This window comes from Sulfurimonas sp. ST-25, from assembly GCF_048079205.1.
In the GTDB taxonomy this organism is placed as follows: domain Bacteria; phylum Campylobacterota; class Campylobacteria; order Campylobacterales; family Sulfurimonadaceae; genus Thiomicrolovo; species Thiomicrolovo sulfuroxydans.
Window position 1 is genome coordinate 731,839 of the sequence record NZ_CP182225.1, and the last position, 111,380, is coordinate 843,218.

General features: G+C 57.8%; 119 protein-coding genes, 1 tRNA gene and 1 riboswitch (1 of these 121 running past the window's edge). Of the genes, 68 read left to right on the forward strand and 52 right to left on the reverse strand.

Going from position 1 to position 111,380, the window contains the following annotated elements:
* The 11 genes from ACM66T_RS03675 to ACM66T_RS03725 form a co-directional block, all read left to right on the forward strand.
* Window positions 1-151, forward strand: partial view of a CmpA/NrtA family ABC transporter substrate-binding protein gene (locus ACM66T_RS03675; protein ID WP_416768781.1) — the 3' end only. Its footprint begins 1,250 nt before the window's first position; only the last 151 of its 1,401 coding nucleotides appear in the window; the start codon falls outside the window, past its left edge; its stop codon occupies window positions 149-151.
* 37 nt (window positions 152-188) lie between these two features.
* The gene (gene ntrB, locus ACM66T_RS03680; protein ID WP_349636718.1) at window positions 189-995 is read left to right on the forward strand and encodes a nitrate ABC transporter permease; all 807 of its coding nucleotides are present in this window, start codon (window positions 189-191) and stop codon (window positions 993-995) included.
* A gap of 10 nt (window positions 996-1,005) precedes the next feature.
* Complete coding sequence (locus ACM66T_RS03685; protein WP_231020451.1) at window positions 1,006-1,797, forward strand: ABC transporter ATP-binding protein; 792 nt, start codon at window positions 1,006-1,008, stop codon at window positions 1,795-1,797.
* 158 nt (window positions 1,798-1,955) lie between these two features.
* Window positions 1,956-3,179 carry a hypothetical protein gene (locus ACM66T_RS03690; RefSeq protein WP_416768782.1) on the forward strand — a complete coding sequence of 408 codons (1,224 nt, stop codon included), beginning with the start codon at window positions 1,956-1,958 and terminating at the stop codon, window positions 3,177-3,179.
* 95 nt (window positions 3,180-3,274) lie between these two features.
* A complete protein-coding gene (cobA, locus tag ACM66T_RS03695; protein ID WP_231020453.1) occupies window positions 3,275-4,573 on the forward strand; it encodes a uroporphyrinogen-III C-methyltransferase in 1,299 nt (432 codons plus the stop codon).
* Window positions 4,545-6,464, forward strand: coding sequence for a ferredoxin--nitrite reductase (locus ACM66T_RS03700; protein ID WP_231020454.1), 1,920 nt, complete (start codon window positions 4,545-4,547; stop codon window positions 6,462-6,464). Before cobA ends, ACM66T_RS03700 begins: the two co-directional genes overlap by 29 nt.
* 379 nt (window positions 6,465-6,843) lie before the next feature.
* Window positions 6,844-7,656, forward strand: coding sequence for a formate/nitrite transporter family protein (locus ACM66T_RS03705; protein ID WP_231020455.1), 813 nt, complete (start codon window positions 6,844-6,846; stop codon window positions 7,654-7,656).
* Window positions 7,657-7,711: 55 nt separating this feature from the next.
* A complete protein-coding gene (gene cynS / locus ACM66T_RS03710; RefSeq protein WP_231020456.1) occupies window positions 7,712-8,152 on the forward strand; it encodes a cyanase in 441 nt (146 codons plus the stop codon).
* Window positions 8,153-8,222: 70 nt separating this feature from the next.
* Window positions 8,223-9,956 carry a bifunctional protein-serine/threonine kinase/phosphatase gene (locus tag ACM66T_RS03715; RefSeq protein ID WP_231020457.1) on the forward strand — a complete coding sequence of 578 codons (1,734 nt, stop codon included), beginning with the start codon at window positions 8,223-8,225 and terminating at the stop codon, window positions 9,954-9,956.
* A gap of 91 nt (window positions 9,957-10,047) precedes the next feature.
* Window positions 10,048-11,271 (forward strand): hypothetical protein, encoded by a 1,224-nt coding sequence (locus ACM66T_RS03720; protein ID WP_231020458.1) that lies wholly within the window; start codon window positions 10,048-10,050, stop codon window positions 11,269-11,271.
* Window positions 11,272-11,333: 62 nt separating this feature from the next.
* Complete coding sequence (locus ACM66T_RS03725; RefSeq protein ID WP_231020459.1) at window positions 11,334-11,762, forward strand: globin domain-containing protein; 429 nt, start codon at window positions 11,334-11,336, stop codon at window positions 11,760-11,762.
* A 4-nt stretch (window positions 11,763-11,766) separates the two neighbouring features.
* Here the strand turns inward: ACM66T_RS03725 and ACM66T_RS03730 are convergent, their stop codons facing one another.
* The 3 genes from ACM66T_RS03730 to ppa form a co-directional block, all read right to left on the reverse strand.
* Complete coding sequence (locus tag ACM66T_RS03730) at window positions 11,767-14,316, reverse strand: cation-translocating P-type ATPase (protein WP_416768783.1); 2,550 nt, start codon at window positions 14,314-14,316, stop codon at window positions 11,767-11,769.
* Between the two features lie 164 nt (window positions 14,317-14,480).
* On the reverse strand, window positions 14,481-14,786 hold the full coding sequence (locus ACM66T_RS03735; RefSeq protein ID WP_231020461.1) for a hypothetical protein: 306 nt from the start codon (window positions 14,784-14,786) through the stop codon (window positions 14,481-14,483).
* A gap of 3 nt (window positions 14,787-14,789) precedes the next feature.
* Window positions 14,790-15,305: an inorganic diphosphatase gene (gene ppa, locus ACM66T_RS03740; RefSeq protein ID WP_231020462.1), complete on the reverse strand. Its 516-nt coding sequence runs from the start codon at window positions 15,303-15,305 to the stop codon at window positions 14,790-14,792.
* A gap of 217 nt (window positions 15,306-15,522) precedes the next feature.
* Between ppa and ACM66T_RS03745 the strand changes: the two genes are divergently transcribed.
* From ACM66T_RS03745 to ACM66T_RS03755, 3 genes are read left to right on the forward strand one after another with little or no spacing between them, the layout of a single operon-like run.
* Window positions 15,523-15,753 (forward strand): OadG family protein, encoded by a 231-nt coding sequence (locus tag ACM66T_RS03745; RefSeq protein WP_231020463.1) that lies wholly within the window; start codon window positions 15,523-15,525, stop codon window positions 15,751-15,753.
* Between the two features lie 8 nt (window positions 15,754-15,761).
* Window positions 15,762-17,552 carry a biotin/lipoyl-containing protein gene (locus ACM66T_RS03750; RefSeq protein WP_231020464.1) on the forward strand — a complete coding sequence of 597 codons (1,791 nt, stop codon included), beginning with the start codon at window positions 15,762-15,764 and terminating at the stop codon, window positions 17,550-17,552.
* A gap of 4 nt (window positions 17,553-17,556) precedes the next feature.
* On the forward strand, window positions 17,557-18,882 hold the full coding sequence (locus ACM66T_RS03755) for a sodium ion-translocating decarboxylase subunit beta (RefSeq protein WP_231020465.1): 1,326 nt from the start codon (window positions 17,557-17,559) through the stop codon (window positions 18,880-18,882).
* Window positions 18,883-18,954: 72 nt separating this feature from the next.
* Here ACM66T_RS03755 and ACM66T_RS03760 read toward each other — a convergent pair whose 3' ends face one another.
* Both ACM66T_RS03760 and ACM66T_RS03765 read right to left on the reverse strand, forming a co-directional pair.
* Complete coding sequence (locus ACM66T_RS03760) at window positions 18,955-19,386, reverse strand: GNAT family N-acetyltransferase (RefSeq protein ID WP_416768784.1); 432 nt, start codon at window positions 19,384-19,386, stop codon at window positions 18,955-18,957.
* Window positions 19,383-20,363 carry a DUF2156 domain-containing protein gene (locus ACM66T_RS03765; protein WP_231020467.1) on the reverse strand — a complete coding sequence of 327 codons (981 nt, stop codon included), beginning with the start codon at window positions 20,361-20,363 and terminating at the stop codon, window positions 19,383-19,385. Before ACM66T_RS03765 ends, ACM66T_RS03760 begins: the two co-directional genes overlap by 4 nt.
* A 158-nt stretch (window positions 20,364-20,521) precedes the next feature.
* On the opposite strand from ACM66T_RS03765, the gene ACM66T_RS03770 reads away from it, so the two are divergent.
* Window positions 20,522-21,181, forward strand: a complete 660-nt coding sequence (locus ACM66T_RS03770; protein WP_231020468.1) for a ferredoxin-thioredoxin reductase catalytic domain-containing protein — start codon at window positions 20,522-20,524, stop codon at window positions 21,179-21,181.
* A gap of 101 nt (window positions 21,182-21,282) precedes the next feature.
* Window positions 21,283-21,591, forward strand: coding sequence for a hypothetical protein (locus ACM66T_RS03775; RefSeq protein ID WP_231020469.1), 309 nt, complete (start codon window positions 21,283-21,285; stop codon window positions 21,589-21,591).
* Between the two features lie 97 nt (window positions 21,592-21,688).
* Here ACM66T_RS03775 and ACM66T_RS03780 read toward each other — a convergent pair whose 3' ends face one another.
* The 5 genes from ACM66T_RS03780 to ACM66T_RS03800 all read right to left on the reverse strand — a co-directional run bounded on the left by ACM66T_RS03780 (window position 21,689) and on the right by ACM66T_RS03800 (window position 27,187).
* A complete protein-coding gene (locus tag ACM66T_RS03780; RefSeq protein WP_231020470.1) occupies window positions 21,689-22,369 on the reverse strand; it encodes a hypothetical protein in 681 nt (226 codons plus the stop codon).
* Between the two features lie 66 nt (window positions 22,370-22,435).
* The gene (locus ACM66T_RS03785) at window positions 22,436-22,870 is read right to left on the reverse strand and encodes a thermonuclease family protein (RefSeq protein WP_416768785.1); all 435 of its coding nucleotides are present in this window, start codon (window positions 22,868-22,870) and stop codon (window positions 22,436-22,438) included.
* A gap of 42 nt (window positions 22,871-22,912) precedes the next feature.
* A tRNA-Thr gene (locus tag ACM66T_RS03790) sits at window positions 22,913-22,989 on the reverse strand.
* A gap of 32 nt (window positions 22,990-23,021) precedes the next feature.
* Window positions 23,022-24,032 carry a glucokinase gene (gene glk, locus ACM66T_RS03795; protein ID WP_416768786.1) on the reverse strand — a complete coding sequence of 337 codons (1,011 nt, stop codon included), beginning with the start codon at window positions 24,030-24,032 and terminating at the stop codon, window positions 23,022-23,024.
* Window positions 24,029-27,187, reverse strand: a complete 3,159-nt coding sequence (locus tag ACM66T_RS03800; protein WP_416768787.1) for a glycoside hydrolase family 15 protein — start codon at window positions 27,185-27,187, stop codon at window positions 24,029-24,031. Before ACM66T_RS03800 ends, glk begins: the two co-directional genes overlap by 4 nt.
* Before the next feature lie 197 nt (window positions 27,188-27,384).
* Between ACM66T_RS03800 and ACM66T_RS03805 the strand changes: the two genes are divergently transcribed.
* Genes ACM66T_RS03805 through ACM66T_RS03830 form a run of 6 tightly spaced genes read left to right on the forward strand, consistent with a single transcriptional unit; the run spans window position 27,385 to window position 33,486 of the window.
* A complete protein-coding gene (locus tag ACM66T_RS03805; RefSeq protein WP_416768788.1) occupies window positions 27,385-29,124 on the forward strand; it encodes a molybdopterin-dependent oxidoreductase in 1,740 nt (579 codons plus the stop codon).
* Window positions 29,118-30,305 carry an aspartate aminotransferase family protein gene (locus tag ACM66T_RS03810; RefSeq protein ID WP_231020475.1) on the forward strand — a complete coding sequence of 396 codons (1,188 nt, stop codon included), beginning with the start codon at window positions 29,118-29,120 and terminating at the stop codon, window positions 30,303-30,305. The genes ACM66T_RS03805 and ACM66T_RS03810 overlap by 7 nt, the downstream gene beginning before the upstream one ends.
* The gene (locus ACM66T_RS03815; RefSeq protein ID WP_231020476.1) at window positions 30,262-31,557 is read left to right on the forward strand and encodes a TolC family protein; all 1,296 of its coding nucleotides are present in this window, start codon (window positions 30,262-30,264) and stop codon (window positions 31,555-31,557) included. Before ACM66T_RS03810 ends, ACM66T_RS03815 begins: the two co-directional genes overlap by 44 nt.
* On the forward strand, window positions 31,554-32,546 hold the full coding sequence (locus ACM66T_RS03820; protein WP_231020477.1) for an SAM-dependent methyltransferase: 993 nt from the start codon (window positions 31,554-31,556) through the stop codon (window positions 32,544-32,546). Before ACM66T_RS03815 ends, ACM66T_RS03820 begins: the two co-directional genes overlap by 4 nt.
* Before the next feature lie 30 nt (window positions 32,547-32,576).
* Complete coding sequence (gene thiS, locus ACM66T_RS03825; protein ID WP_231020478.1) at window positions 32,577-32,777, forward strand: sulfur carrier protein ThiS; 201 nt, start codon at window positions 32,577-32,579, stop codon at window positions 32,775-32,777.
* A gap of 34 nt (window positions 32,778-32,811) precedes the next feature.
* Window positions 32,812-33,486 (forward strand): DUF4386 domain-containing protein, encoded by a 675-nt coding sequence (locus tag ACM66T_RS03830; protein ID WP_231020479.1) that lies wholly within the window; start codon window positions 32,812-32,814, stop codon window positions 33,484-33,486.
* A gap of 46 nt (window positions 33,487-33,532) precedes the next feature.
* On the opposite strand, the gene ACM66T_RS03835 is transcribed toward ACM66T_RS03830, so the two are convergent.
* The 25 genes from ACM66T_RS03835 to ACM66T_RS03955 form a co-directional block, all read right to left on the reverse strand.
* On the reverse strand, window positions 33,533-35,128 hold the full coding sequence (locus ACM66T_RS03835) for a hypothetical protein (protein ID WP_231020480.1): 1,596 nt from the start codon (window positions 35,126-35,128) through the stop codon (window positions 33,533-33,535).
* Between the two features lie 198 nt (window positions 35,129-35,326).
* Entirely contained in the window at window positions 35,327-37,696 is a 2,370-nt protein-coding gene (locus ACM66T_RS03840; protein ID WP_231020481.1) for an AAA family ATPase, read from the reverse strand.
* 7 nt (window positions 37,697-37,703) lie between these two features.
* Window positions 37,704-38,063, reverse strand: a complete 360-nt coding sequence (acpS, locus tag ACM66T_RS03845; protein ID WP_231020482.1) for a holo-ACP synthase — start codon at window positions 38,061-38,063, stop codon at window positions 37,704-37,706.
* Window positions 38,060-38,728 (reverse strand): carbonic anhydrase, encoded by a 669-nt coding sequence (locus ACM66T_RS03850; protein WP_416768789.1) that lies wholly within the window; start codon window positions 38,726-38,728, stop codon window positions 38,060-38,062. The genes acpS and ACM66T_RS03850 overlap by 4 nt, the downstream gene beginning before the upstream one ends.
* A 9-nt stretch (window positions 38,729-38,737) precedes the next feature.
* A complete protein-coding gene (locus ACM66T_RS03855; RefSeq protein ID WP_231020484.1) occupies window positions 38,738-39,013 on the reverse strand; it encodes a hypothetical protein in 276 nt (91 codons plus the stop codon).
* A gap of 89 nt (window positions 39,014-39,102) precedes the next feature.
* Entirely contained in the window at window positions 39,103-40,413 is a 1,311-nt protein-coding gene (locus tag ACM66T_RS03860; RefSeq protein ID WP_231020485.1) for a hypothetical protein, read from the reverse strand.
* A gap of 49 nt (window positions 40,414-40,462) precedes the next feature.
* Window positions 40,463-40,924 (reverse strand): DsrE family protein, encoded by a 462-nt coding sequence (locus ACM66T_RS03865; RefSeq protein ID WP_231020486.1) that lies wholly within the window; start codon window positions 40,922-40,924, stop codon window positions 40,463-40,465.
* Between the two features lie 192 nt (window positions 40,925-41,116).
* Complete coding sequence (locus ACM66T_RS03870) at window positions 41,117-42,043, reverse strand: DUF302 domain-containing protein (protein WP_416768790.1); 927 nt, start codon at window positions 42,041-42,043, stop codon at window positions 41,117-41,119.
* Between the two features lie 10 nt (window positions 42,044-42,053).
* A complete protein-coding gene (locus ACM66T_RS03875; RefSeq protein WP_231020488.1) occupies window positions 42,054-42,485 on the reverse strand; it encodes a DsrE family protein in 432 nt (143 codons plus the stop codon).
* A 1-nt stretch (window position 42,486) separates the two neighbouring features.
* Entirely contained in the window at window positions 42,487-42,864 is a 378-nt protein-coding gene (locus tag ACM66T_RS03880) for a thioredoxin family protein (RefSeq protein ID WP_416768791.1), read from the reverse strand.
* Window positions 42,857-43,765 carry an MBL fold metallo-hydrolase gene (locus ACM66T_RS03885; RefSeq protein WP_416768792.1) on the reverse strand — a complete coding sequence of 303 codons (909 nt, stop codon included), beginning with the start codon at window positions 43,763-43,765 and terminating at the stop codon, window positions 42,857-42,859. Before ACM66T_RS03885 ends, ACM66T_RS03880 begins: the two co-directional genes overlap by 8 nt.
* A 13-nt stretch (window positions 43,766-43,778) precedes the next feature.
* Window positions 43,779-45,335 (reverse strand): OprD family outer membrane porin, encoded by a 1,557-nt coding sequence (locus ACM66T_RS03890; RefSeq protein WP_416768793.1) that lies wholly within the window; start codon window positions 45,333-45,335, stop codon window positions 43,779-43,781.
* A gap of 161 nt (window positions 45,336-45,496) precedes the next feature.
* On the reverse strand, window positions 45,497-47,263 hold the full coding sequence (soxB, locus tag ACM66T_RS03895) for a thiosulfohydrolase SoxB (RefSeq protein ID WP_231020492.1): 1,767 nt from the start codon (window positions 47,261-47,263) through the stop codon (window positions 45,497-45,499).
* Between the two features lie 11 nt (window positions 47,264-47,274).
* Entirely contained in the window at window positions 47,275-48,045 is a 771-nt protein-coding gene (gene soxA, locus ACM66T_RS03900; protein ID WP_231020493.1) for a sulfur oxidation c-type cytochrome SoxA, read from the reverse strand.
* Window positions 48,046-48,048: 3 nt separating this feature from the next.
* Complete coding sequence (gene soxZ / locus ACM66T_RS03905) at window positions 48,049-48,384, reverse strand: thiosulfate oxidation carrier complex protein SoxZ (protein WP_231020494.1); 336 nt, start codon at window positions 48,382-48,384, stop codon at window positions 48,049-48,051.
* A gap of 41 nt (window positions 48,385-48,425) precedes the next feature.
* Window positions 48,426-48,902 (reverse strand): thiosulfate oxidation carrier protein SoxY, encoded by a 477-nt coding sequence (gene soxY / locus ACM66T_RS03910; RefSeq protein WP_231020495.1) that lies wholly within the window; start codon window positions 48,900-48,902, stop codon window positions 48,426-48,428.
* 10 nt (window positions 48,903-48,912) lie between these two features.
* Window positions 48,913-49,443 carry a sulfur oxidation c-type cytochrome SoxX gene (gene soxX, locus ACM66T_RS03915; RefSeq protein ID WP_231020496.1) on the reverse strand — a complete coding sequence of 177 codons (531 nt, stop codon included), beginning with the start codon at window positions 49,441-49,443 and terminating at the stop codon, window positions 48,913-48,915.
* 381 nt (window positions 49,444-49,824) lie between these two features.
* Entirely contained in the window at window positions 49,825-51,000 is a 1,176-nt protein-coding gene (locus ACM66T_RS03920) for a sensor histidine kinase (RefSeq protein WP_231020497.1), read from the reverse strand.
* Entirely contained in the window at window positions 50,990-51,643 is a 654-nt protein-coding gene (locus ACM66T_RS03925; protein WP_231020498.1) for a response regulator transcription factor, read from the reverse strand. The genes ACM66T_RS03920 and ACM66T_RS03925 overlap by 11 nt, the downstream gene beginning before the upstream one ends.
* The gene (locus ACM66T_RS03930; protein WP_231020499.1) at window positions 51,640-52,689 is read right to left on the reverse strand and encodes a cache domain-containing protein; all 1,050 of its coding nucleotides are present in this window, start codon (window positions 52,687-52,689) and stop codon (window positions 51,640-51,642) included. The genes ACM66T_RS03925 and ACM66T_RS03930 overlap by 4 nt, the downstream gene beginning before the upstream one ends.
* A gap of 192 nt (window positions 52,690-52,881) precedes the next feature.
* A complete protein-coding gene (locus ACM66T_RS03935) occupies window positions 52,882-53,385 on the reverse strand; it encodes a DsrE family protein (protein ID WP_231020500.1) in 504 nt (167 codons plus the stop codon).
* A gap of 11 nt (window positions 53,386-53,396) precedes the next feature.
* Window positions 53,397-54,740 carry an OprO/OprP family phosphate-selective porin gene (locus ACM66T_RS03940; RefSeq protein ID WP_231020501.1) on the reverse strand — a complete coding sequence of 448 codons (1,344 nt, stop codon included), beginning with the start codon at window positions 54,738-54,740 and terminating at the stop codon, window positions 53,397-53,399.
* 498 nt (window positions 54,741-55,238) lie between these two features.
* Window positions 55,239-56,585 carry a DNA repair protein RadA gene (radA, locus tag ACM66T_RS03945; RefSeq protein WP_231020502.1) on the reverse strand — a complete coding sequence of 449 codons (1,347 nt, stop codon included), beginning with the start codon at window positions 56,583-56,585 and terminating at the stop codon, window positions 55,239-55,241.
* 82 nt (window positions 56,586-56,667) lie between these two features.
* Window positions 56,668-57,552 (reverse strand): signal recognition particle-docking protein FtsY, encoded by an 885-nt coding sequence (ftsY, locus tag ACM66T_RS03950; RefSeq protein WP_231020503.1) that lies wholly within the window; start codon window positions 57,550-57,552, stop codon window positions 56,668-56,670.
* Window positions 57,553-57,555: 3 nt separating this feature from the next.
* Complete coding sequence (locus tag ACM66T_RS03955) at window positions 57,556-58,128, reverse strand: TlpA family protein disulfide reductase (RefSeq protein ID WP_231020504.1); 573 nt, start codon at window positions 58,126-58,128, stop codon at window positions 57,556-57,558.
* 91 nt (window positions 58,129-58,219) lie between these two features.
* On the opposite strand from ACM66T_RS03955, the gene ACM66T_RS03960 reads away from it, so the two are divergent.
* The 3 genes from ACM66T_RS03960 to ACM66T_RS03970 all read left to right on the forward strand — a co-directional run bounded on the left by ACM66T_RS03960 (window position 58,220) and on the right by ACM66T_RS03970 (window position 60,915).
* Window positions 58,220-58,819: a 5-formyltetrahydrofolate cyclo-ligase gene (locus ACM66T_RS03960; RefSeq protein ID WP_231020505.1), complete on the forward strand. Its 600-nt coding sequence runs from the start codon at window positions 58,220-58,222 to the stop codon at window positions 58,817-58,819.
* Window positions 58,779-60,344, forward strand: a complete 1,566-nt coding sequence (gene rny, locus ACM66T_RS03965) for a ribonuclease Y (protein WP_416768920.1) — start codon at window positions 58,779-58,781, stop codon at window positions 60,342-60,344. The genes ACM66T_RS03960 and rny overlap by 41 nt, the downstream gene beginning before the upstream one ends.
* Window positions 60,345-60,459: 115 nt before the next feature.
* Window positions 60,460-60,915, forward strand: a complete 456-nt coding sequence (locus tag ACM66T_RS03970) for a CZB domain-containing protein (RefSeq protein ID WP_231020507.1) — start codon at window positions 60,460-60,462, stop codon at window positions 60,913-60,915.
* Window positions 60,916-60,922: 7 nt separating this feature from the next.
* Here the strand turns inward: ACM66T_RS03970 and ACM66T_RS03975 are convergent, their stop codons facing one another.
* Window positions 60,923-61,498 (reverse strand): Tll0287-like domain-containing protein, encoded by a 576-nt coding sequence (locus ACM66T_RS03975; protein ID WP_231020508.1) that lies wholly within the window; start codon window positions 61,496-61,498, stop codon window positions 60,923-60,925.
* A gap of 74 nt (window positions 61,499-61,572) precedes the next feature.
* The gene (locus ACM66T_RS03980) at window positions 61,573-62,478 is read right to left on the reverse strand and encodes a cation diffusion facilitator family transporter (RefSeq protein WP_231020509.1); all 906 of its coding nucleotides are present in this window, start codon (window positions 62,476-62,478) and stop codon (window positions 61,573-61,575) included.
* 66 nt (window positions 62,479-62,544) lie between these two features.
* Between ACM66T_RS03980 and ACM66T_RS03985 the strand changes: the two genes are divergently transcribed.
* The 6 genes from ACM66T_RS03985 to ACM66T_RS04010 all read left to right on the forward strand — a co-directional run bounded on the left by ACM66T_RS03985 (window position 62,545) and on the right by ACM66T_RS04010 (window position 68,717).
* A complete protein-coding gene (locus ACM66T_RS03985) occupies window positions 62,545-63,291 on the forward strand; it encodes a DUF2231 domain-containing protein (protein WP_231020510.1) in 747 nt (248 codons plus the stop codon).
* Window positions 63,292-63,293: 2 nt separating this feature from the next.
* Window positions 63,294-64,205: a tRNA 5-methoxyuridine(34)/uridine 5-oxyacetic acid(34) synthase CmoB gene (gene cmoB / locus ACM66T_RS03990; protein WP_255707482.1), complete on the forward strand. Its 912-nt coding sequence runs from the start codon at window positions 63,294-63,296 to the stop codon at window positions 64,203-64,205.
* Window positions 64,202-64,585: a hotdog domain-containing protein gene (locus ACM66T_RS03995; RefSeq protein WP_231020511.1), complete on the forward strand. Its 384-nt coding sequence runs from the start codon at window positions 64,202-64,204 to the stop codon at window positions 64,583-64,585. The genes cmoB and ACM66T_RS03995 overlap by 4 nt, the downstream gene beginning before the upstream one ends.
* 112 nt (window positions 64,586-64,697) lie before the next feature.
* A complete protein-coding gene (locus ACM66T_RS04000) occupies window positions 64,698-65,282 on the forward strand; it encodes a DUF302 domain-containing protein (RefSeq protein ID WP_231020512.1) in 585 nt (194 codons plus the stop codon).
* Window positions 65,283-65,403: 121 nt separating this feature from the next.
* Window positions 65,404-68,478 (forward strand): MutS-related protein, encoded by a 3,075-nt coding sequence (locus tag ACM66T_RS04005; RefSeq protein WP_231020513.1) that lies wholly within the window; start codon window positions 65,404-65,406, stop codon window positions 68,476-68,478.
* A gap of 11 nt (window positions 68,479-68,489) precedes the next feature.
* A complete protein-coding gene (locus tag ACM66T_RS04010) occupies window positions 68,490-68,717 on the forward strand; it encodes a hypothetical protein (RefSeq protein ID WP_231020514.1) in 228 nt (75 codons plus the stop codon).
* Window positions 68,718-68,795: 78 nt separating this feature from the next.
* Here the strand turns inward: ACM66T_RS04010 and ACM66T_RS04015 are convergent, their stop codons facing one another.
* A complete protein-coding gene (locus ACM66T_RS04015) occupies window positions 68,796-69,662 on the reverse strand; it encodes an HpaA family protein (protein WP_231020515.1) in 867 nt (288 codons plus the stop codon).
* A gap of 223 nt (window positions 69,663-69,885) precedes the next feature.
* Between ACM66T_RS04015 and ACM66T_RS04020 the strand changes: the two genes are divergently transcribed.
* Entirely contained in the window at window positions 69,886-70,212 is a 327-nt protein-coding gene (locus tag ACM66T_RS04020) for a hypothetical protein (protein WP_231020516.1), read from the forward strand.
* 2 nt (window positions 70,213-70,214) lie between these two features.
* Window positions 70,215-71,309 (forward strand): succinyl-diaminopimelate desuccinylase, encoded by a 1,095-nt coding sequence (gene dapE / locus ACM66T_RS04025; protein WP_231020517.1) that lies wholly within the window; start codon window positions 70,215-70,217, stop codon window positions 71,307-71,309.
* Here the strand turns inward: dapE and ACM66T_RS04030 are convergent.
* Window positions 71,303-72,751 carry an ATP-binding protein gene (locus tag ACM66T_RS04030; RefSeq protein WP_231020518.1) on the reverse strand — a complete coding sequence of 483 codons (1,449 nt, stop codon included), beginning with the start codon at window positions 72,749-72,751 and terminating at the stop codon, window positions 71,303-71,305. The genes dapE and ACM66T_RS04030 overlap by 7 nt on opposite strands.
* Window positions 72,744-73,934: an amidohydrolase gene (locus ACM66T_RS04035; RefSeq protein ID WP_231020519.1), complete on the reverse strand. Its 1,191-nt coding sequence runs from the start codon at window positions 73,932-73,934 to the stop codon at window positions 72,744-72,746. Before ACM66T_RS04035 ends, ACM66T_RS04030 begins: the two co-directional genes overlap by 8 nt.
* A 107-nt stretch (window positions 73,935-74,041) precedes the next feature.
* On the opposite strand from ACM66T_RS04035, the gene ACM66T_RS04040 reads away from it, so the two are divergent.
* The 27 genes from ACM66T_RS04040 to ACM66T_RS04170 all read left to right on the forward strand — a co-directional run bounded on the left by ACM66T_RS04040 (window position 74,042) and on the right by ACM66T_RS04170 (window position 94,268).
* Complete coding sequence (locus tag ACM66T_RS04040; RefSeq protein ID WP_231020520.1) at window positions 74,042-74,434, forward strand: thioredoxin family protein; 393 nt, start codon at window positions 74,042-74,044, stop codon at window positions 74,432-74,434.
* Window positions 74,434-74,808, forward strand: coding sequence for a RidA family protein (locus ACM66T_RS04045; protein ID WP_231020521.1), 375 nt, complete (start codon window positions 74,434-74,436; stop codon window positions 74,806-74,808). Before ACM66T_RS04040 ends, ACM66T_RS04045 begins: the two co-directional genes overlap by 1 nt.
* Before the next feature lie 225 nt (window positions 74,809-75,033).
* Window positions 75,034-75,342: a 50S ribosomal protein L21 gene (rplU, locus tag ACM66T_RS04050; protein ID WP_231020522.1), complete on the forward strand. Its 309-nt coding sequence runs from the start codon at window positions 75,034-75,036 to the stop codon at window positions 75,340-75,342.
* 17 nt (window positions 75,343-75,359) lie between these two features.
* On the forward strand, window positions 75,360-75,617 hold the full coding sequence (rpmA, locus tag ACM66T_RS04055) for a 50S ribosomal protein L27 (RefSeq protein WP_231020523.1): 258 nt from the start codon (window positions 75,360-75,362) through the stop codon (window positions 75,615-75,617).
* 137 nt (window positions 75,618-75,754) lie between these two features.
* Window positions 75,755-76,855: a GTPase ObgE gene (obgE, locus tag ACM66T_RS04060; protein WP_231020524.1), complete on the forward strand. Its 1,101-nt coding sequence runs from the start codon at window positions 75,755-75,757 to the stop codon at window positions 76,853-76,855.
* The gene (gene proB, locus ACM66T_RS04065) at window positions 76,852-77,622 is read left to right on the forward strand and encodes a glutamate 5-kinase (RefSeq protein ID WP_231020525.1); all 771 of its coding nucleotides are present in this window, start codon (window positions 76,852-76,854) and stop codon (window positions 77,620-77,622) included. Before obgE ends, proB begins: the two co-directional genes overlap by 4 nt.
* A complete protein-coding gene (gene fmt / locus ACM66T_RS04070; protein ID WP_416768794.1) occupies window positions 77,619-78,527 on the forward strand; it encodes a methionyl-tRNA formyltransferase in 909 nt (302 codons plus the stop codon). The genes proB and fmt overlap by 4 nt, the downstream gene beginning before the upstream one ends.
* The gene (locus ACM66T_RS04075; protein ID WP_231020527.1) at window positions 78,508-79,140 is read left to right on the forward strand and encodes a biotin--[acetyl-CoA-carboxylase] ligase; all 633 of its coding nucleotides are present in this window, start codon (window positions 78,508-78,510) and stop codon (window positions 79,138-79,140) included. The genes fmt and ACM66T_RS04075 overlap by 20 nt, the downstream gene beginning before the upstream one ends.
* Window positions 79,137-79,919: a ParA family protein gene (locus tag ACM66T_RS04080; protein ID WP_231020528.1), complete on the forward strand. Its 783-nt coding sequence runs from the start codon at window positions 79,137-79,139 to the stop codon at window positions 79,917-79,919. Before ACM66T_RS04075 ends, ACM66T_RS04080 begins: the two co-directional genes overlap by 4 nt.
* Before the next feature lie 9 nt (window positions 79,920-79,928).
* The gene (locus ACM66T_RS04085) at window positions 79,929-80,774 is read left to right on the forward strand and encodes a ParB/RepB/Spo0J family partition protein (RefSeq protein ID WP_231020529.1); all 846 of its coding nucleotides are present in this window, start codon (window positions 79,929-79,931) and stop codon (window positions 80,772-80,774) included.
* A gap of 131 nt (window positions 80,775-80,905) precedes the next feature.
* The gene (locus ACM66T_RS04090) at window positions 80,906-81,328 is read left to right on the forward strand and encodes a F0F1 ATP synthase subunit B' (protein ID WP_231020530.1); all 423 of its coding nucleotides are present in this window, start codon (window positions 80,906-80,908) and stop codon (window positions 81,326-81,328) included.
* A 9-nt stretch (window positions 81,329-81,337) separates the two neighbouring features.
* Complete coding sequence (locus ACM66T_RS04095; protein ID WP_231020531.1) at window positions 81,338-81,853, forward strand: F0F1 ATP synthase subunit B; 516 nt, start codon at window positions 81,338-81,340, stop codon at window positions 81,851-81,853.
* Entirely contained in the window at window positions 81,853-82,386 is a 534-nt protein-coding gene (locus tag ACM66T_RS04100) for a F0F1 ATP synthase subunit delta (protein WP_231020532.1), read from the forward strand. Before ACM66T_RS04095 ends, ACM66T_RS04100 begins: the two co-directional genes overlap by 1 nt.
* A gap of 21 nt (window positions 82,387-82,407) precedes the next feature.
* Complete coding sequence (gene atpA, locus ACM66T_RS04105) at window positions 82,408-83,925, forward strand: F0F1 ATP synthase subunit alpha (protein WP_231020533.1); 1,518 nt, start codon at window positions 82,408-82,410, stop codon at window positions 83,923-83,925.
* A gap of 8 nt (window positions 83,926-83,933) precedes the next feature.
* Window positions 83,934-84,824: an ATP synthase F1 subunit gamma gene (atpG, locus tag ACM66T_RS04110; protein ID WP_231020534.1), complete on the forward strand. Its 891-nt coding sequence runs from the start codon at window positions 83,934-83,936 to the stop codon at window positions 84,822-84,824.
* A gap of 10 nt (window positions 84,825-84,834) precedes the next feature.
* The gene (gene atpD, locus ACM66T_RS04115) at window positions 84,835-86,232 is read left to right on the forward strand and encodes a F0F1 ATP synthase subunit beta (protein WP_231020535.1); all 1,398 of its coding nucleotides are present in this window, start codon (window positions 84,835-84,837) and stop codon (window positions 86,230-86,232) included.
* 27 nt (window positions 86,233-86,259) lie between these two features.
* Window positions 86,260-86,652 (forward strand): ATP synthase F1 subunit epsilon, encoded by a 393-nt coding sequence (gene atpC, locus ACM66T_RS04120; RefSeq protein WP_231020536.1) that lies wholly within the window; start codon window positions 86,260-86,262, stop codon window positions 86,650-86,652.
* 9 nt (window positions 86,653-86,661) lie between these two features.
* Window positions 86,662-87,237 (forward strand): MotA/TolQ/ExbB proton channel family protein, encoded by a 576-nt coding sequence (locus tag ACM66T_RS04125; RefSeq protein WP_231020537.1) that lies wholly within the window; start codon window positions 86,662-86,664, stop codon window positions 87,235-87,237.
* 56 nt (window positions 87,238-87,293) lie between these two features.
* Complete coding sequence (locus tag ACM66T_RS04130; RefSeq protein WP_416768921.1) at window positions 87,294-87,632, forward strand: ExbD/TolR family protein; 339 nt, start codon at window positions 87,294-87,296, stop codon at window positions 87,630-87,632.
* A complete protein-coding gene (locus ACM66T_RS04135; protein ID WP_231020539.1) occupies window positions 87,604-88,383 on the forward strand; it encodes a TonB C-terminal domain-containing protein in 780 nt (259 codons plus the stop codon). The genes ACM66T_RS04130 and ACM66T_RS04135 overlap by 29 nt, the downstream gene beginning before the upstream one ends.
* Window positions 88,384-88,385: 2 nt before the next feature.
* Window positions 88,386-89,627, forward strand: a complete 1,242-nt coding sequence (gene tolB, locus ACM66T_RS04140; RefSeq protein ID WP_231020540.1) for a Tol-Pal system protein TolB — start codon at window positions 88,386-88,388, stop codon at window positions 89,625-89,627.
* Between the two features lie 116 nt (window positions 89,628-89,743).
* Window positions 89,744-90,289: an OmpA family protein gene (locus tag ACM66T_RS04145; protein ID WP_231020541.1), complete on the forward strand. Its 546-nt coding sequence runs from the start codon at window positions 89,744-89,746 to the stop codon at window positions 90,287-90,289.
* 9 nt (window positions 90,290-90,298) lie between these two features.
* Window positions 90,299-91,210 (forward strand): tetratricopeptide repeat protein, encoded by a 912-nt coding sequence (locus ACM66T_RS04150; protein WP_231020542.1) that lies wholly within the window; start codon window positions 90,299-90,301, stop codon window positions 91,208-91,210.
* A gap of 78 nt (window positions 91,211-91,288) precedes the next feature.
* Entirely contained in the window at window positions 91,289-91,807 is a 519-nt protein-coding gene (locus tag ACM66T_RS04155) for an FKBP-type peptidyl-prolyl cis-trans isomerase (RefSeq protein WP_231020543.1), read from the forward strand.
* On the forward strand, window positions 91,794-92,558 hold the full coding sequence (locus ACM66T_RS04160; RefSeq protein WP_416768795.1) for a helix-turn-helix domain-containing protein: 765 nt from the start codon (window positions 91,794-91,796) through the stop codon (window positions 92,556-92,558). Before ACM66T_RS04155 ends, ACM66T_RS04160 begins: the two co-directional genes overlap by 14 nt.
* Before the next feature lie 13 nt (window positions 92,559-92,571).
* A complete protein-coding gene (gene fabD, locus ACM66T_RS04165) occupies window positions 92,572-93,510 on the forward strand; it encodes an ACP S-malonyltransferase (RefSeq protein ID WP_231020545.1) in 939 nt (312 codons plus the stop codon).
* Window positions 93,507-94,268, forward strand: coding sequence for a nitrilase-related carbon-nitrogen hydrolase (locus ACM66T_RS04170; protein WP_416768796.1), 762 nt, complete (start codon window positions 93,507-93,509; stop codon window positions 94,266-94,268). The genes fabD and ACM66T_RS04170 overlap by 4 nt, the downstream gene beginning before the upstream one ends.
* 75 nt (window positions 94,269-94,343) lie before the next feature.
* Here the strand turns inward: ACM66T_RS04170 and ACM66T_RS04175 are convergent, their stop codons facing one another.
* Window positions 94,344-94,796 carry a YaiI/YqxD family protein gene (locus ACM66T_RS04175; protein WP_231020547.1) on the reverse strand — a complete coding sequence of 151 codons (453 nt, stop codon included), beginning with the start codon at window positions 94,794-94,796 and terminating at the stop codon, window positions 94,344-94,346.
* Window positions 94,793-96,172, reverse strand: a complete 1,380-nt coding sequence (gene dbpA / locus ACM66T_RS04180) for an ATP-dependent RNA helicase DbpA (RefSeq protein WP_231020548.1) — start codon at window positions 96,170-96,172, stop codon at window positions 94,793-94,795. Before dbpA ends, ACM66T_RS04175 begins: the two co-directional genes overlap by 4 nt.
* Window positions 96,173-96,312: 140 nt before the next feature.
* On the opposite strand from dbpA, the gene ACM66T_RS04185 reads away from it, so the two are divergent.
* Both ACM66T_RS04185 and ACM66T_RS04190 read left to right on the forward strand, forming a co-directional pair.
* Complete coding sequence (locus ACM66T_RS04185; protein WP_231020549.1) at window positions 96,313-97,047, forward strand: 5'-methylthioadenosine/adenosylhomocysteine nucleosidase; 735 nt, start codon at window positions 96,313-96,315, stop codon at window positions 97,045-97,047.
* On the forward strand, window positions 97,037-97,786 hold the full coding sequence (locus ACM66T_RS04190) for an ATP-binding protein (RefSeq protein ID WP_231020550.1): 750 nt from the start codon (window positions 97,037-97,039) through the stop codon (window positions 97,784-97,786). Before ACM66T_RS04185 ends, ACM66T_RS04190 begins: the two co-directional genes overlap by 11 nt.
* Here the strand turns inward: ACM66T_RS04190 and ACM66T_RS04195 are convergent.
* A complete protein-coding gene (locus tag ACM66T_RS04195) occupies window positions 97,783-98,268 on the reverse strand; it encodes a DUF2062 domain-containing protein (protein ID WP_231020551.1) in 486 nt (161 codons plus the stop codon). The genes ACM66T_RS04190 and ACM66T_RS04195 overlap by 4 nt on opposite strands.
* 140 nt (window positions 98,269-98,408) lie before the next feature.
* Between ACM66T_RS04195 and ACM66T_RS04200 the strand changes: the two genes are divergently transcribed.
* The gene (locus ACM66T_RS04200) at window positions 98,409-98,756 is read left to right on the forward strand and encodes a rhodanese-like domain-containing protein (protein WP_231020552.1); all 348 of its coding nucleotides are present in this window, start codon (window positions 98,409-98,411) and stop codon (window positions 98,754-98,756) included.
* On the opposite strand, the gene ACM66T_RS04205 is transcribed toward ACM66T_RS04200, so the two are convergent.
* Window positions 98,744-99,247, reverse strand: coding sequence for a hypothetical protein (locus tag ACM66T_RS04205; RefSeq protein WP_416768797.1), 504 nt, complete (start codon window positions 99,245-99,247; stop codon window positions 98,744-98,746). The genes ACM66T_RS04200 and ACM66T_RS04205 overlap by 13 nt on opposite strands.
* Here ACM66T_RS04205 and ACM66T_RS04210 point away from each other — a divergent pair.
* Together ACM66T_RS04210 and ACM66T_RS04215 are read left to right on the forward strand one after the other, a co-directional pair.
* On the forward strand, window positions 99,246-100,160 hold the full coding sequence (locus ACM66T_RS04210) for a ChaN family lipoprotein (RefSeq protein WP_416768798.1): 915 nt from the start codon (window positions 99,246-99,248) through the stop codon (window positions 100,158-100,160). The genes ACM66T_RS04205 and ACM66T_RS04210 overlap by 2 nt on opposite strands.
* Window positions 100,157-101,431, forward strand: coding sequence for an MFS transporter (locus tag ACM66T_RS04215; RefSeq protein ID WP_416768799.1), 1,275 nt, complete (start codon window positions 100,157-100,159; stop codon window positions 101,429-101,431). The genes ACM66T_RS04210 and ACM66T_RS04215 overlap by 4 nt, the downstream gene beginning before the upstream one ends.
* Here ACM66T_RS04215 and mutY read toward each other — a convergent pair.
* Window positions 101,412-102,368 carry an A/G-specific adenine glycosylase gene (gene mutY / locus ACM66T_RS04220; protein ID WP_231020574.1) on the reverse strand — a complete coding sequence of 319 codons (957 nt, stop codon included), beginning with the start codon at window positions 102,366-102,368 and terminating at the stop codon, window positions 101,412-101,414. The genes ACM66T_RS04215 and mutY overlap by 20 nt on opposite strands.
* Before the next feature lie 197 nt (window positions 102,369-102,565).
* A riboswitch (cyclic di-GMP riboswitch) is annotated at window positions 102,566-102,641 on the forward strand.
* A 143-nt stretch (window positions 102,642-102,784) separates the two neighbouring features.
* On the opposite strand from mutY, the gene ACM66T_RS04225 reads away from it, so the two are divergent.
* The 3 genes from ACM66T_RS04225 (at window position 102,785) to ACM66T_RS04235 (ending at window position 107,125) form a co-directional block, all read left to right on the forward strand.
* Window positions 102,785-106,024, forward strand: coding sequence for a hypothetical protein (locus ACM66T_RS04225; RefSeq protein ID WP_231020575.1), 3,240 nt, complete (start codon window positions 102,785-102,787; stop codon window positions 106,022-106,024).
* 152 nt (window positions 106,025-106,176) lie between these two features.
* Window positions 106,177-106,506 carry a hypothetical protein gene (locus tag ACM66T_RS04230; RefSeq protein ID WP_231020577.1) on the forward strand — a complete coding sequence of 110 codons (330 nt, stop codon included), beginning with the start codon at window positions 106,177-106,179 and terminating at the stop codon, window positions 106,504-106,506.
* A 31-nt stretch (window positions 106,507-106,537) separates the two neighbouring features.
* Window positions 106,538-107,125, forward strand: a complete 588-nt coding sequence (locus tag ACM66T_RS04235; protein WP_231020579.1) for a YigZ family protein — start codon at window positions 106,538-106,540, stop codon at window positions 107,123-107,125.
* A 29-nt stretch (window positions 107,126-107,154) separates the two neighbouring features.
* Here ACM66T_RS04235 and ACM66T_RS04240 read toward each other — a convergent pair whose 3' ends face one another.
* The 7 genes from ACM66T_RS04240 to ACM66T_RS04270 all read right to left on the reverse strand — a co-directional run bounded on the left by ACM66T_RS04240 (window position 107,155) and on the right by ACM66T_RS04270 (window position 111,238).
* The gene (locus ACM66T_RS04240; RefSeq protein WP_231020581.1) at window positions 107,155-107,856 is read right to left on the reverse strand and encodes a hypothetical protein; all 702 of its coding nucleotides are present in this window, start codon (window positions 107,854-107,856) and stop codon (window positions 107,155-107,157) included.
* A 186-nt stretch (window positions 107,857-108,042) separates the two neighbouring features.
* Window positions 108,043-108,531, reverse strand: coding sequence for a hypothetical protein (locus ACM66T_RS04245; RefSeq protein ID WP_231020583.1), 489 nt, complete (start codon window positions 108,529-108,531; stop codon window positions 108,043-108,045).
* A 99-nt stretch (window positions 108,532-108,630) separates the two neighbouring features.
* The gene (locus ACM66T_RS04250) at window positions 108,631-108,915 is read right to left on the reverse strand and encodes a hypothetical protein (protein ID WP_416768800.1); all 285 of its coding nucleotides are present in this window, start codon (window positions 108,913-108,915) and stop codon (window positions 108,631-108,633) included.
* Between the two features lie 226 nt (window positions 108,916-109,141).
* A complete protein-coding gene (locus ACM66T_RS04255) occupies window positions 109,142-109,861 on the reverse strand; it encodes a methyltransferase family protein (protein WP_231020585.1) in 720 nt (239 codons plus the stop codon).
* Window positions 109,862-109,900: 39 nt separating this feature from the next.
* Window positions 109,901-110,467 (reverse strand): hypothetical protein, encoded by a 567-nt coding sequence (locus tag ACM66T_RS04260; protein ID WP_231020598.1) that lies wholly within the window; start codon window positions 110,465-110,467, stop codon window positions 109,901-109,903.
* A 41-nt stretch (window positions 110,468-110,508) separates the two neighbouring features.
* Window positions 110,509-110,778, reverse strand: coding sequence for a hypothetical protein (locus ACM66T_RS04265; RefSeq protein ID WP_231020600.1), 270 nt, complete (start codon window positions 110,776-110,778; stop codon window positions 110,509-110,511).
* Window positions 110,771-111,238, reverse strand: coding sequence for an SRPBCC domain-containing protein (locus ACM66T_RS04270; protein ID WP_231020602.1), 468 nt, complete (start codon window positions 111,236-111,238; stop codon window positions 110,771-110,773). Before ACM66T_RS04270 ends, ACM66T_RS04265 begins: the two co-directional genes overlap by 8 nt.
* Window positions 111,239-111,380 lie beyond the last annotated feature (142 nt).

Below are 111,380 nucleotides of genomic sequence, written 5' to 3' on the forward strand. Positions count from 1 at the left end.
CTACAGCTTCAAGGTGACGAACCCGCTGGTGAGCGAGGCGGACCTCAAAGCGGCCAACGCCTGGGAAGGGAGCCTCAAGACGGCCCAGCCCGACTATGTCTGCCCCTACGGCCCCGCCGGCTGTGCCGACCCCAAATACGTAACGAAATAAATCTTCGGCCCTTCGCGGCCGAAACCAGGAAAACATGATGCAGGAAATTATTAAAAAAACCGCGCTGCCGCTGATGGTGCTGTTCGTCATTCTGGCGGGCTGGCAACTGGTGGCCAACAATGTCGAAGAGTTCCCGACGCCCCACAGCACATGGGTGGCGGCGTTCGGGGGAATCAATGCCGACGGCGACGAGATCACGGGGGTGCTCTCCGATCCGTTCTATGTCGAGAACGAGGATGACAAGGGGATCGCCTGGCAGATCACGAACTCCCTCGGCCGGGTCTTCGGGGGCTTCGCGCTGGCGATCCTCGTGGGGATCCCCGTGGGGCTGCTGATCGGGATGAGCAAAAGCTTTCTGATGGCGCTCAACCCCTACATCCAGATCCTCAAGCCGGTCTCGCCGCTGGCGTGGCTGCCGCTGCTGCTGATGGTCTTCCAGGACATCAACCTGACGGCCGTCTCGACGATCTTTATCACCTCCATCTGGCCGATTATCATCAATACGGCCCTGGGAGTCCGCAGCGTCAACCAGGATTATCTCAATGTCTCGAAGGTGCTGCAGTTCACCCCCTTCGAGACGATCCGCAAGATCATCCTGCCCGTCGCGGTGCCCTACATCTTTACGGGGATGCGGCTGAGCCTGGGGATCGCCTGGCTCGTCATCGTCGCGGCGGAGATGCTTACCGGCGGGATCGGCATCGGGTTCTGGATCTGGGACGAGTATAACAACCTGAACTACCCGAACATCATTATCGGGATCATCATCGTCGGTGTCGTGGGGTATATCCTCGACGTCATCATGGGCAAGATCGCCGATTTCTTCGACTACCGAAAACGCGCCTGAGGAGGACAGCATGGGTAAATTTCTCTCACTGGAACATGTCGACAAGGTGTTCCCGCTCCCGGGCGGGAAGGAGTACGTGGCGGTCCGGGACGTGGACCTGGAGATTAAAAAGAACGAGATCATCTCCATCATCGGGCACTCGGGCTGCGGCAAGTCGACGCTGCTCAACATGATCGCGGGGCTGGACCTCAACACGGGCGGCGGGATCTTCCTGAATAACAAGGAGATCGGCGGCCCCGGCCCCGAGCGCGCCGTCGTTTTCCAGAACCACTCGCTGCTGCCGTGGCTGACGGTCTATCAAAATATCGAGATGGCCGTCAAAAAGGTGATGCCGGAACTGAACAAGCAGGAACTGGGCGAACGGGTCATGAAGTTCGTCAGCATGGTCAACCTCGACCACGCCAAGGATAAATACCCCGGCGAGATCAGCGGGGGGATGAAGCAGCGCGTCGGGATCGCCCGGGCGCTCTCCATCAAGCCCGAGGTACTGCTGATGGACGAACCTTTCGGGGCCCTTGATTCGCTGACGCGCGCCAACCTCCAGGAGCACCTGATGCGCATCCAGGAGAAGGTGCAGAACACCGTCATCATCATTACGCACGACGTGGACGAAGCGGTGCTGCTGAGCGACCGGGTCATCATGATGACCAACGGCCCCGAAGCGACGGTGGGCGAGATCCTCGAGGTGAACCTGGAGCGTCCGCGCGACCGCGTGGCACTGCAGCAGGACCCCGAATACGTCCGCTGCCGCGAAGCGATCCTCAGTTTCCTCTACGAGAAGTTCGCCAAGGACGACGAATAACGAAATGAACAACCGACCATAATGTGTTTCTGCCGGACCAGGGGAGGCATTTCCCCGGCGTTCCGGTGCAAAAGATAGCCGGTATCTGTGGGGAGTCCCGTCGCATCATGCGGGGCTCTCCAGAGGTGCCGCCTCGAGATTGTAAAAGGATAAATTGAATGAAGAAGTGGATGATGTCGCTGGCCGCCGTGCCGGTTATTGTTGGAAGTATGAATGTGGCCGTATCAGCGGCCGAAGAGATCGTTCTCCTGGACGGTCTGAAAGTGAGCGGAGAGATCCGCCCGCGCTACGAGATGGCGGACGTGAAGGACAACGGCCTCGATACGGCTAACGCCTTTACGGCGCGGACGCGCCTTGCGGTCGAAGGGACGCTCCTCGGCCTCGAAGGGCTTACTGCCAAGGTGGGGATGACCTCGGTCAACAACTTCGGCTACAACGACTATGCGCCGCAGAATGGGACCTATGACCTGATCCTGGACCCCCAGCAGGCGATCCTGACCGAAGGGTACCTGGCCTACACGGCGGCGGACACGACCCTGCTTGCAGGGCGCTCCTTCGTCAACCTCGACGACCAGCGCTTCGTGGGCACCGTCGGCTGGCGCCAGATGGAGCGCGCCTACGACACGGTGACGCTGAGCAACGGTTCCATCGAGGGCCTCTCCCTGATGGCCTCCTGGATCTACGGCTACCAGGGGGTCAATGCCAACCCGACGACGGACACGGGATCGTTGCTCCTGCACGCCACGTACTCGGCGGGCAAGGCGCTCTCTGTCACGGGGTTCGGCTATATGCTTGCAGACATTCACGACACTTACGGCCTGCGCGTCTCCGGGGATATCGCCCTGGACGGTGTGACGTTGAACTATGCGGCCTCCTATGCCAAGCAGAGCGACGCTTCGCTGACCTACGCCCTCGATGATGCGCCGGAGATCGATGCTGCCTACTACGACATCGCCCTGGGCGCGAACATCTCCGGCCTCATTGTCGGGGCGGAGTACGAGGTGCTCGGCGACGCCGAGAGCAACAGCACCAAGGGCTTCACGACTCCGCTGGCGACCCTGCACAAGTTCCAGGGGTGGGCGGACGTCTTTCTGGGGCGTACGGCAGGCAGCAACAACGACGGTCTGGCGGACCTGAGCGGCAAACTGGGATTTGCGGCGCCGGGCGTCGGGAAGGTGCTGGGGGTCTACCACAAGTTTGACGCGCTCTCCGGCGCAAACAAAGACCTCGGCAGCGAGTTTGACGTGCTCTATGCCAACAAGGTTCCGGGCGTCAAGGACCTTGCGTTCCTGGCCAAGGCGGCCTTCTATTCCAAGGGCGACACCGGCAACGACGTGACCAAAGTCTGGGCCCAGCTCGATTACAAGTTTATGGTCAAATAAAGTTCGTGCGGCCGGTCCGGCCGCCGGGGACGGTCATGTTTTTTGACGCTTCTTCACCACCGAAGGCGCATTAAAAAACATACGAAGGATTCATGATGCAAAGAATTACCCTTCCCGTTGTACTGCACAACCCGAAGATACTGCTGATAGGCGGCGGGCCGGTCGCCCTGCAAAAGGCGCAGGTGATGCGCCGCAACAAGATCGATTTCGACGTCATCGCCGCGCAGTGCAGCGAGGCGATGCGCTCGCTTGTCCCGGAGGCGTGTGAACGTTCCGTGACGGAGGAGGATTGCCGGGAGTACGGCATTGTCATCGACGCTACCGGTAACCCCGAGGTGACGGCGATGCTGACGGCGCTCAAACAGCGGCAGCGTTTCCTGCTCAACGTCGTCGACGTCCCGGAGCAGTGCGACTTCTTCTTTGCCGCGCTGATCGAGCAGGGGCCGGTCAAGATTGCGGTAAGTTCCAGCGGGGGCTCGCCGGCGCTCGCCCAGGCCATTCGCGACAAGATCGCCCGGATGCTGCCCGCATCATTGGCCGCACTGGGCCAAAAGGCGATGCGCGAGCGCCTTGCCGGGCATATCCGCCCGGGGGCGCTCAAAGCCGAGGCGAACCGGCAGCTCGGACGGGTGCACCTGGTCGGCTGCGGCACGGGGGACGTCGACCTGCTGACGCTCAAGGCCTACCGCCTTATCACGGAAGCGGACGTCGTCTTCGTCGATCACCTCGTCAGCGAGGAGATCAAGGCGATCATCCCCAAAGCGACGATGGTCATCCACGTCGGCAAGCGTAAAGGACACCACAGCATCAAGCAGGAGAAGATCAATGCACTCCTGATCGAGTACGCGCAGAAGGGGCTGGAGGTCGCCCGGCTTAAGGCGGGAGACCCCTACATCTTCGGCCGCGGGGCGGAAGAGGCGGAGGCGCTTGTCGCGGAAGGAATCCGTGTCGAAGTCGTCCCGGGGATCTCTTCGGCCGTCGCCGGACCGCTTGCCGCAGGGATCGCCCCGACGGCACGCGGGTACGCGGCGAACCTCTCCATCGTCTCCGCGCACCTGGCGGGTAACCGTATCAACACGGAGTGGATCGACCTGCTCAAACTGAAAAACCATACGACCATCGTGCTGATGGGGGTCTCGCGCGCCAAAGAGATCGTGGAGAAGGCACTGGAAGCGGGCGCGGAAGCGGCGATGCCCTGCGCCGTCATCTCCAACGCCTCCCGGCCGGACCAGCAGCGTTTCATCACCACGCTGGAGGGGTTGCCGGCGGTGGCCGAAAACGCCCCGCGCCCCGCGATCATCGTCTTTGGCGACGTCGTCAACCTGCACGCGGTGCTGCCGCAGTATATCAACGAAGGGGAGTACCATGATCAGCGTATTGCAAGCGGCCTCTGAAGCCCGGAATACCAAAACGAACAAGGTCGAGCAGACCAAGGCGCTCAAAACCCCCAAAGAGGCGTTCGAACAGATCGCCGAGTACGCCAAAGGGGGGTACGGCAGCATCCCCAAGGAGGATCTCGGCTACTTCCTGAAGTGCTTCGGCATTTTCGACCGCCCGATGACCCCGGAGCGCTTCATGATGCGGGTGCGCATTCCCGGCGGCCAGCTGGATGCCGCCCAGGCACGCACCGTCGGCGAGATCGCGCGGGAGTTCGGCCAGGATTACATCGATATTTCGACCCGGGCGCAGATCGTCCTGCGCTATTTAAGCATCGAAGCGATGCCGGAGATCCTTGAACGCCTTGAAACGGTGGGGCTGACGACCTTTCATACGGGGGTGGACAACTTCCGCAACATGGTCAACGACCCCCTCGACGGGGTGGCCTTCGATAACATTCTGCCGTCGCAGGGGCTCCTTCAGAAGCTGCAAGAGCTTTTCCTGGGCCACTGGGAGTGGGTCAGCGCCCTGCCGCGCAAGTTCAATACGGGAGTCTGCGGTTCTTTGGCCAACCGCTGCAACATCTTCGGGCAGGACTGCGGGTTTGTGCTGGCGCAAAAAGAGGGGGTCTACGGCTACAATGTCTACCTCGGAGGAAGGGTCGGGGTGATCGCGCGCAACGCGGACATCTTCGTGCGCGACGAGGCGGAGGCCGTGGCGATGTTCCGGGCCCTCATCGAGCTCTACCGCGACTACGGCTTCCGCGACAACCGCAACAAGAACCGCCTTCACTTCCTCATCGAGGCGGTGGGGATGGAGGCCCTCGCCGCGGCCATCCGCGAAAAGGCGGGTATCGACTTCGCCACGGCCGGGGAGACGCTGACACAGCTTGACAACAGCGACCCTGACCAGGGTCGGGTCCAGCTCAACAACGGCACCTTCGCCGTCCATGCCGTCGTCCCCTCCGGCGTCTTCAGCGGCAGCGACCTTGTCGCCGCGGCGGGGGCGGCGGAGACCTTCGGCGACGGGCGCGTGCGCCTCGACATTGAACAGAGCCTCTACCTTCTCGGGGTGGATGCGGTCCGCTACGAGGCCCTGATGGAGACGCCGTTTTTCGAGACCTACAAGAGCGTCTCCAGCCCCTATTTCAACCACCTGATCGCCTGCGCCGGGGAGGAGCACTGCCCCTTCGGCGTCATCCCGAACAAACCCGACGCCATCGAGATGGCCGAATACCTCAGCCTCGCGGTGCCGCTGGAGGGCGGCCGCGTGCGGATGCACTGGTCGGGCTGCGTCAAAGGGTGCGGCCTGCACGGGGTCGGCGACATCGGTTTCGAGGGGTGCAAGGCCAAGGTGAACGGCGAGACGGAGCACGGAGTGCACATCACGCTCGGGGGCAAACTCACCGCCGAAGGGCAGGAGGGGTACAGCGTCATGAAGTCCGTGCCGCTGCGGTTCGCGCGCTACCACGTCGAGTCGCTGATGCGCGAGTACCGCCGCCTGCGCAGGGCGGGGGAGAGCTTCGGACAGTTCCACGACCGGGTGCTGGCGCTCTACTCGCCCGCGGCGATCGGCTTTATCATGCAGATGCAGGCCTATGTGCGCGACAGGGGTATCGAGCTGGCGTTGGGGTTCGAGGCGGGTGCGAAAAGCGGCCGAAACGAATCCTTCGAACTCTTCGACTTCGGCTGCCGGCTCTACAAGAAACTGACGGGCGAGACGGCCTACCCGCTGCAGGCGCACTATATGCCCTCAGAGGGGGAGCGGTTGGATACGACACTGCTCGATCACAATAGTATCGACGCAAACCTGGCCCGGATGGTGACCAAGATGCTTGAGCCCAATGCCAACCTCCGCGCCAAAGCCTTTACGGAACTAAACGGCTTCGTGGCACTCTTCCAATCGTAAAGCGTGCCCGGTATCCGGGCGCTTCTATAAAGACGGTTTTTCTGCACACAGCTGCGTGCGTCATTTGCGGCGAATCTTCTACAGCGAGTGACGCAAAAATCATTTTTTGAAAAACTGTTAAGTTCTATTTTTCACCACTCATCCCTATCATAAACGGTTTTAGTGTTCAGAAAATAATAAGAATTGTGTATAAAATACATACAATTTTCTGCTACATAGTTTGAAATTTAATCGGTAGAATTTTTCAGGTTGATCGGACCGTGGTAGCGCTTGCAGCACTGCTGGACAGAAGGACCACGCCCTTGCCGATGCCGCTCTCCGTGAAGGGCAGCAGCGTCGGGAAGCGGCTTCGATCAACAACACGATAAGGAGATATCCAATGGCCTATTTGGCTCCAAGCGAATTTGTAACAAAAATGGTCGATTCGGGAGAATCGAAAGTCTATATGTCCACAAAGGACACCCTCATCCGCGCCTATATGGCGGGGGCTATCCTGGCACTGGCGGCGGTCTTCGCCGTCACGGTCGCAATGAAAACCGGCTCGCCGCTGGTCGGCGCGATGCTCTTCCCGGTCGGCTTCATTATGCTCTACCTCATGAGCTTTGACCTGCTCACGGGTGTTTTCGTCCTCGTCCCGCTGGCATGGCTGGATAAACGTCCGGGCGTTTCGATAGCCCAGATCCTGCGTAACTGGGGTTTTGTGGCGCTGGGGAACCTGATGGGCGCCCTGACGGTCGCGTTTATGATGGCCTTTATTTTTACATACGGTTTTGACACGGACGGCGGCGAGATCGCCAAGAAAGTGGCGGGCATCGGTGAAGCGCGTACCCTGGGGTACCAGTCCCACGGTGTATCCGGCTGGTTTACGGTTTTTGTCCGCGGGATGCTCTGTAACTGGATGGTCTCCATGGGTGTCGTCGGTGCGATGATCTCCACGACGGTCAGCGGCAAGTTCCTGGCGATGTGGATGCCGGTCATGCTCTTCTTCTTCATGGGCTTCGAGCACTCCATTGTCAACATGTTCCTGTTCCCGTTCTCCCTGATCATGGGCGGTAACTTCACGATTTCTGACTACATCCTCTGGAACGAGGTTCCGGTTGCACTGGGTAACCTGGTCGGCGGTCTCGCGTTTACGGGTCTGACGCTTTATGCAACGCACGTCAGAACAAGCCCGAAACGTGTGCTGGGGTAACCCGGCATAGCGGCTCCGGCCGCATCCATTCAAAAACGAAAAGGAAATATTTTTTATGACAAAACTTGAAATGACTGAAACGATTATGGCGGCGAAAAAAAGCAGCGGTCTGGGCTGGGAGGCGATCTCCGAGAAGGTCGGTCTCGGTTCCGTGTTCCTGACATCGGCGTGCCTCGGTATGAACAGCCTGAAGCCCGAGCCGGCAGACAAACTGTGCGAAGTCCTGGGGCTGGATGCCGCGGTGTCCGAAGCGCTGCAGGCGTTCCCCAACAAGAAGTGGGACCAGATCGTTCCGACCGATCCGCTTATCTACCGTCTCTATGAAGTCGTCGGCGTCTACGGCGAAACCATCAAGGAGATCGTCGGTGAGAAATTCGGCGACGGCATTATGAGCGCCATCGACTTCTCCATGGACATCGACAAAGAGGAGAATCCGGCGGGCGACCGCGTCGTGATCACCATGAACGGCAAATTCCTGCCCTACAAGTCGTGGTAACACGACTTTTTTTGAGCATGGCCGCCGGCGCGGACGTGTTCAAAAGGAGTCTGACAAAGATGATCAAGCGATGAATACAGCCGTGAAGCTCACCGTCGGCAGCCACACCGACAAAGGGCGCAAACCCCTGAACCAGGATTTTCACGATCTGCGCATTCCCGACGATACGCTGCTCTGCACAAAGGGGGCGGCCGCGGCGCTGGCCGACGGCATCAGCAGCAGCGAGGTGAGCCAGGTCGCCAGCCAGGTCGCTGTCGTCTCCTTTTTGGAGGATTACTTCAGCACGCCGGAGACCTGGTCGGTCGGCCGGGCGGCCCGGCAGGTGCTCAAGGCGACGAACTCCTGGCTCTACGCCCAGACCAGGCGGGGGCCGGAGCGCTTCGATATGGACAAGGGGTACGTCTGTACCTTCAGCGCGCTGGTGCTGCGGGGAAGGAGCGTGCATCTCTTTCATATCGGCGACGCGCGGATCTACCGGCTCCGCGACGGGGTGCTGGAGCAGCAGACCGAAGACCACCGCCTGCGGATCTCGCCGAGCGAGAGCTACCTCAGCCGGGCCATGGGGATGGACTCGCAGCTCATCATCGACCATGCCGTGTTGAGTGCCGAAGCGGGGGACGTCTTTCTCCTGATGACCGACGGAGTCTACGAGCATATCCTTGACGAGGATATCCTGCAGCATTTGCAAGAGCGCGGCGACGATTACGACGGCGCGGCGGAGGCCCTGGTAAACCGGGCCCTGGAAAACGGCAGCGGGGATAACCTGACGCTGATGCTCATGCGCATCGACGCCCTGCCGGATCAGGCGATCGACGAGCGCTACAAGGAGGTGATCGAAAAGCCTTTCGCGCCGCTGCTCGAACCCCGGTCGGAATTTGAGGGTTACCGCATCGTGCGCACGCTCAGCAGGACGAGCCGCAGCCATGTCTACCTGGCCGTCGACATGCAGACCGATACGCCCGCGGTGCTCAAAACCCTCGCGACGGAGCTGCAGCACGACCGCACGCAGGTGGAACGGTTCCTGACCGAAGAGTGGATCGCCCGCCGGGTCAGCAACGCCCACCTGCTCAAGGCCTACCCGCAGCAGCGCCCACGCGCCTACCTCTACACCGTGACCGAGTACGTGGAGGGGCAGTCGCTGGCGCAGTGGATGACGGACAACCCCCGTCCCGATTTGGAGACGGTCAGGCGCTATGCCGAGCAGATCGCGCGGGGGCTGCTTGCGCTGCACCGCCGCGAGATGGTGCACCAGGATCTCCGCCCGGAAAATATCCTGATCGACGCCACGGGGACGCTCAAGATCATCGATTTCGGGTCGGTAAAGATCGAGGGGATACAGGAGACGGTGCCGGAACGCGAAGGGACGCAGATGCCCGGTACGGCGCACTATTCGGCCCCGGAGTATTTTCTGGGCGGCGCAGGCACAACGCGCTCGGACCTCTATTCGCTGGCGGCGATCCTCTACCGGATGCTCTCGGGCAGCTCCCCGTACGGACTCAAAGTGGCACGGACCAAACAGCGCTCCGAGCAGAAGAAACTGAAGTACGTGTCGCTGGCGACGGAGGGAAGGGGCGTGCCGGTCTGGTTCGACGAAGCGCTGCGCAAGGCGCTTGACCCGGACCCGGAGCGCCGCTACGAGGATGTCGCCGAGTTCGTCTACGATCTTCGTCATCCCAACCGGGCCTTTTTGAATAAAAGCAGACCGCCGCTGATCGAACGCGATCCGGTCCGTTTCTGGCAGGGGCTTTCCCTCCTGCTCGGATTCGCCCTCGTCATGGTGGCGGCGAAGTGCCTGAGCGGGTGAACGCCCCGGCGTACTTCTGGGGAGCTCCGCCCAAGCGGTGCGGCGTTGCTCAGAGGTACAACCTCGCACGAATAACTAAAGGAATAACTATATGAAAAAATGGATGATATCCCTGGCGGCAGCGCCGTTAATGATTGCAGCAATGAATACGGCGGCGGCAGCCGAAGAGAGTATTACGATCCTAGACGATATGAAAGTGAGCGGGGAGATCCGCCCGCGCTACGAGATGGCGGCAGTGAAGGATAACGGCCTCGATACGGCCAACGCCTTTACGGCCCGGACGCGCCTCGCGGTCGAAGGGACGCTCTTCGGTCTCGAGGGGCTCAGCGCCAAAGTGGGAATGACCTCGGTCAACAACTTCGGCTACAACGATTACGCGCCGCAGGACGCGACCTATGATCTGATCCTCGACCCGCAGCAGGCGATCCTGACCGAGGGCTACCTGGCTTACACGGCGGCGGACACGACCCTGCTCGCGGGGCGCTCCTTCGTCAACCTCGACGACCAGCGCTTCGTCGGGACCGTCGGCTGGCGCCAGATGGAACGTGCCTACGACACCGTGACGGTCGTCAACAAGTCCGTCGAAGGGCTGACGCTGCTGGGAGCGTGGGTCTACGGCTACCAGGGGGTCAACACCAACCCGACGACCGATACGGGTTCGGCGCTGCTCAACGTCAACTACAAGGCGGGGGATGCGCTCACCGTCAGCCTGTTTAACTATATGCTTGCAGACATTCACGACACCTACGGTATCCGCCTCAGCGGCGTCGTGCCGGTCGAGGGGATCAAGTTCGATTACGCGGCTTCCTATGCGATGCAGACGGATGCGACGCTCGATTATGCCCTTGACACTGCGCCGAAGATCGACGCTTCCTACTATGATGTCGCCCTGGGGGCGAACATCTCCGGCCTCATCGCCGGGGCGGAGTACGAGGTGCTCGGCGACGCCTCCGGCAGCAGCACCAAGGGGTTCACGACCCCGCTGGCGACCCTGCACAAGTTCCAGGGGTGGGCGGATGTCTTCCTCGGGCGCACGGCCGGCAGCAACAACGACGGTCTGGCGGACTTGAGCGTCAAGCTCGGCTACGCCGCGCCGGGCTTCGGGAAAGTCCTGGGGCTTTACCACAAGTTCGATGCGCTCTCCGGTGTTAACAAGGACCTCGGAAGCGAGTTCGACGTGCTGTACGCGAACAAGGTTCCGGGCGTTAAGGACCTTGCTTTCCTGGCCAAGGCGGCCTTCTACTCCAAGGGCGACACGGGCAACGACGTGACCAAAGCGTGGCTCCAGCTCGATTACAAGTTCGCAACGAAGTAAATAGACGCACGCGGCGTTCGTGAGCGACCGCCGCGTGAAGCAGATGACAAAGGAGTTTAACCATGAGTCTGTCCAAGGAGACGATCGAGATCATCAAGGCGACGGCGAAGCCCGTCGCGGAAAATGCGGAAGCGATCACGGCGCGGATGTACGAGATCCTTTTCGAACACTATCCGGAAACACAGGCGCTCTTTAAAGCGGCGTCGCCGGACCAGCACAAAAAACTGGCCGCGGCCGTCGGCGCCTACGCGGCCAATATCGAAAAGCCGGAACTCCTCGGCGAGGCCCTCGAGAAGATGGCGCGAATGCATGTCCGTGCCGGCGTACTGCCGGAACACTACCCCGCCGTCGGGGTGTCGCTGCTCACGGCCGTCAAAGAAGTGCTCGGCGACGCGGCGACGGACGAAGTGTTGAGCGCCTGGAGAGAGGCCTATTTCTTCCTCGGCGATCTACTGATCGCCCGCGAAAAGGCGCTTTACGCCGCGGCGTAAAGCGTTACTTCCCCCGCAGGCGGAAAAGTTTTTCCGCCTCCATCACCACGACCAGCCCCAGCGCGAAGAGCAGCAGTTTTATCCACACTTCCAGCGATACCGGTTCCAGTGACAGCAGATGCTGCATCCACGGCAGCTGCATGGCGGCGATATGCACCGTCTGCGCCGCCACGATCGACAGCGGCAGCAGCAGGTTCTTGAAATGGCTGAGCGCGAAGAGGTAGCGCGTTTCGCTCCGGCTGTTGAGCGCGTGCAGATTCTCAAAGAGCACCATCAGCAGCAGGGTCACGTTGCGGGCGGATTCCACCGAAACGCCCTGCGCGAGGAGGGTGTAGAAAACCCCGAATCCGATGACGCCCATATAGAGGGCTCCCAGGGCGATACGCCTGATCATCAGGGCGTTGAAAATGGGTTCTTTGGGCGGACGGGGACCGCGTTTGAGAACGTGGGGCTCGGCGGGCTCAAGCCCCAGTGCGACATCCTGAATGCCGTTGGTGACGAGGTTGAGCCAGAGCAGGTGGATGGGCAGCAGCGGCACGGGGGTCGCGAAGGTCAGGGAGAGCAGGACGAGGATGATCTCCGCCAGCCCGGTGGAGATAAGCAGGTGGACGACTTTGCGAATGTTGTCGTAGGCGCGGCGTCCCTCCTCGATCCCGTTGACAATGGAGGTGAACGCATCGTCGGTCAGGATCAGGTCGGCGCTCTCTTTGGCAACGTCCGTGCCGCTTTTTCCCATCGCGATGCCGATATGGGCACTCTTGAGCGCAGGGGCGTCGTTGACGCCGTCCCCCGTCACGGCAACATAGTGCCCGAGGCCCTGGAAAGCGTGGACGATCTGCAGTTTCTGTTCGGGCGATACCCGTGCAAAGACGCGGATGCCGGCCAATGCACTCGGGTTAGCCCCGTTGTCGTACCATCGGCTGAGAGACTCCCCGTCGATCACCTGTGTCGTGTCTTGCGCCATCTGCAGACGCTTGGCGATATGCAGCGCCGTCTCGGGGTGGTCGCCCGTGACCATGGCGACGGTGATGCCCGCTTCGCGGCAGTGGGCTACAGCCGTTTCGACCCCGTCGCGCAGGGGGTCGGTAATGGCGGCCAGTCCGGCCCATTCGAAGTGCTTTGCATTCAGGGCGTCTTGAAGGTTCGGGGAGGCGCTGTCGGCATAGGCGACCCCGATCAGGCGGTACCCCTCCCGGGCAAGGCGGCTGACCCGCTCCAGCAGCGCTTCGCGTTCGTCCTGCGCAATGCGGCAGGCGGCAAGGATCACTTCGGGCGAGCCCTTGATCGCCGCGAAGTAGCCCGTTTCCCTCTCGATGACGGCGCCGGAGAACTTCTGGGAGGGTTCGTAGGGGATCAGGTCGGCTTTCGGCTGCTCGAGCAGCTCCGCCAGGTCGGCATTTTGCCGGTGTGCGTACCGTATCAGGGCGACGTCGACCTGGTCGCCGCCGAAGCGGCCTTCGCGGTTGAGGTAGGCTTCGTTGGCGACGACGACCGCTTCGAGCGCCTTTTCGGCTTCGATATCGAACGATTCGACGCTGAGCCTGTTCTGGGTCAGGGTCCCCGTCTTATCGGTGGCGATGAAGGTGCATGAGCCCAGGGTCTCTATCGCCGGGAGCTTTCGGACGATAACGCTGCGGCGGGACATGGCGACCGCCGCCGACGCGAGGGCGACGGTGATGGCGACGGGAAGCCCTTCGGGCACGGCGGAGACGAAGAGGGCGACGGTCAGGAAGAAGATCTCCAGCAGCGGCGTCCCCCGGAAGAGCGACAGGGCAATGATCAGCAGCGAAATGACGCCGACGGCGGCCGCGATCTTGAGGGAAAAAGCCTCCAGGCGTGCGATGAGGGGGACCTTGACGGCGGATTTGCCGATGAGGAGCTCGGCGATCCGCCCGATCTGGGTATGCAGACCGACGGCGCTGACGATGCCTCTGGCCCGCCCGCTGGTAATATAGGTCCCGGCAAAGAGCATATTGCTGCGGTCGCCGAGGGGAAGGTCGGGGTCGTCGAATCGGCGCTGTGCATCCTTTTCGACCTCCAGCGACTCGCCGGTCAGCAGCGACTCGTCGGCGGAGAGGTGATAGGTATGGATGAGCCGGAGGTCCGCCGGGACCTTGTCGCCGCTTTCGATCACCACGATATCGCCCAGGGCGAGCCCGACGGCATCGATCAGCTCCTCTTTGCCGTCGCGCAGCACCTTGGCCAGGGTCTTGACGCTGTGCCGGAGGGCGTGGGCCTGCTGGTCGGCACTGCGTTCGAGCACCGTCCCGATGGCGGCATTGATCACCAGCACGGCAAGGATAAACCCGGCATCGAGCGCTTCGCCGATACCGAAACTGATCAGCGCGGCGATGAGCAGGATGAGAATGATGGGGTTTTTGAACTGGGAAAGTATGATGCGAAGCAGCGGGGTCGGCGGGGCGACCGGGAGGGCGTTGGGCCCGTCGCGCATCAGGCGCGCTTCGGCCTCGGCGCTGCTCAGGCCGCTGCCGCTGCTGTCAAGGTGTTTGAAGGTGGTATCGATCCCCAGGGTGTGATGTGCGTCGAATTCCATACACCTATTGTATCAGGCATCATGCGTCTCGGTAAAGGGTTTGCCCCTTCAGCCGTTGTTGCGGTTAAAAAAGGCGAGGCCGAGGGCGACGACGATGAGGAGGCCGAAGGTGATCCCCCAGATGAGAAGGTTGATGTCCCCGTCGAGGGGGGTGTTGTTCGGGTTCATGATTGCTCGCTTTCATCCTGGGTCAGATAGATCCAGTAATCCTGGTAGCTGTAACCCCGGTTGAGGAAATAGAGTTGCAAAACGGCGACACGGTAGAGCGTCAGCGCCATTTTCGCAAAGGGAAGGGCGAGGCTGAGCCCCGAGAGCCATCCCTGCTGTTTTTTCCCGCGGGTCTCCTGCATGATCTCCCTGCCGATATTCTGTATGAGGTACCAGCCGAAAAGAAAAGAGAAAATGAAGTTCGCCATCACCCCCAGCAGGGCGACGGCAATGAGGTCCTGTGTAAAAAGACCGAAGAGCACGGTTTAGGCGTTTTCGATGGCGTCTTGGAGGATCTTGGCGGCAGCAGCCTTGTTCTGGTAGTCTTTGACCTTGACCCATTTGCCCGGCTCGAGCGCCTTGTAGGTTTCGAAGAAGTTCTTGATCTTCGCCAGCGTGTGTTTCGGCAGGTCGTCGATGTCTTGGACCTCTTCATAGGTCGGGTCGATCTTGGAGACCGGCACGGCCAGCAGTTTTTCGTCGATACCGCTCTCGTCTTCCATGATGAGAACACCGATCAGACGGCAGTTGACGACAGAACCGGCCTGCATCGGGTACTCGGTCAGGACGAGGACGTCAGCCGGGTCGCCGTCTTGTGAAAGGGTCTTGTTGACGAAGCCGTAGTTGGCCGGGTAGTACATCGCAGAGTGCATGACGCGGTCGACGACGACGGCGCCGCTCTCTTTTTCGATTTCATACTTGATGTTGGACCCGTAGGGGATCTCGATCACCGCTTTGACTTTGTCCGGGTTTTCACCGTAGCCGATTTTGCTCAAATCCATAATGCGTTCTCCAGAAATATTTGGCGTGATTGTAGCAAAGCGCACCTCTGAAAACCCTGTAAAGTTCCAAAACAGATGGCGGTGTATGGTAACAGTCCAGGCTTAGAGGATCGTGATTTCACGGGAATATCATACGATTTTTATCTTCTTTTCTATACTATAGGCCGAGTAATTTTGATGAAGGCCCAGGCCTTCGAAACTGTAACAAGGGTAGATCATGGAAGTGAACCTCGTAGCCGAGGGGCTCAAATTCATGGTGCTCGGTATGGGCATCGTCTTTTTGTTCCTCACGCTGATGATTTTTGCGATGAACGTGATGTCGAAGATCATTCATCGCTATTTCCCGGAACCGCAGGCGGCAGAGTCGGGAAAGTCCGCTCCGGCGGCGGATAAACTGAAGAAGGTGGCGGCAATTGCCGCGGCCATTCACCACCATAACACTAAGTAAGGATTGGCATGGCGAAAAAATTCATTGACGTGATGGATACGACGTTCCGCGACGGTTTTCAGTCCGTCTTCGGCGGACGGGTACTGCTGAACGACTTCCTGCCGGCGGTCGAAGCGGCAAAAGAAGCGGGGATCACCCACTTCGAATTCGGCGGGGGCGCACGCTTCCAGGTTCCTTATTTCTACCTCAACGAGAACGCGTTCGACAACATGGACAAGTTCCGCGAGATCGTCGGGCCCGACGCGAACCTGCAGACGCTGGCCCGCGGGGTCAATACGGTCATGCTCGACACGGGCAGCCGCGAACTGGTCGACCTGCATGCGAAGATGTTCAAAAAGCACGGGACGACAACGATCCGTAACTTCGATGCCCTCAACGACGTCAACAACCTTATTGACAGCGGCCGCAGCATTGTCAACCACGGCCTGAAGCACGAAGTCGTGGTGACGATGATGGACCTTCCCCCGGGATGTGAAGGTGCGCATACTGTCGACTTCTACGAAAAGATTCTCCGCGACATCCTCGATGCGGAGATCCCTTATGATTCCGTCTGTTTCAAAGATGCCACCGGTACCGCCAATCCGCAAAAAGTCTACGAGACGATCAAAATGGCACGCAAACTGCTGCCGGAAGGGACGCATATCCGCCTGCACACGCAGGAGACTGCCGGTATCAGCGTCGCCCAGAACCTGGCGGCCCTCGAAGCGGGCGCGGACGGTATCGACGCCGCGGCGCACCCTGTTTCCGGCGGTACGAGCCAGCCGGACCTGCTCGTGATGATGCACGCCATCAAAGGCAAAGACTACGATTTCGGTTTCGATTTCGAGAAGCTTCTCAAATACGAAGCAACTCTCAAAGAGTGCCTCGCAGACTACTTCATCCCGCCGGAAGCGACCATGGTCGAACCGCTGATCCAGTTCTCCCCGATGCCGGGCGGTGCCCTGACGGCGAATACGCAGATGCTGCGTGACAACAACATGATGGACAAGTTCCACGACGCGATCCTCGCGATGCGCGAAGTCGTCGAGAAGGGCGGGTACGGCACCTCCGTTACTCCGGTTTCGCAGTTCTATTTCCAGCAGGCGCTCAACAACACCCTGATGGGGCCGTGGAAGAAGATCGCACCGGGTTACGGCCGTATGGTCCTGGGCTACTTCGGCAAGACGCCGGTGGCACCGGATGCAGAGGTCGTCAAGATCGCCGCGGAACAGCTCGGGCTCGAACCGACTACGGAAAAAGCGATCGATCTCGCCGACAAGGATGAAAAGAAATCCGTCGCCTTCTGGACCAAGCGTCTTGAGGAAGAGGGGATCGAAACGAGCGAAGAGAACATCTTCATCGCAGCAGCCTGTGATGAAAAAGGGATCACCTTCCTTAAAGGTGAAGCGGAAGTCAATGTCCGCAAACTTTCCGAAATGCAAAACGAAAAAGAGGAGTGCACAGGTATGGGTTCAGGAAACTACACAGTTGTCGTCGACGGTCAGAAATTCAGCGTTCAGGTCGCCGAGGGCGATGCAAATATCCAGGTGACTGCGGTGCAGGGTGAAGCGGCATCCACTCCCGAAGCGGCCGCTCCGGCCGGTGAAGGCGAAGAGATCAAGGCACTGCTGCCGGGCAACGTCTGGAAAGTCGTTGCCAACCCGGGCCAGAGCGTCGCGGAAGGCGAAAAGATCATGATCCTCGAATCCATGAAAATGGAGATCGATGTCCTTGCACCGCGCGGCGGCGTCATCAAGTCCATCAACGTCAACGTCAACGATAAGGTCGTCGAAGGCCAGGTTGTCGCGGTAATCGGATAAGCGGATGAGAACGCTGTTTATCAAACTGCTGCTGGCATTGTCGCTGTTCGGCGCCGTGTCGGCGTCGGCATCCGATGCCACTGCTGCGCACGAGGCGCCGGCCGTAGAGCAGAAAGCCTACGAGTCGCACAGCATCGGTCACCTCCTGGCCAACTTTGCCAAGTCTACCGGTGTCTACGCCATCCTCTATCCGAACCCGGACGAGATGAGTGCCCTCGGAAAACCGATGAGCGATTTCCACAAAGGGTGGGGACGCGTCATCATGATCCTGGTCGCTTTCGTCCTTTTCTACCTGGCGATCGCCAAAGGCTTTGAGCCGCTGCTGCTGCTGCCGATCGGCTTCGGGGGCCTGCTCTCGAACATCCCCGTTGCCGACATCGCCGGGCCGCACGGCTTCCTGGGCGTTATCTACCAGGCGGGTCTTGCGAACGAACTCTTCCCGATCATCATCTTTATGGGTGTCGGTGCAATGACGGACTTCGGCCCGCTGCTCTCCAACCCAAAAACGGCGCTGCTCGGCGGTGCCGCGCAGTTCGGGATCTTCGGGACCCTCGTCGGGGCGGTTGCACTGTCGCAGTATACTGACCTCTTTGCCTTTACGCTCCAGCAGGCTTCTGCCATCTCCATCATCGGCGGTGCGGACGGCCCGACGTCGATCTATATCGCGACGAAACTGGCGCCGGAGCTGCTGGGGGCGATCGCGGTCGCATCGTACTCCTACATGGCGCTGGTACCGATTATCCAGCCGCCGATCATGAAGGCGCTCACCAACGCCAAAGAGCGCAAGATCAAGATGACGACGCTGCGCCATGTCAGCCGTATGGAAAAACTGATCTTCCCGATCCTGGTCCTTGTTCTGGCAATCCTGGTCCTTCCGGACTCCACGCCGCTGATCGGTGCGTTCGCTTTCGGTAACTTCCTCAAAGAGTCCGGTGTCGTCGAACGTCTCTCCGATACGCTGCAGAACGCCCTGATCAACATTGTTACGATCTTCCTCGGCCTCGGCGTCGGTTCCAAGCTCGCCGCTGACCAGTTCCTCGTCGCCGACACGCTGGCGATCCTGGCACTGGGCCTGATCGCCTTCTCCGTTGGTACGGCCGCCGGGGTCATCATGGCGAAGATCATGAACCTCTTCCCGGGGACGAAGATCAACCCGCTTATCGGTTCGGCAGGGGTTTCCGCCGTCCCGATGGCGGCGCGCGTCTCCAACAAAGTCGGTATGGAATACGACCGCAACAACATGCTGCTCATGCATGCGATGGGCCCCAACGTTGCGGGTGTCATCGGTTCCGCCGTCGCCGCGGGTGTTATGATCAGTATCTTCGCGTAAGCGCAGAACTTTCCTCTGCTTCCCGGGGCTACCCGGAAGCGACCCTTCCACAAAACCTTTGCCCCGTCACGCTCAGTGCCGCATCAGATAGGCGTCGCACCCGTCTTTGTAAAAGACTTTGATCGTTTTGACGATCTCGAAGCCGAAACGGCGGTAGAGGTCGATCGCGGGGTTGTTGTCGCAGCGGACTTCGAGCATACAGTGCATGAAACCGCGCGTGTCCAGTTCGGAAAGCATCCGCTCCATCAGCAGGGAAGCGATCCCCATCTTGCGGTATGCCGGGGCGATCCCGAGCGAATAGAGCTTCGGTTCGCGGCGCCGCAGCAGTGCGAGGACATAGCCGGCGGTTTCCCCGCTGTCGGTCTGCGCGATGAGCAGCAGGCTGTGGCGGATATGGTAGTAGAACGCACGACGGCTCAGGGGGTAGTTCTCCGCGGAGAAGAGCGTGCGTTCAAGCTGTTCGAGTGCCGCGGCGTCGGCGGCAGCGGCGGCTCTCAGCGTCATTTCTGGTAGATGGTGTACTTGGGCACCAGCTTGAAGGGACGGTAGGACATCTTCACTTTCTTGAGGTTTTCAAAGCCCATGTCGTCGCCGACGTTGATGTAGACGATGCCGTACCGCTCCTTGAGCAGTTTCGAAAATTCGCGGAAAATGAACTGGGCGCACCCCATCACTTCGAAATCGGTTTTTTCGATGATGACGCAGGCCGTATCGCCGCTGATGCGTTCGCCTGCCGTAAAGCCTTTGATCTCCCCGTCGATGTAGATGACGAGGCCGAGCAGCCCCAGCTCCGTGTAATGCTTGAGCATCCGTTTGACGGCGTGGCGCTCCTGGTGGATCCCCTCGAGGAAAACTTCCGCCTCCTCCTTTGGCATATATTTCACCCGGTCCGAAACCCACTTGTTGAACAGGGCCATGATGCCGTCGTAGTGCTTCTCGCTGTCGAGCTCCTCGACGTAGGCGTCGGTGTAGGAGTTGCGGAAGTGGTTGATCTCGGTGCGCTTGGTGTGGTAGCTGTTGCCCCGCAGCTCGATGAGCTTGTCGGCTTCGTAGACGTAATCGACGAGCTTCTTTTCGAGAATGTAGTGTTCGAGCATTTCGAACATGCTCTGCGCCTCGTCTTCGCTCTGGACGAACTCTTCAACGGTTGATGCCTGCACGTAGTCGATGCGGGCGTAGAAGGGCGAGGAGTTGTTTGCGTTCATGATCTCGAAACAGCGTACGATCGCCTTGTCGACGTTCTTTTTCTTCCCGATGGGCGGCAGCAGCATCGTCAACTCCCCTCCCGTGATGACAAAGAGACAGAAACATTTGTTGATGACGGCGTAGAAGCCGCTGCTGTTGCCCAGCCAGATATAGTTGGCGGCAAAGGTGTAGTCACTGATGTCGACGTCGATTTTGCACAGGTGCTTTTCCAGAACGGGTTTGGCTTTGAGGCCGAAGGGTTTGAGTGTCTGTTTGTTGATGACGAGGTTCGCCATGGGGGTGGTGTGTCCTTTGCGAGGGAGAGATTTTAATGGAATTCTACTCCGCTTTTCATCGTTTGCGTCAAGGAAATTTTTTGGGCTCCGAAGGGGCGGGAAAGAGGGCGTTTCGCAAACGATGACACAGTATAATGACGCTGCAAAAAGGATTGACGATGCTAAAAATGATGATTGGTTTTATGAAAGACTACTGGAAGTACCGCGACGCGGTGAAGAAGCAGCACCGCTGGATCGTGAAGTACGCCGCGCAGAAGGGGTATGCGATCAACCCGAGCATGATGATGAGCAAGAACCTCGAAGTGTGGCTGAGCGAGATGGAAGCGACCTTCGGCAAGCGCTACTGCCCCTGCTTCGAGCCATCCGGCGATGCAAAGCTCGACAAGGCGATGTGCTGCCCCTGCGAGTTCATCGACGACGAGATCGAAGAATACGGCACCTGCCACTGCGCGCTGTTTGGCCGCGGGGACCTCGACAAGGTGGGCTGGAAGGCGTCGTCGCAGCGCCTGATGGGAGAGTACCGCGTGCCGCTGAACATGAAAGATGGCGTCCTCGACACCCGCGGTATGCCCCTCGATCCGCGCCGCGGCCTGCCCATCCCCGACGCCATGCACCAGATGAAAGCGACGCTCAACGGGTACGGCGGCAAGACGCTCCGTATGATCGTGGCACGCGAACAGGAGGCACAGAACCTGGAGACCATCGCGGCGTTCCGCGGCTACGGCTTTTCGAAAACGGCGTCGGATGACGGCATCACCGTGACCCTGGACCTGGAGAACAAAAACGCGCAGGGCGCATCGGGCAGCTGCGGGCAGTAAGCCGCCTCCCCCCTTTTGCACGTCCGCGGGGATTGATAAATCTAAAGGGATTTTTCCTATACTGTAAATATTGATATATAATAGTGCAAAAGGGGGATAAGATGAAAAAACTTGCACTTATTCTGGGATTGACCGTATCACTGCTGGCGGCGGACAAATGTGCCGTTTATGCCGTTAAATACCAGGAGATTCCGCAGATCAAGGTCGTCACGATTAACGGTTCGTCCACCTGCGAAACGGGAACGGTGGTCATCAAAATCTATGACGGGAAAGGGCAGTTCCTCCAACAAATCTCCGCCCCGATCGAAAACAGCGCTTTTTCAACGCAGTTTGAAGGCACGACGGCCAACGGCCTGCGCTTCAAACACTCTGTACTGGATAAAGACGGAAACGTATTGGACCGCTACTGAGCGGTGCTGATGCGGGGTAACGGATCCCCCGGCAAAAGGGGGTTCCGATCGTGTTACTCTGCTATGAAGATTAATATAAAAAGCGGCCTTGAAACCCCTACTGCGTATCGGCAGGGGTCATGGGGTTTTGAAGAAAAACATTGATGCGGCTGACGATTTCCTGCGCGATGTAGTCGCCGATAGGCGTCTCTATCTCATCAATCAGGATCGGTGTGACATCATCGTCGTAGTTGATAAAAGCGATACCGCCGATCAATGGGATAATACCCACCTCGAACCATCCCACTTCTGTCCACGTCCTGTCCATCTCTGCATGTCTGATATCCAAGTCGACCGGTGTCTGAAAGGTGTCAACCGCTGAATTGTTGGCGTCCGTCAATGCGACGTCGATCGTAAATTTCGCTTTGTACTCATACCCGTTCCATGCAGGGGCCCATACGAGAAAACCGGGGAAATTAATCAGGAAGTTCCATCCGGAGCCGTCGTACTGCTGCTCAACATCAATGTTGGCGATGAAATCGACCGCAATGTCTTCGATCTGATTTTCGCTATAGGGGTAGAACACGACGGCAGAAGCGTTGTTCAAGCCGGACGAGATACCGCGAATAATCTGTTGGCCGTATTTGTTTTGCGTGGATGACACGATGCCGATTTTCGTTTTCGTGTCTAGCGCATTGTGCTGCCAGTTTTTATAGTCGTTTATATTGAGGACTTCCAACTTATGGGAGCAGCCCGTAAAAAGCAGTACCGCCAGCGCACCGATGATGATTTTGAACACAAAGACTCCTTACGCTATTTGTGATAGCATTTTATGTTTAAATATATTTTACTAGGTTTTACTTAATTATTCACACCACGCTTTCGTCTTTGTCCCGCCGTCGTACCGTACCGCCAGGCCGCTGTCGATCAGGCTCTGTCCGACGCTCTGCCCGTCTACATAAACATCGGCCACGATCCGGAAATACTTTCCGCGCTTCATGTTCCGAAGCTCGATCGTTTTTGCGCCGCGGAGCATGGCGACCGTATGCTGTTTCGCCCGGTGCGCCAGACGCTTTTCCGCCGGGCACTTGCCCCGCATTTCCGGGGTGTCGATGCCGTTGATCCGGATCCCGATGCGTTCGCCTAATAATGGGGGCCATGTGCTGACCGTCGCCCGGAAGGTGTCGCCGTCATAGACGCTGGTGACCTCGTCGATGATGACGGAACCGAAGTTTTTGTTGTTGATCGAAGCGGCGTTCAGGGTGAAGCATAAGAGGAAAATAGTCAGGTGTGTTTTCAAGGATATTCGTACTTTGTATTCCAAGCGGATTGGGTTTAATGGTGGTGCTGATGGGGAGACTCGAACTCCCGGCCTCTTGATTACGAATCAAGTGCTCTAGCCGACTGAGCTACATCAGCATTCAGGGGGCGGCATTATACGATGCTGTTGCTTATTCCGCAAGGGTGAGAAGGTGGTCTGCGGCAAAATAGGCCGCCCCGTCGAGGGCCGTTTCGGGGTTGAGGGAGACTCGGACCGGCATTGATTCCAGCAGCGGGGCAAAACGCCCCTTGGCCAGGAAGGCCTTCATGAAGTGCTGCTGCAGGCAGGGGAGGATCTTCGGGGCGATCCCGCCGCCGATATAGACGCCCCCCGTTGCCATCGTTTTGAGCGCAAGGTTGCCCGCTTCGGCCCCGTAGATCGCTGCAAAGAGCGCGAGGGTTTCGCTGCAGAGCGCATCGCCGTGCAGCAGGGCCCCTTCGCTGATTTTCGCACTGCGGTCCTCCCCGGCTGGCAGCTCCCGCATGAAGTCGGGTTCCGGCGCGACCCCTGTCTCTTTTAAAAAGTCGTAGAGGGTATGGACACCGGGACCGGAGAGAACGCGTTCGGTACTGACATGGTCAGGGTATCGCCCCCGGAGCCAGGTCAGCAGCTTTTGCTGCAGGTCGTCGGCGGGGGCAAAATCACAGTGCCCGCCTTCCGAGCCGACCGGCCGGTAGTGCTGCCCGTCGGAAAAAAGCATCGCTTCGCCCAGGCCCGTCCCCGCGGCAATGACGGCGCGGTTGCCCGCTGCGGTTCCGCTACCGTCGTTGAGGTCGGTGAAATCGGCGTCATCAAGGTAGAGCATCCCGTACGCGGTCGCCTCCAGGTCGTTGAGGAGCCTGACCCTGGGGGTATCGAGCTTCGCCTGCAGCGCCGGGGTGCCGATCTTCCAGGGGAGGTTTGTCGTTTTGCAGAGGCCGCCAATGACGGGGCCGGCGATGCCGAAACAGGCGGCATCGATCCGGGCGATCGCGGAGGCTTCCAAAAAAGCATCGATCACCGAGGCGAAATCGTCATGATCGCCGCTGGCATACTGCCGTTTCATTTCAATTACGAGGCCGTCTTCATGGCAGCGGTAGAGGGCGAGGTTCGTTTTGGTTCCGCCGATGTCTCCGGCGAGAATCAGGGGCGAGCGTGTCATTCGAATCCTTCGTGCAGAAGATGGCGGAGGGCTTCAACGAAAGCGCTTTCCGTTTCGCGGGGGGAGCGGTGGTAAAAAGCGTCCCACGCCTGTCCGCGCTGCTCATTGTAATGGGCGTCCCCGTGCTCCCTGGTCCAGGCGATGCGCACCGCGTGGCCGATAAGCACATCCAGAACGATATCGTTTTCGACCTTCAGTTCGGGGTTCTGCCGAAACAGCCAGGTGAGGCTCTCGATCGCCTCGAGGTTGAGCTGGCGGTACTCCGGGGCCTGAATGCCCTGCAGCAGGGTGTCTATGCGCAGTTCGAAGCTGCGTTCGCCGGCGGTGGTATCGAGGGTCTGCTCGCTTCCGACACGGTTGGCGATGTCGTATTTGTCCCCGATGACGATGCCGCTGCACTGCTGCAGCAGGTGCCAGACGTCTTTGTAGAAGCGTTCGGCATGGTGCCCGATCAGGCCGGCATCGTGACGCCACTGCATCCAGTTCTCCACCTGCGAAAGCTCCGTGATCCTTGCGACGGACTTGAGCTGGGAAAAGCCCGAGGCGCGGAGGTTTTCCATCTCGTTCATGCGGCGCCGCTCGGTGGCGAAGGTCTGCAGCACCTCCCGCAGGCGGTGCAGGATCTCGTGGGGGGAGAGGGTGAGCAGGGTTTCGTAGGCGTCGCCCATCGGCAGCTGCATTTCCCGGCTGATACGGCTGACGAGCAGCTGCACAAAGTACCAGGTACGCAGGGTGATAAGCTGTTCGAAGAGCTCCGGCTCGATGCGGATGAGGTGACCCAGATGGAGAATGATCTCCTGGGTCAGGACGGTCTCTGCGGCGCTGTTGCCGCAGTAGGCGTAGATGGTCTCCACGATGGCCGTACTCTCCGCGGGGTGGCAGAAGGTCGCCTTTTCAAAGTAGGCGCGCCCGACGGCAAGGCGTTTTTGGCGAATGACGATATCAAGCAGGACGTCTTCGAGGCGCTCATCGTAGCGGTAAAGCAGGTCCGCCAGTCGGCGCACGGCCGCCCAGTCGTGGCGGGCAGAGGCGGTTTCATACTGCTGCTGCGCGATCGTTTGGAGCGCCTGCTCCCCCCGAACGGTCGGCACCGCAAACGTTTCGCCGCGGCGGCGCCAGAGCTGCTGCAGCGCTTCGACGGCGCGGGGATCAGGGGTGAGCGGATGGAGGAGTGCCACAAGGGCATCGTCGTCGAGCTGCCCGATCTCCTGGCGTGCGGCATAGGAGAGGTGGTAGTGCTCCTGCGCCGCGGCATCGTCGGGGCGGGTCTCCCCGTCGGGGCGGAACTGCGGCGGTTCGGGCCGGAAGGCTTCGCGCTGCCCCATCTGTTCGCGGGATGCGGCGGTGAGGAGGGTATGAAGCGGACCGGATTGTACCGCCGTACCGCAGCAGCGGCCCGATTCGACGGCGCGCAGCAGCTCGAGGACGCTCTCCTGCGTTGCCGCTTCGAGCATGTCGTCGCGCACGAGCAGGAGCATGAGGGGCCGGCCGGTCTGATCCCAGTTCTCGGCCAGGAACTTCAGCGACGAGCGGATATGCTCGACAAGCAGACGGTTGTCGTAATGGAAGTAAAAGGCCTTGGGGTCGAAGTGGTAGGGCAGGAAGACGTAGGTCTCGTCGCCCACCTGGTAGAGGCGGGAGGTCGTGATGGTACGCGAGACCTGCTGCGGCCGGCCCGTGAGGTGCAGTTTCCGGTTGGCACCGACGCTGCTGAAGAGCCGCGAGAGTTCCGAGGCGTGCAGGACCTGGGCCGGTGCCGCTTCTTCAAGGGTTTCGCTACGGATACCGAGGGCGTGCAACCGATCCTTGATGGCTTGGCTTTCGGCGACAACGGCGACGAGGGGGGTGGTCGTCCGTATCGCGCCGACACGTTCGCGCCGCCGGAGCGGGTCGATGTCATCGGGGATGAGGAGGCCGTCGTCGAGCAGGGAAGCAAGCAGGTAGAGGCTCTGGGCCCAGACGAGGGGAACGTTCTCATTGGGACGGCGCTCCTGGGAACCGGGCGCGGCTTTTTCCGCTTCGATCGCCGCTTCGGGGACGATGTAGAGCTCGGGCAAAAGCCTTATCCCTTCCACCTCGACGAAGAGGGGCTCCAGTTTCGCTTTCCACTCCCCGGCGGCCTCCGCGTCCCCACGCAGCAGGGCATCGAGCATCAGGTAGGTAAAGAAGAGCGGCCATTCCGATTCGATGTGCTCGAACTGCCGCAGCTCCTCGGCCTCGTAATGGAGCCGGGAGGTATCTTCGAGGACGCTCTGGTGGCCGTCGAGCAGAAAGCGTTTGCACCCAAAGCGGCCGGCGAGCTTTTTGCGGATTTTCTGGGACGTTTTGTTCACCAGTTCCGCATCCTCGACGGCGTAGGCGGGGTAGCCGATGACGGAGAGCAGCGCCGCGTCGGTCTCCTTGGAGGTCGATTCGCGCGGCAGGAGGCCGTGCAGGGTGAAGCGCGAGCGCGCCACGTCGCTGGCAACGACGTGGATGACGCCTTCAAGGCCCCGCGCCGTGCCGTAAAGGTTGAACCCGTCGAGGGCCTCCAGGGCGGCCTTTGCCATCCCGACCGAGCTGCAGTTGATCTCCGGGTCGCCGTGGTTGATCTTGTTGCCCCGCTCCCAGATGCCGTAATCGGGGGTGGCGTAGGTCCGGCTGATGTAGTGGACGAGGTTCTGGACAAAGTCGACCTCGTCGTCGCTGTAGATGATCTGAAGGCCCGATGCCGTCATTTGGGCGAGCATCAGCAAAAAGAGCGAGGTGGCATCGAGCTGAAGGTGTCCCCACTCGTTGTCGCCGACGACCGCGAGGCCGCTTTGAGTACCGTACTTGGCGTGCAGGGCATCGAGGGGGTTCTGGGTGCGTTTGAAGCGCTCGACACGGTCGGACTGGCGCATCATCGCGGTCAGCACACCGCGCATCAGTTTGACGACGCTGAGCGAGAGCGAAAGGGTGCGGGCGTTGGCGGGGTCGTGCCGCTTGTAGGCCAGGGAGAGGCCCCAGACGCAGAGGATGCTGTAGACGTTGTCGCGGACCCAGGCGTCGGTGTAGTCGCCGTGCGCATTGACGGCGGTACTGGCGGGCAGAAGTCCCGTCACGGCGTCCTGACGCTCGAGAATGATCTTCGAGACGGCGTCAAAGCGTTCTGAAAGGCGTGCTTCGAATGTCATGATGGCTGTCGTCCCGCAAGAGAATATTGTAAGAACGATGATAGCATATTCGCGTTTCCCGGGAGGGGGAAAGGGTGGCGTTTTTTTGAGCAGACGCGTGCAGTCGGATCTGCCCGCCAGCAAGGCGCCGACGCAGGGAGGCTAGAGCTTTGCATAAGCCAAAAAGGGATAGAATTGTCCGAAAAAACGGGAGCCCCATGCAGAAGAAAACCGCCTGTCCCCTGGACTGTTACGATGCCTGCAGCGTCATCGTCGACGCGGGCAAACTCAAAGGGGATAAAGTCCATCCGTACACCCACGGCTATCTCTGTCCCCATCTGAACCACTTCAAGAAACAGGAGCGCATTGCCAAGCCGAGGCTGAGGGGCGAAGTCGTGTCGATGGAGACGGCGCTGGCGCATCTGGAGACGTTGGTACGCGACGCCCGCGAGGGTAACGGGATTCTGCATTACCGCAGTTCCGGGAACTTCGGCCTGATGCAGGGAGTGACGGACCACTTCTTCGCTTCCGTGGGCGCGGCACTGACAAAGGGCTCGCTCTGCGACGGGGCGGGAGAGGCAGGTGTCGTCGAAGGGCGCGGCGCAAACCTTGTCCTGCCGCCCGAACAGATCGCCGAGGCCGATGTCGTCATGGTCTGGGGGCGGAACGTCCCCGTGACCAACTCCCACCTGCTTCCCTTCCTCAAGGGCAAGGAGCTCATCGTCGTCGATCCCGTCCGGACGGCGTTCGCCGAGAGCGCGGATATCCATATCCAGTTGAAGCCCGGCGGGGATCTCTATTTCGCAATGCTGCTGGCCCGCTTTATCGTGATCGAGGGGATGTACGATGCCGAGTACCTGGCCGAACACGGCAAGGCGTTCGAGGAGTACTACGAGCTGACTCAGACGGTGCGGATCAAAGCCGCCTTGGATGGCATCGGGCTGGGGCTCGGCGATATCGGCCGTGTCCTGGAACGGCTGAAGGGCAAAAAGGTCGCCATCCTGGTGGGCACCGGCGTGCAGAAGTACCGCCACGGCGACGAAGTGCTGCGCGCCATCGATGCCATCGGTGCGCTGCTGGGGCTCTTCGGGAAACCGGGCTGCGGCGTCAGTTTCCTGGGCAGTTCGTCCAGCGGCATCCCTTCGCCTTTCGCGGCGGCCCGCCGGTTCGAGCCCAAAGCCGCGGCGGCCTTTTCCGATTACGATCTCGTCTTTATCCAGGGGGCCAACCCGGTGGCACAGATGCCGGATACGGGGCGGGTGACGGACAGCTTCTCCAAGGCGGGGCACGTCGTCTATTTCGGCCTTTATGAGAACGAGACTTCGGCGATGGCCGAACTGGTCATCCCGGCCAAGACCTTCCTGGAAAAACGCGACGTGCGCACCGCCTACGGCCATAACGCAATGCTGGAGATGCCCGAGTGCGAAACAGCGGAGACGGGCATCAGCGAGTACGCGCTCTGCGCAGCGCTCTGCACGGCATTCGACGTACCCCTCGAGAGCGAAGCACACTATCTGGAACATTTCCTCGCCTGCGGGGAAGCGACGGATGGTAAAACCCTCGTGAAGGGGCGTGAAGCGCTCCCGTACTCCGAGGGGTTCGAGACCGATGACGGGCAGTTTTTATTCCTCGAGGAGTATGATTTCGATTTCGATATGGAGGAGGATTATTTCCTGATCTCCCCGAAGAGTCCCCGGAGCCTCAACTCCCAGTTTGACAGGGAGTCCAGGGTGTACATGCACCCGGAGTGCGGTTTCGAGGAGGGAACGTCGGTGCGGCTCGTCTCCGAGCAGGGGAGCCTGGAGCTGCCGCTGGCCTATGACGACCGGCTGCTGACCGACTGTGTCCTGGTCTATGCCGGGACGCCGGGGGTGAATAATCTCACCACATCCCTGCGCAGTTTCGCAGGAGAAAACGCCTGTTATCAGGCAAACAAAATCAAGGTGGAAGCATGTTAGATATGATCAAGTCCATGGACGAACAGTTTGTCCTGCCGACCTACGCGCGGCAGGATATCGCTTTCGTCAGTGGCGAAAATGCACGGTTAAAGGATACGGAGGGCAAGGAGTATATCGACTTTACCTCCGGTATCGGCGTCGTCAGCGTCGGCCACGGGAACCCGGTGGTCACCAAGGCGATCTGCGAGCAGGTGGGGCGCATTACCCACATTTCGAACCTCTACCGAATCGAACCGCAGGCGGAGTGTGCACGCCGCATCGTCGAGCGCAGCGGCTACGACATGAAGTGCTTCTTCGGCAACAGCGGGGCCGAGGCGAACGAGGGGGCGATCAAGATCGCACGCAAATACGGGGAGGTCGACGGGCAGGTGAAGCGTTACAAGATCATCACCCTCGAACACTCCTTCCACGGCCGCACCATCACCGCGCTCAAGGCGACGGGGCAGGAGGCGATGCACAACTATTTCGGTCCCTTCCCCGACGGCTTCGTCTACGCCAAGTCCATCGACGAGATCGAGGGGCTCATTGACGACCATACGGTCGCGGTCATGATCGAACTGGTCCAGGGTGAAGGTGGGGTGCAGCCGCTCGATCGCGAAAAGGTCAAGGCGCTCGCGGCGATGCTCAAGGCAAAAGATGTGCTGCTGATGGTCGACGAAGTCCAGACAGGGATCTACCGCACCGGCGAGTTCCTCGCCTCGAACCTCTACGGCATCGAACCCGACGTCATCACCCTGGCCAAAGGGGTGGGCGGCGGGGTCCCCATTGGGGTCGTTATGACGGCGAAGAAGGATATCTTCGCCCCCGGCGACCACGGTTCGACCTTCGGGGGGAACTACCTCTCCACCGCGGCGGCCAATGCCGTCCTGGACGTGCTCGAGGCGTACAAGGAGAGCGGGAAACTCGACGAGGCTTTTCTCTATTTCGAGACGGAGCTCAAAAAACTGTTCGAGGAGCACCGCGGCCTCTTTACCGATGCGGTCGGTTTCGGCATGATGCGCGGTCTGCGGGTGAAGGATGCCGACACCCTGGCCCGCATCATTGCGAATGCCCGCGAAGAGGGGGTACTGGTCCTCAAAGCGGGGCGGAACACGCTGCGGTTCCTGCCGCCGCTCACTATCAGCCGGGAGGAGATGGATGAGGGGTTTACACGCCTTCGCCGCGCTCTGGCTGCTCTCTAGCGGTCTGTGCGCCGCCGAGCAGAACGCGACGGTCCTGTTCGGTACGCAGCAGCGCTCCGGGGCCGACCGTCAGAGCGTTTCTCTCGACACCTACCTCTCAGAACTCAAGCGCAAAGCCTTCGGGTACGATTATGCCAAGACCGAAGAGGAGAGTGCGAAGCTGCGCGACAGCTGGATCCAGCCGGCACTGATCAACTACACCCTCACCCGCCAGAATCCCTATAATGAGCGGGGGGCGCCGGAGACCCAGCAGGAGAGTGCTTCGATCGCCATCGACCAGCCCATCTTCCGCAGCGGCGGGATCTATTACGGTATCAAGTATGCCCAGGCGTCGCGCGATGTCAGCATGCTCACCATCGCCCAGCAGGAGCGCACGCTGATCAAACAGGCGGTCGACCTGCTGATGCAGATCAAACAGTCCGAACTGGGCATCGCCAAGCAGAAACTGCAGGTGGACAATACCGAGATCAACCTGCTGCAGAAGCGCGAGCAGTATATGAGCGGGCAGCTGGATTCGGGTTTCCTGAACAACGCCATCATCGAGCGCAACCTTGCCAAGCAGGCGCTACTGGACCTGCAGACGGCGCAGGCGAAGCTGGTCAGCGCCTTCGAGAGCATCAGCGACCTCGATTATCGCGAAGCTAAGATCCCATTTCTTGCATCCGTGGACGAGGCGCGCTTTATGGACGGAACGATCGACCTTGCCCTGGCGCGGCAGCAGCGGGCGCAGGGGGGGTACAACAAAGCGGTCACCCTTGCATCGTACCTGCCGAGCATCAGCCTGCAGGGGAGTTACAACTGGCAGAAGCGCGAATCGATCATCTACATCAACGGTTCGTACGTTCAGTCCAACCCCTCCGAAACGTCTTACTACAGCTACGGCCTCAAGGCCTCCATGCCGATCGACGTCAACAGCATCAACGACTACGAGGCCTCACGGCTCGCCTATCTGAAGTCCAAGGTCACGATCGACGACACCAAACGTGCGCTGCGCGCCCTCTACGAGCAGGTTGTCGAGAACCTCAGGAACATCGACGCGAAGATCGCACTCTCTCGGGAGAACGAAGCGCTTTACGCGACGCTGCTGCACGACACGCAAGAGCAGTACGGGGTCGGGCTGAAGACACAGTACGACGTCGACCTTCTGGCCAATTCCCGGCAGATCGAGAAGCTCAGCCAGCGCAGCTACGAGATTGACCGCCAGCGTGAACTGCTTAACCTGTATGAGAAACTGAGCGATCCCGAATCATGAGATTCAGCGAATACATGACGGAGTGGCTCTATGCCGAAGACGGCTACTACGCGACCTACCGTCCCATCGGGAAACAGGGGGATTTCTACACGGCCGTCAGTGCGTCGAAGTTCTTCGGCGGCACCGTTGCCAAGCACCTGATCGACGTAATCGACGAAGGGTTCCTCACTCCCAACGCGACCGTCTGCGAGATCGGGGCACACCACGGCTACCTGCTCGCGGACATCGTGGAGTTCATCTACACCCTTCGCCCCGAACTGCTGAAGAGCCTCTCCTTTGCCATTGTCGAACGGTTTGAACATCTGCGGGAGCAGCAGCGGCGCTACTTCGCCGACTCGTTCGGCGACGCCGTTACGCTGCGGCACTATTCGGCACTGGATCAGCTGCGCGTTGAAGAGGCTTTCTTCGTTGCCAACGAAATCTTTGACGCCTTCCCCTGCGAACTCTATTACAAGGGCAAAACGGGCCGGGTCGAAAACCACGAGGTTATCTTCGATCTCGATGACGCCTGGGTCAAAGCGAAGGCGGAGCAGTTCCACAAGGACCGGGGCGAGATCGCCGTCGGGTACGAGGATTTCGCGCGGGAGATGGCGCAGGCGGCGCGGCGCAGCGAGTTCATCACCTTCGATTACGGGGAGATGCAGGCGCGGCCGGACGTCTCGCTGCGGGTCTACAAAGAGCACGAGGTGTTCCCCTTCTTTGATGATGCGCTCGACCGTGCGGCAGCCTTCAAAAAAAGCGATATTACCTACGATGTCACCTTCGCGCACGTCAAGGAGGCGTTCGAAGCCGCCGGCATGCCGATGGCCGAATACGCGACGCAGATGAAAGCTTTGGTGGAGATGGGCATCCTGGAACTGCTGGAGATCTTAAGAGCGAATGCAGACGAAAAAGTCTATAAACAGGAACTTGAAAAGGTCAAGACGCTGATCATGCCGCAGTTTCTTGGCGAGCGGTTCAAAATGATTCGATTCAGGACTGCCCAATAACCCCTGCACGGTGCTAAAAAGGAGAGAGTAATGGAAATCATCATCAACGGAGAGACGCGTACCGTCAAGGAAGATACGCGGCTGGGCGCGCTGCTCGACGAGATGGGCCTTCGGGAGAAGGTGATGGCCGCAGCCATCAATATGGAGATCGTCAAACAGGAGCTCTGGGATACGCACGAGTTGCACAACAACGACCGCCTCGAACTGCTGGACTTTGTCGGCGGGGGCTGAAGCGACCGGTTGACGAGGCGCTGAGGAGCTGCTGATGGAAAACGAAAAAGCTCTAAACGGATTCGCGCGGCTTGCGGGAGCAGCCTGGCTCGTCGTCATCCTCACCGGTATTACCGCGGAGTTTTTTCTGCGGATGCCGCTGATCGTACCGGGAGACGCTGCGGCCACGGCGACGAATATCCTGGGAGCAGAGGGGCTGTTCCGCCTGAGCATCGCTGCCGACATCGTCATGCTGCTGTTTGACGTGACGGCCGCCGTGGCTCTCTACCTTCTTTTCAGCCCGGTTAATCGGTTGCTGGCCCTGCTTGCGACCGCTTTTCGGCTATTGATGGGCGCCGTCCTGGCAGCCAACCTCACGGCACTGACTTCCCTTCTTTCCATTTTGCATGGGACGGACGCCGCGCCACCTTCCATTGTACAGCAACTGCTCGATACCCACGCTAGCGGCTATGCGATCGGACTTGTCTTTTTCGGTCTGCATTGTTTCATCCTCGGCGGACTGATCGTCAAATCCCGTTATCTTCCCCGTCTGCTGGGGGGACTGCTGATGGTCGCGTCCCTGGGCTATCTCATCGACAGTTTTGCCCAATTGCTGCTGCCGCAGGGGGCGCCGTTTTTGGCCGTGACGGCAGAGGCACTGATCGCGCTGGCACTGCTGGCAGAGCTGTCGCTCTCTTTATGGCTGCTGGCAAAAGGGGTGAGGGCCTAAAGCGGAGAGAGGAGGCGGCGGATGCAGGCATCCGCGCCTCTCATATTTACGGTTGTGCCGGTTCGACACACGCTTCGTCACAGAGGGGGCAGTTTGATGTCGCGGTCGCCCTGACCTCGGTGCCGTTAAGCGGCTCGGTACCGATCGCTACGACGGTGTTGCTGTGCGAGTTGTTGATCGCGCATTCGGAGACCGTCGCTGTCGGGTGGTAGGTGCTGCTGAAGCTTTCGCACTGGGTCCGGCCCTGCGGGTCGTCTGCCGGGTAGAGGGCATCGTAATCGAACATCTCACCGGACTTGTCGTCGGTGACGTGAATGTTGGTCAGGAGGGTGCCGTTTTGTTCGTTACAGACCCTGCCTTCGTAATCGACGCGGACGACGACTTGGCCCCCGAGCGTTTCGAGTTTCTGTTTACAGCTTTTCGTGATGGAGATCGCCGGGTTGAGCGTGACCTTCTGACAGGTTGACTGCGCCGTTTCCGGTGCCATGGCGTACTCGCCGATATAACCGGTCGCCGTAATCGTATTGGTCGGCGGGTTGAGGTAGGAGTTGACCGTATAGCTGTAGCTTCTTGATTCGCCCGTCGCCAGGTCCGTCATGTCGCTGAGGGTCGGATCGTCGCTGGGATCATCCGGGCTGCCCGCATCGTCTTTAAACTCGATACGGTCGATCGTACCGAAGCCTTCGTTGGTGACCGTATACTTGAAGGTATGGTTGATCGTGATGTAGTCGGAACGTTCGAGTTCGGAGGAGAGACACTCTTTGGAGATACTCAGTTTACAGGTATCGAGATTGCCGCTGACGAAATCCTTGAGCTGGGCGTTGACGCGGTGGGATGAACGCGTCTCCATCAAAAAGGAGCTGAAGCAGGGGACTGCATTTTCAAAGATCCAGCTGAGATTGATCCCCCCTTCGAAGAAGCTGTTTTCGGGATAGGTGTGTTCGGGCATGCCGTCGACGAGGGATTTTGGGGTGTAAGTGTCCCATGCCTCCGTCGGGGCGCCGTTGGAGGTGGCGAAGTAGTAGTTGTCACCCCCGCCCTGACCCTCGAAGATGAGCTTCAGGTTGTCTTTTTGCGTGGTGTCCCACTTGTAGAGTTTGACGTTAGCCTGCGTACCCCCCTGCACGAACTCCGCGAGCATCAGCACGTCGCCGTTCTTGTGGGTACCCGAGAAGGTACCGTCGGGTTTCGGGGCGACACGGTCCTGGAAAAACCAGACGCCCATCTGTGCCGAGCCGTCCGTAGAGTAACGGTCGCCCATCAGGTAGACGATCAGTTCGCCGTTGGCGTTGTAGGCCGCGGCGGCGGAGTGGAGGATCTCATCCTTGTCCGGGACCGAACCGTCCGTCCAGCGCCACTGGTTGACATTGCGCACGTCCTTCGAACCGCCGCCGGTGAAGATGCTCATTCCGAGCCCGTCGGCAATGATGCCGCTGTCGCTGAAGGCGCTGTCCAGTCCGTTGGCGATATCCTGCCAGTCGTCTCCGGGAACGGCCGCTTCGCTGATGATATTCCCGTCGAGTTCAAATTGACCCGTCGCATGGGGCTTCTCCCACGCGAATGCATTGGCGCCGGCGCCAAGCAGCAGCGTTGCAGCGAGGAGATTTCTCCAAATCCGCCCATTCAATGTGATCTGTTTCATTTTCGGAACCTTTTCACTTGAGGGGCAGGGACAGCGTAAGATCACGATGTGTTTCCCCTGTGCCTATTGGCTTCTAAAGCCAAACCGTTTCGTTTCTTCCATAACTAAATATTATTCCTTGAGAGCTTAAGAACTGATAAACACAAAATTGAACTTGCGAAAAGCGCTGCCGCAAAGGGCGTGAGAAGAGGCTCTTTTTTAGGCGGTGGGAGGGGCGTTTAGGAGGGATTTGAGTTCGCTCCCCTCGATGAATTCGACGGCGATAAGACGCTGGGCAACGGTCTCGATCAGCGCCCAGTGCGCATCGATGACCTCTTTGGCCCGGGCGGTACCCTCTGCGATCCAGACGGCAATGCGCGATTGCAGCTGGCTGTCATAGAGCGTGTTGCTGACATTCTGCTGCAGCATCTCGATACTGATGTTCTGCAGCTGGCTGTCCATGCCGTATTGGGCGACGGCGCTGTAGGCGTAGAGGGTCGCCTGCTGCAGATCGTTATAGGCTCCCGTTTCGATCCCTTCGCCCTCGCCGTACTGTTTGACGGTCGCCAGTCGTCCCGCCAGGGAGACGGCGATGTTGGCGCGCAGTTCATCCGCGCTCATGTTTGCCTGAAGCTGCTCCTGGGTATAGGAGACGAGCCCGAGGGTCTCGCTGCGGGGAATGACGGTAACCTGTTCGATTTCGACCTCGGGCAGGAGCACCATGGAGGTGACGGCGTGGGCGGCTTCGTGGTAGGCACTGCGCCGCAGGTCCTCTTCGAAGTTCTTGAGGCGTTTCTTCTCAAGACGGCTGCCGTATTTGATGGTGTTGATCTGGTCAATAATGATCTGTTCGTCCAGTGTGGCTTTGTTCTGCTTGATCGCTTCCAGCGCACAGGCTTTGGCGATGCGGCCGAGCTCGTAGCCGTTCATGCCGCTCATATAGCGGGTAATACGTTCGATGTCGATCTTTTCATGGGGTTTTTCGAGGAGCTGTTTGGCGAAAAAGAGCCGGGCTTCCCTGTCGAGTTCCGGCACCTCCACGAACTGGTCGATGCGGCCCGGATGCATCAGCGCGACGGGCACCTCCTCTTTGTGCTGCGCCGTCATGACGGTAAAGACGAAATTTTCCGGTGAGTCCGGACTCCCGTCGATCGCAGCGTCCAGCGCTTCGGTCGGAATCGGCGTGTAGGTGCCCTCGATGATCCCCTTGACGTCGACATTGTCGAGAATGACCAGGAGCGGGGCGGCCTGGCGGGCCCGCTGGAATGCCGCCTCGATCAGCTCCTCGTTGAAGAGGTCGCTGCCGCGCAGGTAGAGATAGGGGAGGCCGGCTTCCTTGGCAAAGGCTTTGACGAGCAGGGTCTTGCCGACCCCTTCGGGGCCGTAGAGCAGCAGGCCTTTGGGGAGGGTGATCCCGAAGGTTTTCAGTCCCCGGTCGTTATGCAGCAGCGCCACAAGGGATGCGAGCTGCTGTTTGACGCGGTTCTGACCGGCGATGGCGTCGAAGCCGGTGCGGCCCACCGGGTGGATGGTCAGGCGGTCGCCCTGCGCGCTCAGCGGGGTGATCTCCTGGGAGTGCTCTTCAATGTCGCGCAGGCGCAGTTCCGTCCCCTCTTTGCTGTCGTGGCGTTCCCAGTTCAGGCTGAAACGGCGGTCGTATTTGCCGAAGGCTTTCAGGTCCGATTCGTCGGCGAAGGCACTGCGCAGCCAGTTGCGCGCATCTTTGGAGACGTCGAGAACGATGCGGCCCGTTTCGGGCATGTCCGCAGCGGCGAGATCGAAGAGATAGGCCGGAAGACGGTGCGCGACCCGGGTCGTATTGAGGTAGGGGGAGAAGGAGAGCAGCAGTGCGAGGGCAAGTTCGGAAGGGTGCCGCACTTCGAGGGGAACGGGCCTGACCGCGTTCCAGCGCGCGGCTGCGGTGTGCAGGATCTGTTCGGTGATGGCCCGAAGGGTCTGCAGGTCGTGGGGGTAGAGGAGGATGAGATCCGTTTCGCTCATGACGTTGAGAAGTTCCGGGTCGAAAAGCGCACGGAGGATGCCGCTCTCATCGGGCATTCCCGTGGTTGCCAGCCCTTCGTAGAGATGGGCCTGCTCCAGCAGCGGCTGGTCGTAATAGCGGCCGAGGAACTGCTTACCGATCCATTCGGGGGATTTGATCTTGAAAAGAAGCACGAAGAGCGTACGGCCGTACCGTTCCGGGGCCCCCGGCGCGCCGTCGGTAATGATGGCGGCGACGGCGCGCTGAATCGCATGATCGGCCTCGTCGATGTCCTCGAAGACAATCGCCCCCTCCGGATGTTCGGTGACCCAGCGCGTCAGAATGCCCTTCGTCCCCAGCAGCCGTTCGGCATCGTCGGCGAAGGCGAACTCCCCCATGTGCAGGTGCAGACGCTCGCGCCCCAGACGGGCCAGGGTCTGCAGCATTATCAGCTTTTTCCCGGAAGCGGGAGGCCCGGCAATGACGAGGAGGTCGGCGACGCCCCCGAAATGGGGGCATTGTCCGAACCGCCCCAACCACTGCTCCAGCAGTGCTGCCGGTTTTTCCTGGCCGATCGTTGCGGGAAAGGTCTGGGGTGTCGTATTCATACGACTATTATAGGGAGTTTTTGCCTTCAAGTGCAACGACGGCGATGGCGAAGCCGCCGTCGTGGGTGATGGAGAGGGAAGCGTCGGTGATGCCGAAACGTTCGCGGACCGTCTCGGAGAGGGCAAGCTGGGGGGCGCCGCGGCCGGTTTTGGTGATGACGATATCATGGAAGCCGCATTCGCCGCCGATGCCGCACCCCAGCGCTTTGGCGCAGGCCTCCTTGGCGGCCCAGAAACCTGCGGCGGTATGGGGCTTCCCTACGAGGGCGATCTCATCGGGGGAGAGAAAGCGCTGCAGCGCCCGCTCGCCGTGACGCGCAATCATCCCTTCGATGCGCTCGATCTTGACGAGGTCGATACCGATCATAGCTGCTCGTAGTCGTCGATCTGGTGCTGTTTGCCGAGGTCGCTCAGCGGTACAAAGCTTTTTTTCTCGGGGTCGTAGTAGCGGATGTGGCCCGTTTCGATATCGTAGTACCAGCCGTGGATAAAGAGCTTCTCCTCTTTGACCAGTTTGTTGACATAGGGGTAGGTGAGGAGGTTCTCGATCTGGGAGAGGATGGAGAGCTGCTCGGTGAGGCGAAGCAGCGTTTCACGGTCCCCGTCCATTCCCAGGGTGGCGACCGCGTTCTCTTTCGCCTTCATCCCCAGGGAGAGCCATTTGCGCGTGTGGATAAGCCCGGGGTCGCTGATCTCTTCGTAGAGTGCCTGGCAGGCGCCGCAATGGGTGTGGCCGCAGATGATGATCTCGGAGACCTTGAGGACGCTGACGGCGTATTCGATCGCCGTGGCGGTGGCGTGGAAATCTTCGTCGGGCTTATAGACGGGGACGAAATTGCCGACGTTGCGCATGACGAAGAGGTCGCCGGGTTTGCTCTGTACCATGAGGTCGGGGATGACTCGGGAGTCCGAGCAGCCGATAAAGAGGGCTTTCGGGCTCTGCCCCTCCTTGGCGAGGCGGAGCAGTTCCGCTTCATGCTCTTTGAAATAGACCTGTTGAAAGAGTTCGTTCCCTTCGGCGTATGTCTGCATGGGAGGTGATCAGAGTTGACAGCGCTCGATGTTGAGCATCTTCATCAGTTTCTCGAAGATGGCGCCTGCTTCGCGGTCGTAATCGTCGTGATACTCCACCACGATCAGTTTGCGCCCGCCGGCACTTTCGGTCAGGTAGACACTGCGGTCGAGCTTGTGCTCTTCGTGGATCTGGGCCAGGGCGGCATTGATCTCTTTATACTGCTCTTCCGTATCGTAAGCCAGTGTGATTTTGGTGTAGCGCTCTTCGCCTTTGTAGTCCGCATCAATGCATGGTGCTGCCATAGGAATCCTCTGCCGTTGATCTTTGGGTTGATTATACTGCAACTCTTTTGAAGGAAGCAAATCACGGGGGCGTTTCGCGGCCGGTGAGCTCAACGTGCTTCGATTCTGACCTCCAGGTGGGTTGCGGCGGTGTCGGCGAAGATCTTCTCCAGATCGGGGCGGCGGTCCGGGGAGGACGGGAGGGCTGTCAACTGCCCGATCAACAGGCTGAAAAGCTGCAGGGTACTCTGGCCGCTGCGGTTCGTGACGTTGATCTCCAGGGTGTCGGCCCGGCCCATGAGCAGGGCGGAGAAGGCCGATTCCGCCTCGGTGAGCCAGCGCGTCAGGGCGGGACTGTAGGCGAACTTTGTGCGTTTGCGTTCGAAGGCACGGTGCAGCAGGGTGTCGTACTGGCCGATGTAGGCGGCGAAGCGTTTGTCTTTGCCGAGCAGGGTGCGGTAGGCGCGGCCGTCGGCGCTGCTTAACGCATGCAGGGCCTTGAAAAGAAGGTCGGGGGTACCCGAATGCGGCGGTTTCCTTGCCGGGGTAAAAAGGGCCGAGGCGTTGCGCAGCGTGACGTGCAGCGTCAGGGTGTCGTGGTTCCCTTTCGCGTTGTCGTTGCGGGAGGTGAAACGGCTGTCGATGGTATCGTTCCCCTCATAGGAGGTCTCAAGTGACAGGTGGCCGGAAAACGGGGAGGCGAGCTGCTCGGCGTAAAGGGTATGCAGCCTCTTTCCGACATAATCGGCCCTGACGGTGTCGTTGGTGTCGAACCAGGCTTCGAGCAGGTAGGGGGCCGCAGCGTAGCTGCTCTCCGTCTCGTTCGTCTCGAGGGTGGCCCCGGCGTAATCGAGCGAGACGTTTCCGAGCACACGTTCGGCGAAGGCGGCCCCCTTCGCCGTCCGCTTCATCCTGTTGGCGAAATGGAGGGTATCGATGTGCAGATGGGCCTGGGGATCGTACTGGTCGTAGTCGAAATCCGAGACGTCAAGCTCTTCGAGATTGCCGACAAGGGCCCGTTCCAGCGCATCTTTTCGGGGGGTTGAGGGCGGGGCGAAATAGGGTTTTTCGGCGGCAAGGTGCTGCCGCTGCAGACGTTCAAGTTCCTCCACCTCCTTCATCGCGGCGTCAAAGGCCTCTTTGTGCAGCAGCACCCCCAGCGCCTCGTTGAACGATGCGGTCGCCGCCTTGAAGGCGGTGACGGAGGTGCGGTTGGCATCGCGCTCTTCGATCCTCTGACGCTGTGCCCGGCAGACAAACTGCGTGCGCTCCGCGTGGCATTCGGGGGTGATCCTGCCCTCGGAGCGGTAGGTGAGGTAACGGGTGAGGTTCACTGCGGGATCGTCGGTCGCTTTGGGGACGGGAACGGCGAAGAGCAGCGCTGCGCTCAGAAGCAGTGCCGGGAGAAGATAGGGGTTCATGGGCGCTTCCTTGAACTCCTATTGTACTTCAAGAAAGCCAATAAGCCGTTCAGTCGGCGACGGGGAGGTAGGCGTATCCTTCGTTCTGTTTTTCGATCAGGCCGACACCGGCGTTGAGGACGGTCGCGATGCCGGGGTAGATATCTTTGGCGTCGATTTTTTTCTTGGTCATCCCCGCCCGGCACATCAGAAACGCCACGTCATAGGTCTCGGCAAGGGCGGCGATGCGCTTGGCGAGTTCCGGGGCGGCTTTGAGCAGTTCCGGATCTTTGGCAAAGTCGAAGTGCGCCGGCTCTTTGAGAAAGAACTTGTAGGCGTTGCCGTGGATGACAACGGCGACATCGAGCTCTTTGAGCTGGTTCTCAAAATAGGTCTTGTGGGCAACGATCCCTTTGAGAATCTTCTGCTCAAAGGTGTGCATGTCGCCGGTGGTCAGGTCGATGACGACTTTGGGGTTCTCCGCGCCAAAGAGCGAGAGGACGGTCAGCAGGATGAGAAAGAGTTTTTTCATACAGTCTCCTTGGTGGAGTGCATCTTACCGGGGGAAAGTAAAAAATATGTAAAGGCTTCTGTTTAGTGTCCGGTCCCCGTGGCTGCCTGCGGTTTGGGACGGAACAAACGTAGGAGTAGAAGAATGAATCAAACCAGTTCGGCAGGGAGGGGAGCCGAGGGTTGCAGGCAGCCCCGGGGACCGGACGGAGGGTTACTCCGTCAGGTCGCCCAGCAGCGTTTCGAAATCCTCCTGGGCCTTCATCAGTTCGGCTTTGGCCGCATCATCCTGGACGCGGGCGCTGCTCATCCAGTTGTAGACGCCGGGGAAACCGATGACGATCTTGTCGTCCCCTTTTTTCTTGTACATCATCATCGTACAGGGCGCGAAGGCCGAAGCCTGCGGGCGCGTCTTGGCGACGTTGTAGATCACCTTCAGCTTGCAGATGGAGTAGGTGTCGTAGAAATCGAAGGGGTTGTCGATACTCTCATCCTCCCCGACGACCATTTCGAAATCGAGGGTGTTGGAGAGGACGAACCCTTTGGGACTGAGACCGCCCTGGATTCCCATGGCGAGTTCCTCTTTAACGTCATCGTACTCATCCTCTTCGACTTCGAGGCTGTAGGTCGAAACCAGCGGTCCCGACGCCGGGAGCGGGTTCTCGTTCTCGATCGCGACGGAGGCCTTCGGCATTGCTGATTCCAGGGCTTTTAGCGCCGCCGCCTCGATCTTTTTCAGGATCGGGTCGACGCTGCGAAGGCCGATGATCTTGGCCATCGCTTCAGCCGTCAGGACGGAGACGTGCAGCTGCTTCTCGCCTTTGTGCTGGTAGATCCCGAAGCCCATCGGCACGAAGATGCCGGCATCGGGATACTTGACGACGAGCGTACGGGAGAGGTCCGTATGGTAGGCCGTCAGCAGGTAAAAGACGTCGAAGTCGCTCTGCTGGAACTGGATGTTAAACGGTTTGTTCATCTCCGTATTGGCGGCGATGGTGAAGCCGTTGGCTGCAAGTGAACGTTCGATCACCTGCGGCAGATCGCTCTTGGGGTCGTTATCGACGCTGAAAATCCGCAGGTCGCCCTGGGCATGCAGTGCGATCACGGTCGAAAAGAGTAAAAACAGTATGTGTTTCATCATGGTGTAATCCTTACGGTTTGATATAGACCCAGCCCTCTTTGACCCGTTCGATCATCTCGACGATGCCGGCGGTGACGACTTCGACGTCGTCGATGAGCTGGTCTTCGGTAATGTTTTTGGTGCGCATGGTGTTGCCGCAGGCGACAAAGGTGACGTCGTACAGCATCAGAGTGCGCACCCGTTCCGCAATTTTCGGGTTGTTCTTGAGCAGGGTACGGATCCCTCCCGAATAGGCGACGATCTCCATCTGGACCTTTTCGGGGCCGTAGAACTTCAGCACGTTGTTGGCGGAGCTGAGGACATGGTTGATCGCCTCGTCAGTCCCTTCGGTCACCGAGAAAACGACCTGGCGGGGGTTATCAAGGGCCGGTTTGGGATCGGCGAACTCCGTATCGGCGTTCAGCCAGAGGCCCCAGGCCAGCAAAATGATCAGAAAACGCATGTTACTCCTTTGTGCACGCCGAAGCGGTCAGTGCGGTGAAATCCTCCCGGTTCCACGAACCCGGGACGGTTTTAATCACGCCCCCCTCGGGCTGCAGGATGACAAACGTCGGGGTCATCGGGACCCGCGCTTTAAAGGGAACATCCCGCTCCGAGAGGTTGATCTTGACCGGGACGAAGCACGCCTCGACCCAGCGGCTCATGGCCGGATCGTCAAAGACGGCCCGCTCCATGTCGTGGCAGTAGTGGCAGTCGTCGCGTACGAGGGCGGCCAGGATGTTCCTGCCGCTCTGGTGCGCTTCGGCCTTGCCTGCTTCCCAGCTGCGCCACTCGACGGCGTCGGCAAGCAGCGGCAACAGCAGCCACACCAGCTTATTCATCGTCCCACTCCAGCATCCGGTAGGCCACCTCGACGTTTTGCGCATGCATCGCATCATAAAGGGCGACATTGCGGAAAGCGTCGAGGCGGATCGTTTTGGTGGCCTCGGCAATGCCGATGCCATCGTCGATGGCATCGCGGACACGGTCGCGCAGCTGCGTCAGGTAAACATAGGTCATCTGCAGTGCGTCTTTGCCGGTGCTTTTGCCGTGGCCGCCGATGATGTGTTTCAGCGGCATTGCCCGTATCATCTCCAGCGCGGCGATCCATCCGTGGAGGTCGCCGTCGCGCAGGGAGGGGATACGGTCGTTGAAGACCAGGTCCCCGGCAAACAGCGTCTGCCGGGAGGGGAAATAGACCAGAAGGTCTTCTGCGGTATGGGCGCGGCGGGTGAGGCGGATGATCCGGATATCCTCGCCGTCGATGCGCAGGGTTTCGTTGGTGTCGACGTAGCGGGTCGGCAGCGCAATTTCCGTGCCTTCATAGGCTTCGGGGCTGATGCGCTGCTGCATCCGCGTCTTTTCCGTGAGGCTGACCGCCTTTTTGAAGAGGCGGGGACCGATCACCTCGGCACCCCGGGCTGCGAAATAGCCGTTGCCCAGCCAGTGGTCGTCGTGCACATGGGTGTCGATGACCGGGCCGGTCTTCTGTGCCTTGATGCGCAGCATGATCTCGGCGGCCTCTTTGGCATAGGCGTAGGTCGGGCCGCTGTCGATGACGAGCCAGCGGTGGCCGGTATCGACGTAGCAGCTGTTGACCATGTTGCCGTTGTTAACGCTGTTCATCACCTCCGGTTTTCCGAAAAAACAGTAGATGCCCCGGTCGACACTGACCGGTTCGAGATGGTACTCGAACGCCACTGCCGATGTGATGCTAAGCCACACAGTCCAGAGCATTTTCATCTGTCAATCCTTCCTAGAAGAGGTAGTTCAGCTCGAAGCGGTATTCGTTGTAGGAGTCTTTGTCATACCCCGCTTCACGATCTTTGGCATCGACCAGGCCGATGCGGACTTTGGCTTCCAGGCCCGGAACAGCTTTGACCTTTTCGATCAGGTCGATATGGATGATATTGCTGTCCGCCTGTACACCGGCCGCCTGCTTGTCCTCGTCGAAGTCCTGCATTGCGTAACGGACCATCGCGCTCAGACCGGAGACCAGGTTGGCCTTGTCGAAGTTGAAGTTGACCTGCGCGGCAGTCGTCTTGGTATTGGCGTACCAGTTGTACTGCGCCATCGCACGGGTGTAGCCGCCGGTCGGGAAGCCGCGCCACGGCGCGACAATATCCGCTTCGTCGGCGACGGCGGAGTAGGCGACCATCATTTTAAGCGGGCCGGTTTCCGCGACGAGACGCGCCATCCAGAGGCTGGAGTCGAGGCTGTCAGGGGTATCGTAACCCTTGGTGTTGTCAAAGACGGCCGTACCGCCGGTCCAGTCGACGAGGGTCCCTTTGAGGGAGGCACCACCGACCTTACCGCCGCCGTCGTCCATCTGTTTCATGTAGCGGGCACCCGGCGTGATCTTCCAGCCTCCGAGCGGAATGGCATAGTTGATCTCACCGGTCAGGGAGCTGACGACGCCCGGGACGCCGCCGTAGGTCAGGTCGAGCTGCAGGTTCTTGATTGATTTGTTCTGTACGTCGGCGACGATCAGCGAATGGGTGATGTCCTTACCCGCCGCACGGAAGTTGTTGACGCTCAGACCCTTGTGGACCGCGGAGTCGTCATTGCCGTTCCATTGCGTTTTGACGCTCGTGTTGGAGTCATCAAAAGTGAGGACGTCGTGGAAGGTCTCATGGTCGCGCAGCTTCTGCTGGTAGAACCAGGCACCGCGGATCCGTGTCTGCGGGAGCTCTTTGGTCGTGAAGGAGTAACCCTCGAAGGTGTTCGGGATCATCTTCGTGTCGTTGGACTTGGTCAGGAAACTCTCGAAGATCTGACGGCCGGCGACGAAGGAGGTTTTGGAAATGTCATACTGGACATAGGCCTGCGCCAGCGTCGCAAAGCCGTAGTTGCCGAGGCGGTTGACGTTGTAGCGGCTGGTCGTATCCTTGCCCGCCTTGAGGTAGCCGATGTTAGCTTCGGACATACGCTCGCCCGGGAACGGTTCGTCGGTATAGTACAGACCCGCACCGGCGCTCAGGCCGTAGAGGGACGCGGTTTTGTAGATCAGGTTACCGCCGAGCCCCAGGGCACGGTTGTCCTTGTTCTTCGTCTGCGCCGTATCGTCGTTTTTCCAGTCCCAGTTGAAGGAGTTAACGCGCAGACGGCCGTAGACGACGCCCTTGGCAAACATATCGGTGATGGTATCCGCTTTGCCGGGGAGCACGTTGTAGACTTCCATCATGTTCCCCTTCAGGGAGCGCTTGGGCGTGAATGCTTCGCCGTCGGCGGCAGAAGCACTGCTCGTCAATGTACAGGCCAGCGCGGCCGCGGCGGCAGTCGAAATGAATTTCATTGATTTAATATTAGCCATTTACTCATCCTTTTTTCAATGTAAAAGAGAGATAATGTCACTGGTGATGAACGAATGTCCCCGTGACACTATCACTGGCTGGCGGCAGGTAGCAGCTGCCGCCGTCTTGTCCTTAGACACCTACTCCCACGACACCGTGACGGTGCCGACCGTGCAATCTCTCAGCAGCCTCCCCCCTTGGAAGGACAGCCGCAATCGTAATCCAGCAGCTTGACATTGCCCGCATTGCTGACATCCACCACTTTTTTGCGGCGGATATAGTCACGGACGACATCATAGACGGGACGGATTTTCTCTTTTTGGAGATTCTCGCCCGCATTCTGGAGGTTGCCTCCCCATGACGAAACGACATAGGTCCGCTTCGGATCGATCGGTTTGCCCCCCACAAGAAGATTGCTGATACGCTTGCCGCGGGCGTTGCCGACGGCGATGTCGTAGGTCACCCCGCCGAGGCGGCTCATATCGCCGCCCTGCTGATAGAGCGGGTTGGCGTTGAAGACGTTGTCGGCGATATCTTCAAGCAGGTTGGCGATACGTTCGCCCTTCAGCTCGAAGGTGTAGACGTTGGGATAGGTGATCCCGCACATCTCGTAGACGTTGTCCATCAGAATGTCGTCTCCCGGAAGGACCGTTGTCCCCCACCGGTAGCCCGGCGTGAAGGAGATGTCGCATTTCATTTCATCCATGATCGCGTCATTGATAAGCTGATCGAAGGTCGAGAAGAAGGTGTCGCGCTTGTAGAGCAGCCCCTTCGTTTTCCCGAGCACTTCATTGAACTCCTTGTCAAAGGGAGCATAGAGCTCCGCAACGAGCTTCTCACCCACCGGGTCCGCCGGAATGATGTTCGACGCGACCGGGATGAGCTTGTACTCATACCCTTTGACCTTGTGGTCCCGGATATCGATATCGAGGCGCCCGACGTATTTGCCGTGGCTGCCTGCGATGACGATGACCGTGCCGTCGATGACAATAGGCTTCGGGGAGGGGTCGTGCGTATGGCCGCTGAGGATAAAGTCGATCCCGTGGACCTTGCGTGCCACCTCCTGGTCGACGCTGAAACCGTCGTGCGACAGCACGACGACACAGTCGACCTTGTGCTCTTCGCGCAGCTCGTCGACATACTCCTGCAGCGTGTCAAGCCGCAGCCCGAAGCTCCACCCCTCGGTGAACTCTTTCGGGTTCGCCGTCGAGGTGAACGGGAAAGACTGGCCGATAATGCCGATCTTCGCCCCGTTGCGCTCTTCGATGGTATAGGGCTCGAAAATGAGCTCTTCGTACTCTTCGGAGAAGGGGTCGTCCCCGATAATGTTCTGGGAGACGAACTTCGCATCGAGTTTGTCAATGAGCTCCTTGACCCGCTCTTTGCCGTAGGTGAACTCCCAGTGGCCGACCATGACGTCGACGCCGAGGTAGTTCTGGGCCTTGACGATCGCTTCGCCCTCTGTCTTCAGCGCGACGCCGGTGCCCTGCCAGGTGTCGCCGGAGTCGAGCAGCAGGACTTTCTCCTTGCCGCGCTGGCGTTCGACCTCGTCGATCAGGGTCTTCATGTGGGCGATGCCGCCCATCTTCCCGAATTTGCGCGCCAGGGCGGCAAAATCCATGTGGGTGTCGAAGTAGGCGTCGAGGGAGCTGGGCTCCAGCCCGTAGTGCTTGGCAAAAGCTTCGCCGCAGAGGAAACCGGGCGTCCCCACGAGGTTCGGCGCCGAGATCAGGGTCGAAGGCTCGCGCCAGTAGAGGGGCTTGATGTGCGCATGCAGGTCACAGATGTGCAGCAGGGTCACATTGCCCGTCTCTTTGAAGTCATACAGATCCGCAAGCGAGATGTCCGCGGGGTTTTTCCCCCCGACGGTCGTCGCGTAGCCGTTGGAAACCGTCACCAGTCCCAGGGCCGCTGCGATCTGCAGAAAGTCTCTTCTTGAAATATCCATTCATCTGTCCTTTAGCGTTTCAGGCCGGGGATCGCGATCGTTTTGTTCTTGGCTTTCGCGAGAGTGGTGACATAGACCTCAAGGCCCACCATCTCATCCGAACCGATCGGGAGCACCGCCAGCAGGGCGTTTTTCATACACCCCTGGAAGCGGCGCTGGAGGGTGCGCAGGGAGGACTTCGTCATCCGGTACGCGGGCCAGGTCGCACCGGCGCCGGCTTCGCCCAGGTCCGGCAGGGGCTGGGTGCGCAGTACCGAACCGACGATGTCGGCGGAGTGGCAGCTGTTGCACGAAAGCCCGCGGCCGCCGCGCGCTGTCATAAAGACCTCTTCGCCCAGTTTATAGGCCGCCTTCATCTGCGGGTTGGCGTTGACGTCGATCGCCACCGCTTCCTCGTTGGCCAGCGATTTGGCGTAGGCCAGCATCGCAAACATCTCTTTGCTGCTGAGCTTGAACGGCTTGTGACCGTTCTCGGCCATCAGCGCCTGCATCACCTGGTCGATACCGAGGACGGCATCAAACTGTTTGATATAGCGGGGGAAGCCGGCAATGTACGCGGGGAGCTTCGCTTCGGAAACGCCCAGGAACTTTGCCAGGCCGGCGTCGCCGCCGCAGTTCTCATCGACGAGCTCGCCGCCCCATTCGACGTCCATCTCCGCCGGGTTGTTCTCCAGCAGTTCCGCATAGAGCGCGCGGTCGGCGTCGCTCATGGCGAACTGCTCGCCGCCCATGGCCAGCGTCCCGCAAAGCAGGGTGGCCGCAATGATTGATGTAACTTTCATGGCTCAGCCTTTCGGTTTGAGTTTTTTCGACTTCTCTTGGACTTCGCCGGTGTTGGTCTTGTAGACGACTTTCAGTGTCCCTGCAGCGGGCACTTTGAAGTTGATCGTGAAGACCGGGTTCGTCGAAACGGATTCCCAGACCTGCATTGTCGTGAACGGGGTGTCGTTGAAGAAGAACTTCACCTCGGTGATGTAATCGGCGGGCACGATCTTGCCGCTCTTCTTGTCTTTGCGCATCCCGGTTTCCATCGGGTGCATGACCATGAAGTTGACCTTGACGACGTCGCCGCTCTTAAACTTTTTCGGTTTGATTTTGATCAGTGATTTTCTTTCTGCCATTGTCTATCCTTTTTTGATGATACTCGGGTCTAAAGCGGCGATCAGCCGCAGCCGCCGATCGTGACTTTGACGCTCTGTTTCGCGCTGAGGAATTCGCCGGTGCTGGTTTCGGCGACGACGAGGACGTCCTGGGAACTGCCGAGCTTGATACGTGTCGCGAACATGGCTGCGCCGTTGGCCGGTGTCAGCATGATATCGGCACAGCGGACGTTGCTGTTTTTGGTGGCGAAGACGTGGATTGCCTTGACGTAGTCATCCGGTGTCATCGGAGAGTCGACCTCGATGGTGACGGGTACGACGGCACCGTTTTCCGCGATCTCAGGCGCTTTCAGGTGCACTTTCTTTGAAGGTGTCACGGCCTTGCCGCCGGTAATGGCCTTAAGGGCCGCGTCGATGTCCATCGTGTTGGGCCCTTTGGGCGCTTCCGCCGCGAGCAGGCTCTGCGGGGTGAGGGTTGCTGTTGCTGCCGTGGCCGCTGCGGCCAGACCGATACGTTGTAAGAAACTTCTTCTTTGCATGGGTTCTCCTTTAGTGTTTAATGGAAACGATATACGAGGTGATGTCGCAGATCTCACGTTCGGTAAAGAGACCGGTCGTAAGGTTGATCGTCATATGCGTCTTCGGGTTGTCGACACGCGCGTCGGCGATCTTCTGGTAGACGAACTGGTTGTCGCGGGTACCCGTTTCAATGAAAAACGCATGGTAGTTTGTCAGGTCGGGCCCGATATTTCCGGCGCCTTTGGCCCCTTCGATATTGTGGCAGGCGACACAGTTGCCGTACTGCTTCGGCGAGCCGTTTGCATTCTTTTTTGACAGGCCTGCCGGCAGTTTGCCTTTGGCTTTTTCTCCATTGAGGTTATGGAAAATGTATGCGCCCCGGGCGATCGCGTCCTTGTCGTCCGTGATACACCCCGCCGGCATCGTGTAGGCCTTAGCCGGGCCGAACAGATCCTTCTGGATGATCGACGCCGCTTCGGGCCGCTCGATGGCATCGGACAGGTTGGCGGCGAACGCTACACCCAGACCGATGGTCGTACTGAGTAACAGCCATCTCTTCATCGTATTTCTCCTTTTGGGCACCTCTAAAAACCCTGCATGGTCTCAGCGCCACAGAGAAAAGTCATAATCAAGGCGACGCTTTGAAGGCCTAGCCGTAGCTAAGCCGAAAAGCGGCAACGCCGAGTATGGCTTTTCTCTGTGGCGCCCTGCGGGAGAGCTTTTGAAGCACGATCTTTCCTCCGTTTTCGTCTTGACTTAGCTTTGGCTAGGCCTGAAACGAAAACAAAGAAAACCTCATACTTCAAAAGCCCTCTGGGGTCCATGCAGGGTTTTTAGAGGTGCCCTTGACTTGGTTTCGAAGATTGTAACGGTGCAATGTAAAAACAATGTAAAAAAGTATAAAGATTTTTGATGCGGAGAGAAAAAGTTCCTATTAGCAGATCAAATAGCAGGATTTTGGCAGAGATGGGGCGGGAAAACGTAGGTAAATGTGCTTCCCTGTTGGGGTACGGAAGAGACCTCCAGGGTGATGCCGGTCTCCTCCATGATCGCCTTGACGATGTTGAGCCCGATACCAAAACCGCCCTTGCCGGTCTCCTCGCGGTAGTAGCGTTCAAAGATCTTTTCGGTGTTTTCGATCCCCAGCCCGTAATCCCTGAAGGTCAGTTCGCAGCGGTGGTCGTACCGTTTCAGGGCAACCTCGACAATGCTGTTCTCGTGGGAGTACTTGATGGCGTTGGAGATGTTGTTGTCGATGATGCGCTGCAGCTGGGTCTGGTTGAAGTGCAGGATCACCCCTTCATCGATCTCGGAGGCGATGGTGATCCCTTTCATGGCGGCGACCTCGTTAAAATAGAGGATGCGCTCGCGCACGAAGGCGCTGACGTCGATCTCCTCGTATTCGAAAACGATCTGCTTGTTCTTGATGAGGTACTCCATGTCGTTATAGATGTTCGAGAGGGTCTTCGACGCGGCTTTGATACGCTGCAGGTATTTGCTCTGGGGGTGCTTGCGGTTGTAGAGATCGATGTTGATGTTGATGATGGAGAGGGGGGTGTTGATCTCGTGGACGGTATCTTTGATAAAGTTGTCCAGCTTCTGGTTGACGCGTTTGAACGGCAGGGCAAAACGCTGCAGGACAAGGAGCGAAAGGAAAAAGACGAGGACGACGATGGCGATGAGGATCGTCGCGACGCGCTCGTAGACGGGCGCGTAGGTGAGGTGGTTGCCGACGATGAGGTACTCCGCCCCGAAATAGCGCTCCCGGGGGAGGGGGATGATGAGGTAGGCGCTGTGACTCTCGTCGATGTGGTACCCGGCGGCAAAGTGTTCCATCGGAAAATCGATGAGGGTGAAGATCGGCTTGAAGTGCAGGTCGTAAAGCCCCGAGACGATCCGCTTGAAGCGGGGGTACTCGAAGTAGCTTTCACGGTTTTCGTCGTACTCCTCCATGGCGCTGATGACACGGGCGGCGTGCTGCTTGAGCATCAGTTCGTTCTGGATCCCGTGGATCTGTTTCATATAGACGGTGTAGACATAAAGCGGCGCGAGGAGGATCACCGTGATCAGCGCCGTGTAGAGCACCGCGTTTTTGAGGGCGTACTGATTATCTTTCAATGATATACCCTATGCCGCGGCGATTTTTGATGATGTCCGCGGGGAGTTTTTTGCGCAGGTTGTTGATCTGGACCCGGATGTTGGCGGGGTCGACGTATTCGCCCCACACTTCGTCCTGGAACATCGCCATGGAGACGGCCTGGTTCGTATGGCGCAGCAGGACCTCCAGGATATCGTTCTCCGTCTTGCTCAGTGTGATCGGTTCTTCCTTGTAGCTCAGCTGCATCCGTTTCGTGTCGTAGCGCAGATCCGGGGCGAGCTCGATCGCTTCACTGTGCTTATAGTAGTAGCTGCGCAGCGCATGCTCGATGCGCAGCTGCAGTTCGGTAAGGTCAAAGGGTTTACGGATGTAGTCGCAGCAGCCGCGCTTGTACCCCTCTTCAAGGTCCTTGGTCTGGGTCCGGGCGGTAATGAAGATGGCCGGGGTCTCGTTGCCCTCGGCGCGCAGGGTTTTGAGCAGTTCGAATCCACTGAGGCCGGGGACGTTGACATCGAACAAGAAAAGGTCGAAATGGGTCGCGCAGGCGGCGTCGAAAGCGTCGTCGCCGTTGGCGTAGGTCTCGACGTTGAAATCAAGATCCTCCAGGAACTCCTCGATACTGACGCGCAGCGCGTATTCGTCTTCCAGCAGCAGAATCTTCATCGTATCTCTCCTTCAATCTTCCGGGCGAGCTTGTAGTGGAGCATCAGGGCGATCAGCTCCTCTTTGGTGTAGGTGGAGAGCACGTCGCGCGCCTCCTCCATAAAGAGTTCCCGGTCTTCTTCGGGAACGGTGTCCTTGAGCGAGAGCAGGGCTTTGTCGTATCCGCTGTGGTAGACCTTGTTGTCATACTGCTCCTTTTTAACGATGTCGTAGAGGTTGTTCCGCGAGAACGCGAGCAGGAAAGAGAGGTCCTCCCCGCTGCGGGCAAAGTGTTCGATGCTCTGTTTCGGCATGACGAAGACGAAGGCGCCGATGGTCTCACCGTCGCCGTTGCGCATCGGCTCGAAGAAGATGTACTTGTTCTCCCGCAGCATGATCCGTTCTTTACGCAGCTGTTTCATGTCCAGGCGCTGCAGGACCTTGAGGTTGATGTTGTTGTAGCGGCGGTTGCCGACGAGGTACCAGGCGACCGAAGGGTTGTTCTGCATCAGTACGGCGGTGTTGTAGTAGCTGTCGTCGAGCAGGGCGTAGAGGTCAATCCCGAACTTGTGGAAGAAGTCGGTACTGGCGTCGAAGAACTTCAGCACTTCGACAAAGCCGATGAGCTCCCCCTCCTCGTACATGGGCACGGTTGCCTTGATCCCCAGACGCCGACCGACTTCGATGGAGGAGCGCGGTTTCTTGTGCAGCATAATCTCTTCGAGGTCGCGGCGGTAGGTATCGAGCGGCATCCCCGCAAAGAGGTTGTCGGCATCCCAGCTGCGGGCAAAGAGGCGCGAATCCGCGGTGATGATCTGAGCCCGCACGAGTTCGGAGGTGTTCTTCTGCACCGATTTGATCATCCGTTTGAGGAGGGCGAAACCCGCTTCGTCGTCATCTTCTTTGAGGGCATGCCGGAGGGAATCGTTCTCCGAGAGGATCAGCGCAAAGCGCAGGGCGTCCTCCTTCTCGTTGCGCAGCTCCGTGCGCAGGGAGAGGCTGAGCTGGTCGCTGACCTCGTCGACGACCTGCCACGCAACCTCCCGGTTGAAGACTTCTATGGTCATAATCAGTAAGAGAATGATGAGAAAGAAAGGAACGGCGAAGAGCAGGTTGTTTCTGGAAAATAGCTTCAAAGGGTATCGGCTCCTTGGATCACCGATTATATCAAAATGTTATTACACTGTTCAAGAGGCATGAGGCCCTTCTTGAACGTGCCGGGCAGAAGCGTAACAGCGGTGTGGCACCGCGCGTCGCGTTTACTGGATCTTGATGTAGGCGAACCCGTCGCGCTGGTCGTCAATGACCTTGACGATGCCGCCGGGGGTGATCTCCACGTTGTCGGCGATCTGTTCCGCCTTGACGTTCTTCTTGTCCATGGTGTTCTGACAGGCGAAAAAGGTAATGTTGTCGCCGCCGAGCAGCTTGAGGCCGTTAAAGCGTTTGCGTGTCCCTTCCCCCGTCGGTCCGCCGTGTTCCAGGTAGGGCTTGGCCGCGAAGCCGGTCCCTTTGAAGTCCTTCATGAAGTACTGAAGGCACGGCCCCAGTGCGACGACGTCGATCTCGTACTGGATCAGGTTCTTCTCGTAATATTTTACGGCGTTATTAAGCGTGTTCAGCATGAGGTGGACCCTCTGCACATCGGGGAAGTCGCACTGGTAGACGACCTTGACGACGTCATCGTCGTCATCGGCCCAGACCGTTGGTACGAAAAGGGTGAGCGCCAGTGCCGCTATCATCCGTGTAATCGAAATGTATTTCATGTTTTCTCCTTTTAAAAAGCTGCGGTGAGCTGGATGGCGAGGCGATCGCCCATATTGTCCAGAACATTCTGCGCCGCAGCGTTGCCCGGTGCTTTCGCATCGCGGATCATGTAGTTGAAATCGATCCGCGTCGGGCCGCGGAAGCGATAGGAACATCCCAGGGTGATGGTCTGGAAGTCGCGTTCGCCCTTGGAGTCGTTGGTCAGGCGGTTCATAAAGTCATAGCGGCCGAAGACCTCGAACTGCTTGGGAAAGAGCTCGTACTGCAGGTTGAGATAGCCGCCTTCGGCCTTGTTCTCGGTGCCGACGGCAAACTGCAACTGCCACTCTTCCTGATAGGGGTCAGGGTCTGTGTCCTTGGCGCCCGTATAGATCATGCCTTCGGCCCACATATATTCCGCTTCCGCCCGCAGGCCGTTCTCGTAGTAGGAGAAGCCGATGCCATAGCGTTTACGGTCGTGCTTGACGGGCGTGGTCGTGCCGTTGGCGTCGGTGGAGTAGAGCCGACGCTTGCCGGTCTGCCCCCAGACAAAGAACTTAAGGGCTTCGGTGTAGAAGCCTTTGCCGGCGCCGAAGTCGTCTTCGAGGGCCAGATAGCCGTAATGGGTCGCCTGGTGGTCCGAAGCGTTGTGGGAAATCCCCGTACCGTTGCCGTACATGTAGGCGTAACTGAGCGTCCACCCCTGACCGAGCGCAAAGGTGTCGAAGAGCTCGATGCCCATGTCCCGGAACGCGGCGATCGGACGTGTGACGTCGGTGCTGGTGTAGTGCACCGTCGAAGCGCCGCCGGCCGCTTTGCCGGTCTGTGCGGTACCGACATTGGTCACTTGGCGTTCGAGCAGCTGCTGGTTCGTCATCGTGGTGAACTCGATATAGGGGGAGACGAAGACGGCGCGCAGCCCCTCTTCGCTGCCGGGGGTTTTAAACATACCGATGCGCGCATTAAGCCCCGGGACGTGGCGGAGTGTCACCGACGCGTCGGTGAAGTAGGTGGCGGTGTCATGCCCGGCGAGATTGTTGACGGCATTATTGCCGAACTCCGTCATGAAAAAATAGTTGACTTTGTTGTCGTTGTCGGCCATGCCGCGCGCGGCGAGTCTGGCGCGAAAAAGGCTGAACCCCTCCTGGTCGGCCAGATTGGGGTTCAACAACGAGAACGGGGTTTTGTTCCCGCCGTTCGGGTCGATGAAGACGTCGCCGTAATCCTGCTTATAGTTGGCCTGGATAAAGCCCCAGACGACGGGCATCTTGTTGCGATAGGGCACGACAACCCCTTTGGGCGCGACGTTGTCGGGCTGCGTTCCCTGCAGCATCAGCCAGTTGGCCGCCTCCAGCGACATAGCGCTTAAAAGCAATACTATTATTCCTGCTACTCCCCTGAAAAAGGGGCGTATTAAACCGTTTTCTTGCGTGGGCATTTCCCATCCTTTTGATTTGAATGGGCACGATGATAGAACCGGAGTGTAAAATTAATATAAAAATTTCGAATATTGTTGATATTTTTGTGATTAACTTTTGTTATAGGAGTTGGCAGAAGGTTGGGGCGGTCCTATTTGTACATAAGAATGGCAGTACAGCATTGTTCGGGCAAGTGTGACTGAATGTCACCCTTGATTTTGCAATGGTGGACTATTGATTTGAGGCCTTCGGCAGTGCTACGCACATCGCTTGCGGTTTGTCTTGCTGTGCTCCGGAATTCCGCTGCGCTGCATCGTTCGGGCAAGCGTGACATTCAGTCACCCTTGATTATGCAATGGTAAACTTTTGATTTCAAGCCTGCGCTGGTCCTTTGGACAACAGCTTCGGTTTCGCTCGCCGAAACGCCAAGCAGTTGGCGTTTCTTTATGGCGAGCTCACATCCAATCGATCAGTTTGGTGACCTCGTCGACGGGGTAGCACTTCACGCCGTGGCTCTGCTGGGGCTTTTTGGCCACCAGCGCCTTGGTGATGCCGTGCATGGCGAGTTCGCGCAGGCGGGTGTCGAGCTGGAAGACTTCGCGCACGTCCCCCACCAGCGAGACCTCGCCGATGAAGACGGTCTCCTTGGAGACGGTACGGTCTCGGAAGCTGCTGATGATGGCAGCGAGCACGGCGAGATCGGCGGCGGTCTCGTTGATCTTGATGCCGCCGGTGATGTTGATGAAAACGTCGTAGGAGTTCAGCGGCAGCTCCAGCTTGCGCTCCAGCAGCGCCAGGAGCATATTGAGGCGGTTGGTGTCGAACCCCGTGGCCTGGCGCTTGGGGTTGGAGGCGTGGGAGTCGCTGACCAGGGCCTGCACCTCCAGGATGAGCGGGCGCGACCCCTCCATAACGACGGTAAGGGCCGAACCGCTCTGGTCCCGGGTTTTGTCAAAGAAGCGCGACCCGATATCCTTGGCGCTGACGAGTCCCTCGTTGCGCATCTCGAACACGCCGATCTCGCTGGTGGGGCCGAAGCGGTTTTTGAACCCGCGCAGGATCCGCAGCTCCTGGGCGCTGTCGCCTTCGAAGTAGAGGACGGTGTCGACCATATGCTCCAGCACCCGCGGTCCGGCGATGGAACCCTCTTTGGTGATGTGGCCGATGATGAACACGGCGATGCGCCGCTCCTTGGCGAGGCGCATCAGCTCGAAGGTGATCTGGCGGACCTGGGTGACGGAGCCGGGAGCCGAGGTGACCGCTTCGCTGTAGAGCGTCTGGATGGAGTCGACGATGAGGCACTCGTAGCTGCGGTGGGCCAGTTCTGCGAGCACCTGTTCCAGGCGGATTTCGCTGAGGAGGTAGAGGTTGTCGGCGTTGGCGTCAAGACGGTTGGCACGCAGCTTGACCTGCCCTTCGCTCTCCTCGCCGGTGACGTAGAGGGTGTTGCGGCCCCCCTTGGCGATGTTGGCGCCGATCTTGAGCAGCAGGGTGGATTTGCCCACACCGGGGCTGCCGCCGATAAGGGTCAGCGACCCGGGGACGACCCCGCCGCCGAGGACCATGTCCAGCTCGATGTCGTCGGAGCTGAAGCGCTCCACCTCGGTGTGGGCGATCTCGTTGATGGGCTGCGCCTTGGCTTTGCCGGTGACGGAGGAGGCGGTCTGTTTGAGCACCTCCTGCTGCTGTTCGCTCAGCTCGACAAGGGAGTCCCAGGTGCCGCAGTTGGGGCATTTGCCCATCCATTTGGCCGAGGTGAAACCGCAGTGCTGGCATTCGAAGAGGGATTTTTTCTTGGCCACGGTGCCTCCGTATATCCGTATTGTGTGGGAAAGCATAGCATACCGCCGGCAGCAGCGGTTATACTATGACGCTGAGAAAGAATTACGCCTGGGATTCTGCTTCGAAGATCGGGTCGAGGAATCCGTCGATGAACTCGAACTTGTTGAAGGGAACGAGGTCGTCGGGCTGTTCGCCGACGCCGACGAAGAAGATGGGCAGACGCAGCGCGTAGGCGATGGAGAAGATCGATCCCCCTTTGGCCGTACCGTCGAGCTTGGTGATGATGATGCCGTCGACATCGACCATCTCGTTGAACGCCTTGGCCTGGGCAATGGCGGAATTGCCCTGGGTGCCGTCGATGATGAGGATCTTGCGGTGCGGGGCGCCGGCATGGGCCTTGTCGCAGATGCGGACGATCTTCTTGAGCTCCTCGGAGAGGTTCGTCTGGGTGTGGAGCCGTCCCGCCGTATCGATGATGACATGCTCGAAACCGCGGGCTTTGGCCGATTCAATGGCGTCGTAGGCGACGGCGGAGGGGTCGTGCCCCTGGCGCGATGAGACGATGGGCACGCCCAGGCGGTCGGCCCAGCGGGTCAGCTGCTCGATCGCTGCGGCGCGGAACGTGTCGGAAGCCCCGAGCAAAACCCGCTCCCCCGCGTTCATGTAGTGCTGCGTCAGTTTGGCGATCGTCGTCGTTTTCCCGGCGCCGTTGACCCCGATGATGAGGTCGACAAAGGGTTTCTCGTGTTCGGGTTTCTCGTAGTTGGCCCAGGCGAGGGTCGCGATCAGCTTCGATTCGAGCTGTTCGCGCGTGACTTCGTCGGTGTAGAGCTCGCGCATGATGATCTCGATGAGATCGTATTCGACGTCGGCTTCGAGGAGAATATCCTCGAGCTCATCCTTGGGAATACGTTTGCGTTTTTTCGGGGCGACGCTTTTCATCGCCTCCGCGGTCTTCTGCAGCCCTTTTTTGAAAAAACCGAGCATTGTCTATTGCGCCTCCGCCAGGGTTTTCAGGTCGGATTCGAGCATCTCTTCGGGAACGAGTCCCGAGTAGTATTTGACGAAACGGCCGTTTTTATAGACCACCATGAGGGGGATGGGGAAGTCCTGCCCGACGCCGATGGCGCCGGCGACGGCGCGGGAGAACTTCTGGTTGTCGGGAGAGTTCACGAGGCTGTACTTTATGCCGATATCCTCCGCGAAACGCTGGTAATAGGCGTTGTCGTTCCCCTCTTCGATCGTCACGCCGATGATTTTGATCTTGCCCGCCAGTTTTTTCTGCAGGCTGCTCAGGTGCGGGGCCTCGGCGCGGCAGGGCGGACACCAGGTGGCGAAGATGTCGTAGACGACCACCGGTTCGGGGACGCCGCTGATCCGGAAGTCCGCTCCGGATTTGGTTACTTCGTAGGCAGAACCGTTGATATCGTTGAGCGTGTAAACGGTTTTGGCGATCAGCGCATCCGCGTCGCCGCCCTGCGCGTCTTTGCTGTCGCTGCAGCCGCCGAGCATCAGCAGCGCGACAAGTGCGGTTATCGTGAACTGTTTTACCATCATTTCCATACCTGTTTGTTAAAATGGCCGATATTATAACCCATCTCCGGTAAAGCCCCATTATCCGGGCAGAAGGGGGTGGTTTCAAGCGAGGTGCTTCATGACGAAAGCCGCATTCCGTGACATCTGCCTGAACAAGCAGCGGTCGGTCTGGGAACATAACCGCCTGGAGCGGGACAAACGGCTCTGCGACGCCCTCTACGCGGAAGTACGAGCAAGCGGCGGGAAAGACATTCTGCTCTTCTGGCCGCTGGGGAGCGAGCCGGACCTTCGGCCGCTGCTGCACAGGCTGCGCCGGGAGGGGTGGAACGTCTATCTGCCTTTTATGGTCGGTGCAAGCTTCCTGATGGTACCATTTAGATACCCGATGTTCCGTAAAAATTTTGGGATTTACGAGCCGGGATTCAGTAATAGAAAAATTAAAAAGATTGATATAGCTGTGGTGCCAGCCGTCGGGGTTGACGCACAGGCACGCCGCATCGGATTCGGTAAAGGGATGTACGACCGTTTCTTTGCCCGATTGAACAGAAAACCAAAAACGATCTTTGTTCAACTCGAAGAGTGTATGACAAACGAGAAAATTTGCGATGATTACGATGTTTCGGCTGATGTGCTATTGACACCGTCGGCCCGCTATGAAGCAGCGGGGACGATACATGATAAACGAAATACTCTCAGGAGGCGCGATCGCCACTATTAGCGGTGTGGTGGGATTTTTCATTTCGAAAAAGATCACGAGCGCTCACCTCGATTTTTATACCGAACAGGCGAAAGCCAAAGCCAAAACCATTGAAAAAGAGGCGGAGGCGCTGCTGGTAGGCGCTTCGGAAAGGGCGCGCAAAACGGAAGAACGGGCGGAAAACCGCTACGAGGAGGCCGTGCGCCGCGCCGAGCATGACCTCGCCGAGCGCGAGTCGACCATGTCCCGCCGCGAAAAGGACCTGGAGCGTTTTGTCCGCCAGGAGCGCGAGGCGGTCGAACATGAGCTCAAGGTGGCCGGCAGCAAACGGCTGGCCGTCGAGCGCCGCGAGAAGGCGCTGATCCAGCTGCAAAACGATTTTGAGCGCCGTACAGACGAGGCGATCCGTGCCGTCGAACGCAGTGCCGGGATGACGAAGGACGAGGCGCGCCAGCTGCTGCTCTCTCAGGTGGAGGCGCGTTCGCGCGACGAGATCGCCCACATCGTGCGCCGCTACGAGACCGAAGCGAGGGAACAGGCCGAACGCCACGCGAACTTCCTGCTGGCCCAGGCGACGAGCCGCTTTGCGGGCACTTTCGCCTCGGAGCGCCTGATCAGCGTGGTGCATCTGGACGATGATGAACTCAAAGGGCGCATCATCGGCAAGGAGGGGCGCAACATCAAGGCCTTGGAGATGGTGCTCGGCGTCGATATCATTATCGACGAAACGCCCAAGGAGATCGTGGTGAGCAGCTTCAACCTCTACCGCCGCGCCATCGCCACGCGGACCCTGGAGCTGCTGATCGAGGACGGGCGGATCCAGCCCGCAAGGATCGAGGAGATCCATGCCAAGGTGACGGCGGAGTACGAGGAGAAGATCCTGCACGAGGGCGAAGAGGTCGTTTTCGAGACCGGCGTCGGCCCGATGCACCCGGAGCTGATGAAGCTGATCGGGCGGCTGCGCTACCGTGCCAGTTATGGTCAGAACGCCCTGGCGCACACCCTTGAAGTCGCCAACATGGCGGGGATCATCGCCGCGGAACTCGGCGGGGACCCGAAGATGGCCAAAAGGGCAGGGTTGCTGCATGATATCGGCAAGGCGCTGACCCATGAGCACGAGGGGAGCCACGTGGACCTGGGGGCCGAAGTGTGCCGACGTTATGACGAGGATACCATTGTCATCAACGCGATCTTCGCCCACCACGGCCAGCAGGAGATGGACTCCATCGAGTGCGCCGCCGTCTGCGCCGCCGACGCCCTCTCCGCCGCCCGGCCGGGGGCACGCCGCGAGGTGCTCGAGAGCTTCCTAAAACGGGTGACGGAGATCGAAGAGATCGCATCGCGCCACCCCGGCGTACGGCAGGCCTACGCCATCAACGCCGGCCGGGAAGTCCGTGTTATCGTCAATGCCGAAGTCGTCAGCGACGACGAGACGGCGCTGCTGGCCAAGGAGATCGCCGACGAGATCGCCCAGAGTGTGAGCTACCCGGGGGAGATCAAGGTGAATGTCATTCGCGAGCTTCGCAGCGTGGAGTACGCACGCTGAAGCACGATAACTGTGTCTGTTTCTTAAACAGAATACGTTAGTAAATAGTGTTAGAATGCCCGCTGCATTTTAAGATCGGTTTTTAGAGAACCGAATGACGCCAAGGAACGTATTGATGGATAAAGCACAGACGCTTGAACAGCTCAGCGCAGCTAAAAAAGCGCATATCAAATGGGTCAACCGTGCGAAAGCCCTCGTCGGGGGGCTCCCCGTCGAAAAGGACGCCATTCCCGTCGACAGCACCGACTGCCAGTTCGGCCAGTGGTTTTACGGCGAGGGACAGAAGCTAAATGCGATACCCGGCATGGACCGCCTCAGTACGATCGAAACCCTGCACTTTACCCTGCACGATACCTATCTGAAGATTTTCAAACTCTATTTCGGGGAGATGAACCGCTCTTTTTTCAGCAAACTCTTCAATATGAAGCCGAAGATATCCGACAGTGACAAGGAGCTGGCCAAGGAGTATTTTCAGCAGCTCGAAGGGGTCTCTAAGCAGCTGCTGGATGAGATCGGTCGGCTGGAGCGGCGACTCAACGCGATGAGCGCGGAGAGCTTCGAAGAGAAGTAGTCGGGTTTTAGTGCTTGACGGTGACGACAACCGCGCCGCGGAGGTCGTTCATACGGTAGCCCGTCGCTTTGTCTTCGGGGTAGCGTTCGCGGATCGCTTTGGCGAGCTCCGGCAGTTTGTCGATGTCGCCGTGGCATTTGAGGCAGGCCTCTTTGTTGATCAGCAGCGGCTTGTAGTATTTGTAGACACCGTCCCCGACGACTTCGACGACGTCGTCGGGCAGCACGACGCCGTTAGCCTGCAGGGTCTGGAGGGATTCGAGGATCGCTTTTTCGTTTCCCTGGGGCGCATTGGCCGGGTTGCGGTACTGGAGGCTGATCCGTTTGACGCTGACGTCGGAACCCATGGATTGGTCGATGACTTCGGTCAGGGTGTAGGCGTGGTCGCTGCAGAATCCGAAGGCCTCCATCGGGCCGCCGGATTTGAGATGCTTCTGGAGGTTGCCGCCGAGACTTTTGAGCAGGGCGGCTGCCGCTTTCTGGCCGGTGGCTTTGACTGCGGCGATCTCCTCGGGTTTGCTTTCATAGGGATTGGCCAAGAGGGCCGCGGCCAGCAGGGTCGTAGATAACAATATTTTTTTCATCGATAAATCCTCCAATTATGTATTTGGCGCCATTCTAACGTTTTTTCTCCCAATGCGCGTGCTTCGTTCGCGATTCAGGTGGCGTAGAGCTGCGCGACTTCCATCTCGTTGATATCGGAATCGTCATAGGGATCGGTATGGATAAAGGGATGGACCCGGTCGTTGGGGAAGAGCATCCGCATCATGCTCTCCACCTGATCGCTGACCTTGTGGGCGTCGAGCAGGGAGGTCGCGTCGTCAAAGACGAGATGGACGGAAACAAAGATGTCGCTGCCCGCTCGCCGGGTCTGGAGGTGGTGGTGGCCGTTGATCTTCTGCAGCCGGTTGAGCATCGTCGTGATGCGGGCAATCTCCTCCTTGCTCAGTGAGACGTCGAGGAGCATCATCAGCCCCTCTTTGAGAATAGGGAAGGCGGAGGTGATCATGTAGATCGCGATCCCGATACCCAGCAGCGGGTCGATCAGTTCGAAACCGCTGAAGTGGATGATGCCCAAAGAGAGGAGGATAGCGCCGTTGGTGAAGAGGTCGGTCTTGTAGTGCAGCGCGTCGGCGCGAATGACGAGGTTGTTGTTCTTCTTCGCGACGTGGTTCAAAAAGAGGACCAGCGCGCCGGTGAGGATGATCGAGAAGAGCATGACGCCCATCGAGGCCTCTATGTACTCGATCGCCCGCGGCGTGATGATCTTGTCGATGGCGCTGTAAAGGATGAAGAGCCCCGAGATGGAGATGATGGTCCCTTCGACAACGGAGGCGACCGCTTCAAGTTTGCCCAGCCCGAAGTTGAAGTTCTCATCGGGTTTGCGCTCGGACTGGTGCAGGGCGAAAAAGTTGAAGATGGAGACCGAAAGGTCCAGCAGGGAGTCGATCGCGGACGCCAGAACGGCAACGGAGCCGCTGATGATCCCGATGGCCAGTTTGAAAAGGACGAGGATACCCGCCGTGGTGCTGGAGATTAAGGTCGCTTTTTTCTCGATACGCATGAGGCCGATTTTAGCGAAAGATGGCTAAAATGCGTCTCATAAGGGCCAAGTGAGCAAGGAGTTACAATGCAGTTACCCCAGATTTCAATTCCACTGACACTGCCGTTCGAGGTGCCGACGATGCTGCACCCGGTTATCATCCATTTTGCGCTCGTTCTGCCGGTGATCGTCCTGCTGATCGAGTTGGCTAACCTGGGCTTTAAGCGCCGCGCCCTCAGTCTGACGTCTCTGGGACTGCTGCTGCTCTCCCTGATCTTCTTTGTCGCCGCCTACTACACGGGGAAAGCGGACGGGGGCGAAGCCTTCGACCTGCTCGGTACCGGGGCGCGAGAAGCGCTGGGTGCGCATAAAATGCTCGGGACCTATCTCGTCTACGCGCTGCTGATACCGATCGCTTTCAAACTGGCGGCGATGCTGCTGGCACAGAAGTGGGCCCGCGGGGCACTGATCGTGACGCTGATCATGCTGATCAGCTTTATGGTCAAACAGGGATATGACGGCGGCGAACTCGTCTACCGCTACGGAGTCAACGTTTCGGCGGTCACGGAGGCAGAGGAGGCGGCATCCGACCTCCGTGATGATCTGGCGGATATGAACGAGACGGTTGCGGAGCAGGCCGCGGAGATCGAAACCCTCAAGGTGCAGATCGCGGCGATGCAGCAGCAGGCCGGCGAGAGCTTCGGACAGAAGGTCGACAAGGCGGTAACGGACGCCGTCTCCAAAGTGAAGAAGATCTTCAGTGAGGACAACGCTACCAAAGCGGCGCCGCAGGAGGAGAAGGCGCCTTCATCCGAGGCGAACGGGACCATTTGAACGTGACACTCTCCCCCCTCGAGGCCATCCGCCGCGAGCGCGAAGCGTGGATGGGATGGAAAAACATCGCTCCGCTGCGTGAAGCCCTCGCAGCCCTCCCGGAGATCGAGACCGTCTGCAGCCTCGGCGATACGGTGGCCCTGACGACGGAAGCCGAAATCGACCATGCCCAGGTCGAACGGGTCGCGCGGATGCTGATGCCGTGGCGCAAAGGGCCCTTCGATCTCTTCGGCCTCTTCATCGATACCGAGTGGCAGAGTTTTATGAAATACAACCTGCTGCGACCCCACTTTAACCTGCAGGGGAAGCGGGTCGCGGACATCGGCTGCAACAACGGCTACTACCTTTTCCGTATGCAGGAGGATGCCCCGGCGAAGCTGGTGGGGTTCGACCCCTCTGCACTCTACAAGACCCAGTTCGATTTTATCAACCATTTCGTCAAGACGGAGATCGTCTATGAACTGCTGGGAGTAGAGCACCTGCCGCTGTACGAGGAGAAGTTCGATACGATCTTCTGCCTGGGGGTGCTCTATCACCGCAGCGACCCCGTCGCGATGCTCAAACAGCTTTATAAAGGGCTGGGCAGCAGCGGGGAGGTCTACCTCGACACCTTTATGATCGACGGGGAGGAGGAGATCTGCCTGACGCCGGCGGGCGCGTACTCGAAGATCCCCAACATCTACTTTGTCCCGACGATCCCCGCGCTGCGGAACTGGTGCCTCCGGGCGGGCTTTAGTGGCTTCGAGGTACTGGAGACCTCCGTGACGACACCGGAGGAGCAGCGCAAAACGGCATGGATAGAGGGGCAGAGCCTGGAGGACTTCCTGGACCCGGAAGACCCGGCAAAGACCGTCGAGGGGTATCCCGCCCCCAAACGGGTTTATGTACGACTGACCAAGGAGCCCAAAGCATGATACTCAACACCCATCTGAAGATAAACAACGGCCTCTGCGGAACGGTCATCACTCTCGAAGAGGGGTATGCGGCGGTGGAACTGGAGACGACGCCGGCAATGGCGGCGGATGACAAAGGGCTGGTGCACGGCGGCTTTATTTTCGGCGCGGCCGACTATGCGGCGATGGCTGCCGTGAATGAACCGACCGTCGTTTTGGCGGGGAGCAGTTGCCGTTTTTTGGCCCCCTCACAAGTCGGAGAAACACTGCTTTTCAAAGCGGAATGCCTCGAGAATGACGGCAAAAAATATCAGATAACGGTTAACGCATATTGCGGCGAAACCAAGGTGTTTTCGGGGGAGTTTACGGCCGTAGTACTGCCAGCTCACGTACTGGGATGAGCTGTTTTTACACAGTTTTTGTATAAAAAATTCAAAAAAGTTGGATTTCCACTAAGTTATTTAATTTTTTGATAGTACAATTTTATCACATTGTTAACTAAGGAGTAGTAAGTTGAAAAACGTAATGACAGTGATTGCAGCCTTCTTCATCGCGATGATGGTGAGCGGATGTGCGACGATGCATATGGGTTGGACTGCGGTAACACAGCAGTATAAACTGGACGACGGCGCGATGGAAGCGTACGACAACATGTTCACCAAAGTCACCGAGTACGGCGACCCGGCAAGAGCGATGATGCAGGAGTGGAAAGTCAACGCCGACATTCCGAACGATGACGTTGCCGAGACGATCAAGTCCCTTGCGGAAGAGTACAACATGCGTGTCACGGGTGACATCAAGATGTATACAAAAGACGATGCGAAACCGGACGAAGTGAAGCATGCGCGCATCTTCTCACTCTGTAGCCTTCCGATCGCGAAAGTGTTCCTGAACCACTCCCGTTATTACGGCGGTTTCATGCCGTGCCGCATCATGCTGGTTGAATACGGTAACGGTGACCGCTGGCTCGTCAGCATGGATATGACCCTCGCCATCCACGGCGGTTACCCGCTGCCGGACGATATGCTCGCGATGGCACTCTCCGTCAAAAAAGCGATGGACGAAGTCCCGGCGCGCGCTGCGATCGGCGATTTTTAAGAATCCCTTTTCTTCCATCGGGGCGTGCCGAGGCACGTCCCACCCCTCTGTAACTCCCCCTAAGCCGTTTTAGCTATAATCTTTCCTTACAAAAACAACGTTATCGCAAGGGTTTTATGTCGTGCTACACAGCGAGATTGATGCAGTTCTCAACAGCAAAGACCGCCTGCTGACCGAGGTCTATTTCGACCTGCAGCGCCGTTTCGAGGAGAAATACGGCAGCGATACGGTCGTCTTTATGGAGATCGGTACTTTCTATGAAGTCTATGAGGTCAACAATGACGACATGCAGGTGGGCAAGGCCAAAGAGATGGCCGAACTGCTCAATATCCAGCTGACCAAGAAGAACAAGAACATTGCCGAAAACAGCGTCAAGAACCCCTTCCTTGCCGGCGTACCCTCCGTCTCCTTTGAGCGCTACCTGAATCGTCTGATCCAGGAGCAACGCTACACGATCATCGTCATCCGCCAGAAGGGGGTGCCGCCGAAACTCAGCCGTTACATCGGCCAGATCATCTCCCCGGGCACGAACTTCGACCACACCGTCGACAACGACGACAACTACATCGTCTCCCTGCTGATCGACCGCCACAAGGAGATCTACAGTGTCGGCTACGCGGCAATCGACGTCACGACGGGAAAGACCTGGCTTTACGAGACTTATGGCACGAGCGAAGACCCCACCTACGCCCTGGACGAGATCTTCAATCTGCTCAATATCTACCGCACCACGGAGGTGGTGCTGACCTTCCTGGAGGGGGTGGAGAACCAGAAAGAGGTGATCCGATACCTCGAGATCAGCGAGCACTATGCCTACAGCGTCAACCACGAGCGCCCCAAGATCGACTACCAGAATGAGCTGTTCCAGAACGTCTACCAGATCCAGTCCCTGCTGTCGCCCATCGAGCACCTCGACCTGGAGCGGCACCCCTTCGTTTCCGAGGCGCTCTCATCGCTGGTGCACTTTGTCATCGAACACGATTACCACATCATCCAAAAGCTCGCCCGCCCGAAGATGATCGACAACACGCGCTACATGTACCTCGGCAACAATGCCCTGGAGCAGCTGGCGGTCCTCTCCAAAGACCGCAGCGACATGACGCTGCTCAAACTCATCGACAAGAGCGTCACGGCCATCGGCAAGCGCCTGCTGAAAGAGCGCCTGCTCAACCCCATCCAGGAACGCGGCGAGCTTGAGCGCCGCTACGGTCTGATCGACCGGGTGATGCCGCACGTGCGGATGCTCGGCGACGCCCTGCGGGGGGTCTACGACCTCGAACGCCTGCACCGCCGGATCGCCCTGGCGCGGCTGCACCCCTTCGAGATGAACTATGTCCACGCGTCGCTCGTCGGCATCCGCGAACTGATGGAGTTCGTCAAACGCCACAAGCTCATCAAGACCCCCTTCAGCGAGCAGGAGGTCGATACCTTTATCCGCGACATCGAGCAGAGCATCGACCTGGAGGTGTCGCGCCGCTTCACCGTCAGCACCGTCGACGACAACTTCCTGCGCCGGGGGGTCGACGTGCAGGTGGATGCGCTGGTGGACGAAAACGCCCGGATGCTGCAGCACTTCGCGATCATCATGGACGCGATGGAGCGGATGCTCGGCGAGCAGGGGGCGGCTGCGGGCAGCGGCGGCTACGTCTCCCTGGGGGTCCTGGATAAAGAGGGGCACTACATCTCCATGAGCCGCACCCGCTGGGCGATGATCGAGAAGGAGTTCGCCTCCGGCAGCGTCGACCTGGGGGGCGAGACCGTCTGTTTCAGTGATTTCAGCGTCAAGCGGCTTACCAACAGCGTCAAGATCACCTCGGAGCTGACCGAACAGCTCTCCGACAAGATCATGCGCAACCAGGCGAAGATCATTGCCCTGGTCAAGGAGCGCTTTATTGCGCTGCAGCGCACCTTCGAGCGGCGCTATACGCTCCTGTTCGAGCGGATCATCGGCTACGTGGCCGACCTCGACGTCGCCGTCGCTTCCGCGCGGGCGGCACAGCAGTACAACTTCGCCTGCCCGACGATCGTCGACGTGCACGAGGACGAGAACTTCCTGCAGCTGATGGCGCTGCGCCACCCGCTCATCGAGATACAGGAGCGGCAGGGGGTCTACGTGCCCAATGACATCGTCATGGGCAACCGCGCCTATATGGACCTTCCCTATCCGGAGACGGTGATGCTCGATCCCGCCGTGCATGACGGGCACGAGGTCAACGGGGTGCTGCTCTACGGCATCAACTCCAGCGGGAAATCCTCGCTGATGAAGAGCATCGGGCTGGCCGTGCTGATGGCACAGGCCGGCTTCTACGTGCCGGCGTCGTCGATGAAGTTCTCCCTTTTCGAGTCGCTCTTTACCCGGATCGTCTCCCGCGACAACCTGCAAAAGGGGCTCTCTACCTTCGCCGTCGAGATGATGGAACTCAAAAACATCTTCAACCGCGCCGGGACGCGGTCGCTCATCCTCGGCGACGAGATCTCCCACGGCACCGAAACGCTTTCCGGCGTCGCCATCGTCGCCAGCGCGATCATGAAACTGGCGAAGCTGCGCTCCATTTTTCTCTTTGCGACCCACCTGCATCAACTGGCGTCGATGGAGGAGATGCGTCGGCTGGAGAACGTCGTCGACCTGCACCTGAGCGTGGAGTACGATGAGGCGCTTGACCGGCTGATCTTCAACCGTGTACTGCAGCCGGGCAGCGGCTCGAGCGTCTACGGGCTGGAGTTTGCACGCTCCTTGCATATGGACCAGGAGTTTCTGGAGGCGGCGAACCGCATCCGCAAGCGCCTCTCCAACGACTTCGACGAACTGGAGCTGCTGGTCAAAAAACGCACCAGTAAATACAACAAGGACCTCTTTGTTACCACCTGCGTCATCTGCGGGGCGAAGGCGGAGGATGTGCACCATATCGCCCACCAGTCCAGTGCGGACAGCCGCGGCTACATCGGCCATATGCCCGTCAACCACCGCCACAATCTCATCCCCCTCTGCCGGGATCACCACCGGGAGATCCATGAGGGAAAACTTGTCGTCAAAGGGTTTGTCATGACCTCCAACGGTCTGGAACTCGACGTCGAGGCACAGTTGGCCAAACCACAGGTCGTCACCGAGGAGGTCCCGGAGATCAACGAAGCCGAAGTGCCGGAACCACAGCCCGAAGCACCGGGAAAAGCGTCAATCGACATGGACGATTTTTAAGAGGATTGCCTATGGAGTTCAAGCCGCATTCGCAGGCACAGCTCAAAGCCCTTAGGGTGACGGCGGGAGCGGCCTATATGATCGAGTATCTGAACAAGGACTACTTCAATGGCGAAGAGACTGTCGAGCGGGGGAAGGGGACGGCTGTCGTCACGGCGCAGGGGATCTTTTTCAATGTCCAGGACCCCTACGGAATGGTGAAGCTTGTCATGCAGGCACGTGTGATCGCCCGCAGCTGAAGGAAGAATGTATTGGAGTGCTGGTTCCCCTCCCTCAGGAGTTGACATTGATGGCGGGAAAGCAGCTGTAAAGCGTGATCAATAACGTTTGAGTCCTTTGAGATTCTCAACGTCAGGTTGGTAGCTCAAAATTTCTTCACGATCAAGATACGCCTGTAGTTTTTGAACAGTTTGAGCATAGAACTTATTGATGGCATTTGTCAACGCAACATCTGTTGTATCAACGAGTTCATCCGGGGCAGTCATTTTTTCGATCGCCGTATTCGTTAAACCGTTACCGCCTTGGCTGGTCTGTTTGGCATAGATATAGGGCTCTGCAATATTGAAATCTGACAGATTTATTCTCCTTTTCATGAAGACTTGTCCCGTCATCGGTTCCATCATAGTGACAACGACATTACCGCCGATTTGAATAACTCCGTTTTCTTCGTAATAGAGGTCAGCATAATTTGTGTCTGTAATTTTTTTATCAATGACCAGATTGATTTTCGGGATACAGGCCAAATATACTGTCTTCTTCTCACCATAAGTCATATCGTCGAAAACGCTGTATGGCCCTTTTAATGTGAACCCTTTAGCGGTCAAGATTTCACTAATGGATGTTTCCAAAGCGCTTTTCAATCTTTGTGAATAGCCGGTCTGGAAAGCATTGCTAAAACTGTAGTTGATATTGGTACGTTGCATTTGGGCCTGCATCATGAGTGCAAGTGGAGATGCATCTCTATTTGCAGTCTGTTGAACAGCGGCATTTTTTGCAAATTCTGGGCTGACGATTGCGATTGTTTCATTAGTGGCACTCTCTCTTGCAAGAGGGACGTTCTGCAGATTGAGTGTACCAACTTCTTTTTTTACCGGAATTTTTGTGCTACAGCCTGACATGAGTGATGAAACGAGGATACCGGCGATCCCCATAGCAAACATATAGGCAAGTTTGGTTTTTACCATAAAAAAACCTCCATTTAATAATTTAAATCAACGGAAGTATATATATAAAAACTGGAAATATGCTTAAAAATATGAAAAAATAACATATAAAAATATAAATTAGATATTTATTTTGGCTTTTGGTATTTGTTTGAAACAGTACGTTCATTTTTTCTGAGGCAAGTAAAACGCTATAATCTTGCATAAATTCAAGATGCTAAGAGAGATTATCATGCGAGTATGGATGACGTTTTTAACGATACTTTTTTTATTAGGCGGCTGTACCCAGGAGACGCAGAACAAGTTCGGCCACGGGCTGCAGAACTGGACGGGAACCAATGGGGTACTCGATATCTACAGCGGCGGCAAGCTCGTGATGCGTTTTATCAAGATCGGCAAGATGAGTACGGGCAAAGGGACCGATGACGGTTCGCCGCGCCCCTTCCGCTACAGCTACGGTGTACTCGACAGCAACTTCAACTACAAAGTCGACAGCGGTGAGAAGAAGATCTATTTCGAGGTCAGCGACTACTCGACGGCGTATGTCTTCTATGAGAACCCGAAAGGCTGAGTTTGGACGTCATTGCACTCTTTAAGCACCTGATCGAACGCAAGAGCGAGACGCCCGACGACGGTGGTATCCTCGATTTCGTCGAGGGCTACCTGGACGGCTTCACCGCCGTGCGCATCGACGTCGCCGAGGTGAAAAACCTCTTTATCTACAAACGTTTCGGCGAGGGGGAACACCTCTGTTTCGCGGGACACGTTGACGTCGTCCCGGCGGGCGAGGGGTGGGACACGGACCCCTACACAGCCGTCGAGAAAGCGGGGAAGATCTACGGCCGCGGCGCGCAGGATATGAAAGCCGGTGTGTCGGCGTTCCTGCAGGCGGTCAAGGAGACCGAGGCATTCCGGGGGACCCTTTCCCTGCTGCTGACCTCCGATGAAGAGGGACCGGCGAAACACGGCACCGTGGAACTGCTCAAGTGGCTGCAGACGGAGGGGATGCTTCCCGATGCCTGCATCGTCGCCGAACCGACCTGCGAAGACGAGTTCGGCGACGCCATCAAGGTCGGCCGACGCGGCTCCATCAACGGGGTAATCGAGAAGCGGGGCAAACAGGGGCACGCCGCCTACCCGGAAAAAGCAACAAACCCCATCCACAAAGTTGCCAAGGTGCTGCACCATATGGCGGGGGTGAACCTAGACGAGGGGGATGAATATTTCAGCCCCAGCCAGTTTGTCGTGACCGACATCCGCGCGGGGATGGAGGTGACCAACGTCACGCCGGGCAAGCTGAAGATGATGTTCAATGTCCGCAACTCTACGAAGACGGCCAAGGAGGACATCGAGGCTTTTGTCCACCACTATTTCAAGGAGATGGATTATACCCTGAGCCTGGACCAGAGCGCCAAGCCCTTTGTCACCGATGCAAATACCCACATCGTGCGCACGATCGACGCTGCGATCGAGTCGGTCACGGGCCTGCGTCCCAAACACTCCACGGCGGGCGGAACTTCCGACGCCCGTTTTATTGCCGAATACGGCATCGATGTTATCGAGTTCGGGGTACGCAACGACACAATCCATGCGCCCAACGAGTGTACGACGCCCGAGCAGGTCAGGGGGCTCTGCGACGTCTTTAAAAGGGTGATCGCGACCTACTGAACCTCTACGCCCGCAGGGGCGACCCTTGCTTCGTCGGCCTGAATATACTCCAGCATCGCCTTGGCATGCTGCGAATAGCACACCAACTGCTCCTCGTCGACAAACCGGCTGTTTTTACGCTGCAGTCGCAGATAATCCTCATTATGATAGTAACTGAAGAAGACACCGCTGTAGAAGAAATGGCGACGGCCCAGCATGGCGACGACTTCGTCTATCTCCTCGATATGGTGGAGGTTGATATCGGCATACACCATTTCGCAGTGGTCGGTGTGCATCAGGTCGATCAGCTCATCGAGCGCCTCGTCATCGGGCAGCCCCTCGATAATGATGAACCCGACATTGATATAGGGGTTTAAATGGTGCGAAAGGAGCTGGCGATTGGGATTGGCCGGTCTGCTGGTCGAATTTTCCACCTTCGCGCAGCGGTAGGCGGCTTCAATCTGCCCGGCATAACGCTGCGGCAGCGAGCGGTAGCGTTTATGGGTGTCAAAGACGAGGAAGCTGATCATCGCCCCGCTGCGCAAGGAAGCCTTGATCTGGCGTTCGATCTCCGTCTGGGAAGGGACCTCGCCCAGTACGATCGCCGTTTCGCACATACCGTGTGAGAGGTTGGCCCTCTGGCTGTAGGGGTGCAGCATCAGCGCTTCGCCGTAGATGGCGTTGAGATGCATCGCCCTGGCGGTGACGATGATCGTATCGAACATGCGGTTCATGATCCCCATCTTCTTGAATTCCGGGTCGACGGCGGCTATGGCGATTTCGGCGATGTCGGCGCGGCGGGAGAGCACCAGGGCGAAATGGCCGACGACGCGCACCCCGTAGACGGCGACGATGGAAACGACTTCCCGGTCCTGGTTGAGCTGCCGGATCTTGACGGGATCGTAGAACTGGCTCTTGTAGTAGGTGTAGTGGTAGTTTTTATAGATAAGCTGGGCGATCCCCTCGGCATCCGACGCTTCGAAACGCCGGACATCGAGCCGCTGCAGGATCGTCTCCTTGTCCGGTAGTGCCGTCGAGGTTTTGCCGGTACGGATGTCATAGTTGTGCTCGAAGGCCTGGATGACGCTGAAACGTTTTCCCCTGTTCTCGAGCATGGTGAACCAGAAACGGTCGACGAGGTCATAGATGCGGTAAAAGCCCTTTTCATGCTGGGTGGTGTGGTCGACCGCCTCGCTCATGAAAGGGGTAAAATCAAAGGGGAGCCCGCTGTCCTCCACATCGATCTGCAACTGCCGGGGAGTTATGGTGAAACGGACCGTGACATCCATGTTCTCCAATTTTTCATAGGCGTGTTCGACGATGTTCTCGAGCAGCTGGTCGATCGCTTCGGAGAGCTGCTCTGGGCGATGCAGCGGCAGCAGCTGTCTCAGGTGTTTGCAGGTGTAGCGCAAGAGGCCGAAGTGGGTTTTGCTGGTGAGGCGGATTTCGATGAGGTCACGCATCGTCCATCGCTTTCAGTGCCGCGAGGGCCATGATCTTCATGCCGTAGCGCAGGGCGTCGTCGTCGACATCGAAGCGGGCATTGTGCTGGGCGACGCAGGTCCCTTTTTCGGGATCGCAGGTTCCCAGCCGGAAGAAGGCACCGGGGACGATCTCGAGGTAGCGCCCGAAGTCCTCCCCGCCCATCACGGGGTCGGCGAGATCGATGACGTTCGCTTCTTCCAGTACCTCCGAGGCGGCGGCGCGGACGATGTCGACCATGGCGTCGTGGTTCTGCACTTCCGGGGAACCGTAACGGTAGGCAAAGTCGTAGGTGGCGTGCATGGAGTCGCAGATCCCTCTGATGGAGACCTCCATCATCTCGGGGATGGCGTGGCGGACGTCATGGTTGACGGTCCGCACCGTCCCACACACCTTGACGTGGTCGCAGATGACGTTGGGGGCCTTGCCCCCTTCGACGGTTCCCAGCGAGATGACGGCAGGGTGCAGGGGGTCGATCCGCCGGGAGACGATATGGTTGAGGGAGTTCACCGCCATCGACATGACGAGGATGGCGTCGACCCCTTCGTGGGGACGGGCACCGTGCGCGCTTTTGCCGAAGATCTCGATCTCGAAGGTATCGGCAGAGGCGAGCATGACCCCGTACTTGTAGCCGACCTGGCCGGTAGTAAGGTAGGGGTAGGCGTGCAGCCCGAAGATCGTCTTCACGTTTTCGAGGGCGCCGTGGGCGATCATCTGCGAACTCCCTCCTTCCGTGATCTCCTCGGCGGGCTGGAAAATGAAGCGGAGGTTCTGCCCGAGGCTGCTTTCAACGCGCTTGAGGGCCAGGGCGGTCCCCAGCAGTATGGCGGTATGGGCATCGTGCCCGCAGGCGTGCATGATGCCCCGGGCCTGCGAAGCATAGTCCGCCTCTGTACGCTCCTGGATCGGCAGGGCGTCGATGTCGGCGCGCAGGGCGACGAAGGGAGCGTCCGGGTTGACGACGATCTCGGCGATCAGCCCGTAGTGCTCCTCGAACGAGCGGACCTGCAGCCCCTCCGCTTCGAGGATAGCCTTGATCATCAGGGTCGTATGCTCCTCGGCACCTGAAAGCTCGGGATGGGCGTGCAGTTCGTGCCGCAGCGTCACGATCCGCTCTTCGATGGCGTCAATCGTTTCGAACAGTGTGGTTTGCCGTGTTTCCATGCGTCACCTTCCCCGTTTGATTTGATTATAGTGCAGTCACATTAAAAGCAATCTTTGGCGCGCCGCGCATTTCTTGTGCTAAAATGGACCTACTATAGAGGGGGCACATGCGCTATCTGCTGAATATTGTTTTTTTCGCCGCACTGCTCTTTGGCTCCCCGACGGAGTGGGCGAAGAGCCTGGACGATGCCAAACGGATAGCCGCGGCGGAGGGAAAACTGGTCTATGTGCTGATCACGGAGCCGGGCTGCCGCTGGTGCAAGCGCTTCAAACGTACAACGCTGCGCGACGATGGGGTCCGCCGACGGCTCGATGGTATGGCCGTCGGGGTGGAAGTGGAGCGTGGCAGCGGGAGCTATCCCGAAACGCTCAAGGCACCGATGATTCCGATGCACTATTTTTTAAGTCCCGATGAGAGGGTTTTGGTTAAAATGCCGGGCTACTGGAACATAGAGGATTTTATGTCCATACTCGACGATGTGGAAAGGAAACGAAAATAATGCAATATGTACAGACAGAAAACGCCCCAGCGGCTATCGGACCCTACTCGCAGGCGGTCAAAGTGAACGGGATGGTCTACACCTCCGGGCAGATCGCGCTGACCCCGGCGGGAGAGATGCTTGAAAACGATATCACGGTTCAGACGAAGCAGGTCCTCGCAAACTTGACGGCGGTGCTTGAAGCGGCGGGCAGCGGCCTGGACAAAGTGATCAAAACAACGATCTTCCTGGACAGCATGGACGATTTCGCAACAGTAAACGCTCTTTACGCAGACGCCTTTGGTGATCATAAGCCGTCGCGTTCAACGGTGGCGGTCAAAACCCTGCCCAAAAATGCCCTTGTGGAGATAGACGCGATTGCCCTTGCGGATTAAAGCCTTTTTGGCTATAATTCGCCCACTAAAAGAACAGGGACCTCTCTTGAAGACTGAGAGTGTAACCAGAGGAGCGCGCTGAAGTCGCGGCATGCGTGTCGTTGAAAGCGCTCCTCCATCCAGGCGCTAAAAGGCCTGATCGAACTGATTGTCACGTTTTGATGAGTCGGATACACTCTGAGTCTTTAAGTAGAGATTCTTTTCTATACATTACAAGGAAATGCTATGTACGCAATCATCAAAAACGGTGGCAAGCAGTATAAAGTAGAAGAGGGCGATATCCTCCTGCTTGACAAAATGAGCCTTGAGCCGAAAGCAACGCTCGAGATCAAAGAAGTACTCGCGGTCAATGCCGGTGAGCTGAAAGTCGGTGCTCCTTTTGTTGACGGTGCGGTTGTCACTGCAGAAGTCATCAACGAAGGCCGCGACAAGAAAGTCACGATCTACAAGAAACGCCGTCGTAAAGACAGCAAGCTCAAGCGCGGTTTCCGCCGCAGTTTCACACGCGTTCGCATCACGAAGATCGCGGCGTAATCTAGGAGGAGTTCGATATGGCACACAAGAAAGGTCAAGGTAGTACACAGAATAACCGCGATTCCGCGGGACGTAGACTTGGTGTGAAGAAATTCGGTGGCGAAGTTGTCAAAGCCGGAAACATCATCGTTCGCCAGCGTGGTACGAAAGTCCACCCGGGCCAGAACATCGGTATGGGCAAAGACCACACGCTCTACGCGCTGGTTGACGGCATCGTCCAGTTCGAGCGCAAAGATAAGACCCGCAAGCAGGTCTCTATCGTCCCGGCTTCCTAAGCCGCTTTTTAAACTACACGCCGCCCGAGCTTAGCTCGGCGCCGCTGCTTTCTATAAGAATCACCTTTATTTAACAGTATACTTCTAAACGGATGTCCAAGTCTTCTGTTGAGTGAAGCCCTACAAGGATTTAATGCATGTTTGTCGATCAGATCGAATTGGAATTGTCATCAGGGAAAGGCGGCGCAGGCTGTGTGGCGTTCCGCCGCGAGAAATTCGTCGTCAACGGCGGCCCGAACGGCGGGGATGGCGGAAGGGGCGGGGACGTCTGGTTCCGCGTCGACAACAATACCCACACCCTGGCCCATTACCACGGCAAGCATAAGCTGGTGGCGGAAAATGGCCGCCCCGGCCTCGGCTCCAACATGACGGGCAAGTCTGCATCGAAGCTCTTTGTCATCGTTCCCCCGGGCACCCAGGTCTTCGATGCCGAGAGCGGCGAACTGCTGATGGACCTGGTCAGCGAGGGGCAGGAGCAGAAGCTGCTGCAGGGCGGCAAAGGCGGCCTGGGGAACACCCACTTCAAATCCTCGACGAACCAGCGCCCGACCTACGCGCAGCCGGGCGAACCCGGAGAAACGCGCCGGGTCCGTCTGGAGCTGAAACTGATCGCGGATGTCGGCCTGGTCGGATTCCCCAACGTCGGTAAATCGACGCTCATCTCGACGGTCTCCAATGCGACGCCGGAGATCGCGAACTACGAATTTACGACATTGACGCCGAAACTGGGGCAGGTCCGCGTCAGCGATTTCGAATCCTTTGTCATGGCGGATATCCCGGGGATCATCGACGGCGCCAGCGAAGGACGCGGTCTGGGACTACAGTTCCTGCGCCATATCGAACGGACCAAAACGCTGCTTTTCATGATCGACCTGGCGTCGTACATGACAATGACTTACCAGTACGAGACGCTGCAGCAGGAGCTGGAACGTTTCAGCGAGATGCTCGCCACACGCGCCTTCGCCATTGCGCTGACCCGCGTCGACGCCCTCTCCAAAGAGGAAGCCGAGGAGAAGATCGCGGAGATGATGAAGCTGGTGGGGGTATCCCCGTCGCAGAAAAGCCGCTACGGATTCGATGACGCTCTGCCGTTTTACGAGCAGGACCTCTCCGACGAATCCCAGAGTTTTGACCGGGAAAAACCCTTTTTCATGGTCCCGATCTCCTCGGTTGCCCATGAGAACATCAAGCCCCTCAACTTTGCGCTGCATACACTGGTGGAGATGGAACGCGCGTGAAACGGATCGTCCTCAAGGTCGGCAGCGCCGTCCTCACCGAGAACAATCGCATCGCCCGCGACAGGATGCAGAACCTTGTCGATCTGATCGCCCGGCTCAAGGAGCGTTACGAAGTGATCCTCGTTTCCAGCGGCGCCGTGGCGGCAGGCTATACGGAGCTGAAGCTCGATAAGAGCGTCCTGGCGAACAAGCAGGCGCTCGCGTCCATCGGCCAGCCGCTGCTGCTCAACCGCTACAAGAAGAAGTTTGAGAAGCACGGTATCCTGCCGGCGCAGGTCCTGGTGACGGCGGCTAACTTCTATACGGAGAGCCAGGCAGAAAAAGCCCGAAACACCATCGACACCCTGATCGAGAACGGTGTACTGCCGATTATCAACGAGAACGACGCCACCGCCGTCGAGGAGTTGGTCCTGGGGGACAACGACCAGCTTTCCGCCTATACGGCGTACCATTTCAACGCCGATCTGCTGGTGATTCTCTCCGACATAAACGCCTATTACGACAAGGACCCGCACTGTCACGACGATGCCTGCGTCCGGCCGCTCGTACACACCATCAAAGCGGAGGAGCTCTCGAAGGAGGTGACGCCGCACAACAACTTTGCAACCGGGGGCATCGTCACCAAACTCAAAGCGGCGCACTTTCTCCTTGAACGCGGCCGCAGCATGTTCCTGGCCAGCGGTTTTGAACTGGAAGACGTCGAGAACTTCCTGCTGCATGACACCCAGAGTGGCGGGACGCTCTTTACCCCGGAGGTGTCGGTATGAAAGTGATCTTTATGGGTACCCCCGACTACGCTTCACGGATCCTCGAGACACTGATCGCGCAGGATGACATCGAGGTCGTCGCCGCTTACACCCAGCCGGACAAGCCCGTGGGACGGAAAAAAGTGATGACGCCGCCACCGGTCAAAACGGTGGCGGAGGCGGCGGGCATTCCCGTCTATCAGCCTGATCGTCTCCGCGATGAAGTGACGGTTGAGACGTTGCAAGCGATCCCGTGCGACTATATCGTTGTTGCCGCCTATGGGCAGATCCTGCCCAAGGCCGTGTTGGCACACGCCCCTTGCATCAACCTCCACGCCTCCATCCTGCCGCAGTACCGCGGCGCCAGCCCGATCCAGCAGAGCTTGCTGAACGGGGACAAAGAGACCGGCGTGACGGCGATGCTCATGGAAGAGGGGCTCGACACGGGGCCAATTCTTCTCATTGAACGTATCGCCATCGGCGACGATGAAACGGTGGGGAGCCTTTTCGAACGGCTGACCGACCTCGCCGCGGAAATGACGCCGCAGGTGCTGCGCTCCTACCCGAAGCTGACGCCGGTGCCGCAGAACGACGCCGACGCAAGCCTCTGCAAGAAGATCAGCAAGGCCGACGGCGAAGTCGCTTTTGACGACGCCCGCTCCCTCTATAACAAGTACCGTGCCTTCACCCCCTGGCCGGGGGTCTACCTGGAAAGCGGCCTGAAACTGACAAAGATGCATCTGGCGGAAGAAGACGGCGGTTTTGTTCCGGGGCGTATTCTCGCCGTTGAGAAATCGCGGGTGAAAGTAGGCTGCAGCACGGGTGCACTCTGGATCGAGACGGTCCAGCCGCCGTCGAAAAAAGCGATGGCAGTCGTTGACTACCTCAACGGGAAACGGCTCGGCCTTGACGATACACTGGCTTGACCGGGTCGATTCCACCCAGCGCTATCTCATTGACGCCCTGAAAACAGGAGAGAGACCCCCCTTGGCGGTGGTGGCGGATGCCCAGGACGCCGGGCGGGGGAGCCGGGGGAACAGCTGGACGGGGTTGGAGGGGAACCTCTTTTTCTCCTTTGCCGTGGCGCGCAGCGCATTGCCCCCGGACCTGCAGCTTGAATCCTCCTCCATCTATTTCGCCTTTTTGCTCAAAATGGCCCTTGAAGATGCCGGGTCGGACGTCTGGCTGAAATGGCCGAACGATTTTTACATCGGCGAACAGAAAATCGGCGGGACGATCACGACAATGCGGCAAAATACCCTGGTGTGCGGCATCGGGCTCAACCTGAAAAATGCCCCGGAGGGGTTTGCTGCTCTGGACATTGAAATTTCACGAAAAAAGTTATTAGATGATTATTTTTCAAGGCTGGAAGGATTTCCAAAATGGAAGGAAATCTTCAGACTATACGCGCTAGAATTTGACAAAAGCAGACGGTTCCAAACGCATAATAATCATCATAAATTTTCCTTAGAAAACGCGGTGTTATGCGACGATGGATCGGTTATGTGTGACGGGCAAAGGATATACAGCCAGCGATGAGTGAAGTAATTGTAATCGCCAATCAAAAAGGCGGGGTAGGCAAGACGACGACTGCGGTAAATCTCGCGGCGTCCCTTGCCGTTGAAGGGAAAAAGGTGCTGCTGATCGATGCCGATCCCCAAGCCAATGCCACGACATCGCTGGGATATACCCGTAACGACTACGAGTTCAATATCTACCATGTATTGATCGGGGCAAAGAAGCTCGGCGACATCATCCTGACGACCGAATTGCCGATGCTGGATCTCGCGCCCTCGAACATCGGCCTGGTCGGGGTGGAGAAAGAGTATTACGACTCCAGCCAGAGCAAAGGTCGCGAACTGATCATGAAAAAGGCGATCGCGCAGGTCAAAGAGCATTATGACTATGTCATTATCGATTCGCCGCCGGCACTAGGGCCGATGACGATCAACGCCCTGAGCGCCTCGAATTCGGTCATCATCCCGATCCAGTGCGAATTCTTCGCCCTGGAGGGGCTGGCACAGCTGCTGAACACGGTGCGCCTGATCCGTAAAACGATCAACCCCGCGCTGGCGATCAAGGGGTTCCTGCCGACGATGTACAGCTCGCAGAACAACCTCTCCAAGCAGGTCCTGGCGGACCTGCGCCAGCACTTCAAGGAGAAGCTCTTCACCGACGAGATGGACGACTGCATCGTCATCCCGCGCAACGTGAAACTGGCGGAAAGCCCGAGTTTCGGTAAACCCGCCGTCCTGTACGACGGACGTTCCAGCGGCTCCGTGGCCTACCAGAACCTTGCTCAGGCGATCCTGGCGTAACGGATAGGTATGGCAAAAGCGAAATCCCTTGGACGCGGCCTGGGCGAACTGCTCGGAGAGATCGAAGAGGCCTACGATCACGAAATCCCCAAAAACGCCCAGGTCGTAGAGGTCCCCCTCTCACAGATACGGCCGAACCCTTTCCAGCCCCGGAAACATTTCGATGAAAAAGCGCTGGGAGAACTGGCCGCTTCTATCAAAGCCCACGGCCTGATCCAGCCCATCGTCCTCGTCGAAGACGTCGACGGCTACATCCTCGTCGCGGGCGAACGTCGCTGGCGTGCAAGCAAACTGGCGAAACTGAAGACGATTCGTGCGGTCATCGCCTCCTTGGACGAGGCGCAGATGCGCCAGCATGCGCTGATCGAGAATATCCAGCGCGAGCAGCTCAACGTCGTCGAACTGGCTCAGGCCTACGAAGAGTTGATCAACCTCCACGGTCTGACCCAGGAGGAGCTGGCGGCAGTGGTCCACAAAAGCCGCAGTCACATCACCAACACGCTGCGGTTGCTGCAGCTCTCCAAGAAGAGCCTCTCCGCCCTCGTGGACGGGACGATAAGCGCCGGCCACGCCAAAGTCCTCGTCGGGCTGACCGATAAGGAACAGAAGGTGATGGTTGACTCCATCCATGGCCAGAAGCTCAGTGTCCGCGAGACGGAACAGATGGTCAAACGGTTGAAGAGCCGCGGCGAGCATGAAGTACAGGAGAAGCCGAAAGCCCCAGAATACGACCTCGGGGCCGTACGGAACGCCCTCTCAGGCGGGGGGTTTTCTGTGGCTTCCGGAACGAACAAAATCACCATCACTTTTCGCGATGAGCAGGAGATTGCCCGTTTTCTGGACATCCTCGGCTGACCGCTGCATTAATTTGTAACCAAAAAATTTCACCCTTTTGTAATTTTTCTCCTTTTTCGCTTTTTCACCTCCCAACTTAACAGGGTTTTTAATTTATAAGTTGTATAATCACGCAACTTTTAGGAGGTGATATGTTAGATATTAGTCCACTGCTGCTCATCAGTACAGCTGTTGTCTTCCTTATCCTTATCGCCGTTCTAAACGGTATGCTCTACAAACCTCTCTTCGCTTTCATGGAAAAACGTGACCAAGACATTCAGAACGATCTGGCGGAAATCGGCTCAAACGACGCCGAAGTCAGTGCACTGAACGAAACGGCAAATTCCATTATCAGCGAAGCACGTTTGCAAGCGGCTGCGGAACGGGAAAAAGTGATTGCGGATGCAAAAAAAGCGGCGGAAGCCGCCATCGGTGCCAAGCGTGCTGAGCTGGCCAAAGCCTACGATGCCTTTGAGGCGGAACTTGCGACAGAGCGCGATAACCTCCGCTCAGCGCTTGCTGCAGAGGTCCCGGCTTACGTCGAGGCTGTTAACGCCAAGATCAGCAAGATATAAGGAGATATGATGAAAAAACTGTTGGTAATGACCCTGTTCGTTTCAGCATCGCTCTTTGCTTCATCCGGTGCCGAGCACGGTGCGACAGATATTCTTCCGCGTACGGTCAACTTCCTGATCTTCGCCGGAATCCTGTGGTATTTGCTGGCGAAGCCGGTCAAAGGGTTCTTTACCGGTCGTGCCGGTGAAATCGCCGACCGTCTGAACAGCATTCAGGAGAAACTGCGTGCCTCTGAAGCGGAAAAAACCGCTGCGGAAGCGCGCGTTGAAGAGGCGAAAACCTTTGCGGCTGAACTGACGGCAACAACGGAAAAAGAGAAAGAGGTTCTCAAGAAGCAGATTGAAGTCCAGTCTGCCAATGAGATCGCCGTTCTCGAAAAACAGATGAAAGACAAAGAGAACCTCGCGGAGCGCCAGATGGTCCGCGGTGTGGTCGAAACCGTTCTTTCAGATGTGACGGCACAGAGTACAGCTTCTCTCGATAAAGAGAAGATGGCTGACATCATTATGAAGAAGGTGGCTTAATGGAAGCGATGATCGCACAACGTTACGTCAAAGCCCTCACTTCTATGATGGATGCCGAGGCTCTGACCAATACAAAAATCCTTTTTGATGCGCTCGCGGATGCTTTTAAAGAGAAAGCGTTTGCCGATATCATCAATGATCCTCAAATCGGTGACGCTGCGAAAGAAGAGCTCCTGCTCGCCATCGTAGCGGGTGCCGACAGCAGCGCGGTGAACAACCTGATCAAACTGCTGGTCGAGAAAAAGCGCCTGACGGTTATCCCGGCGATCGCGGAATCACTCCGCCTGACACTGGCAGGGATGAACAAAACCTATGAAGGCAAGGTCTACAGCAACACGGCGGTCGAAGCATCGACCCTCGCGGCGCTGAGCAGCGACCTCGGTAAAAAGATGGATGCGACGATCACGCTCGCCTTCGTCGCGTCGGATTATGACGGTATCAAAGTAGAAGTGGAGGATCTCGGTGTCGAGGTCAGCCTCTCGAAGAGCCGCATGAACGCTCAACTCGTTGAGCACATCTTAAAAGCAATTTGATCTTGGAAAGGAGATAGCATAGTGGTAGCAAAAGTACAAGCAGATGAAATCAGTTCGATCATCAAAGAACGTATTGAAAACTTTGAACTGAACGTAGAGATTAATGAAACAGGGAAGATCGTCTCTTACGGAGACGGTGTTGCTCAGGTCTATGGCCTGTCCAATGCAATGGCCGGTGAAATGGTCGAATTCGAAGACGGGACTCAGGGTCTTGTCCTCAACCTCGAAGAGAGCAGCGTCGGTGTTGTTATCCTCGGTAAAAGCGGTGCACTGCGCGAAGGCATGAGCGTCAAGCGCCTGGGCAAACTGCTGCGTGTACCGGTCGGTGACGCACTGCTCGGTCGTGTTGTCAACGCCCTCGGTGAGCCGATTGACGGCAAAGGCCCGATCGAAGCAACGGAAAACCGTTTCGTCGAAGAGAAAGCACCGGGCATCATGGCACGTAAATCCGTCCATGAGCCGATGGCAACGGGTATCAAGTCCATTGACGCCCTCGTGCCGATCGGCCGCGGTCAGCGCGAGCTGATCATCGGTGACCGCCAGACAGGTAAAACAACCGTTGCACTCGATACGATCATCAACCAGAAAGGCAACGGTGTTGTCTGTATCTATGTTGCTGTCGGTCAGAAAGAGTCTACGGTTGCTCAGGTCGTCCGCCGCCTCGAAGAGCACGGCGCACTCGAGTACACTATCATCGTTTCCGCGACAGCGTCCGAAGCGGCTGCACTGCAGTTCCTCGCACCGTACACAGGTGTCACGATGGGTGAATACTTCCGTGACAACGCTCGCCACGGTCTGATCGTTTACGATGACCTTTCCAAGCATGCGGTCGCTTACCGTGAAATGTCTCTGATCCTCCGCCGCCCTCCGGGCCGCGAAGCGTTCCCGGGTGACGTTTTCTATCTCCACTCCCGCCTCCTCGAGCGTGCTGCGAAGCTCAACGATGAGAAGGGCGCAGGTTCTCTGACGGCGCTGCCGATCATTGAAACACAGGCAGGTGACGTTGCGGCATATATCCCGACAAACGTTATCTCCATTACCGACGGACAGATCTTCCTCGAGACTGACCTGTTCAACTCCGGTATCCGCCCGGCGATCAACGTCGGTCTCTCTGTATCACGTGTCGGTGGTGCAGCGCAGATCAAAGCGACCAAGCAGGTTGCCGGTACACTGCGCCTCGACCTGGCACAGTACCGCGAACTCCAGGCGTTCGCCCAGTTCGCTTCCGACCTCGACGAAGTCAGCCGCAAGCAGCTCGAACGCGGTCAGCGCATGGTCGAAGTTCTGAAGCAGCCGCCGTACTCTCCGCTGACTGCTGAAAAGCAGGCACTGGTGATCTTCGCGGGTAACGAAGGTTACCTTGATGACATGCCGGCGAGCAGCGTTGTCAAGTTCGAAGCAGAACTGTATCCGTTCGTAGAAGCTTCTTATCCTCAGATTTTCGAGAACATCCGTTCTACATCAAAAATCGACGATGAGACGAGTGCACTGATGAAAAAAGCGATCGAAGAGTTCAAAGCGTCTTTCGTCGCTGAGTAAGGACCATCATGGCCAACTTAAAAGATATTCAACGACAGATCAAGAGTGTCTCTAGCACGCAGAAAACGACGCGTGCGATGAAGCTCGTCTCCACGGCGAAACTTCGTCGTGCGGAAGAGCTCGCAAAGCGCTCACGTCTTTTCGCCGAAAAAACGAATGCCATGATCTCTGAACTGGCCAGCCAGATCGAATGTATGAAGATCGGCGGTATCGAAAACCGCGCGTTCTCCGAGATTGAAGCGCCGAAAATGGTCGATATCATTTTCGTGACGGCCGATAAGGGCCTCTGCGGCGGCTTCAACATGCAGACGATCAAAGCCGTTCGTAGGCTGATGGCCGAGTTTAAAGACGAGAAGGTGAAAGTTCGCCTTCGCGGTATCGGCAAGAAAGGGATCGAGTTCTTCAGCTATAACCAGGTGGAGATGCTCGACGAAGAGATCGGTCTGAGCTCTGCGCCGGACATGGATCGCGCCGCCGATTTCATGGATGCATCTATCCAGGACTTCAAAGATGGCAAGATCGACGGTGTCTACGTCGTCTACAACGGCTACAAGAACGTCATCACGCAGGAACTCCACGTCAACCGCATCATGCCGGTCGATACGGAAGAGTTTGACTGTAAGGATGTGAGCAAAGGTTCCCTGCTGGAACTGGAAGCGGAAGACAGCGAAAAGATGCTGGATGCCCTGCTGACCAAGTACGCCGAGTACAACATGTACTACGCCCTGATCGATTCGGTCGCGGCGGAGCACTCTGCGCGGATGCAGGCGATGGATGCGGCTACGAACAACGCCAAAGAGATGGTGAAGAAACTGACAGTCCAATATAACAAGGCGCGTCAGGAAGCAATTACGACCGAGCTGATCGAAATCATCAGCGGCGTCGAATCGATGAAATAGGAGGAATCGAATGGTTGGAAAAATTATCCAGGTCATGGGACCGGTTGTCGACGTTGAGTTCGACGGAAATCTTCCTGCGATCAATGAAGCGATCGAGGTAAAAGCAAGTGTGGAAGGCAACGAGTACCGTCTGGTACTTGAAGTCGCTTCCCACCTCGGTGACGGTCGTGTCCGTACGATCGCCATGGATATGACTGAAGGACTTGTCCGCGGTACGGAAGCCGTTGCGACAGGTGCTCCGATCAAAGTACCGGTCGGTGACAAAGTTCTCGGCCGTATCTTCAACGTTATCGGTGAAACGATTGACGAAGGCGATCAGGTAACTGACGCTGAAATGTGGTCTATCCACCGCGATCCTCCGCCACTCGTCGAGCAGAGCACGAAAACTGAGATGTTCGAAACGGGTATCAAAGTCGTCGACCTCCTCGCACCGTATGCAAAGGGTGGTAAAGTCGGTCTGTTCGGTGGTGCCGGTGTCGGTAAAACCGTTATTATCATGGAGCTGATCCACAACGTCGCACACGCACACAGCGGTTACTCCGTCTTCGCCGGTGTCGGTGAGCGTACCCGTGAAGGTAACGACCTCTACCACGAGATGAAAGACTCGAACGTACTGGACAAAGTTGCCCTCTGCTACGGCCAGATGAGCGAGCCTCCGGGAGCACGTAACCGTATCGCACTGACGGGTCTGACCATGGCGGAATACTTCCGTGATGAAAAAGGCCTCGACGTTCTGATGTTCATCGACAACATCTTCCGTTTCGCGCAGTCCGGTTCCGAGATGTCTGCACTTCTCGGCCGTATTCCGTCCGCTGTTGGTTACCAACCGACACTGGCACGCGAGATGGGTGCACTGCAGGACCGTATTACGTCTACGACGAAGGGATCAATCACTTCCGTCCAGGCGGTTTACGTCCCTGCGGATGACCTGACTGACCCGGCACCGGCGTCTGTCTTTGCCCACCTTGATGCGACGACGGTTCTGAACCGTAAAATCGCTGAAAAAGGTATCTACCCGGCCGTCGACCCGCTTGACTCTACGTCTCGCCTGCTCGACCCGCAGATCATCGGCGAAGAGCACTATAATGTTGCTCGCGGTGTCCAGAAGACGCTGCAGAAGTACAAAGACCTGCAGGATATCATCGCGATCCTCGGTATGGACGAGCTTTCCGAGGACGACAAAGCGACTGTCGAACGTGCACGTAAGATCGAGAAGTTCCTTTCTCAGCCGTTCTTCGTTGCAGAGGTCTTCACGGGCGCTCCGGGTAAATATGTCACTCTCGAAGACACGATCAAAGGCTTCAAGGGAATTCTCGAAGGTGAATACGACCACATGCCGGAAAACGCATTCTATATGGTCGGTGACATGAAAGAGGCGATCGAAAAAGCTGAAAAAGCCAAAGCGTAATCTTTTTCAGTGCAAAAGGAATAAGTCATGGATACTTTTAAACTGGAAGTGATCACGCCGAACGGCCTCATTTTTGATAATGAAGCCGTCGAAGTCACGCTGCCGGGTGAAGAGGGCGAGTTCGGTGTACTGCCGCGCCACGCCTCTTTGACCACGCAGCTCAAAGCCGGCGTCATTGACATCGTCACTGCAGAGAAACGCACCGAGTCCATCGTCGTGAACTGGGGTGTGGTTCAGGTGACTGAATCGAAAGTGACGGTGCTGGTCGACGGTGCCGTCGCGATCCGCGGTGAAGGCGAAAGCGAAATCGCCAAGGTCCTCGAGGATGCGAAAAAACTCCTGTCGGACGTTTCGGACTCCAAGATGGCACTGGCTTCGGTCTCAGCCAAGATCGAATCGGCTGCACACAAACTGCTGTAAGCGACGATCATGTTTGATTCGCTCAGCGACTACTATCTCAAAAGCAACAGTGTCACCCTCGCGGTCCTGGCACTGCTTGCACTCTATTTCATCGTAATCAACTGGACCTTCTTTTACCGCTATCTTTCACTCAACCGCTGGGTCGACAAAGAGACAGATTCTCTTGAATCGCTTTTGATGGGTGCACAGGGGATCGCAGCGAACTCCTACCTCAACCACTTTATCAAGAGCAGTAAACGTCTCTCCGCGGAACTCTTCGACCTGGGTCTTTTCGCCGGTACGAAAGAAGCGACAAAAGGGTTGGCGATTCTCTCCGTCGTCGCCTCCACGGCACCGTTTATCGGGTTGTTCGGTACGGTTGTCTCCATCCTTGACACCTTCAACAACATCGGGAGCGCCAGCGGAACGATGGCCGTCATCGCCGCCGGCGTCTCCGACGCGCTTGTTGCAACGGCGGCGGGGATCTTTGTCGCGATCTTCGCGTACACCTACCACCAGATCCTCAAACGCCGCGCGTATGAGCTGACGGGCCTGCTGCAGATGCAGCGTGATGCCCTGATGGCGAAAGAGACGGACGCCGCGTGAGCGTATTCGACTGGGATGAGCGCCCGGAACTGAACATTACGCCCCTTGTGGACGTGATGCTCGTACTTCTGGCGATCCTGATGGTCATTGCTCCGAACATTGTCTATGAAGAGCTGATCAACCTTCCCCAGGGTTCGGCACAGCAGCAGATGCAGAAAAAACCCCCGGTACACATCGTCATCACGAAAGAGGGTGTCATTCTTGTCAACAAAGAGAAATTCGACCGTCTCGGATTTATCGACAACTTCTACCGTTTTGCCGAACAGAATCTCGATGCTAAGTCAACGGTGACGATCAGTGCCGACCGTTCGCTGGATTACGGAATGGTGATGTCGGTACTCGCGGCGGTAAAACAGGCAGGTTTCAGTGAAGTCTCTCTCGCTACCAACGGTTGACGACCCCAGGGACTTCTATCTGGGCGGGGTCTATGCCGTTGTCCTTTTTGTCCTGATCATCTTGCTTTTTTTCCAGCTCCTGCGGGGACTGGACAAAATGCACAGTTACGCGATGACAAAAAGTTCCGCTGTCTCTGTTTCTCTGGTGGATGTCCCGCTGGTGACTTCGAAGCAGAACAACACCCCCAAACCCGTCCCCAAACAAGAAGCAGCGCCGGAACCCATACCCGAGCCTGAGGAAACGGCCACGCCTGTTGAGGATATCTCGTCGCTTTTTTCGGACATCCAGACGCAGAAGATCGTACATACCAAGCGTCCTGATGATCAGAAAAAGATCGATACGAAACGGCTTGCCAACCTCCAAAAACGCATTAAAACGACGAAGAAACGGGAAACGACGGCGACGGCGGAGAAGGTCAAGAACCTGAGCCTCGTACGCCCCTCACAGGAGGCCGGCGGACAGAGCGCATCGGGCGGCGCGGAAGTCAATGCGTATTACGCTAAAATACAGGCCACTATCTATGAGAACTTCTTCCCGCCGGTCAATTCCGAAGGTTCGGTTTCACTGATCCGCATCTGGATTTCGGCCAGTGGGAAGATGACGCGTTTTAAAGTGCTGCGCCCATCAGGCGAGGCATTTTTCGACCGGGAGGTCACGCAGCTGGAGCAGCGTCTCCTGCGCGTCAGGTTCGAGAGAAACCCAAAAGGAAATGAGGCCGTACTGGATGTCAGTCTGGTCTCCAAGGAGTAACGATGCGTTTTTTCATTGCCATGATGATGAGTGTGACGTTGATGTTCGCCGCCGATGCGACCATTGAAGTAGTAAAAGAAGCCGACAGCCTTCCGTCCATTGCCGTGGAGGATGCCTCCGTCGATTTCACCGGCACGCCGGCCAAACGTTTTTTCAGACTGCTTTCGAGCGACCTGAACGTTTTGACGCTTTTCAATGTTGATCACCACTACGCCACCACCCATTTTGACAACGCTTCGATACTGAACCGTGCCATGGATTATACGCTGCGTTTCCGCCTGCGCGACGACGATGCCGCTTTTGTCGCGGACATCCGCCTTTTCCAGGACGACAAGGTCGTGATGCAGAAAAGCTACCGGGTGGCCAACACGGGCATGAGCCCCTTCGTGGCGCATGCGATCGCCTATGACATCAACGACTTCTTCGGCCAGGCGCCGCTGGAGTGGCTCAAGCGCAAGATCATCTTCGCACGTCTCAAAGGGCGCATGGAGAGCGAAATCGTCATCGCGGACTATACCCTCTCTTATCAGCATGTTATGATCAAAGGAGGACTCAATGTCTTCCCGAAATGGGCGGACGAGGCGCATAGTGCGTTTTATTACACTTCCCTCAGCGGGAATAAACCGACCCTTTTCAAGATCGACGTCCGAACAGGCGCCCGCAATGCCATCTTGAGTTCGGACGGGATGCTGGTCTGTTCCGATGTCAGACGGAACGGGCGGGATCTGCTGCTGACCATGGCGCCCAACGGGCAGCCGGATATCTACCTCTATGATACGGTCACGAAAACGGCCAAGCGCGTCACGACCTACGGCGGCATCGACGTCAACGGGCAGTTTATGAACGACGGACGCGTCGTCTTTATCTCCAACCGCCTCGGGTATCCGAATGTTTTTGCAAAGCGCCCGGGCGAAGCCAAGATCGAACAGCTTGTATTCTACGGCAAAGACAACTCCGCGTGCAGCGCGCATAACGAATATGTCGTCTACAAATCCCGTGAGACCAACGACGCTTTCGGCCCGAATACGTTCAATCTCCACCTGATCTCGATGAAGACGGACTTTATCCGGCGTCTGACCGCCACGGGCATCAACGAGTTCCCCCGCTTCTCCGATGACGGCGATGCCATCATCTATATCAAAAACTATAAGCAACAGAGTGCGATCGGGGTGATCCGTCTGGCGCAGAACAAAAACTTTTTATTCCCCCTTGCAAGCGGAAAAATCCAGTCTTTGGACTGGTAATCCGTAAACTTAAAGCAGGTTGCTATATCCTGTTAAGTTTTTTTTGCTAAAATCTTCTGGATTAATTAATGAACACCCTCGTGAAAGGCTCTGTTCGGACTCCCTAAAGGATTGTGATGAAAAATATGTTGGTATACAGCAGTGTAGTTCTGATGTTGTTGGCTGGATGTAGCTCTAAAACACCGGCGATCGATGAGACGCAGACGGGTGCGGAAAGCAGCCAGATGGAGAGTGCGGCGGATGCAGATACTGTTGTCGTCGATGAGAATGCAGGCGTCAGCGACAGCACGATCGAGATCGGTGAAGAGACGATGAGCGCGCTGGAGAGCCAGATGGACTCCATCTACTTCGCTTTCGACAAATTTGATATCAGCATGGAAGCGTCCTCGAAGCTCCAGACAAATGCGGCTCTGATGCAGGGCAAAGCAGCTGCCTTTAACATCAAAATCGAAGGTAACTGTGACGAATGGGGTAGCGACGAGTATAACTTCGCCCTGGGCCTTAAACGCGCAAAAGCCGCCAAAGATGCGCTGGTCGCCGAAGGTGTCAACGCCGAGCGTATCAGCATGGTCAGCTACGGCGAAAGCAATCCGGTCTGTGTCGAAAAGACACAGGAGTGCTGGGCCAAGAACCGCCGCGACGATTTCAAACTCCTTCCGTAATCGGGACAAATGAAACGTCTTTCCCTCCTTCTGGCGGGCGCCTTGCTGCTTCAGCTTCAGGCGTCTGAGCCCTCCGTATTCGGTGCCGGCAATCTTGACAGCGATTCGCCCTACGGGTTGACTGAATCCGAAAAAAAGATTGTCGAAAACCGGCAGAACCTCAAGAATACCAAACGCAAATCCCAAGAGAACAGTGCCCAACTGCAGAGCCTGCGCGAACGCATTGACGGATTGCAGACGATTATCGAGGGGTTGGCGGAAAAAACCCAGGAAAACAAGCTCAAAGTCACGGAACTGACATCCGGAGAAGACATCGGCGCCCAGCGCGATGCCAGGATCGCGGCGTTGGAAGAGGCGGTTAGGGCGGACGAAGCCAACATCGCTTCGTTGAAGACGCTCCTGGAGAGTATGGCGACACAGGTGGACGCCATCAACGCCAATTACGTCTCCAAGGATGAGTTCAACGCGCTTGTCGGTGAGATCAACGCCTTTAAACGCGATCTGGGCAAAACCCTCAAAAGCGTGAGCGCCCCGGCGGCTGGCGCATCCCTGGAGTCGAAATCGAGCAAGGAGCTTGCCGCCGAAGCGAAGGCAAGCTATAACAAGCTCTTTTTCAAAGATGCCATCCCGATGTATGAGGAGCTGATCCGCCGCAACTACAAACCGGCCTATGCGCACTTCATGATCGGGGAGATGTGGCACTACCGCAAAGAGTGGTCCAAAGCGCTCTCATACTTCAAGGAGAGTGCAGCCCGTTCTTCGAAAACATCGTTTATGCCGACACTGATGCTCCACAGTGCGGAATGTATGATGCATACCGGTGATTCGGCAAACGCGAAAAAGTTTCTCCGGTCACTTATCGCTAAATACCCTGCCTCCGGTGAAGCAGCGGAAGCAGAACGGCTTCTGAATACTTTGTAGGCAGCTATAGCGCCACTTTTTCAGCCGCACTATAGTTAGATCGGGTTAGAATCCCTAAATTTTTGTAAAGGTAATATTATGGCAATCGAAACGAATCAAGTCGTATCCATCCAGTATGAAGTCCAGGCCGACGGCAAGGTCGTTGACTCCAACATCGGCGGTCAGCCGCTCGTCTTTATGTTCGGCAAGGGACAGATCATTCCGGGCCTCGAAGCGGGTATCCAGGATATGGCAGCAGGCGAAAAGGGCGATGTCCTGGTCAAAGCCTCTGACGCATACGGCGACTACAATCCTGAAGCGACTCAGGATGTTCCGAAAGAACAGTTCGCCGGTATCGATCTTCAAGAAGGCATGACACTCTACGGTCAGGGTGAAGACGGCGGTACGGTCCAGGTCCTCGTCAAAGAGATCAAAGACGAGAGCGTTGTTGTCGATTTCAACCATCCGATGGCCGGAAAAGATCTGATGTTCAGCGTCACGATCAATGAAGTACGCGACGCGACTGCCGATGAAATCGCCAGTGGCGTACCGGCAGAGAACAAGGTTGATGACAGCTGCTGCGGAAGTAGCGGCGGACATAGCTGTGGCTGCCACTGAGTTTCTGGCGGCCTCACACGCTTCGACCGAAGCGCTGCGGACGGCGACACTCCTCAAGACCCTGCAGGTCAATGCGCTTATCAGCGGACCGAAGGGCACAGGCAAACAGACGCTTGCACGGGTGATCCTGCCCGGCGCGGTCGTACTGGACGCACGGGATTTTGACAATGTGCTCAATGCGCTTGAAAGCAATGACGAAGTTGTTTTGACGCATATTGAACACTGTCCGAATATTACGCTCCTCTTCGAGCGGGTCAAGACGGAGAAGGTCCGCATGATTGCCACGGCATCGTCCGAATACCTCTCCGACGCCATCTGGGAATTCTTCAGTGTCAAGATCGCCCTGCCGCCGCTGCTGGAGCGTCCCGAAGATGTGGAACTGCTTGTCAGCCATTTCAATGCCGAGGCGGACCGGATCTTCGATCTCACCCCCGATGCCTCCCCTGCGGGCAAAAAGCCGGACCTGAGCGACAACGCCTACTCCCTGCGCAAACAGATCTATTTCGAGCGCCTGATGGGCGGGGTCAACGAAAGCGAGGTGATGCAGGTGATGGAGCGTTTCCTGCAGACGCAGATGGGGTCGCATAACGACTACCGCAAGTTCCTGCACCTCTACGAGGTCCCACTGATCCGCACAGGGCTGCGCAAGTTCAAATCGCAGCTGCAGCTGGCGGAGCGCCTGGGGCTGAACCGCAACACCCTGCGCAAAAAGATTGCGGAAAACGAGCAGTTCGGTCTGCTTGAACCATAATTCAGGAGGAGAAATGAGTCAGAAAATCGCGATGGTGTTCCCGGGACAGGGGAGCCAGAGTGTCGGTATGGGCAAGGCGTTCTACGAGGCGTCGGATTATGCAAAAGAGATGGTCGAGAAGGCCAGCGACCGTATTGGGGTCGATTTCAAAGCGTTGATGTTCGAGGAGAATGAGAAACTCGATCAGACGGCCTATACCCAGCCGGCGATTCTGCTGGTGTCGATGATGGCTTATAAGCTCTTTCAGGAAGCGCGTCCGACGGCGCCGACACTGCTGCTGGGGCACTCCCTCGGCGAAGTGTCCGCCGTCTGCGCGAGCGGGGCGATCGATTACCTCGACGCCGTCGAGCTGGTGCACAAGCGCGGCCAGCTGATGCAGGGTGCGTGCGAAGGCGTCGAGGCGGGGATGATGGTCATCGTCGGTCTTGACGACGCGGCGGTCGAGACGATCTGTACCGATGCGCGCAACAAAGAGAACAAGCAGGTCTGGCCTGCGAACTACAACCAGGACGGCCAGCTGGTCGTTGCCGGTCTCAAACCTGACCTTCAGAGCCTGGAAGCCACCTTCAAAGAAGCCGGCGCGAAACGTGCGCTGCTGCTGAACATGTCGGTCGCCAGCCACTGCCCGCTGCTCTCCGCCGCACAGGATCCGCTGCGTGCCGAGCTGGAGAAAGTACTGCACGACCCCTTCGATGCGCCGATCATCTCCAACGTCACGGCCAAGCCGTACCACACGAAGCAGCAGGCGGTCGAGCTGCTCAGCGAACAGCTGATCTACCCGGTGCGCTACAAACAGTCCGTCGCCGCGATCTCCCCGGACGTCGACCTCGCCATCGAGTTCGGCAACGGCAAGGTCCTTGCGGGTCTTAACCGCCGTATCGCCAAAGAGATGCAGACCCTCAACGTCTTCGACATGGATTCGCTCCAGGCTACCCTCGACGCATTGTCATGACCGTCACACTCGTCCAGAATGCACCCCGGCTGAACCGTACGAACCTCGAGGCGTGCGAAGCGCTGGCGGCTGCCTATTCCGGACGCAACGACGTCATCGTCTTCCCGGAACTGGCGCTCAACGGCTACCTGCTTCAGGACAAGGTCTATGAGGACGCCTGGATGCTGCCGGAACTGGAACCCCTGGCCAAAGCGAGTCTCGCCTGTGATATCGTCGTCGGGGCGGCCCTCAAAGAGAACGGTCGGACTTACAACACCGCGTGCTATTTCAGCGGCGGCGAACTGCGTCATGTCCACCGAAAACTGCACCTGCCCAATTACGGTATGTTCGAAGAGGCGCGCTACTTCTTCAGAGGGGAGCGCATCGAGGCGTTCGAAACGACATTCGGCCGGAGCGTCATGCTTGTCTGCGAGGATCTCTGGCGTGCCCAGACAATGGCCGACGTCGCGGCGCTCAAACCGGAATTCGTCTACGTGATCGCCAACTCACCGGCACGGGGTTTCGAGGAGGAGGGGCTGGCCATAGAGGGGCAGTGGGACGCGCTGCTCAAATCCCTCGCGCAGCTCTCCAACGCCTACGTCATCTTTGTCAACCGCGTCGGTTTCGAAGACGGCCTGGGCTTCTGGGGCGGCAGCCGCGTCATCACGCCGCGCGGCGAAGCGGAAGAGACACTGCCGCTCTTCGATGAAGCCGTCGTCAGCGTGACCCCGGACCACCGCCTGCACGACGTCGAGAAGTGGCTCGCCAAGATCGACTGAATACCCTCTCCGCACCGCGGCGGCAGTGCCGCCGCATTTTTTTCACAATATGTACTTTTGTTCTCTTTCGGTCCGCTATGCCATGCCGTGCTCGGTCAGAAACCGGTGCAGGGCATTGGCGAAAGCGTGGGCGTCTTTGGGACCGAAAGGCTTCGGTCCTCCGGTGACGACACCGCTGTCACGGATCGTCTCCATCAGGTTGCGCATTGCAAGGTACTGCTTGATATTGTCTGCGGTGTAGCGCTCCCCGCGGTGGTCGATGGCATGGGCGGCCTTGGCGAGGACCCGGTCGGCCAGAGGGATATCTGCCGTGATGACGAGGTCGCCGGGGGAGAGCAGCTCAACGATCCTGTCATCGGCGGCGTCGGCCCCTGCCTCCACGATGACCGTTTCTATCAAGGAAGAGTCTCCCAGCCGGACGGGTTTGTTCGACACAAGCACCAGGGGCAGTTTCACCCGTTCGACGGCGCGCACCACGATGGGTTTGAGAAGGTTGGGAAAGGCGTCTCCGTCGACGTAAATGGTCACTGCGCGATCCTGACGCGGAACTTTTTGCCCTTGATCTTGCCGCGGTTCAGCTGCTGCAGGGCGGTGTCGGCGACGCCCTGCTCGACAGCGACATAGGCGAGGGTATCATGGACGGCGATGTTGCCCACCGCTTTGCCGTCGATGCCGCCGGAAGCACAGAGGGCACCGAGTAGGTCGCCGGGCCGCAGCTTCTGTTTACGCCCGCCGTCGATCCGCAGGACGGCGAAAGCAGGGAAAAAATGCGCGGGGTCTGCCGGCGGGAAGCCGGAGGCGTCTTCGGGGGCGAAGGGCGTCTCGCCGGCGGCAGCAAGGCGTTCGGCGGCCGGCTGCTGCTTGGGGGTAAAGAGCGTCAGGGCGACGCCGGTACTCCCAGCCCGGGCCGTGCGGCCGACGCGGTGGAGGTAGGTTTCAGGTTTTTCGGGCAGGTCGAAATTGATGACGGCACCCAGCTCCTTGATATCGAGCCCACGTGCGGCGACGTCCGTCGCGATGAGCAGCCGTATGCCGCCCAGGGCGAAACGCGTCAGCACTTCGGTGCGTTCACCCTGGCGTAGGTCGCCGTGCAGGACGGGCGCGTCGTAGCCCTGCCCGGCGAGGGCCTGCGCCAACGCATCGCAGCCCGCCTTCGTATTGCAGAAAACGACGGCGGAGTCGGGGCTGTAATGACCGAGGAGACGCAGGAGCGTCCCAATTTTCTCCCCTTTTACCTTGAAAAAGTGCTGTGTAAGCGTCACCTCGGAAGCGCTATTATCGATCTCCACAGTCACAGGATCGCGCAGCAGCGCGGAAGCGATGGCGGCGATCGTCTCGGGGAAAGTGGCCGAAAAGAGCAGGCTCTGGCGGGAAGACGTCAGGTGCGAGGCGATCTGCATAATGGCGTCGTGAAAGCCCAGGTCCAGCATCCTGTCGGCCTCGTCGAGTACCAGGGTATGCACCTTCGAGAGCGAAAGCGTCTTTTTCCCCAGGTGATCGAGGATCCGCCCCGGGGTGCCCACGACGATGTGCGCTCCGTACTGTAGCGAGTCGCGCTGCGGTGCCAGCGGCACCCCGCCGCAGAGTGTCAGAATCTTGATGTTCGGCCGGTGGCGGGAGAGGCGTCGCAGCTCCCCGGCCACCTGTTCAGCCAGCTCACGCGTCGGACAGAGGATAAGTCCCTGAACATCCGATTCGTTCTCTGCGAGCTTCATGATCGTGCCGATCCCGAAGGCCAGGGTCTTGCCGCTGCCGGTCTGCGCGCGGACGATGGCGTCTTTGCCTTCGAGCAGTGCAGGAAGGCTTTGTTCCTGCACGGGGGTCATGCGGCGGTAGCCGAGGGCATCGAGGTTCTGCTGCAGTGCTGCGGGCAGGGGAAGAGTGGTGAAAGGCTTGGAGGTCACGGCGGCTCTTTGTGGCAGTATGCTCCGGGAACTTCTCCCGAAGGCGTTACGCCATTGTAGCGTATTACGCCCCTGCGCGCATTTTACCGCGCTCTGAAGCTCTTTGGCTATAATTGCACCAATTTTACGATGCAGGAAAAATGATGAAAATTGCCATTATGGGGGCCATGGTCGAAGAGGTGGAGCCGTTCCTCGACGCCGGGGAGCACGAGCCGCTGCTCAAATACTTCAAGAAGCACAACGACGTCGAGTATGCCGGCAACCTCTACCACGAAGCCCGTTTCAAAGGGCTTGATATCGTGCTGGGCTACAGCAAAATTGGAAAGGTGAACGCGGCCCTGACCGCCGCGACAATGCTGGAGAAGTTCGGCTGCGAGATGCTGCTCTTCACCGGGGTGGCGGGTGCGGTGAACCCTGAACTGAAAATCGGCGATCTGATCGCTGCGACGCAACTGTGCCAGCATGACCTTGACATCACGGCGTTCGGTCACCCGCACGGGTTTGTGCCCGAAGGCAAGGTCTACGTTGAACCGTCCCGTGAGCTTCTGCATATGGCCAGAAGCGTGGCCGAGGAGAAGGGGATCGAACTCAAAGGGGGGATCATCGCGACCGGCGACCAGTTCATCGCGGACACGGAGCGTAAAGCGTGGATTGAGAAGACGTTCGAGGCGGACGCCATCGAAATGGAGGGGGCGGCCGTTGCCGTCGTCTGCGATGCGATGCAGGTTCCCTTCTTCGTGCTGCGCGCAATCAGCGATGCCGCCGACATGGACGCGACGTTCGATTTCGACGAATTTCTGAAGCACTCATCACAGGTCAGCAGCAGTTTCGTCATGGGGATGCTGGAGAAGATCGCCGCCGCCCATGGTCAGTAAAAAAATCATGCGGCAGCTCGGCCGCACCAACGCCGCGTTCAACCTGGTCGAGGAGGGGGACCGCATCCTCGTCGGCCTCTCAGGGGGAAAAGACTCCCTGACCCTCGTGCATGCCATGAAAGAGCAGCAGCGCCGCGCCCCTTTCAACTTCGAGATAATCGCCGTAACCGTTGCTTATGGCATGGGGGAGGATTTTTCCGCGCTGATCGAACACTGCCGGGCCCACGGCATCGAGCATCACATCCACGATACGAACATCTACGACACGGCCAAAGAGAAGATCCGCAAAAACTCCTCGTACTGCAGTTTTTTCTCGCGGATGCGCCGCGGGTCGCTCTACAGCGCCGCAGAGAAGTTCGGCTGCAACAAGGTGGCCCTGGGGCACCACCTCGATGACGCGGCCGAAAGCTTTTTTATGAACCTGATCTACAACGGGCACCTGCGTTCACTCGCCCCGAAGTACCGGGCGGACAACGGCCTCATCGTCATCCGCCCCTTGATCCAGATGCGCGAACGCCAGCTCGCGGCCGCCGCGCACGACAACGACTGGCCGACCATCGGCGACGAGGCGTGCCCCTCCATGCGCTTCGACGTCAAAATGCCCTACGCACGCGCCGAGATGAAGACGATGCTCTCGGAGATGGAGGGGAAATACCCCGACCTCTTCACATCGATCAACGCGGCCTTCGGCCATATCTCCGACGACAGCTTTTTCGACCCGGAGCGTTTCGCGCTTTAGGAGTGCTTTCGGGCACGGTGCCGATGCACGGAGACGATCCAGAGGCGCTGGACCAGGTAGTAGCCCGACACCGCAAAGAGGGTGGAGTAGAAGAGAGCCCCCGTATAGAGCGGCGCGACGATCTCCTCGAAATGCGCTTCGAACCACTCCAGGCTGACGGCGACGTGGGGCAGATCGTGCATGCCCAGCAGGAAGCCGCCGGTTTTATACTCGACATAGTAGATAAAGGGCATCGTCGCCGGGTTGGTGATCCAGACCAGGGCGATAGAGAGCGGCAGGTTGAAGCGGAAAAGCGGCTGCAGCAGTACGATGGCGACCATCTGGGCGGGCATCGGGATAAAGGCGATAAAGAGGCCGACAAGAACGCCTTTTGCAACTGCATGTCTGTTCACGCTTAAAAAGGCGCGGGGTATCTTGTACTTCGTAATGACGTCGGCATACTTATCATTGAAGCGGCTGCGTTTGAAAAACCGTCGGATCATGCCGTCACCCCGTGGAAAAGTCGCAGTATTATAACTGCTTTAACGAAATTGGCTATTAATACAGGAATAAAATTCGTTTAAATGATAGCCGATATAATTTTGCCTAATTTTTATAACCTAATGATTTCAAAGGGAAGATAATGTCAAGTCTTAACGTATATCCGGACAAAGAGCTGCTGGAAAACTCCGATATGGTCGTCGTCGATATCCGCACCGAGATGGAGTGGATGCAAACGGGCGTCGTTCCGGGATGTAAAACGGTCACCTTTTTCCAGATGGATGGCAGCTACGATGCGGAAGGCTTTATGAAGGCGATGGACGAACTCGGCGGCAAAGAGAAAGAGATCGGCTTCATCTGCCGCACCGGTTCCCGTACGGCGCAGGTCGCCATGTTCATGAAGCAGCAGGGCTACAACGTCAAGAACCTCGCCGGCGGCGTCATGAAGCTGATGAGCGAGGGATACGAGCTCGTTCCCTACAAGGGCTGATCGCCCTCCCGGGCCGAAACAAACTCGCTGCGCAGCTCTCCGAAGAGCCGCAAGATACTCTCCTGGTAGGCGGTCACGTCGGGATCGTCCTGGCATGTGAGCAGCGGCTCCAGCTGGGCCAGATCGATCTTCAGCGCGTAGCGCGGCACGGAACGGAGGTCGCGGATGATATCGTCGACCAGTGCATCGATGTCGAGCCCGTTGTTTTTCAGGACCTTTTCCACCATCTCCCGCGTCGTCAGTACCAGCGTATTTGAACGGTCCTCGTCGTTGTAGATCTTCATCCCCGCCTCTTTGACAACATCGAATTCACACTCGTTCGCTTCGTTGTCGGCCGAGATGAGCGCGGCAAAAAGTTTGGCACGGAATTCAAGTGAACTGTGATGATAGAGGAAAATCTCCCTGAACGCGTTGAACAGGAAGTGTTTGAAGCTGAAGCGGACCGCCATCGTGTCGTCACCCCTTAAGGCATTTGGGATATTATACTGCATGCAATATTTCAGGGCACTTTTCCTCGCCGTTTTTTTCGTTCTCTTTTCAGGCTGTAGCCAACCCAAAGCCGCGCTGCAGCACACACTGCCGCAACCGTGCGGTATCTACGATATGAAACAGGCCGCCTGTATCGGCGATGCGGAACTGGCGGCACGCCTCGCGCCCTACCGGGTGCTCTTTGTCGGGGACCATCACGCCAGCGAAGCGATGCACAGACGCCTGGCCGGCGTGCTGCGCCGCCTGGGGGAAAACGGCCGGCGTCTGCTGTTGGCCAACGAATGGTTCACGCCTTCGGACGATGCCCTGCTGTCACGCTATGCGCGCGGCGTATATGACGGGAACTTCACCGCAGATATCGACTGGAAAACGAAGGCAGGCTACCCCTTTTCATCGTATGAACCCATCTATAAAAGTATCCAAAATGCCAGGGGGATGCTGTACGGCATCAATATGACAAAAGCCTTTCAAAAGGCGGTCTCGGATGCCAATCTGAGCGCCATGTCCGGGGATGAACAGGCGTTCTTCAGGGATCTCGATCTGAATTTGAGTGCGCACCGGGCGATGCTCGCACCCTTCTTCGCCCACTGCCATGCCAAACAGGCGGGGGAAGACGCGCGGCAGTGCCGGGAACGGATGTACCGGGTGCAGGTCGCATGGGACAGCTACATGGGAGAGCAGAGTGCACGGCTTGCCGCGGAAGCATTGCATTCGGACAAGGAGCTGCTCGTCGTCTTTGCCGGGGCGTTCCATATGGCCTACGGCCTGGGGATCAACGCCCGCTTCGCCCGCCGCAGCCCAGAGCCTTACGTGACGATCCTTCCCGTACCTGCCGGCAGTACCGATGCCGACGTCGGCGAGGCGGATTACCTGCTCTTCTACACCCCCGATGCACCTCCCAAGGAGAGAGAATGACGCGCGAATCGAAACGAATCTACGGCTGGGCGCTGTATGACTGGGCCAATTCCGCCTATGCCACCACGGTGATGGCCGGGTTCTTCCCGCTCTTTTTCAAAGCCTTCTACAGTGCCGATACCGATGCGACGCTCTCGACGGCCCAGCTCGGGGTTGCTAACGCGGTTTCGAGCATTATCGTCGTACTGCTGGCACCGCTGCTCGGGGCCATCGCCGACGCCGGCGGCATCCGCAAGCGTTTCTTGCTGCTTTTTGCGTTCCTGGGCATCCTGATGAGCGCCGCGCTCGCCCTGGTCGGGAAGGGGCAGTGGGAGCTAGCCGCATTCATCTATGTTCTGGGGAACATCGGTTTTATGGGCTCGAACATTTTTTATGACGCCTTTCTCCCCTCGGTCACCTCGGAGGAGCGTTTCGACAAGGTCTCCGGGCTCGGGTATGCGCTGGGGTATCTCGGCGGCGGGATCCTGTTCGCGCTGAACGTGGCGATGGTGCAGCAGCCCGGGTGGTTCGGGCTTGCCGACGCTGCGGCAGGGGTGAAGGCCTCTTTTGTCTCGGTGGCGCTGTGGTGGATGCTCTTCGCACTGCCTTTTGTGCTCTGGGTCAAGGAGAAGCGCAATACCCGCAAAATCGGTACAGTGACGCTGACGGTGCTCGGATACCGGCGCCTGATGCGTACCTTTCACAAGATCAAGCATCTTAAAGGCCTCTTTCTTTTCCTTGTCGCCTACTGGTTCTACATCGACGGGGTCGACACGATCATCCGGATGGCCGTCGATTACGGTATGGCAATAGGGTTCGAGGCCGGGGAGCTGATCAAGGCGCTGCTGCTGGTGCAGTTTGTCGGGTTCCCTGCGACGATCCTCGTCGCGAAGCTGGCGCAGATGTGGGATACGAAAAAGGCGATCTACCTGACCCTTGGATTTTATGTCCTGATCGCCGTGCTGGCGGCCTTTATGCACGACGTCAGCTCCTTCTACCTGCTCGCGGCGATGATCGCGCTGGTACAAGGCGGTATCCAGGCGATGAGCCGTTCGTACTACTCGAAAATGATCCCGGCGGAGTATGCGGCGGAGTTCTTCGGCTTTTACAATTTTCTCGGCAAGTTCGCCACGGTTTTGGGGCCGCTGCTCATCGGTGCGGTCGCTCTGGCGACGGAGAGCTCCCGGGCGGGGATCGCTTCGGTCGCGGTCTTTTTCGTGATCGGCGCGCTTCTGCTCTATATGGTCGATGAAAAAGCGGTGGCGGAGGAGGTCAGGGGCGCGATGCGCTAAGCTGCTTCAGCACCTTGTGGTCTGCCCCGCTCAGGGCCAGGGTGTCAATCTCTTCTCTTTGGAAATAGGTGAGCTCTTCACGGTACGCTTCACAGAGCCAGACCTGCGCTTCGAGCCGGAAGTGCGAATAGACCTGCACGATGCTTTGGAGCGTTTTCCCCTGCCCGGGCGGCGCTGTCTGTTCATGAAACCCCCACAGCCCGTGCAGGAACCTCCCTTCACGCTGTTTTAACCCGTAGCGCCCGTTGTGCCTGTAGACGACAATGTGCCGTTCGCGCACCGGGACGCTTTTGCGCTTTTTCGGAGCGGGGTAGCGCAGCGGGTCGCCCGCGGCGCCTTTGCAGGCGCTTTCGAAGGGGCAGGCGTCGCACGCTGTCGTCTTTGGGAGGCAGAGCGTCGCGCCGATATCCATCATCGCCTGGTTGAATTCGAAGGGGTGTTCGGGGTCGAAGAGCTTTTCGGCCATTTGCCAGAGGGTTTTCTCATCGGCCTCCCTGCGGCCGAAGAAACGGTAGAGGATACGCTTGACGTTGGCATCGAGGATGGGTACAGGCGCGCCGTAGGCAAACGCGGCAATGGCGTGGGCTGTGCTTTTGCCGACCCCGGGCAGACGGATCAGCCCCTCGACACTCTCGGGCAGATAGGGCGCGGCGAGCTGTGCCGCTTTGTGCAGGTTCTTTGCGCGGGTGTAGTAGCCCAGCCCCTCCCACTGCTTCAAAACGTCATCAAGCGGTGCGCACGCGAGGGAGGGGAGCGTCGGAAAACGCTCGAGAAAGGGGAAATAGAAACGTTCCAGCACCGTCTTGACCTGGGTCTGCTGCAGCATGATCTCGCTGACCCAGATACGGTAGGGGTCGTCGGTATTGCGCCACGGAAGGGTATGGCGGCCGTGGTCTTCATACCACTGCAGCAGTTGGGTGTGCAGATCTACATTCATGATGCGGATTATAGCAGACGCTTCTTTCCGGAGGCAATCGGACGCTGCAGTATTTATGTTCAAGACTAAATTGATTTTTCTTATATGAAATTAATTTTTTCCGCTCTATACTGGAGGGAATGAATAGCTGTTTTTCTCACGGCTTTTAACCAAAGAGGAAGGGGAGGCTGTTCAAGGTTGTTTGATTTTTTTTGTACTGCAAGAAAAGCCTAACCCGGTGCGAATCGGGGGCGGAAAGCTACGGATCTTCTCGAAGATGGCCGGGTTGCCAAAAGTAGGGTGACTCGGTCGAATCTTTTCTACCACTGTTTTGTTACCCACTTTTTGATTTGAGTACTTCGCTACCTGAACGTGTCTAACGGTCAGGTCTTGGAATGTTCTTGAAAAAACGTTCTATGCAATAGGAGACTCTAAAAATGAAAGCTTCATTTCGAGATAAATGGGGGCTGATCAAGCGCATGCTGGGAGCGGGAGCATTGCTCTTCGCCGCAGCGGCGTCGGCCAACATCGGCTATACGCTGGAAGGGTGTCGCTCCACGTCTATTCCCGACGGATACGACCTGGCCGCGAACGACTATGTCTGCCCCGACGGGGCCTATACGACCGGTAACCTGAAAGGGTGGGCGGAACTCGACCTCGTTCCTCACCGGGTGACGATCGAAAACAAGGGGAGCGATCCCCAGAAGTTCACCTTTACCGTCGGCGGTGACTACCTGTACGCCGAAGGCGGCGATCTGCGCGGGTGGGACTACATTTCCGTATTGACCCTCGATACGGTCCTCTCCAACGATATCTGTAAAAATTGGGCGGAACAGTATCAGGACCAATTGGTCGTACAGGATCTGCTTATTACGCCTGACAATGAAGGTGCCGGGGGCGTCTTTACCACGATCTACCGACAAATTTCCGTCGCAGGCGGCGGACCGAGAGACGGTGAGTATGCTGCGAACGGTCTTCCCGGCGGCGCGGTGTGTGTCGCCAACTACTATCAGCGTCTCGCCCTGGGATCACACCTCTATTCGGGATCTTCTTTGCAGTCCAACCTCTGGGATGCGAACCTGAGCTCCTCCGGCGGCCAGAAACGTGTCCAGCTTCCCGATGTCAAGGCGGTCGAAACCAGCAAAGATATGACGGCGCGCCAGGCCCAGTCTTTTGGATGGACCATCTCCAAAAGCGGCCCGGCTACGGTCGATTTCGGCGACACCTGTATCCCCGATGCGCCGACATCACGGCTTGTCGATGTCAACGTGACCTGGACGAAACTGGCGGCTACCCCGGAAGGCACGGTCGGTATCCACACCAAGATCTATGTTTCCAACACCGCTTCGCGCGAGATCTACGCCAATGTGTCTGATGTCGTCTACTACAGCGGCGGTATGACCAGTGTGCAGCCGGATGCGTGTACTCCTTATCTGATGCCGTCAAACTTCTCCGGGGTTGTTTGTGAACACGATGTCATCGTCCCCGAAGAAGAGAGCGGCGGACTTTATGACATCGCAACCATCGGTTTTGAAGACCCTTTCCTTCCTGATGTACCGATCACGGTTACCCTGGAAGCCACCGCATCCGCATCGGTCCAACCGGGTGACCAGCTGAATACCACGGCAATCGTCAGAGACCACGAATGGATCGAGAGTACGAACGGACTGATGAGTTTCTCAAGCGGTACGTTCACTCCGGGTGATATCGGTGAATACGATGCACCGTATGTTTCGGGAACACCGACGGTCGGTGACGTCAACTGGACCTCTTACACTGTTGAAGACAGCGGCGCGCTGGTTTTCCATAAGACTGTTTATATCGACGGTCCGATGATCGCGACCGGTATGCTCAGCGACACCGCGACGATTGTGGGCGACGGGGGCTATACACCTGATCCTGCAACGCATGAAATCGGCCTCTCCGCCGATGCGACCGTGTCACTGACGATCAATAAAACAATGCCGGATGTGTTCGACGGTGCCGACAGTGTCGATGTACTCTTCACCGTCTCCAAAGAGGGGATGGATGACATCAACCGGACCCTGACCTTCACGGCGCTCAGCCCGTTGACCCAATCGGTGAAGATCGAAGGTCTGGAACCGGGTTCGTATACTGTAACGGAAACGGCCCCGACCGGGTTTGAGCCGGAAGTAAGTGCAATTAAACCGGTGACGATCACACTGCCGTCCTGCGGCGAGTCCGTCACCTTTAACAACCAGCTGGCCGGTCAACCGGCGGTCAAAGTCATCAAAGTGACCAAACCGGCTGAGATCGAGGGCGTACCGCAAAAAGGCGACTGGAACATGACGCTTTACAAAGAGACTGCTCCGGATGTCTGGACGGTTGTGACATCACTGCTTACTGATCCGAACAGCGCAACGAATGTGCTTGTACCGGAAGGTGAACTCGAAGAGGGTCACTACAAAGTCGTCGAAATCATGAAAGACGGCTGGTATATGTCCGATCAATCCGGTGACTGCGACTTTACCGTCGACTATCCGGAAGATCTCTATCGTGCCGACTACGAGTGCCAGTTTGAAAATACCAAATACGCGACGGTGATCATCAACAAGCTGACCGTGCCTGCGGGTATGCCGGATTACTTCCATTTCGCCCAGGATATCAACGGTTCGTACGATCTGAACCTGACCCACCTAGGATCGCACACCTTTATGGATGTGATTCCGAAAACCTATACGGTGACGGAAGATGATCCGAAACCGGAGTATGACCTGATCGGTCTCTCCTGTGTCGAGCTTGACGGCGTAGAGAACAGCTCTACTTCTCTTAGCCAGCGCGAAGCAACGATCGTCGTCGATCCGGGTGAAACGGTCCAGTGTACCTACACCAACCGCAAACGCGGCAAGATCGAACTGATCAAACACGAAAACGGCGGCACGACGTACACGTTGGGCTGGACCTTCACGCTCAGTGGTAACGGCCTGAACCTTCTGGATACGCCTGACGCGAACGGACTGGTGGACTTCAACGGAGTCTGGCTGATTCCGGGTGCGGACTATACGGTGTGTGAAACGGGTATCCCGGTTGCCTGGGAAAATCTCTGGTACGTTGAAGGTTCTCCGGTCTCTTATGACAACCCGGATTCCGGGCAGGCTTCCAACGAAAACCACTGCTACACCTTCAGCGTGGAAGCGAATCAGACGATCCACTTCGTCGTAGAGAACAACTATACGCCTCCGGGCGGCGAACCGCGTACGATCGGCTACTGGAAGAACTGGACGACATGTGACGGCCACGGCAACCAGCAGGAAAAGGCGGAAGCGGCAAACCTTCTGGCAGGTCAAACAGAGGTGTGGCTGGTCGATTATGTCCTGCCGATCACCCTGGGAAGCTTTGAAGTCGCCAGCTGTGAAGACGCGGTATCCATCCTGGATAAGCGCGATGTTTCCAGCGGCAAGAAACGTGCCGGCGACGCAGCCTACGGTCTGGCGGCGCAGCTGTTGGCGGCCAAAGCCAATGAGGCGGCCGGTGCGACAATATGTGCCGAAGCAAGCCAGGCCATCAGTGACGGCGATGCGTTGCTCTCATCGATCGGCTTCGACGGCACCGGTGGCTATCTCAAAGGCGGTAAGAATGCCGCGGCCCAAAAATCGTTGGCAACGTCGATTGCGGGTACGCTTGATTCTTACAACAACGGTGAACTCTGTCAGTAACCGTTAGGCAAAGGCTTAAAGCCTTTGCCTCCCAATTTCCTGTTTTTCATCACATTTCAATCACTTTTACCCGTTTTTTTACTTTTTTGTATGCGATATAGAGAACTGTTTATCAACCTCTATTATGATATGCACCTATTTAAAGGAGAAGTATGAAAAAGGTTACGATTCTCGCGGCCGCCCTGCTGGCGTCGGCACTCTACGCGGCACCTTCCGCGGAGCAGCAGCAGGCGGAGGCGATGAAAGCACGTCAGGAAGCGATGCTCAAACAGATCCAGGCGGAGCTCGGCCTCAGCGACAAGCAGACGAAACAGTGGGGCGATATCCATGAACGCTACCTCAAGGCGCATATGAAACTGCGCGTCGATCAGAACAACGAGATCCAGGCACTGCTCACGGATGAACAGCGTAAAAAGTTTGAAGCGATGCAGCAGCGTTTTCGCGAGCAGCTGAACAAGCAGATGGGTGCACAAAAAAAGTAAGTGCCCCTCCTGCGCCCGCTATAATGGCGTCATGCAAATCCTCAAGACGCCTGTTTCTACAACGTATGAAATCAAACAGTCGAAATTTATCGCCCATCTCGTCCCCTATAAGCTCTTCGATGCAACCCTGCAGCGTTTAAAAGAAGAGCATCCCAAGGGACGCCATTTCGTGACGGCCTTCCGCTACTTGAATGACCACATGCAGGTCGTCGAGGGGAGCAGCGATGACGGCGAACCGAAAGGGACCTCCGGCAAACCGAGCCTCGCCGTTTTGGCGGGACATGAGCTGATCGATGCCGCCGTGATCATCGTGCGCTATTTCGGCGGCACGAAGCTTGGGACGGGCGGATTGGTCCGCGCCTATACCCAGGCGGTTTCCGATGCGGTGGCCCTGGCGGAGCTGAGCGAGTATATCCCGCAGGAAAAGGCTGCTTTTACCTGCGGCTACAGTGCAGTCTCGCAGGTGGAATACCTGTTGACGGAGAGCGGCGTGACGGAGGTTGAAAAGGTATTTGAAGCCACGACGGTGCTCTGGTATGTTTCGGGGGGAGATGCAGCCCTGGAGACATTCTTCGCCAGGGTGGGGCGTCTGGTGGAACACCTGGAAGACGGAAAGTAAAGGGGCGTCGCGGCGACGCCGCGATGCAATCAGGGGCGGCCCAGGACGGACTCGAACATCGTATAGGCTTTGCGCAGCCAGACCTTGGTGCGCTGGCGTTCCATTAGGCTCAGGTGGGCGGTGCCGTTCTCTTTGAGATTGGCGGCAGCCCAGAAGCTGAAGGTGTGTTTGTCGATCTTCTGCATGGTCGGGGCGTGCAGCGCGGGCAGTACCACCTCTTTAAGCGTACCGTTCGCCTCGCTTGAAACGGAGGCGATGACGCCGTCGACTTCGGAGAAATCGCTGCCGCGTCCCTCGTTTTTGACGACGGCACAGGTCATGACGACACTGTATTTCGGCAGGAATTTTTTCAGCAGCTGTACGGAGTCCTTGCCGCCGTCGACGAGGTACCAGTAGACGATCTCGATCCCCGTCTCTTCGCACATGCCGAGGACGTCATTCTCTTCGATCCAACGGTCGAGGAAACGCTCGGACTGCGCCGGTAGGTCCACCAGGACGTTGATGTCTTTTTCCAGCGCGAGTTCCATGATCTTGTCGCTGCTCTCGAAAAAGTCCAGGTCGATGGCATCGGTGAACTGCTTGTAGTAGCGGGTGAGCGACGCGTGGGAACGGTCCGCGTCCAGTCCGACAAAAGCGACGTCGTTGTCGATAAAATACTGTGAAAGCAGGCGCGCGAAGACGGACTTGCCAACGCCTCCTTTCTCTCCTCCGATAAAGTGAATCATACTCATTGTTTCTCTCTCCATATCATGTGATGTCACACGGATATATTTTGCGCGTATGGTAGCGCTGCGGATATAAATGCGGGCTGTAGAAACGAAGCAAATGGGAAAATTTCTGAAGAATTACATGAGCGCCGACGCCAATCATGCGTCATCGAAATGCAAACCGTGTATTCTGAATCTCTCTGAGATCATTCATTCATGGTTTTTGTAGCCGGCAAGCTTCTTTTTGACCGACGATGACGCCTGCGCAAGGACAAACTTGATGTCTCCGAAGCCTGTCGCTTTATCGGCATTGAAATCGATAAGCCGATGCTTCGTCCAGCGGGTCCGATAGTAGTCGTCAATCGCAAACCTGACTTCCTGCAGGGCAGGCTGCCGATGGACATAGCGGCCCATCACCTCCACCGAGGCTTTTTCCAACGCGCAGTAAAGATCCAGTTCTTCTAATTGTGAGCAGTCTGACACAGGGGCTTTTCTCCAGGCGCTTTCATTAGGCAGTAGCGTATCCGCCCTGCTGAGAATCTCCAAATCGACCGGAGAGACGCGGACGTCCCTCCGCTCATAATCCGGGAGACCCAAAACGATGCCGTTTTCGGTTTTGTAGACACCGATGACGCCGAAAATGATAAACGAACCCAGGAGCAGGAGGGACAAAAGTGTATAGAAAATGTATTTTTTCATGAATCGTGCCTTTATCGAACAGCTCCTCTATGCCGACGACGATGGCACATGTGCTTTTGCCAATTGTACTTCATCTCCCGGAAACGGGCAGGAAACCCCCTATTTCATATACCTTTTTGTCAATCGGCAAAAATCGTAAAAATCGCTCAGCATCAAGTAGCGGATTTCGACGTCTTCAAACTTTTTCTTCAAGATGGTATGGCCCTGCAGATAGAGCTTGACATCGTTTTGGAACTCTTTGGGATATTCAAGTTTTTCGGCTCCCAAAGAGGAGAAGCAATCCAAAAATTCAAAAAACAGTGCGGTGACGATCTTCTCTTTTTCCGGTGTCCTGTTTGAGAGAAAGTCCGTTGTCTCCTCAAATGTCTCGCATATTTTCGTCAAACACGCATTCATATATATCCTCTTTACTCTGGTCTGTCGGAAGGGAAGTACAAAAACTGTACCTGCTGCTGAAATTCGACATGGAATATAGTTCAGCCCACCCTTCGTCAATCAGCCATAGTGCAATGAACATCATCAAAAAATAGCCCGCCAGCAGCGTGTCCATGCCTGTCCACTTTAGCGCAACGGTGTGTTCCGCGGGAAAGTTTGTGAAATGAAGCTGCCCTCAGTAGATCCCCGGAAACAGGCGATAGCGTACGTCCTTCGCATAATCAGGGTACCCGGGAAGCTCCTTATGAAGGGTCTTGTCTTCAAGCGCGGTCCGGATCACGGCGATGAGCAACGCCGCCGCGGCAGGGATGAGGGTCCACAGTGAGTCCAGGGCGATGATGATGCCGGCAAGGGCCAGAAGGTTGCCAGCATAGCCCGGGTGGCGCACGACCCTGTAAGGGCCGCTGTCGCAAACCGTGTGTCCCCGGTCTGTCTGGATACGCACCGTCGTGGAGAAAAAGCGGTTCTCGACAATGGCCCAGGCGGCGAAGGCGTACCCCAGCGCGATGAGCACGAGGCCGAGAAGGTTGAGCCATGCCGGCATAAGCGGTGTCCATCCATAGCGGTGGTCCAGACCCGCGACGATGACAAGGGGGAATGAGAGGCTCACCGCCATCAGGGGGGCAAGAATTTTATCCCATGGCTTCGCACTCTGTGCCTTTTCAAGGCTGGCCCTCTCTGCGAGAATGCCCGGATGCCGTTTTTCTGCCAGAAACCGTCCGCCGACACCGGCAAGAAACAGCAGCACGGAGTAGACCCAGCCCTGCCACCATCCAAAATCGCCGCCGCAGAGCAGAAGCACCAGCGGGATGATGAGGTAAAGAAGGATCACATTAAGCCACAGGCGGGGGCCGGGAGCCTGGTTTATGTTCGGATGAACGGTTTTCAAGGCCATATTTTTCTCCGTAATCAGCCGGGATTTCAAAATGTATGTTTACAAACTGTGCGCTTCTTCCCACAGGCGCTCTTCGCCTACCCTGCTGTACCAATTGTCGAATTGGGAACGGTAGTGTTCAAAAGGGTCTTTCAACTTGGGGCGGGGGTCTTTGCTGAGGGAATATGCCATCCCTTCGGTGAACCACTTTGGAGCCCGTAAAACACTGATCATGCCCAATCTTTCATTTTGAAGATGATGGATCATTTCGTGCCTTACATAATACCGTTTCCAGGCCATGGGTCCGATAATGATGCCGAAAGTCCCCAGGGTGATTGCCGAGCGCCTTCCCAAGCCGAATGACTCGGAACAGGCTTCTGAACTGCAAAATACGGTACGCGGAGCATTCTTGATCTCGCCGACGGAGGTGTCGACGAAGCGCAGGGCTTCCTCATAGAGTGCGGCTGCGTCTTTCAGGCGGGAAGCATCGTCCGTACATAGGGTGTCGCCGAAGCACGAAACACCGGCCAGTTGAGGTGCAATGATCCGAACCGGTTTATAGAATGCCCAGGTACAGAGGATAATCGCTGCAATGAGCAAGGCTGCTATCGAAACTGCTTTTTTCATTTTATGACTATAGTCGCATAACGTAAATGTTGCAGGATGCGTTAATCATTTCGACTTCTCCATGCGCTGCTCATCAAATATAATGATCCGATCGACAAGCCTGAAATCAGCAAGGCTCCGATCCCCATAATGACGACTTTGACGATGCTTTTTGGCTCCACGATCAAGTCATAGACAATGTGACCGGAAAGATATCCGAATGTCATGGCTGCCACAGCCATGAGCAAGGCAATAATGTATATAACTAATTTCCTGGGGATGAGCTCTGCAAGGGTCTGGCCGATCAATTCCTCGATAAGAAAATCAAGCAATGGCATCCCTGTCTGGTTGCGAACGCTCTTCTGCCCGCTGTTTCAGGGCCTGATTCATCTCTTCGAACCCGCGTTTGGTGCCGCTGTCCAGACTGGAGCGAAAGAGTCCGACCAGGATGCCGCTGAAGCGCTCGTTCTGCTGAAACCGCACCTTGTCTTCGCCGAGCGGTTCGATGATAAAAGCATGCTTGCCGTCAAAGAGACCCGGAAACAGAACCCGGCCCAGCCACCTCAGTTCGCGCCCGGCTTCAGCGGCGAGCACTGTCGGAGAGAAACGCATAGGTTTGCTACCGCTCGGCTGGATCTCAACCCGAAGCCGCTTACCCTGGATCGGGGTGCCCTGTATCGAACGGATGAAAGGATTCCACTGAGGATATGCCGTGAAATCAACCAGGATCTCCCATACCCGTTCAGCGGGTGCATCGATTTCTATTTCTGTATGTAGTTCGTGAATAGCCATATGGTTTCTATGTCATTGATGTTCAACGTCTAAAAAGAGCAATCAAAATCGCCTATTGTTTTTTAAACGGTCACTTCGGATTCGTTGGGGATTTCAGATATCCATCGCGGTATAGAATAGGTCATCCGTTCGATTGTCTGTG

What these genes read in the sequence shown, in the direction of transcription:
- ntrB (WP_349636718.1), top strand. Translation starts at nt 189, where the DNA reads ATGCAGGAAATTATTAAAAAAACCGCGCTGCCGCTGATGGTGCTGTTC.
- ACM66T_RS03685 (WP_231020451.1), top strand. Translation starts at nt 1,006, where the DNA reads ATGGGTAAATTTCTCTCACTGGAACATGTCGACAAGGTGTTCCCGCTC.
- ACM66T_RS03690 (WP_416768782.1), top strand. Translation starts at nt 1,956, where the DNA reads ATGAAGAAGTGGATGATGTCGCTGGCCGCCGTGCCGGTTATTGTTGGA.
- cobA (WP_231020453.1), top strand. Translation starts at nt 3,275, where the DNA reads ATGCAAAGAATTACCCTTCCCGTTGTACTGCACAACCCGAAGATACTG.
- ACM66T_RS03700 (WP_231020454.1), top strand. Translation starts at nt 4,545, where the DNA reads ATGATCAGCGTATTGCAAGCGGCCTCTGAAGCCCGGAATACCAAAACG.
- ACM66T_RS03705 (WP_231020455.1), top strand. Translation starts at nt 6,844, where the DNA reads ATGGCCTATTTGGCTCCAAGCGAATTTGTAACAAAAATGGTCGATTCG.
- cynS (WP_231020456.1), top strand. Translation starts at nt 7,712, where the DNA reads ATGACAAAACTTGAAATGACTGAAACGATTATGGCGGCGAAAAAAAGC.
- ACM66T_RS03715 (WP_231020457.1), top strand. Translation starts at nt 8,223, where the DNA reads ATGAATACAGCCGTGAAGCTCACCGTCGGCAGCCACACCGACAAAGGG.
- ACM66T_RS03720 (WP_231020458.1), top strand. Translation starts at nt 10,048, where the DNA reads ATGAAAAAATGGATGATATCCCTGGCGGCAGCGCCGTTAATGATTGCA.
- ACM66T_RS03725 (WP_231020459.1), top strand. Translation starts at nt 11,334, where the DNA reads ATGAGTCTGTCCAAGGAGACGATCGAGATCATCAAGGCGACGGCGAAG.
- ACM66T_RS03730 (WP_416768783.1), bottom strand. Translation starts at nt 14,316, where the DNA reads ATGGAATTCGACGCACATCACACCCTGGGGATCGATACCACCTTCAAA.
- ppa (WP_231020462.1), bottom strand. Translation starts at nt 15,305, where the DNA reads ATGGATTTGAGCAAAATCGGCTACGGTGAAAACCCGGACAAAGTCAAA.
- ACM66T_RS03745 (WP_231020463.1), top strand. Translation starts at nt 15,523, where the DNA reads ATGGAAGTGAACCTCGTAGCCGAGGGGCTCAAATTCATGGTGCTCGGT.
- ACM66T_RS03750 (WP_231020464.1), top strand. Translation starts at nt 15,762, where the DNA reads ATGGCGAAAAAATTCATTGACGTGATGGATACGACGTTCCGCGACGGT.
- ACM66T_RS03755 (WP_231020465.1), top strand. Translation starts at nt 17,557, where the DNA reads ATGAGAACGCTGTTTATCAAACTGCTGCTGGCATTGTCGCTGTTCGGC.
- ACM66T_RS03760 (WP_416768784.1), bottom strand. Translation starts at nt 19,386, where the DNA reads ATGACGCTGAGAGCCGCCGCTGCCGCCGACGCCGCGGCACTCGAACAG.
- ACM66T_RS03765 (WP_231020467.1), bottom strand. Translation starts at nt 20,363, where the DNA reads ATGGCGAACCTCGTCATCAACAAACAGACACTCAAACCCTTCGGCCTC.
- ACM66T_RS03770 (WP_231020468.1), top strand. Translation starts at nt 20,522, where the DNA reads ATGCTAAAAATGATGATTGGTTTTATGAAAGACTACTGGAAGTACCGC.
- ACM66T_RS03775 (WP_231020469.1), top strand. Translation starts at nt 21,283, where the DNA reads ATGAAAAAACTTGCACTTATTCTGGGATTGACCGTATCACTGCTGGCG.
- glk (WP_416768786.1), bottom strand. Translation starts at nt 24,032, where the DNA reads ATGACACGCTCGCCCCTGATTCTCGCCGGAGACATCGGCGGAACCAAA.
- ACM66T_RS03800 (WP_416768787.1), bottom strand. Translation starts at nt 27,187, where the DNA reads ATGACATTCGAAGCACGCCTTTCAGAACGCTTTGACGCCGTCTCGAAG.
- ACM66T_RS03805 (WP_416768788.1), top strand. Translation starts at nt 27,385, where the DNA reads ATGCAGAAGAAAACCGCCTGTCCCCTGGACTGTTACGATGCCTGCAGC.
- ACM66T_RS03810 (WP_231020475.1), top strand. Translation starts at nt 29,118, where the DNA reads ATGTTAGATATGATCAAGTCCATGGACGAACAGTTTGTCCTGCCGACC.
- ACM66T_RS03815 (WP_231020476.1), top strand. Translation starts at nt 30,262, where the DNA reads ATGAGGGGTTTACACGCCTTCGCCGCGCTCTGGCTGCTCTCTAGCGGT.
- ACM66T_RS03820 (WP_231020477.1), top strand. Translation starts at nt 31,554, where the DNA reads ATGAGATTCAGCGAATACATGACGGAGTGGCTCTATGCCGAAGACGGC.
- thiS (WP_231020478.1), top strand. Translation starts at nt 32,577, where the DNA reads ATGGAAATCATCATCAACGGAGAGACGCGTACCGTCAAGGAAGATACG.
- ACM66T_RS03830 (WP_231020479.1), top strand. Translation starts at nt 32,812, where the DNA reads ATGGAAAACGAAAAAGCTCTAAACGGATTCGCGCGGCTTGCGGGAGCA.
- ACM66T_RS03835 (WP_231020480.1), bottom strand. Translation starts at nt 35,128, where the DNA reads ATGAAACAGATCACATTGAATGGGCGGATTTGGAGAAATCTCCTCGCT.
- ACM66T_RS03840 (WP_231020481.1), bottom strand. Translation starts at nt 37,696, where the DNA reads ATGAATACGACACCCCAGACCTTTCCCGCAACGATCGGCCAGGAAAAA.
- acpS (WP_231020482.1), bottom strand. Translation starts at nt 38,063, where the DNA reads ATGATCGGTATCGACCTCGTCAAGATCGAGCGCATCGAAGGGATGATT.
- ACM66T_RS03850 (WP_416768789.1), bottom strand. Translation starts at nt 38,728, where the DNA reads ATGCAGACATACGCCGAAGGGAACGAACTCTTTCAACAGGTCTATTTC.
- ACM66T_RS03855 (WP_231020484.1), bottom strand. Translation starts at nt 39,013, where the DNA reads ATGGCAGCACCATGCATTGATGCGGACTACAAAGGCGAAGAGCGCTAC.
- ACM66T_RS03860 (WP_231020485.1), bottom strand. Translation starts at nt 40,413, where the DNA reads ATGAACCCCTATCTTCTCCCGGCACTGCTTCTGAGCGCAGCGCTGCTC.
- ACM66T_RS03865 (WP_231020486.1), bottom strand. Translation starts at nt 40,924, where the DNA reads ATGAAAAAACTCTTTCTCATCCTGCTGACCGTCCTCTCGCTCTTTGGC.
- ACM66T_RS03870 (WP_416768790.1), bottom strand. Translation starts at nt 42,043, where the DNA reads ATGATGAAACACATACTGTTTTTACTCTTTTCGACCGTGATCGCACTG.
- ACM66T_RS03875 (WP_231020488.1), bottom strand. Translation starts at nt 42,485, where the DNA reads ATGCGTTTTCTGATCATTTTGCTGGCCTGGGGCCTCTGGCTGAACGCC.
- ACM66T_RS03880 (WP_416768791.1), bottom strand. Translation starts at nt 42,864, where the DNA reads ATGAATAAGCTGGTGTGGCTGCTGTTGCCGCTGCTTGCCGACGCCGTC.
- ACM66T_RS03885 (WP_416768792.1), bottom strand. Translation starts at nt 43,765, where the DNA reads ATGAAAATGCTCTGGACTGTGTGGCTTAGCATCACATCGGCAGTGGCG.
- ACM66T_RS03890 (WP_416768793.1), bottom strand. Translation starts at nt 45,335, where the DNA reads ATGGCTAATATTAAATCAATGAAATTCATTTCGACTGCCGCCGCGGCC.
- soxB (WP_231020492.1), bottom strand. Translation starts at nt 47,263, where the DNA reads ATGGATATTTCAAGAAGAGACTTTCTGCAGATCGCAGCGGCCCTGGGA.
- soxA (WP_231020493.1), bottom strand. Translation starts at nt 48,045, where the DNA reads ATGAAAGTTACATCAATCATTGCGGCCACCCTGCTTTGCGGGACGCTG.
- soxZ (WP_231020494.1), bottom strand. Translation starts at nt 48,384, where the DNA reads ATGGCAGAAAGAAAATCACTGATCAAAATCAAACCGAAAAAGTTTAAG.
- soxY (WP_231020495.1), bottom strand. Translation starts at nt 48,902, where the DNA reads ATGCAAAGAAGAAGTTTCTTACAACGTATCGGTCTGGCCGCAGCGGCC.
- soxX (WP_231020496.1), bottom strand. Translation starts at nt 49,443, where the DNA reads ATGAAGAGATGGCTGTTACTCAGTACGACCATCGGTCTGGGTGTAGCG.
- ACM66T_RS03925 (WP_231020498.1), bottom strand. Translation starts at nt 51,643, where the DNA reads ATGAAGATTCTGCTGCTGGAAGACGAATACGCGCTGCGCGTCAGTATC.
- ACM66T_RS03930 (WP_231020499.1), bottom strand. Translation starts at nt 52,689, where the DNA reads ATGACCATAGAAGTCTTCAACCGGGAGGTTGCGTGGCAGGTCGTCGAC.
- ACM66T_RS03935 (WP_231020500.1), bottom strand. Translation starts at nt 53,385, where the DNA reads ATGAAATACATTTCGATTACACGGATGATAGCGGCACTGGCGCTCACC.
- ftsY (WP_231020503.1), bottom strand. Translation starts at nt 57,552, where the DNA reads ATGCTCGGTTTTTTCAAAAAAGGGCTGCAGAAGACCGCGGAGGCGATG.
- ACM66T_RS03955 (WP_231020504.1), bottom strand. Translation starts at nt 58,128, where the DNA reads ATGGAAATGATGGTAAAACAGTTCACGATAACCGCACTTGTCGCGCTG.
- ACM66T_RS03960 (WP_231020505.1), top strand. Translation starts at nt 58,220, where the DNA reads ATGACGAAAGCCGCATTCCGTGACATCTGCCTGAACAAGCAGCGGTCG.
- ACM66T_RS03970 (WP_231020507.1), top strand. Translation starts at nt 60,460, where the DNA reads ATGGATAAAGCACAGACGCTTGAACAGCTCAGCGCAGCTAAAAAAGCG.
- ACM66T_RS03975 (WP_231020508.1), bottom strand. Translation starts at nt 61,498, where the DNA reads ATGAAAAAAATATTGTTATCTACGACCCTGCTGGCCGCGGCCCTCTTG.
- ACM66T_RS03980 (WP_231020509.1), bottom strand. Translation starts at nt 62,478, where the DNA reads ATGCGTATCGAGAAAAAAGCGACCTTAATCTCCAGCACCACGGCGGGT.
- ACM66T_RS03985 (WP_231020510.1), top strand. Translation starts at nt 62,545, where the DNA reads ATGCAGTTACCCCAGATTTCAATTCCACTGACACTGCCGTTCGAGGTG.
- ACM66T_RS03995 (WP_231020511.1), top strand. Translation starts at nt 64,202, where the DNA reads ATGATACTCAACACCCATCTGAAGATAAACAACGGCCTCTGCGGAACG.
- ACM66T_RS04010 (WP_231020514.1), top strand. Translation starts at nt 68,490, where the DNA reads ATGGAGTTCAAGCCGCATTCGCAGGCACAGCTCAAAGCCCTTAGGGTG.
- ACM66T_RS04015 (WP_231020515.1), bottom strand. Translation starts at nt 69,662, where the DNA reads ATGGTAAAAACCAAACTTGCCTATATGTTTGCTATGGGGATCGCCGGT.
- ACM66T_RS04020 (WP_231020516.1), top strand. Translation starts at nt 69,886, where the DNA reads ATGACGTTTTTAACGATACTTTTTTTATTAGGCGGCTGTACCCAGGAG.
- ACM66T_RS04030 (WP_231020518.1), bottom strand. Translation starts at nt 72,751, where the DNA reads ATGCGTGACCTCATCGAAATCCGCCTCACCAGCAAAACCCACTTCGGC.
- ACM66T_RS04035 (WP_231020519.1), bottom strand. Translation starts at nt 73,934, where the DNA reads ATGGAAACACGGCAAACCACACTGTTCGAAACGATTGACGCCATCGAA.
- ACM66T_RS04040 (WP_231020520.1), top strand. Translation starts at nt 74,042, where the DNA reads ATGCGCTATCTGCTGAATATTGTTTTTTTCGCCGCACTGCTCTTTGGC.
- ACM66T_RS04045 (WP_231020521.1), top strand. Translation starts at nt 74,434, where the DNA reads ATGCAATATGTACAGACAGAAAACGCCCCAGCGGCTATCGGACCCTAC.
- rplU (WP_231020522.1), top strand. Translation starts at nt 75,034, where the DNA reads ATGTACGCAATCATCAAAAACGGTGGCAAGCAGTATAAAGTAGAAGAG.
- rpmA (WP_231020523.1), top strand. Translation starts at nt 75,360, where the DNA reads ATGGCACACAAGAAAGGTCAAGGTAGTACACAGAATAACCGCGATTCC.
- obgE (WP_231020524.1), top strand. Translation starts at nt 75,755, where the DNA reads ATGTTTGTCGATCAGATCGAATTGGAATTGTCATCAGGGAAAGGCGGC.
- fmt (WP_416768794.1), top strand. Translation starts at nt 77,619, where the DNA reads ATGAAAGTGATCTTTATGGGTACCCCCGACTACGCTTCACGGATCCTC.
- ACM66T_RS04080 (WP_231020528.1), top strand. Translation starts at nt 79,137, where the DNA reads ATGAGTGAAGTAATTGTAATCGCCAATCAAAAAGGCGGGGTAGGCAAG.
- ACM66T_RS04085 (WP_231020529.1), top strand. Translation starts at nt 79,929, where the DNA reads ATGGCAAAAGCGAAATCCCTTGGACGCGGCCTGGGCGAACTGCTCGGA.
- ACM66T_RS04090 (WP_231020530.1), top strand. Translation starts at nt 80,906, where the DNA reads ATGTTAGATATTAGTCCACTGCTGCTCATCAGTACAGCTGTTGTCTTC.
- ACM66T_RS04095 (WP_231020531.1), top strand. Translation starts at nt 81,338, where the DNA reads ATGAAAAAACTGTTGGTAATGACCCTGTTCGTTTCAGCATCGCTCTTT.
- ACM66T_RS04100 (WP_231020532.1), top strand. Translation starts at nt 81,853, where the DNA reads ATGGAAGCGATGATCGCACAACGTTACGTCAAAGCCCTCACTTCTATG.
- atpG (WP_231020534.1), top strand. Translation starts at nt 83,934, where the DNA reads ATGGCCAACTTAAAAGATATTCAACGACAGATCAAGAGTGTCTCTAGC.
- atpD (WP_231020535.1), top strand. Translation starts at nt 84,835, where the DNA reads ATGGTTGGAAAAATTATCCAGGTCATGGGACCGGTTGTCGACGTTGAG.
- atpC (WP_231020536.1), top strand. Translation starts at nt 86,260, where the DNA reads ATGGATACTTTTAAACTGGAAGTGATCACGCCGAACGGCCTCATTTTT.
- ACM66T_RS04125 (WP_231020537.1), top strand. Translation starts at nt 86,662, where the DNA reads ATGTTTGATTCGCTCAGCGACTACTATCTCAAAAGCAACAGTGTCACC.
- ACM66T_RS04130 (WP_416768921.1), top strand. Translation starts at nt 87,294, where the DNA reads ATGCTCGTACTTCTGGCGATCCTGATGGTCATTGCTCCGAACATTGTC.
- tolB (WP_231020540.1), top strand. Translation starts at nt 88,386, where the DNA reads ATGCGTTTTTTCATTGCCATGATGATGAGTGTGACGTTGATGTTCGCC.
- ACM66T_RS04145 (WP_231020541.1), top strand. Translation starts at nt 89,744, where the DNA reads ATGAAAAATATGTTGGTATACAGCAGTGTAGTTCTGATGTTGTTGGCT.
- ACM66T_RS04150 (WP_231020542.1), top strand. Translation starts at nt 90,299, where the DNA reads ATGAAACGTCTTTCCCTCCTTCTGGCGGGCGCCTTGCTGCTTCAGCTT.
- ACM66T_RS04155 (WP_231020543.1), top strand. Translation starts at nt 91,289, where the DNA reads ATGGCAATCGAAACGAATCAAGTCGTATCCATCCAGTATGAAGTCCAG.
- fabD (WP_231020545.1), top strand. Translation starts at nt 92,572, where the DNA reads ATGAGTCAGAAAATCGCGATGGTGTTCCCGGGACAGGGGAGCCAGAGT.
- ACM66T_RS04170 (WP_416768796.1), top strand. Translation starts at nt 93,507, where the DNA reads ATGACCGTCACACTCGTCCAGAATGCACCCCGGCTGAACCGTACGAAC.
- ACM66T_RS04185 (WP_231020549.1), top strand. Translation starts at nt 96,313, where the DNA reads ATGATGAAAATTGCCATTATGGGGGCCATGGTCGAAGAGGTGGAGCCG.
- ACM66T_RS04190 (WP_231020550.1), top strand. Translation starts at nt 97,037, where the DNA reads ATGGTCAGTAAAAAAATCATGCGGCAGCTCGGCCGCACCAACGCCGCG.
- ACM66T_RS04195 (WP_231020551.1), bottom strand. Translation starts at nt 98,268, where the DNA reads ATGATCCGACGGTTTTTCAAACGCAGCCGCTTCAATGATAAGTATGCC.
- ACM66T_RS04200 (WP_231020552.1), top strand. Translation starts at nt 98,409, where the DNA reads ATGTCAAGTCTTAACGTATATCCGGACAAAGAGCTGCTGGAAAACTCC.
- ACM66T_RS04210 (WP_416768798.1), top strand. Translation starts at nt 99,246, where the DNA reads ATGCAATATTTCAGGGCACTTTTCCTCGCCGTTTTTTTCGTTCTCTTT.
- ACM66T_RS04205 (WP_416768797.1), bottom strand. Translation starts at nt 99,247, where the DNA reads ATGCAGTATAATATCCCAAATGCCTTAAGGGGTGACGACACGATGGCG.
- ACM66T_RS04215 (WP_416768799.1), top strand. Translation starts at nt 100,157, where the DNA reads ATGACGCGCGAATCGAAACGAATCTACGGCTGGGCGCTGTATGACTGG.
- mutY (WP_231020574.1), bottom strand. Translation starts at nt 102,368, where the DNA reads ATGAATGTAGATCTGCACACCCAACTGCTGCAGTGGTATGAAGACCAC.
- ACM66T_RS04225 (WP_231020575.1), top strand. Translation starts at nt 102,785, where the DNA reads ATGAAAGCTTCATTTCGAGATAAATGGGGGCTGATCAAGCGCATGCTG.
- ACM66T_RS04230 (WP_231020577.1), top strand. Translation starts at nt 106,177, where the DNA reads ATGAAAAAGGTTACGATTCTCGCGGCCGCCCTGCTGGCGTCGGCACTC.
- ACM66T_RS04235 (WP_231020579.1), top strand. Translation starts at nt 106,538, where the DNA reads ATGCAAATCCTCAAGACGCCTGTTTCTACAACGTATGAAATCAAACAG.
- ACM66T_RS04240 (WP_231020581.1), bottom strand. Translation starts at nt 107,856, where the DNA reads ATGAGTATGATTCACTTTATCGGAGGAGAGAAAGGAGGCGTTGGCAAG.
- ACM66T_RS04245 (WP_231020583.1), bottom strand. Translation starts at nt 108,531, where the DNA reads ATGAAAAAATACATTTTCTATACACTTTTGTCCCTCCTGCTCCTGGGT.
- ACM66T_RS04255 (WP_231020585.1), bottom strand. Translation starts at nt 109,861, where the DNA reads ATGGCCTTGAAAACCGTTCATCCGAACATAAACCAGGCTCCCGGCCCC.
- ACM66T_RS04260 (WP_231020598.1), bottom strand. Translation starts at nt 110,467, where the DNA reads ATGAAAAAAGCAGTTTCGATAGCAGCCTTGCTCATTGCAGCGATTATC.
- ACM66T_RS04270 (WP_231020602.1), bottom strand. Translation starts at nt 111,238, where the DNA reads ATGGCTATTCACGAACTACATACAGAAATAGAAATCGATGCACCCGCT.